Source organism: Verticiella sediminum (genome assembly GCF_007558815.1).
GTDB lineage: Bacteria > Pseudomonadota > Gammaproteobacteria > Burkholderiales > Burkholderiaceae_B > Verticiella > Verticiella sediminum.
In genome coordinates, this window is sequence record NZ_VLTJ01000029.1 from 337,990 (window position 1) to 450,714 (window position 112,725).

The 112,725-nt window shown below is 68.0% G+C and carries 105 protein-coding genes and 1 riboswitch (2 of these 106 cut by a window edge); of the genes, 63 read left to right on the plus strand and 42 right to left on the minus strand.

Features of this window, described 5'->3' with window-relative positions; all coding sequences use genetic code 11:
- The 4 genes from FOZ76_RS16065 to FOZ76_RS16080 form a co-directional block, all read right to left on the minus strand.
- Positions 1–403: the 5' portion of a Zn-ribbon domain-containing OB-fold protein gene (locus FOZ76_RS16065; protein WP_143949272.1), read on the minus strand. It extends 8 nt beyond the left edge of the window; 403 of the gene's 411 nt are visible here — the first part of the coding sequence; it begins with the start codon at positions 401–403; its stop codon lies beyond the left edge, outside the window.
- The gene (locus FOZ76_RS16070; RefSeq protein ID WP_143949273.1) at positions 400–1,221 is read right to left on the minus strand and encodes an enoyl-CoA hydratase/isomerase family protein; all 822 of its coding nucleotides are present in this window, start codon (positions 1,219–1,221) and stop codon (positions 400–402) included. Before FOZ76_RS16070 ends, FOZ76_RS16065 begins: the two co-directional genes overlap by 4 nt.
- A 70-nt stretch (positions 1,222–1,291) precedes the next feature.
- A complete protein-coding gene (locus FOZ76_RS16075) occupies positions 1,292–2,104 on the minus strand; it encodes an enoyl-CoA hydratase/isomerase family protein (RefSeq protein ID WP_246129556.1) in 813 nt (270 codons plus the stop codon).
- A gap of 205 nt (positions 2,105–2,309) precedes the next feature.
- Positions 2,310–3,497, minus strand: coding sequence for a CaiB/BaiF CoA transferase family protein (locus tag FOZ76_RS16080; protein WP_143949274.1), 1,188 nt, complete (start codon positions 3,495–3,497; stop codon positions 2,310–2,312).
- Positions 3,498–3,913: 416 nt separating this feature from the next.
- Between FOZ76_RS16080 and FOZ76_RS16085 the strand changes: the two genes are divergently transcribed.
- Entirely contained in the window at positions 3,914–5,584 is a 1,671-nt protein-coding gene (locus FOZ76_RS16085; protein WP_342781879.1) for a sigma-54 interaction domain-containing protein, read from the plus strand.
- 1 nt (position 5,585) lies between these two features.
- Here the strand turns inward: FOZ76_RS16085 and FOZ76_RS16090 are convergent, their stop codons facing one another.
- Positions 5,586–6,764, minus strand: a complete 1,179-nt coding sequence (locus FOZ76_RS16090) for a CaiB/BaiF CoA transferase family protein (protein WP_143949276.1) — start codon at positions 6,762–6,764, stop codon at positions 5,586–5,588.
- Between the two features lie 556 nt (positions 6,765–7,320).
- On the opposite strand from FOZ76_RS16090, the gene FOZ76_RS16095 reads away from it, so the two are divergent.
- A complete protein-coding gene (locus tag FOZ76_RS16095; RefSeq protein WP_143949277.1) occupies positions 7,321–8,310 on the plus strand; it encodes a Bug family tripartite tricarboxylate transporter substrate binding protein in 990 nt (329 codons plus the stop codon).
- A gap of 76 nt (positions 8,311–8,386) precedes the next feature.
- Here FOZ76_RS16095 and FOZ76_RS16100 read toward each other — a convergent pair whose 3' ends face one another.
- Genes FOZ76_RS16100 through FOZ76_RS16130 form a run of 7 tightly spaced genes read right to left on the minus strand, consistent with a single transcriptional unit; the run spans position 8,387 to position 15,566 of the window.
- Positions 8,387–9,475 (minus strand): CaiB/BaiF CoA transferase family protein, encoded by a 1,089-nt coding sequence (locus FOZ76_RS16100; protein WP_246129558.1) that lies wholly within the window; start codon positions 9,473–9,475, stop codon positions 8,387–8,389.
- Entirely contained in the window at positions 9,459–10,142 is a 684-nt protein-coding gene (locus FOZ76_RS16105) for a 3-hydroxyacyl-CoA dehydrogenase family protein (RefSeq protein ID WP_246129560.1), read from the minus strand. Before FOZ76_RS16105 ends, FOZ76_RS16100 begins: the two co-directional genes overlap by 17 nt.
- Complete coding sequence (locus FOZ76_RS16110) at positions 10,139–11,014, minus strand: 3-hydroxyacyl-CoA dehydrogenase family protein (RefSeq protein WP_143949280.1); 876 nt, start codon at positions 11,012–11,014, stop codon at positions 10,139–10,141. Before FOZ76_RS16110 ends, FOZ76_RS16105 begins: the two co-directional genes overlap by 4 nt.
- Positions 11,011–12,189: an acyl-CoA dehydrogenase family protein gene (locus FOZ76_RS16115; protein ID WP_143949281.1), complete on the minus strand. Its 1,179-nt coding sequence runs from the start codon at positions 12,187–12,189 to the stop codon at positions 11,011–11,013. Before FOZ76_RS16115 ends, FOZ76_RS16110 begins: the two co-directional genes overlap by 4 nt.
- A 49-nt stretch (positions 12,190–12,238) precedes the next feature.
- The gene (locus FOZ76_RS16120) at positions 12,239–12,985 is read right to left on the minus strand and encodes an SDR family NAD(P)-dependent oxidoreductase (RefSeq protein WP_143949282.1); all 747 of its coding nucleotides are present in this window, start codon (positions 12,983–12,985) and stop codon (positions 12,239–12,241) included.
- A gap of 3 nt (positions 12,986–12,988) precedes the next feature.
- Positions 12,989–13,759: an enoyl-CoA hydratase/isomerase family protein gene (locus tag FOZ76_RS16125; RefSeq protein WP_143949283.1), complete on the minus strand. Its 771-nt coding sequence runs from the start codon at positions 13,757–13,759 to the stop codon at positions 12,989–12,991.
- A gap of 7 nt (positions 13,760–13,766) precedes the next feature.
- Positions 13,767–15,566, minus strand: coding sequence for a class I adenylate-forming enzyme family protein (locus FOZ76_RS16130; RefSeq protein WP_342781880.1), 1,800 nt, complete (start codon positions 15,564–15,566; stop codon positions 13,767–13,769).
- Between the two features lie 320 nt (positions 15,567–15,886).
- Here FOZ76_RS16130 and FOZ76_RS16135 point away from each other — a divergent pair, with 320 nt between their 5' ends.
- Positions 15,887–17,653 carry a sigma-54 interaction domain-containing protein gene (locus FOZ76_RS16135; protein WP_246129562.1) on the plus strand — a complete coding sequence of 589 codons (1,767 nt, stop codon included), beginning with the start codon at positions 15,887–15,889 and terminating at the stop codon, positions 17,651–17,653.
- A gap of 60 nt (positions 17,654–17,713) precedes the next feature.
- Here the strand turns inward: FOZ76_RS16135 and FOZ76_RS16140 are convergent, their stop codons facing one another.
- Together FOZ76_RS16140 and FOZ76_RS16145 are read right to left on the minus strand one after the other, a co-directional pair.
- Positions 17,714–18,151, minus strand: coding sequence for a PaaI family thioesterase (locus tag FOZ76_RS16140; RefSeq protein ID WP_143949284.1), 438 nt, complete (start codon positions 18,149–18,151; stop codon positions 17,714–17,716).
- Positions 18,152–18,618: 467 nt separating this feature from the next.
- Positions 18,619–19,860: an MFS transporter gene (locus FOZ76_RS16145; protein ID WP_170235487.1), complete on the minus strand. Its 1,242-nt coding sequence runs from the start codon at positions 19,858–19,860 to the stop codon at positions 18,619–18,621.
- 206 nt (positions 19,861–20,066) lie between these two features.
- Here FOZ76_RS16145 and FOZ76_RS16150 point away from each other — a divergent pair, with 206 nt between their 5' ends.
- The gene (locus FOZ76_RS16150; protein ID WP_143949285.1) at positions 20,067–20,825 is read left to right on the plus strand and encodes an ArsR/SmtB family transcription factor; all 759 of its coding nucleotides are present in this window, start codon (positions 20,067–20,069) and stop codon (positions 20,823–20,825) included.
- Positions 20,826–20,879: 54 nt separating this feature from the next.
- Here FOZ76_RS16150 and FOZ76_RS16155 read toward each other — a convergent pair whose 3' ends face one another.
- A complete protein-coding gene (locus FOZ76_RS16155; protein WP_143949286.1) occupies positions 20,880–21,854 on the minus strand; it encodes a Bug family tripartite tricarboxylate transporter substrate binding protein in 975 nt (324 codons plus the stop codon).
- Positions 21,855–22,039: 185 nt separating this feature from the next.
- On the opposite strand from FOZ76_RS16155, the gene FOZ76_RS16160 reads away from it, so the two are divergent.
- Positions 22,040–22,255 (plus strand): SlyX family protein, encoded by a 216-nt coding sequence (locus FOZ76_RS16160; protein WP_143949287.1) that lies wholly within the window; start codon positions 22,040–22,042, stop codon positions 22,253–22,255.
- Positions 22,256–22,294: 39 nt separating this feature from the next.
- Here the strand turns inward: FOZ76_RS16160 and mltA are convergent, their stop codons facing one another.
- Positions 22,295–23,689: a murein transglycosylase A gene (mltA, locus tag FOZ76_RS16165; RefSeq protein ID WP_143949288.1), complete on the minus strand. Its 1,395-nt coding sequence runs from the start codon at positions 23,687–23,689 to the stop codon at positions 22,295–22,297.
- A gap of 7 nt (positions 23,690–23,696) precedes the next feature.
- Positions 23,697–24,071 carry a Co2+/Mg2+ efflux protein ApaG gene (apaG, locus tag FOZ76_RS16170; protein ID WP_143949289.1) on the minus strand — a complete coding sequence of 125 codons (375 nt, stop codon included), beginning with the start codon at positions 24,069–24,071 and terminating at the stop codon, positions 23,697–23,699.
- A gap of 47 nt (positions 24,072–24,118) precedes the next feature.
- Between apaG and rpe the strand changes: the two genes are divergently transcribed.
- Together rpe and FOZ76_RS16180 are read left to right on the plus strand one after the other, a co-directional pair.
- Entirely contained in the window at positions 24,119–24,826 is a 708-nt protein-coding gene (gene rpe / locus FOZ76_RS16175; protein WP_143949290.1) for a ribulose-phosphate 3-epimerase, read from the plus strand.
- Positions 24,819–25,520 (plus strand): phosphoglycolate phosphatase, encoded by a 702-nt coding sequence (locus FOZ76_RS16180; protein ID WP_143949291.1) that lies wholly within the window; start codon positions 24,819–24,821, stop codon positions 25,518–25,520. Before rpe ends, FOZ76_RS16180 begins: the two co-directional genes overlap by 8 nt.
- Positions 25,521–25,592: 72 nt before the next feature.
- Here the strand turns inward: FOZ76_RS16180 and FOZ76_RS16185 are convergent, their stop codons facing one another.
- Positions 25,593–26,456 carry a LysR substrate-binding domain-containing protein gene (locus tag FOZ76_RS16185; protein WP_143949497.1) on the minus strand — a complete coding sequence of 288 codons (864 nt, stop codon included), beginning with the start codon at positions 26,454–26,456 and terminating at the stop codon, positions 25,593–25,595.
- A gap of 153 nt (positions 26,457–26,609) precedes the next feature.
- Here FOZ76_RS16185 and FOZ76_RS16190 point away from each other — a divergent pair, with 153 nt between their 5' ends.
- The 5 genes from FOZ76_RS16190 to FOZ76_RS16210 all read left to right on the plus strand — a co-directional run bounded on the left by FOZ76_RS16190 (position 26,610) and on the right by FOZ76_RS16210 (position 32,552).
- Entirely contained in the window at positions 26,610–27,683 is a 1,074-nt protein-coding gene (locus tag FOZ76_RS16190; RefSeq protein WP_143949292.1) for a putative 2-aminoethylphosphonate ABC transporter ATP-binding protein, read from the plus strand.
- A complete protein-coding gene (locus FOZ76_RS16195; RefSeq protein ID WP_143949293.1) occupies positions 27,661–29,421 on the plus strand; it encodes a putative 2-aminoethylphosphonate ABC transporter permease subunit in 1,761 nt (586 codons plus the stop codon). The genes FOZ76_RS16190 and FOZ76_RS16195 overlap by 23 nt, the downstream gene beginning before the upstream one ends.
- Before the next feature lie 26 nt (positions 29,422–29,447).
- Positions 29,448–30,269, plus strand: coding sequence for a phosphonoacetaldehyde hydrolase (gene phnX / locus FOZ76_RS16200; RefSeq protein WP_143949294.1), 822 nt, complete (start codon positions 29,448–29,450; stop codon positions 30,267–30,269).
- A 63-nt stretch (positions 30,270–30,332) separates the two neighbouring features.
- Positions 30,333–31,352 carry a putative 2-aminoethylphosphonate ABC transporter substrate-binding protein gene (locus tag FOZ76_RS16205; protein WP_143949295.1) on the plus strand — a complete coding sequence of 340 codons (1,020 nt, stop codon included), beginning with the start codon at positions 30,333–30,335 and terminating at the stop codon, positions 31,350–31,352.
- Positions 31,353–31,421: 69 nt separating this feature from the next.
- The gene (locus tag FOZ76_RS16210) at positions 31,422–32,552 is read left to right on the plus strand and encodes a TIGR03364 family FAD-dependent oxidoreductase (RefSeq protein ID WP_143949296.1); all 1,131 of its coding nucleotides are present in this window, start codon (positions 31,422–31,424) and stop codon (positions 32,550–32,552) included.
- Positions 32,553–32,630: 78 nt separating this feature from the next.
- Here the strand turns inward: FOZ76_RS16210 and FOZ76_RS16215 are convergent, their stop codons facing one another.
- The gene (locus FOZ76_RS16215) at positions 32,631–33,767 is read right to left on the minus strand and encodes an Rpn family recombination-promoting nuclease/putative transposase (RefSeq protein WP_170235488.1); all 1,137 of its coding nucleotides are present in this window, start codon (positions 33,765–33,767) and stop codon (positions 32,631–32,633) included.
- A 285-nt stretch (positions 33,768–34,052) separates the two neighbouring features.
- Here FOZ76_RS16215 and FOZ76_RS16220 point away from each other — a divergent pair, with 285 nt between their 5' ends.
- Complete coding sequence (locus tag FOZ76_RS16220) at positions 34,053–34,790, plus strand: HpcH/HpaI aldolase family protein (protein WP_143949298.1); 738 nt, start codon at positions 34,053–34,055, stop codon at positions 34,788–34,790.
- Between the two features lie 11 nt (positions 34,791–34,801).
- The gene (locus tag FOZ76_RS16225; RefSeq protein ID WP_143949299.1) at positions 34,802–35,638 is read left to right on the plus strand and encodes a cupin domain-containing protein; all 837 of its coding nucleotides are present in this window, start codon (positions 34,802–34,804) and stop codon (positions 35,636–35,638) included.
- An 8-nt stretch (positions 35,639–35,646) separates the two neighbouring features.
- Here FOZ76_RS16225 and FOZ76_RS16230 read toward each other — a convergent pair whose 3' ends face one another.
- The 3 genes from FOZ76_RS16230 to FOZ76_RS16240 form a co-directional block, all read right to left on the minus strand.
- Entirely contained in the window at positions 35,647–36,582 is a 936-nt protein-coding gene (locus FOZ76_RS16230; RefSeq protein WP_143949300.1) for an IclR family transcriptional regulator domain-containing protein, read from the minus strand.
- A 63-nt stretch (positions 36,583–36,645) separates the two neighbouring features.
- Positions 36,646–38,247 (minus strand): hydantoinase B/oxoprolinase family protein, encoded by a 1,602-nt coding sequence (locus tag FOZ76_RS16235; protein ID WP_143949301.1) that lies wholly within the window; start codon positions 38,245–38,247, stop codon positions 36,646–36,648.
- 8 nt (positions 38,248–38,255) lie between these two features.
- Complete coding sequence (locus FOZ76_RS16240) at positions 38,256–40,337, minus strand: hydantoinase/oxoprolinase family protein (protein ID WP_143949302.1); 2,082 nt, start codon at positions 40,335–40,337, stop codon at positions 38,256–38,258.
- 251 nt (positions 40,338–40,588) lie between these two features.
- Between FOZ76_RS16240 and FOZ76_RS16245 the strand changes: the two genes are divergently transcribed.
- The 3 genes from FOZ76_RS16245 (at position 40,589) to FOZ76_RS16255 (ending at position 43,670) form a co-directional block, all read left to right on the plus strand.
- Entirely contained in the window at positions 40,589–41,758 is a 1,170-nt protein-coding gene (locus FOZ76_RS16245; protein WP_143949303.1) for a pyridoxal phosphate-dependent aminotransferase, read from the plus strand.
- A gap of 7 nt (positions 41,759–41,765) precedes the next feature.
- Complete coding sequence (locus FOZ76_RS16250) at positions 41,766–42,626, plus strand: IclR family transcriptional regulator domain-containing protein (RefSeq protein ID WP_143949304.1); 861 nt, start codon at positions 41,766–41,768, stop codon at positions 42,624–42,626.
- A 78-nt stretch (positions 42,627–42,704) separates the two neighbouring features.
- Entirely contained in the window at positions 42,705–43,670 is a 966-nt protein-coding gene (locus FOZ76_RS16255) for a Bug family tripartite tricarboxylate transporter substrate binding protein (RefSeq protein WP_143949305.1), read from the plus strand.
- Between the two features lie 62 nt (positions 43,671–43,732).
- On the opposite strand, the gene FOZ76_RS16260 is transcribed toward FOZ76_RS16255, so the two are convergent.
- The gene (locus FOZ76_RS16260; protein ID WP_170235505.1) at positions 43,733–44,368 is read right to left on the minus strand and encodes a DedA family protein; all 636 of its coding nucleotides are present in this window, start codon (positions 44,366–44,368) and stop codon (positions 43,733–43,735) included.
- Positions 44,369–44,796: 428 nt separating this feature from the next.
- Here FOZ76_RS16260 and trpE point away from each other — a divergent pair, with 428 nt between their 5' ends.
- The 4 genes from trpE to FOZ76_RS16280 all read left to right on the plus strand — a co-directional run bounded on the left by trpE (position 44,797) and on the right by FOZ76_RS16280 (position 50,572).
- Positions 44,797–46,317 carry an anthranilate synthase component I gene (gene trpE / locus FOZ76_RS16265; protein WP_143949306.1) on the plus strand — a complete coding sequence of 507 codons (1,521 nt, stop codon included), beginning with the start codon at positions 44,797–44,799 and terminating at the stop codon, positions 46,315–46,317.
- A gap of 100 nt (positions 46,318–46,417) precedes the next feature.
- Positions 46,418–47,410 carry a Bug family tripartite tricarboxylate transporter substrate binding protein gene (locus tag FOZ76_RS16270; protein WP_143949307.1) on the plus strand — a complete coding sequence of 331 codons (993 nt, stop codon included), beginning with the start codon at positions 46,418–46,420 and terminating at the stop codon, positions 47,408–47,410.
- A 10-nt stretch (positions 47,411–47,420) separates the two neighbouring features.
- Positions 47,421–48,914, plus strand: a complete 1,494-nt coding sequence (locus FOZ76_RS16275; protein WP_143949308.1) for an amidase — start codon at positions 47,421–47,423, stop codon at positions 48,912–48,914.
- Between the two features lie 113 nt (positions 48,915–49,027).
- Positions 49,028–49,142: riboswitch (glycine riboswitch) on the plus strand.
- A gap of 47 nt (positions 49,143–49,189) precedes the next feature.
- The gene (locus tag FOZ76_RS16280) at positions 49,190–50,572 is read left to right on the plus strand and encodes a D-amino acid dehydrogenase (protein ID WP_143949309.1); all 1,383 of its coding nucleotides are present in this window, start codon (positions 49,190–49,192) and stop codon (positions 50,570–50,572) included.
- A 35-nt stretch (positions 50,573–50,607) separates the two neighbouring features.
- Here FOZ76_RS16280 and FOZ76_RS16285 read toward each other — a convergent pair whose 3' ends face one another.
- From FOZ76_RS16285 to FOZ76_RS16295, 3 genes are all read right to left on the minus strand, one after another.
- Positions 50,608–51,039, minus strand: coding sequence for a GNAT family N-acetyltransferase (locus FOZ76_RS16285; protein WP_143949310.1), 432 nt, complete (start codon positions 51,037–51,039; stop codon positions 50,608–50,610).
- Between the two features lie 57 nt (positions 51,040–51,096).
- Entirely contained in the window at positions 51,097–52,212 is a 1,116-nt protein-coding gene (locus tag FOZ76_RS16290) for an alkene reductase (RefSeq protein ID WP_143949311.1), read from the minus strand.
- 175 nt (positions 52,213–52,387) lie between these two features.
- On the minus strand, positions 52,388–53,299 hold the full coding sequence (locus FOZ76_RS16295; RefSeq protein ID WP_143949312.1) for a LysR family transcriptional regulator: 912 nt from the start codon (positions 53,297–53,299) through the stop codon (positions 52,388–52,390).
- Positions 53,300–53,395: 96 nt separating this feature from the next.
- On the opposite strand from FOZ76_RS16295, the gene FOZ76_RS16300 reads away from it, so the two are divergent.
- From FOZ76_RS16300 to FOZ76_RS16310, 3 genes are all read left to right on the plus strand, one after another.
- Complete coding sequence (locus FOZ76_RS16300) at positions 53,396–54,484, plus strand: tartrate dehydrogenase (RefSeq protein WP_143949313.1); 1,089 nt, start codon at positions 53,396–53,398, stop codon at positions 54,482–54,484.
- Between the two features lie 68 nt (positions 54,485–54,552).
- On the plus strand, positions 54,553–55,536 hold the full coding sequence (locus FOZ76_RS16305; protein ID WP_143949314.1) for a Bug family tripartite tricarboxylate transporter substrate binding protein: 984 nt from the start codon (positions 54,553–54,555) through the stop codon (positions 55,534–55,536).
- A 14-nt stretch (positions 55,537–55,550) separates the two neighbouring features.
- A complete protein-coding gene (locus FOZ76_RS16310) occupies positions 55,551–56,606 on the plus strand; it encodes an alpha/beta fold hydrolase (protein ID WP_170235490.1) in 1,056 nt (351 codons plus the stop codon).
- A 57-nt stretch (positions 56,607–56,663) separates the two neighbouring features.
- On the opposite strand, the gene FOZ76_RS27545 is transcribed toward FOZ76_RS16310, so the two are convergent.
- Positions 56,664–57,344, minus strand: a complete 681-nt coding sequence (locus FOZ76_RS27545) for a Crp/Fnr family transcriptional regulator (protein ID WP_170235491.1) — start codon at positions 57,342–57,344, stop codon at positions 56,664–56,666.
- A gap of 348 nt (positions 57,345–57,692) precedes the next feature.
- Here FOZ76_RS27545 and FOZ76_RS16320 point away from each other — a divergent pair, with 348 nt between their 5' ends.
- The 8 genes from FOZ76_RS16320 to FOZ76_RS16355 all read left to right on the plus strand — a co-directional run bounded on the left by FOZ76_RS16320 (position 57,693) and on the right by FOZ76_RS16355 (position 65,402).
- Positions 57,693–59,057 carry an LLM class flavin-dependent oxidoreductase gene (locus FOZ76_RS16320; protein WP_143949317.1) on the plus strand — a complete coding sequence of 455 codons (1,365 nt, stop codon included), beginning with the start codon at positions 57,693–57,695 and terminating at the stop codon, positions 59,055–59,057.
- Positions 59,054–59,920 carry an amidohydrolase family protein gene (locus FOZ76_RS16325; RefSeq protein WP_143949318.1) on the plus strand — a complete coding sequence of 289 codons (867 nt, stop codon included), beginning with the start codon at positions 59,054–59,056 and terminating at the stop codon, positions 59,918–59,920. The genes FOZ76_RS16320 and FOZ76_RS16325 overlap by 4 nt, the downstream gene beginning before the upstream one ends.
- Before the next feature lie 10 nt (positions 59,921–59,930).
- The gene (locus FOZ76_RS16330) at positions 59,931–60,929 is read left to right on the plus strand and encodes a hydroxyacid dehydrogenase (protein WP_143949319.1); all 999 of its coding nucleotides are present in this window, start codon (positions 59,931–59,933) and stop codon (positions 60,927–60,929) included.
- A gap of 9 nt (positions 60,930–60,938) precedes the next feature.
- On the plus strand, positions 60,939–61,634 hold the full coding sequence (locus FOZ76_RS16335) for an RraA family protein (protein WP_143949320.1): 696 nt from the start codon (positions 60,939–60,941) through the stop codon (positions 61,632–61,634).
- A gap of 45 nt (positions 61,635–61,679) precedes the next feature.
- The gene (locus tag FOZ76_RS16340; protein WP_143949321.1) at positions 61,680–62,213 is read left to right on the plus strand and encodes a nuclear transport factor 2 family protein; all 534 of its coding nucleotides are present in this window, start codon (positions 61,680–61,682) and stop codon (positions 62,211–62,213) included.
- Between the two features lie 147 nt (positions 62,214–62,360).
- Positions 62,361–63,332 (plus strand): Bug family tripartite tricarboxylate transporter substrate binding protein, encoded by a 972-nt coding sequence (locus tag FOZ76_RS16345; RefSeq protein WP_143949322.1) that lies wholly within the window; start codon positions 62,361–62,363, stop codon positions 63,330–63,332.
- A 36-nt stretch (positions 63,333–63,368) separates the two neighbouring features.
- Entirely contained in the window at positions 63,369–64,349 is a 981-nt protein-coding gene (locus FOZ76_RS16350) for a flavin reductase (RefSeq protein ID WP_143949323.1), read from the plus strand.
- A 33-nt stretch (positions 64,350–64,382) separates the two neighbouring features.
- On the plus strand, positions 64,383–65,402 hold the full coding sequence (locus FOZ76_RS16355) for a zinc-dependent alcohol dehydrogenase family protein (RefSeq protein ID WP_143949324.1): 1,020 nt from the start codon (positions 64,383–64,385) through the stop codon (positions 65,400–65,402).
- 43 nt (positions 65,403–65,445) lie between these two features.
- On the opposite strand, the gene FOZ76_RS16360 is transcribed toward FOZ76_RS16355, so the two are convergent.
- The 4 genes from FOZ76_RS16360 to FOZ76_RS16375 all read right to left on the minus strand — a co-directional run bounded on the left by FOZ76_RS16360 (position 65,446) and on the right by FOZ76_RS16375 (position 70,885).
- On the minus strand, positions 65,446–67,047 hold the full coding sequence (locus FOZ76_RS16360; protein WP_143949325.1) for a dynamin family protein: 1,602 nt from the start codon (positions 67,045–67,047) through the stop codon (positions 65,446–65,448).
- Positions 67,048–67,078: 31 nt separating this feature from the next.
- Positions 67,079–68,341 carry a GTPase gene (locus FOZ76_RS16365; RefSeq protein ID WP_425473292.1) on the minus strand — a complete coding sequence of 421 codons (1,263 nt, stop codon included), beginning with the start codon at positions 68,339–68,341 and terminating at the stop codon, positions 67,079–67,081.
- Positions 68,342–68,418: 77 nt separating this feature from the next.
- The gene (gene catA / locus FOZ76_RS16370) at positions 68,419–69,348 is read right to left on the minus strand and encodes a catechol 1,2-dioxygenase (protein ID WP_143949327.1); all 930 of its coding nucleotides are present in this window, start codon (positions 69,346–69,348) and stop codon (positions 68,419–68,421) included.
- A 604-nt stretch (positions 69,349–69,952) separates the two neighbouring features.
- Positions 69,953–70,885 carry a TauD/TfdA dioxygenase family protein gene (locus FOZ76_RS16375; protein ID WP_246129565.1) on the minus strand — a complete coding sequence of 311 codons (933 nt, stop codon included), beginning with the start codon at positions 70,883–70,885 and terminating at the stop codon, positions 69,953–69,955.
- 67 nt (positions 70,886–70,952) lie between these two features.
- Between FOZ76_RS16375 and bsrA the strand changes: the two genes are divergently transcribed.
- The 8 genes from bsrA (at position 70,953) to FOZ76_RS16415 (ending at position 79,682) form a co-directional block, all read left to right on the plus strand.
- Positions 70,953–71,900: a LysR family transcriptional regulator BsrA gene (bsrA, locus tag FOZ76_RS16380; RefSeq protein WP_143949328.1), complete on the plus strand. Its 948-nt coding sequence runs from the start codon at positions 70,953–70,955 to the stop codon at positions 71,898–71,900.
- A 196-nt stretch (positions 71,901–72,096) separates the two neighbouring features.
- Complete coding sequence (locus FOZ76_RS16385; RefSeq protein WP_170235492.1) at positions 72,097–73,566, plus strand: carotenoid oxygenase family protein; 1,470 nt, start codon at positions 72,097–72,099, stop codon at positions 73,564–73,566.
- Positions 73,567–74,026: 460 nt separating this feature from the next.
- Positions 74,027–74,593: an anthranilate synthase component II gene (locus tag FOZ76_RS16390; protein ID WP_143949330.1), complete on the plus strand. Its 567-nt coding sequence runs from the start codon at positions 74,027–74,029 to the stop codon at positions 74,591–74,593.
- 31 nt (positions 74,594–74,624) lie between these two features.
- Positions 74,625–75,656, plus strand: a complete 1,032-nt coding sequence (gene trpD, locus FOZ76_RS16395; RefSeq protein ID WP_143949331.1) for an anthranilate phosphoribosyltransferase — start codon at positions 74,625–74,627, stop codon at positions 75,654–75,656.
- 186 nt (positions 75,657–75,842) lie between these two features.
- Positions 75,843–76,631, plus strand: a complete 789-nt coding sequence (gene trpC, locus FOZ76_RS16400) for an indole-3-glycerol phosphate synthase TrpC (RefSeq protein WP_143949332.1) — start codon at positions 75,843–75,845, stop codon at positions 76,629–76,631.
- On the plus strand, positions 76,628–77,368 hold the full coding sequence (locus FOZ76_RS16405; RefSeq protein WP_143949333.1) for a uracil-DNA glycosylase: 741 nt from the start codon (positions 76,628–76,630) through the stop codon (positions 77,366–77,368). Before trpC ends, FOZ76_RS16405 begins: the two co-directional genes overlap by 4 nt.
- 113 nt (positions 77,369–77,481) lie before the next feature.
- Positions 77,482–78,633: a class I SAM-dependent methyltransferase gene (locus FOZ76_RS16410; RefSeq protein WP_143949334.1), complete on the plus strand. Its 1,152-nt coding sequence runs from the start codon at positions 77,482–77,484 to the stop codon at positions 78,631–78,633.
- Positions 78,634–78,908: 275 nt separating this feature from the next.
- A complete protein-coding gene (locus FOZ76_RS16415; RefSeq protein WP_143949335.1) occupies positions 78,909–79,682 on the plus strand; it encodes a class II aldolase/adducin family protein in 774 nt (257 codons plus the stop codon).
- Between the two features lie 21 nt (positions 79,683–79,703).
- Here the strand turns inward: FOZ76_RS16415 and FOZ76_RS16420 are convergent, their stop codons facing one another.
- Complete coding sequence (locus tag FOZ76_RS16420) at positions 79,704–80,186, minus strand: MarR family winged helix-turn-helix transcriptional regulator (RefSeq protein ID WP_143949500.1); 483 nt, start codon at positions 80,184–80,186, stop codon at positions 79,704–79,706.
- Positions 80,187–80,622: 436 nt separating this feature from the next.
- Between FOZ76_RS16420 and FOZ76_RS16425 the strand changes: the two genes are divergently transcribed.
- The 14 genes from FOZ76_RS16425 (at position 80,623) to FOZ76_RS16490 (ending at position 95,616) form a co-directional block, all read left to right on the plus strand.
- Entirely contained in the window at positions 80,623–82,824 is a 2,202-nt protein-coding gene (locus tag FOZ76_RS16425) for a thiamine pyrophosphate-dependent enzyme (RefSeq protein ID WP_143949336.1), read from the plus strand.
- Positions 82,825–82,834: 10 nt separating this feature from the next.
- The gene (locus FOZ76_RS16430) at positions 82,835–84,334 is read left to right on the plus strand and encodes an indolepyruvate oxidoreductase subunit beta family protein (RefSeq protein ID WP_143949337.1); all 1,500 of its coding nucleotides are present in this window, start codon (positions 82,835–82,837) and stop codon (positions 84,332–84,334) included.
- Positions 84,335–84,400: 66 nt separating this feature from the next.
- Entirely contained in the window at positions 84,401–85,372 is a 972-nt protein-coding gene (gene dctP / locus FOZ76_RS16435; RefSeq protein ID WP_143949338.1) for a TRAP transporter substrate-binding protein DctP, read from the plus strand.
- A gap of 47 nt (positions 85,373–85,419) precedes the next feature.
- Positions 85,420–85,920 (plus strand): TRAP transporter small permease, encoded by a 501-nt coding sequence (locus FOZ76_RS16440; RefSeq protein WP_143949339.1) that lies wholly within the window; start codon positions 85,420–85,422, stop codon positions 85,918–85,920.
- Complete coding sequence (locus FOZ76_RS16445) at positions 85,920–87,239, plus strand: TRAP transporter large permease (RefSeq protein WP_143949340.1); 1,320 nt, start codon at positions 85,920–85,922, stop codon at positions 87,237–87,239. Before FOZ76_RS16440 ends, FOZ76_RS16445 begins: the two co-directional genes overlap by 1 nt.
- 110 nt (positions 87,240–87,349) lie before the next feature.
- Complete coding sequence (locus FOZ76_RS16450) at positions 87,350–89,686, plus strand: bifunctional salicylyl-CoA 5-hydroxylase/oxidoreductase (RefSeq protein ID WP_143949341.1); 2,337 nt, start codon at positions 87,350–87,352, stop codon at positions 89,684–89,686.
- Entirely contained in the window at positions 89,683–90,489 is an 807-nt protein-coding gene (locus FOZ76_RS16455; protein WP_143949342.1) for an SDR family NAD(P)-dependent oxidoreductase, read from the plus strand. Before FOZ76_RS16450 ends, FOZ76_RS16455 begins: the two co-directional genes overlap by 4 nt.
- Complete coding sequence (locus FOZ76_RS16460) at positions 90,486–91,046, plus strand: MarR family winged helix-turn-helix transcriptional regulator (protein ID WP_143949343.1); 561 nt, start codon at positions 90,486–90,488, stop codon at positions 91,044–91,046. The genes FOZ76_RS16455 and FOZ76_RS16460 overlap by 4 nt, the downstream gene beginning before the upstream one ends.
- Entirely contained in the window at positions 91,043–91,891 is an 849-nt protein-coding gene (locus tag FOZ76_RS16465) for an enoyl-CoA hydratase family protein (protein ID WP_143949344.1), read from the plus strand. Before FOZ76_RS16460 ends, FOZ76_RS16465 begins: the two co-directional genes overlap by 4 nt.
- Before the next feature lie 13 nt (positions 91,892–91,904).
- Positions 91,905–92,348 carry an acyl-CoA thioesterase gene (locus FOZ76_RS16470; protein WP_143949345.1) on the plus strand — a complete coding sequence of 148 codons (444 nt, stop codon included), beginning with the start codon at positions 91,905–91,907 and terminating at the stop codon, positions 92,346–92,348.
- 18 nt (positions 92,349–92,366) lie between these two features.
- Entirely contained in the window at positions 92,367–92,774 is a 408-nt protein-coding gene (locus tag FOZ76_RS16475; RefSeq protein ID WP_143949346.1) for a RidA family protein, read from the plus strand.
- Positions 92,775–92,948: 174 nt separating this feature from the next.
- Complete coding sequence (locus tag FOZ76_RS16480; protein ID WP_143949347.1) at positions 92,949–94,229, plus strand: Glu/Leu/Phe/Val family dehydrogenase; 1,281 nt, start codon at positions 92,949–92,951, stop codon at positions 94,227–94,229.
- A gap of 202 nt (positions 94,230–94,431) precedes the next feature.
- Positions 94,432–94,917 carry an Hsp20 family protein gene (locus tag FOZ76_RS16485; protein WP_143949348.1) on the plus strand — a complete coding sequence of 162 codons (486 nt, stop codon included), beginning with the start codon at positions 94,432–94,434 and terminating at the stop codon, positions 94,915–94,917.
- Between the two features lie 132 nt (positions 94,918–95,049).
- Positions 95,050–95,616, plus strand: coding sequence for a TetR/AcrR family transcriptional regulator (locus FOZ76_RS16490; RefSeq protein WP_170235493.1), 567 nt, complete (start codon positions 95,050–95,052; stop codon positions 95,614–95,616).
- Between the two features lie 60 nt (positions 95,617–95,676).
- Here the strand turns inward: FOZ76_RS16490 and FOZ76_RS16495 are convergent, their stop codons facing one another.
- Together FOZ76_RS16495 and FOZ76_RS16500 are read right to left on the minus strand one after the other, a co-directional pair.
- Entirely contained in the window at positions 95,677–96,162 is a 486-nt protein-coding gene (locus tag FOZ76_RS16495) for an SAM-dependent methyltransferase (RefSeq protein WP_143949350.1), read from the minus strand.
- A complete protein-coding gene (locus FOZ76_RS16500) occupies positions 96,155–96,862 on the minus strand; it encodes a sulfate/molybdate ABC transporter ATP-binding protein (RefSeq protein ID WP_143949351.1) in 708 nt (235 codons plus the stop codon). Before FOZ76_RS16500 ends, FOZ76_RS16495 begins: the two co-directional genes overlap by 8 nt.
- Before the next feature lie 86 nt (positions 96,863–96,948).
- Between FOZ76_RS16500 and modA the strand changes: the two genes are divergently transcribed.
- From modA to modD, 3 genes are read left to right on the plus strand one after another with little or no spacing between them, the layout of a single operon-like run.
- Positions 96,949–97,668 carry a molybdate ABC transporter substrate-binding protein gene (gene modA / locus FOZ76_RS16505; protein WP_143949352.1) on the plus strand — a complete coding sequence of 240 codons (720 nt, stop codon included), beginning with the start codon at positions 96,949–96,951 and terminating at the stop codon, positions 97,666–97,668.
- A 3-nt stretch (positions 97,669–97,671) separates the two neighbouring features.
- Positions 97,672–98,364: a molybdate ABC transporter permease subunit gene (gene modB, locus FOZ76_RS16510; RefSeq protein WP_143949353.1), complete on the plus strand. Its 693-nt coding sequence runs from the start codon at positions 97,672–97,674 to the stop codon at positions 98,362–98,364.
- Between the two features lie 19 nt (positions 98,365–98,383).
- Complete coding sequence (gene modD / locus FOZ76_RS16515) at positions 98,384–99,226, plus strand: ModD protein (RefSeq protein ID WP_211366278.1); 843 nt, start codon at positions 98,384–98,386, stop codon at positions 99,224–99,226.
- 156 nt (positions 99,227–99,382) lie between these two features.
- Here modD and FOZ76_RS16520 read toward each other — a convergent pair whose 3' ends face one another.
- From FOZ76_RS16520 to FOZ76_RS16530, 3 genes are all read right to left on the minus strand, one after another.
- Positions 99,383–100,633, minus strand: coding sequence for a CaiB/BaiF CoA transferase family protein (locus FOZ76_RS16520; RefSeq protein WP_143949355.1), 1,251 nt, complete (start codon positions 100,631–100,633; stop codon positions 99,383–99,385).
- Between the two features lie 142 nt (positions 100,634–100,775).
- Complete coding sequence (locus FOZ76_RS16525; protein ID WP_143949356.1) at positions 100,776–101,762, minus strand: Bug family tripartite tricarboxylate transporter substrate binding protein; 987 nt, start codon at positions 101,760–101,762, stop codon at positions 100,776–100,778.
- A gap of 26 nt (positions 101,763–101,788) precedes the next feature.
- Positions 101,789–103,216, minus strand: a complete 1,428-nt coding sequence (locus FOZ76_RS16530; RefSeq protein ID WP_143949357.1) for a CoA transferase — start codon at positions 103,214–103,216, stop codon at positions 101,789–101,791.
- A 100-nt stretch (positions 103,217–103,316) separates the two neighbouring features.
- Here FOZ76_RS16530 and FOZ76_RS16535 point away from each other — a divergent pair, with 100 nt between their 5' ends.
- A complete protein-coding gene (locus FOZ76_RS16535) occupies positions 103,317–104,291 on the plus strand; it encodes a LysR family transcriptional regulator (protein WP_143949358.1) in 975 nt (324 codons plus the stop codon).
- A gap of 147 nt (positions 104,292–104,438) precedes the next feature.
- Here the strand turns inward: FOZ76_RS16535 and FOZ76_RS16540 are convergent, their stop codons facing one another.
- Complete coding sequence (locus FOZ76_RS16540) at positions 104,439–105,323, minus strand: TauD/TfdA dioxygenase family protein (RefSeq protein ID WP_143949359.1); 885 nt, start codon at positions 105,321–105,323, stop codon at positions 104,439–104,441.
- 132 nt (positions 105,324–105,455) lie between these two features.
- Positions 105,456–105,716 (minus strand): YkgJ family cysteine cluster protein, encoded by a 261-nt coding sequence (locus tag FOZ76_RS16545; RefSeq protein WP_143949360.1) that lies wholly within the window; start codon positions 105,714–105,716, stop codon positions 105,456–105,458.
- 67 nt (positions 105,717–105,783) lie between these two features.
- Here FOZ76_RS16545 and FOZ76_RS16550 point away from each other — a divergent pair, with 67 nt between their 5' ends.
- Positions 105,784–106,734: a LysR family transcriptional regulator gene (locus FOZ76_RS16550; protein ID WP_143949361.1), complete on the plus strand. Its 951-nt coding sequence runs from the start codon at positions 105,784–105,786 to the stop codon at positions 106,732–106,734.
- Between the two features lie 81 nt (positions 106,735–106,815).
- Here the strand turns inward: FOZ76_RS16550 and hpaH are convergent, their stop codons facing one another.
- The 3 genes from hpaH to FOZ76_RS16565 are packed head-to-tail and all read right to left on the minus strand — an operon-like array spanning position 106,816 to position 109,500.
- On the minus strand, positions 106,816–107,634 hold the full coding sequence (gene hpaH / locus FOZ76_RS16555; RefSeq protein ID WP_143949362.1) for a 2-oxo-hept-4-ene-1,7-dioate hydratase: 819 nt from the start codon (positions 107,632–107,634) through the stop codon (positions 106,816–106,818).
- Positions 107,631–108,482 (minus strand): fumarylacetoacetate hydrolase family protein, encoded by an 852-nt coding sequence (locus FOZ76_RS16560; protein WP_143949363.1) that lies wholly within the window; start codon positions 108,480–108,482, stop codon positions 107,631–107,633. Before FOZ76_RS16560 ends, hpaH begins: the two co-directional genes overlap by 4 nt.
- A 22-nt stretch (positions 108,483–108,504) precedes the next feature.
- The gene (locus FOZ76_RS16565) at positions 108,505–109,500 is read right to left on the minus strand and encodes an ornithine cyclodeaminase family protein (RefSeq protein WP_246129567.1); all 996 of its coding nucleotides are present in this window, start codon (positions 109,498–109,500) and stop codon (positions 108,505–108,507) included.
- Positions 109,501–109,769: 269 nt separating this feature from the next.
- On the opposite strand from FOZ76_RS16565, the gene FOZ76_RS16570 reads away from it, so the two are divergent.
- The 4 genes in view from FOZ76_RS16570 to dinB are tightly spaced (at most 58 nt apart) and all read left to right on the plus strand, a layout consistent with a single transcriptional unit that may run on beyond the window.
- Positions 109,770–110,765 carry a Bug family tripartite tricarboxylate transporter substrate binding protein gene (locus tag FOZ76_RS16570; protein ID WP_143949365.1) on the plus strand — a complete coding sequence of 332 codons (996 nt, stop codon included), beginning with the start codon at positions 109,770–109,772 and terminating at the stop codon, positions 110,763–110,765.
- Positions 110,766–110,783: 18 nt separating this feature from the next.
- A complete protein-coding gene (locus tag FOZ76_RS16575) occupies positions 110,784–111,194 on the plus strand; it encodes a nuclear transport factor 2 family protein (protein WP_143949366.1) in 411 nt (136 codons plus the stop codon).
- 19 nt (positions 111,195–111,213) lie between these two features.
- The gene (locus FOZ76_RS16580; RefSeq protein WP_143949367.1) at positions 111,214–112,317 is read left to right on the plus strand and encodes a cupin domain-containing protein; all 1,104 of its coding nucleotides are present in this window, start codon (positions 111,214–111,216) and stop codon (positions 112,315–112,317) included.
- Positions 112,318–112,375: 58 nt separating this feature from the next.
- Positions 112,376–112,725 carry the 5' end (the start) of a DNA polymerase IV gene (gene dinB / locus FOZ76_RS16585; RefSeq protein ID WP_143949368.1) on the plus strand. 859 nt of this gene lie beyond the right edge of the window, so 350 of the gene's 1,209 nt are visible here — the first part of the coding sequence; the start codon lies at positions 112,376–112,378; the stop codon falls past the right edge of the window.

Below are 112,725 nucleotides of genomic sequence, written 5' to 3' on the forward strand. Positions count from 1 at the left end.
CGGTCCGTTCGAACTGAGGAACCACCGCGCCGTCGCCGCGCTCCTCGAACACCACGCTCACCCTGTCGCCAATGCCGACCGACAAGGCGTCGTCGCCCAGGATATTGGCCACCATGCGCGGCCCCTCGTCCAGTTCGATCAACGCGGTAACGTAGGGGGTCGTGGCCGCGAAGGCAGGCAGCGGTGCACGTCGGATGATCGAGAAGCTGTATACGGTTCCCGTGCCCTTGCTCTGGACCCACCCCAACCGATTCGACCAGCATTCGGGACACAGATGGCGCGGCATGAAATGCAAGGCACCGCAATCCTTGCACTGGCGGATCAGCAGCTTGTGCTCGCGCGCGGCATTCCAGTACGGCAGAGAATCCGCGTTGACGACGGGTTGTGGCAGCGTCTGGCTCATTTCCCGGCTCCCTGCGTCGAATGCGCCGCCGCAAGGGCAGCGCCTTGAAAGTCGGCGCTTCGCCGGGCAAGCGCAGCCTCGAGACCTTCGCGAAACTCCGGGTTGGACATGGCGAGCGCCTGGCCGAAGCCTTCGAACGCCAGCATGTCGTGTAGCGAGGTCTCGAAGGTTCGGGCCATGATGGTCTTGGCCAGGCCCATCACTTCGGCGGGGCCTTGAGCCAGGCGCTTGGCTTCGCTCAAGGAAGCTTCGTGAAGCTCGCCGTCCGGTACGACTTTGGCCACCAGGCCCAGGTCGGCGGCCTGAGCCGCGGAAAGGCTGCCGCCGCTGAACAGCAGCTTCTTGGTGTTGGACATGCCGATCAGGCGCGGCAGGTGATACATGACCGCAATGTCCGGAATCGCGCCTAGCTTGAAGAAGCCCGAAACGAACTGCGCACTCTGCCCCGCAACGATGACGTCGCCAGTCAGCGCCAGCCCCATACCGCCGCCCACCGCGTGCCCGTTGACGCCGACGACGACCGGCTTGTCCAGCGTGATCAGCGGAGTCAGCCATTGGCTAAGGTTGCGAAAGCGCCGATGGACGGGCCAGGGATCGCAGGCCATCTGCAGATGGTGCAGGTCGCCGCCGGAGCAGAAGGTGGGGCCTTCGCCGGTCACAAGCACCGTGCGGACGGTGGTGTCGCCCGCGGCCAGCTCGACAGCCTCGCCGAGCTGCCTGCGCATCTCCATCGTCAGGGAATTGCGGCTTTTCGGATTCGTCAGCCGGATGATGAGTACGGACTCATCCTGCTGCGTCGTTACCAACTTGTCTGCCATGAATGAATTCTCCAGCTAGTGAATGTGCACGCCGCAAGGCCTTGCGGCGGCCTGCGTACCGTCGGCCTGCTCAACCGCGTCCATCCCGCACGCTCGCGGCAGGCGGCTGCCCCCGGACAACGCTCGCCAGTGCAAAAGCGTCCGCTTCATGCGCCAGCGCCCCCGCCATCGCCTGGTGCCAGCCGTGGCGATTGATCGACTTGGTGAGCATGAGCGCTTCGCGCGGCAGCTTCAGCAACTCGGCTGCCAGTTCGCCGCTGCGGCTCTGCAGCGCGTCGGTCGGCACGACACGACGCGTCAGCCCGCGCGCGCGTGCCTCGCCGGCGTCCAACGACCCTCCAGTCAACATCAGGTCGAGGGCAGCGGGAACGCCCAGCTTCGAGCGCAGAAGATGCGCGCACCCGCCATCTGGAATGAGCCCCAGGCGTACGAACGGAAACCGTAGGGTGGCGTCCTCGGACATGACCAGGATGTCGGCAGCGAGCGCCAGCGACGCCCCCCCTCCCACTGCCGCCCCCTGCACGGAAGCGATGACCACCTTGTCCATCTTGACGATCGCCTCGTGATGGCGCTGGGCGGTCATGATGCGCTCGCGCCATGCGAACGGTGCGCTCGGCATGTCGTTGTTATCGGCCCCGACGCAGAATGCGCGCCCTGCCGCCTGCAGCAGGACGACGCGGATACCCGGATCGTCCTGGATGGTCTGCAGGTGTCTGCCGAACTCGGCGCGCATGGCCGACGACAAGGCATTGAGCTTGTCGGGACGGTTCAACGTCAGGACGGCCAGGCCGTCCTTCTTGGCGAGCGTAACGAGCCCGGTACTGCTGGCATGGCTGTCCGATGGCGTTGGCATCAACATTCCGATCAAGAGTAAGGTCGACACCGTTTATGCAATTTAGATGCCAATATTTTCCCGGCCCATTCTGCCTGGTGCACGCAGCCCGGAACGCGGAGAGTGTCGTCGCGAAGCGCAATGCTGTACACAACAGGTACATCCCATCCTGGAATGTAGGTATTTATTGAAGCGGCTGGCCGATCCATGACAGGAGCAGTCCGCCGCCTTCGGCCGGACTGCCGGCACGGCCCGCCTAGACGCTGGCGCTGCCCTCCATCAGCAGCGAGATCTCGTGCTCTGACAGCCCAGCCCCGGCGAGCACCTCCCGGCTGTGCTCGCCCAGGCGAGGCGCCAGCCGGGTCACTTGGCTCGGTGTCTTCTCGAATTTGACCGGCGGCCTGACCTGCGTGAGCACGCCCTCGCTGGGATGCTCCTTCTGGATGAACATGCCGACAGCCTTCAGGTGAGGGTCGGTGAACAGATCCTCCAGGCTGTTGACGGGCGCCACGGGTATGTTCAATGGCTTGAGCGCGCTCAGCCATTCCTCGCTGGTGCGCTCCATCATGATGTCGCCAAGGATCTTGTACAGTGTTTCGTAGTTCTGGCTGCGGCTGTTCGGCGTTCCATACCGAGGGTCGGCAGCCAGATCGCCGCGATCGGCCAGCGCAAAGAAATCCTTCCAGTTCCTGTCCGTGTACGGGAGCACGCAGAGGTAGCCGTTCTTCGTCTTATGCGGCTTGCGCAGTTGGCTCAGCACGCGTGGGTATCCCGCGCTGCCGCTCTGCAGATCGAAGACTCGCTCCCAGAGGTGCTCGATGAGCATGAAGGAGGCAAGGGTTTCGAACATGGGCACTTCCAGGCTCTGCCCTTCGCCGGTGCGCTGCCGGTGAAACAATGCGGCGAGGATGCTGTGGGCGATGGTCAGGCCGGCCACTTTGTCGCCGATGATCGTGGGCGTGAAGCGCGGCTCGCCGGCCAGCAGGGCGTTCACGGAGCACAAGCCCGACACGCCCTGGATCATGTCATCGTAAGCAGGCTCGTTGGCATAGGGGCCGCCTTCGCCGAAACCATAGGCGCCGCAATAGACGATCTCGGGGTTGATTTCCTTGATCTTCGAGTAGCCCAAGCCGAGTTTCTCGATGACGCTGGGGCGCATGGCGTGCACGAAAACATCCGCTTTCGCAACCACGCGCAGCAGCGCCTGCCGCGCCGCGTCCTTGCGCAGATCGAGCACCAGGCTTTTCTTGTTGCGATTGACCGACAGGTGGATCGGGCCCATGGCCTTGCTGCGGCCCACGCCCATGTGCCGCATGATGTCGCCCTCGGGGCTTTCCACTTTGATCACGTCGGCGCCCATGTCGCCGAAGATCTGAGTCGCGTAAGGTCCCATCACGACCGACGTGAGATCGACGACGGTGATTCCAGACAGCAGCCCCCGCATGGCACTCCTCCACTTCAATTATCGATTTTGGTCGTTGGCGATGTATGCGTAGCGGACAGCGACGTCCGTACGCGACGCAGCTCCGCGAGCGCATCGCGGAAAACAGCGGGCACATCGCCCATGAAGAAAACGGCCGCTACGCTATGACGGTGCAGCCGGCCGAGTTCGACGCATCTATGGGTGCAACTTCCATGCCATTTTTCGCCGACTGCCGTGAGGCACAATGCCCGGTCTGGGCAGCGCGCCCTGCACCCTTGGCAGGGCGCCCGGACCCGGAAGTTCTCGGGTATGGACACACGGTCCCACGTGCCCTCGTGGAGTACACTCTCGCGCGGCTATGCCGTCACGAGCTACATGGCTACAAGAGCGTAGTGACGTTGATGATGTGAGAACATATGCTAAGAGACACGGAAGGCGTGCTCGTCGTTGACGAGCATGGAGACATCAAGTTTGCGGCGGGCCTGGGTACCGACCTGGTCGTCGCGCAGGCACTCGCCGGGGTTTGGAGAAATCGCGCGAGTGCGCCCATCAAGCGGTTGTTCGCCCTGCCTGACGAGGCTTACGGCTACAGCGCCGCTGCGCTCGTCACCGAGCAGGGCGGATGCTTTCTGATCTTCTCCGGCGACGCAGATGAACTGACGGAGTTCATTGCTGCTGTCGACTGTGCCGCGGACATCTTCAGGCATTTCATTACGAATCCCTACGAGGCGATGAACATCGTCGATTCGCGCGGGCACGTGCTCTACATGAGCCCGATACACGAGCGCTCGATCGGCCTGAAGCGCGGCGGCGGGATCGGCCTGCCGGTGCGCGGCGTGATCGAGAACACACGCCTGCAAGAGGTGGTGATCAGCGGCAAGCCGGAAATCGGCGAGATCCACGAGGCCAACGGCGTTACCCGCATCGTCTCGCGCGTTCCCATCTTCGACCGGCAGAAGAATCTGGTGGCCGCCATCGGACAGGTGATGTTCAAAGGTCCACAGGCCATCCCCCAGGCCATCCAGGACATCTCAAACGAACTGGCCCGCGTGCGCCAGGAGCGCGACTTCTACAAGCGCGAACTCTCCGGCATCCGCAATCGGTCGCACGGGCTGGATCAGATCGTGGGCAGCAGCAAGGCCATCAAGATTCTCAAGCAGGACATCCTGCGTGTGGCGCCACTAGACGTCCCCGTCCTGCTCGTGGGTGAAAGCGGGACGGGTAAGGAGCTGGTTGCGCATGCCCTGCACTTGCTCGGCCCGCGAGGAGACAAGCCGCTGACGCTGATCAATGCGGCGGCCATGCCGGCGACGCTGGTGGAGGCCGAGCTGTTCGGCTATGAAGGCGGCGCCTTTACGGGCGCAGACAAACGGGGCCGGAAGGGCAAGTTCGAGCTGTCCGATTCCAGCAGCCTCTTCCTCGATGAAATCGGCGACATGCCGATGGAAATGCAGGTGAAGCTGCTGCGCGTACTACAGGACGGTTCGTTCCAACGCGTGGGTGGCGACCGTCTCATGCGCTCGGACTTTCGCCTCATCTCGGCGAGCAATCGCGATTTCCGGAAGATGATCGATGAGAACACCTTCCGGCTGGATCTCTTCTATCGAATCAGCGCGGTGACGCTGCACCTGCCGCCGCTACGCGACAGGCTGGAGGATATTCCGGAGCTGGCCGAGGCGTTTCTCAAGGCATTCGCCGAACGCCACAGGGTAGCCAAGAAGTCCGTCGATGACGCCGTGATACGGTATCTGCAGTCGTGCCGATGGCCTGGCAATGTGCGCCAGTTGCAGCACGCACTGGAACGGGCTGCGATCTTCAGCGACGACAGCAAGTTGTCCATCGAGAGCTTCGGCGGCCTGGAAACCATGAGCGGCTCGGATCCGGCGGTAGGCTATCCACCGCTGCAGGCCGCTTCCAACGCCGCCCTGTCCGACGTACGGGAAGCCAAGCAGCGGGTGGAACTCCAGTTGATAGCCGACGCCATGGAGCGCACCGGAGGAAACAAGAAGCGCGTGGCTGAAGAACTCGGCATATCGCGCTCCTATCTCTACAAGCAGCTTCGTCTGTTGGAGGGCGGCCGCGAGCAGACCGGCCTCCGGTCGCGCTAGATCACCACGAGACAGCCCCGGCCTTGCGCAACTGCGATTGCCCAGTCTCGTCGATGCCCAGTTCGGCAAGGATTTCCCGCGTGTGCTGGCCCCGCCGCGGCGCCTGCTTCGGCGCTCCGGCGTCTGCCGGAACGCCCGGTATTCTTGCGATCGGCACGCAGCGCTCGCCGATCGGCGCGCTCGTTTCGAAGAGGCCCTGCTGCCGGACCTGCGCGTCGTCCAGGAAACCTCCGTAGTCCGAGATTTTGCCGCACACGACACCGTGCCTGTTCAGCGTCTCCACCCAATATGACGTCGGCTCGAGAGCGAAGATCCGGCCAAGGGTGGAGTTGATTTCGTCGCTGTGGCCGTGCCGGCCAGTTGCGGTGCTGAACCGCGGGTCGCTGGCCCATTCCTTCCTGCCGATCGCTGCACACAGCCCCGCGAACATGCGGTCGTGCAGCGACGTCACATTGATGTATCCATCCCGGGTAGCGAAAGTGCCGGCCGGAACGCTCAGCGCCTGCACGGCGCGGCCTTCGTTGAAGGCTTTGTCGATGATCGCCCCGCTCTGAATGGCGGCGGCGGCTTCGAGCAGTGAGACCTCCACCCGCGAGCCGCGACCCTGCGTTGCGCGCTGATAGAGCGCCGCGCCTGTGGCCTGCGCTGCATAGACGCCGGTTGCGATGTCGACCAGCAGGATACCGACCTTGCGCGGCGTTCCCTGGGCATCCCGGTTGACGACCATCATGCCGCTCATCGCCTGCAGCGTCGAATCGGAGCCGGGGCGATCGACATAGGGGCCGTCCTGGCCGAATGCCGAGACCGAGACATAGACCTGGTCCGGGCGATGCGTCGACAGCTCGCCATGGGAGAGTCCGAGACGGTCGATTACTCCGGGGCGAAAGCTCTCGATCAGCACGTCGGCCTGCAAGGCTAGCTTGCGCAGGATATTCCGGCCTGACGCCACGTGGGCATCCAGGCAGATCGAACGCTTACCGAGGTTGTAGCCGATGGAAAGCGCGCTCATGCCGTCGACGTGGTGACCGATCGTGCGGCTCCAGTCTCCCACCGGACCCTCTACTTTAATGACGTCCGCACCTTGCTCCAGGAGCAGCATTGCGCAGTACGGCCCTGCAATCCCTTGACTCAGATCGAGAACCCGAAGGCCGCGATACGGTTTGCACGTGGATGTGTGCATGGATTTTCATCCCCTGTGGCTCAACGCGGATGCGTGATGTTGAATGCCTCGCCAAATGAAGCGGAGGTCCGTTTCCTCAAGGCAACTTCCATACCACCTACGCAGCCAACGACATGCCGCGTCTCAATCCCGCCTGCAGGATGAGCCCAAACACACCAGCGTCCCTGCAAAAGCGGAGCGCCTGGCGAATCCAGGTTGCCTGCGAGAGTCGTGGTGGACCGCCCTGCGCTTGGGCCCGTGTCCAGACGTCGACGTCGAGGTGTCCTCTACACAGGCAGATGTGTTCTTTCGGCATGCAGGAAGGCACATTCTTTCGAATGATGAAACCGCAAACCGGGGACTTACATACCTACCTTCGCAATCACGAGATTGGCATGGACCTTGCCTTTTGTCGCACTTGCATCCAATCACACAAGGATGCCGGCCACGAGCTCTCGTCCGGGCTGCCATTGTTTCGCATAGTCCCGGATGAACAACGAACTTGTGTATACATCTACTCCGCCGCGACATGTCCATAACTACAGCGCGCCTATCAACCGAGGGGAAGGGATCAAGGATGATGAAATCAACGAACAAGCCAATCGGAAGACTGGTACTGACGGCAAGTATCCTGGCCATCATGACGAAAGCGTGGGCGGCCGATCCGGATTACCCGAGGGAGCCGGTCAGGATGGTCGTACCGTTTGCGGCGGGCGGACCGACCGACACCTTGGCCCGTGTTCTGGCCGACGCGATGTCGGAGCGGCTCGGACAGAGGGTCTTTGTGGAGAACAAACCCGGTGTGGGCGGAAATGTCGGAACCGCGCAATTCACCCGCATGCCGCCAGACGGATATTCACTACTCCTGACGACCAACGGCCCACTCGTCGCGAACCAGATGATGTTCAAGAATCTGGGTTATGACCCGCAGAAGGACCTCCAGCCTGTTTCATTCGTCGCCTATCTGCCCAATATGGTGGCCGTTCATCCGAGCGTGCCTGCGGCTTCGATCAAGGAATTGATCGCCGAGCTCAAGGCGCATCCCAAGAAGTACAGCTTCGCGTCAGGCGGAGAAGGCACCAGCACTCACTTCGCGGGAGAACTGCTCAAGTCGATGGCTGACGTACAGATGACGCATATTCCCTACAGGGGGGATGGCGCCTCCCTGCCCAATGTAGTTGGGGGCCAGGTACCTATCGTGTTCGGCAGCATCTTTGCCACGAAGCGCTTTGTCGACAGCGGTATGCTGCGGGGATTGGCGGTGACGTCACTAGATCGGGTGCCCTCGATGCCCGACGTACCGACTGTGGCCGAGTCAGGTCTTGAGGGATATGATCTGACCGCGTGGTATGGAGTCGTCGTACCGACGGGCACACCCGAGCCGATCCTCGAAAAGCTCAGCAAGACGATAGCCGAGGTCGTGACAGCACCGGATTTCCGTCAGAAGATAGAGGCCATGAGTGGAATACCCAGGAGCACCACGCCCGACGAGTTCGCCCAGTTCATAGAGTCTGAGCGTCCCAAGTGGAAGAAGCTCATCGAGGACTCGGGCATACAGATCAACTGAGGGATGCGATGAGCGGGCGGTGCAGCCGGGCTTGGAAGCCCGCTGCACCGGACATGCGTTCGGGCATGCGCCGTCGTCAGCCATGCTCACCCAAGGCCGGGGCGCGTGCGCTGCCGTGCGCTCGCAGGCACGCGGCAATGGGCACGGGCAAGGCCGGCATGGATGCGCCCTGCCGGTTGCCTACCCGCTGCGCGAACACGCCTCGCTCGACGAAGTGCGGGTCCAGCACGGCCTGCTGCAGGTCCACCACTTCACACACGCAGGTGTCGGCACCGGCCAGCACCTGCATCCACTCGGCGGCACTGCGGGTGCGGATAGTGTCGGCAATTTGCTCGCGCAAGGCGTTGCTATCGGGCTGTTCGGCCACTTCAGGCATCCCGATGCGCGTCACGAACGCGTGCCAGAACTTGTCTTCCAGCGGCGCCGCAGCGAGGAAGCGGTCGTCGGCAGTGCGGTATATCTGATACCGGCAACTCCCCCCGGTGACCTGTTCGGCGCTCCTGCGGGGCCATTGTCCTTGCTGCCAGCCGTTGCCCAGGCCCCAGTACATCAGAGGGAACAGGTTGTCAGCCATGGCGATATCCAGATGGCAGCCCTCACCGGAGGTTTCGCACTGCCGCAGGGCCAGCAGGATGTTCATGACCGCGGGATAGGCGCCGCCCGCGATATCCGCGGTCAGCGTGGGGGGGATCGTAGGCTGGTTTTGTGCATCACCGCTCAATGCCAGCATACCGGTCTGCGCCTGATAGTTCAGGTCGTGTGCTGCGATGCCCGCCTTGGGACCTGTCTGCCCGTAGCCGGTAATGGAGCAATAGATCATCCTCGGATTGATGCGCGCCACCGCGTCATAGCCCAGCCCCAGCCGCCGCATGACGCCGGGCCTAAATTGTTCCACCAGCACGTCAGCCTCGGCGATGAGCTGCTCGATACGCACGCGCTGAGCGGGGTCCTTCAGATCGACGGCCAGTGAGGTCTTGCCACGGTTCAACAACGTGAAGTTGACGCTGTCCGTGCCCAACTTGGGCTCGTAGGCGCGCATTTCATCGCCGTCCGGCCGCTCGATCTTGATGACCCGGGCACCGGCCTCGGCCAACAGCAGCGTGCACAATGGGCCCGGCAGCAGCGTGCTGAAGTCCAGTACCGTGACGTCACTGAGCGCGGGCATCGTCCGTCTCCGCGTTCTGGCGCAACCAGGCAACACGGGCCTGCCGCGCCGGCGCATAGGCCTCCTGTCCGAGCATCTGATACAGCGCTTGCGTCACGCGGTAGTGATGGTGCAGGCCTGTACGTCGCAACAGCGAGATGGGGCCTTCAGGATAACCCAGGCCCAACCGCAGCGTAGTGTCCATGTCCTCGGCGCTGGCCAGGCCTTCGTCCAGCCGCCTCAGCGCGGCGTTGTAGAAGGGGCGCACCAGGCGATTCAGGATACGGCCGGGAAAGTCGTTGCAGACCGCCACCACCAGGCCTGCTGCCTCGAACGCCTGGCGGGCGGCCTGCAGCGTCTGCGGGCGTGTGAAGGGCTTGCGCACCAACTCCACCAGCGGCGTGGGCTCGCCCTCGCCCAGGCGAAAGCGGGCGAATCCCACGACGTTGCCTGCCTGGCCGTCGTCCTCTTCGCCGGTATGGACTCCCAGGCACTCCGTATCCAGCTCGATGGCAACGAAAGGCGCTGCCTGCGCGTCTGCCTGCTCGCGTTGATAGCGCAGGCCCGCGTTCGCACCGAGGTAGACGCGGCTCGCACCGTCCGCCTGGGCCACCTGCAGGAACGCATGCGTGTCGGGAAAGGAAAAGCTCGATCCGGTATCGATGATTCGGTAAGCCACTTGGTTCACGCTCCGAAAATCTTGTCGCTGTCGTAACGATGGAAGCCAGTGCCACTCTTGCGGCCCAGGCGGCGCGCGCCGATCATGCGTTTGACCAGAGCGGGGCAGGCGGCACGCGGCTCGTGGGTCACGCCGTACAGAGCTTCGCACAGCAGCTTCTGGGTATCCATGCCCACCATGTCCAGCAGCTCCAGCGGCCCCAGCGGGTAGCCGAGTGCCGTCTTCACCGCGACGTCGATGTCGGCGGGCTCGGCGACGCCCTGGTCCACCAGGTTGATGACATCGTTGTGCCAGGGCACCAGAAAGTAGTTCAGGATGAAGCCCGGGGTATCCTGTGTGCGCACCGGCGTCTGCTTGAGCGCCAGACAGAAGTCCCAGGCCTGCTGGAATGCCTGCACGGAGGTGTTCAAACCAGGCGACATTTCTACCAGCTTCATCATCTGTGCCGGCAGGCAGAAATGCATGCCCACCACCTGCGCGTCGCGTCCGCTGCCGCCGGCGATCTCGGTGATGGAGATGGTCGACGTGTTCGACGCGAAGATCGTGTGCGGCGGGCAGATGCCGTTCAAGCGGCTGAACAGCTCATGCTTCACCGCGACGTCCTCGAATACCGCCTCGATGACCAGGTCGCAGTCTGCCAGGACCTCAATGTCGTCGGTGCCGTGCCAGTTCGCCAAAATGGCTTCGTCCTGGCGGGCAGCCAGCTTGCCGCGTTCGACCGACTTGCGCAGGAACGCCGCCGCCTGCTTGCGGCTTTGCTCCAGCAACTCGGCTCGCGTGTCGTATACGCGGGTCTTGAATCCGGCCCGCGCCACCACGATGGCGATGCCCGTACCCATGGTGCCGCACCCGACGACGCCCACTGTTTTGATCGTAGTCATGCGCTGTTTTCCTTCGACAAGAAGCTGCGTCCTATCAATTGACGATGAATCTGGTTAGTGCCCTCCCAGATCTGCGTGATCTTTGCGTCGCGCATCAGGCGCTCCACCCGGTAGTCCTGGCAATAGCCGTATCCGCCCATGAGCTGTACAGCCTCGGTGGCCATGCGCATGGCCAGGTCCGTCGCCTTGAGTTTGAGAATGGAGGCCTCGATCCCGATGTCCGATGCCTCATCGTCCACCATCCGGCCGACCCGCCACAGCCAGGATTCGCAGGTGGCCAGCTCGGCCGCCAGGTCGGCCACCAGGAACTGCACGCCCTGAAACTCCAGCACGCGCTTGCGGAACTGGCGGCGCTCGTTGATGTACGCGATGGCGTCCTCGAACGCGGCCCGGGCAATGCCCAGCGCGTGAGCCGCCACGCTGGGCCGCGACTTGTTCAGCGACGTCAGCAGAATGTGCAGGCCGTCGCCCGGCTTGCACAGCAGATTCGCACGCGGGATGCGGCAGTTCTCGAAGGACAGCGTAGCCGTGCTGGAAGCGCGCGTGCCCATCTTGCTTTCCACACCGATCACGTTCAGGCCGGGCGTGCCCTTCTGGACAACAGCCGCACTGATGGCTTTCTTGGGATCGTCGATGCCCACCCACTTGCCGAACAGCAGATAGACGTCGGCCACATCGCCGTTGGTGATGAAAGTCTTCTGGCCGTTGATCACGATCTCGTCGCTGTCTTCCTCGAGGCGCGTACGCATACCCGTGGCGTCCGAGCCAGCGGATGGCTCGGTGATGACCAGCGAGGCCAGTCCGCCCTCGGCGACGCGCGGCAACAGGCGCTGTTTCTGCTCGTCGCTGCCGAATTGGATTAGGGGCTTGATCGCATGGAAATTGGTGGCCCAGACGATGCCCGTCGACGCGCACGCCGCCGAGATCTCCCGCACGCAGGCGAGATAGCAGGAATAGGACAGGGGTGCACCACCATACGATTCGGGTATGAACATGCTGTTCAGGCCGAGCGCATTGATGTCGGCGACGTTCTCCCAAGGAAACGCGCCGCTGCGGTCCAGGGCGGCAGCCCTGGGGGCAATGCGTGTGCGCGCCAGGCCGCGCACCGATTCGAGCAGCATGGTTTCCTCCTCGCTCCATGGCAGGGAGGCATCCAGGCTTTGCAGTACATTCATCGCGTACTCCGGTACGTGTCCACGAAAGGCGGAAAGTGCAGGCTGGGCATCAGACGGCCAGGGGCTGTCCACCGTCCAGATAAATGGTTTCTCCTGTCAAGAAACGCGACTTGAGCAGGGCCAGCGATACCACCAGGTCGGCCACTTCGTGGGCCTGGGCAGGCGCGTGGCGCGGAATGCGCTTCTGCAGATGCCTGGCCAGCGGGCCCGTGGTCAGGAACTCGCGGTTGAGATCCGTCACGACATAGCCGGGCGCGATGTTCACCGCCTGGATGCCATCGTTCGCCCACTCCACGGCCAGGCAGCGCGTGATAGCGCCCACAGCCGCCTTCGAGGCGCAATAGGCCGTGTTCTGCTTGACGCCTAGCTTGTCGTAGAACGAACCCATGTTGATGATCAGACCGCCGCCGTTCGCCCGCAGCAGCGGATAGGCGGCCTGGCTGGCCATCAGCACCGAGGTGGCGTTCACGTGCAGCAGATTGTTGAACGCTTCGGGCGGCAGGCTGGCCGAGTCGCCATCGGTATGCAGCCCGGCGTTGTTCACCAGGCCGGCCAGACGGCCATCGCAGAGCCTGGCCATCGCCTCGAAGGCTTGCGCGATCTGCGCCGGATCGCCGACATCGCAAGCGGCGGCGTGCCAGCGTACCCGCACCTCATCCGGCACGTCGTCCAGGCGCGGCAATTCGCCAGAACGCGACAGGCAGCCCACTTGAAAGCCGCTGCGCGCCAGACCGAGTGCGATCTCGGCACCGATGCCACGGCTGGCGCCCGTGACGATGATGAAAGGATCGCTCATGGCTCAGGCATCCTTGAAAAGAGGTGCTCGCTTCTCGATGAAGGCTTGCATGCCTTCGGCCGCGTCGGCCGTGCGGTAGGCCAGGGTGGACAGATCGCGCTCGATCCGCAGGCCATGCTCCAGCGTCGTCTGCATGCCGCGCTGCACTGCCTGACGCGCCAGATCCAGGGCAGGCAGACCGTATTGCAGATAGGGCACCAGGAAGTCCCGGCCGATGCCCGCCGGCGTGCCTTCCTGTACAACGCGGTTGACCAGGCCGATGCGCTCGGCCTCGTCGGCCTTGAGCGTGCGGCCCGAGAGGATGAGTTCCAGCGCGCGGCCCTCGCCGATCAGGCGAGGCAGGCGCTGCGTGCCCCCGTAGCCGGGAATCAGGCCCAGCTTGATCTCCGGCAGGCCCATGCGGGCAGCGGGGGTCGCGACGCGGAATGTACAAGCCAGCGCCAGCTCCAGCCCACCGCCGAAGGCGTAGCCCTGGATGACAGCCACCGAGGGGATTCGCAGCCGGCTGATGCGCTCGAAGACCTCCTGCCCCAGGCGGGACCCTTCGTGCTCTTCATGCAGCGTGCGCCCCGTCAATTCGGGGATATCGGCGCCGGCGCAGAACGCCTTGTCGCCCGCGCCGACCACCACCAGGCCGCGCGCTGCGGAGCGCGCCACTTGAGCGATGGCCTCGTCCAACGCATCCAACTGCGCGAAGCTTAGGGCATTGAGCGCCTTCTGGCGATCCAGGGTGATGACGGCAATATCGCCGTCCAGTGCGGTGTTGACGGTCATATCGGCCTCAATGAGCGGTGGCGGCGGTCCGGTCGCGCCCTTCCCAGCGGACGGAAACGGGTTCGATCTTCTTCTCCTTCACCCATTGGACCAGTTCGCGCTTGAGAATCTTGCCGCTGGGCGTCAGCGGCAAGCTATCCAGGCGGATGAAGTACTCGGGCATGTCGTACTTCGACAGCCCGGCGTCGTACAAGTGGCTCAGCAGGGCATTGGCCTGCAGCTCCGTGCCGGGCTGCGCGATGATGGCCAGGCAGACGCGCTCACCCAGGCGTGCGTCGGCCACCGGAAAGGCCGCCGCCTTGAGTACGTCGGGATGCCTGTGCGCCAGATCCTCGATGCGCGCCGGATGGATGTTGTGGCCGCCGCGGATGATCAAGTCCTTCTTGCGCCCGACGATACGTATGCGCCCGTCTTCGTCCAACATACCGAGATCGCCGCTCATGAACCAGCCCGACGCATTGAACGACGTCTCGGTGGCGTCCTGGTTGCCGTAGTAGCCGAGCATGAGCAAGCCGCCCCGGCCACCGATCTCGCCGATCTCGCCGACTCCAGCCTCGCTGTCCGGGTCGTCCTGCTTCCAGATGCGGATCTCGTAGCCGCTGCACGCCCGGCCGCAGGTGGATACGACGGCCTCCGTGGGATCGGAAGGCAGCGTGTACTGGTGCGACCCGTTCTCGGTCATCCCATAGACGTTCTGCGGCGTGACGCCTATGCGCAGGAACTTCTCGGCCAGTTCCTGCGGAATGGTCGAACCGGCCATGTAGAAGGACTTGACGGCGCCGAGCTCGGGCAAGCCCCGCCGGCTCATTTCGACCAGCAGATCCATGGCATGTGTCGGCACGCCCATGACATAGGTGGCGCCGGTTTCGAGCAGCCAATCCAGGGGGCGCCACCCTGCGCCCGGCTCGTGCAGGACTAGTTCCATCCCGGCCACCAGCATCTGCTCTATGGCGACGGTGCCGATATGATGGCTCAAGGGGCTCAGGGACAGCACGATGGATTCCTTATCGTGATGCCAATCCTTCACGAGGGCCCGGCCGTTCGCCAGCAGCGTATTGTCGCTGTGCATCACCCCTTTGGGCGCCCCGGTGGTTCCAGACGTGAACGCCAGATACGTGATCTTGTCGGGATTCAGCGTCGGGGTGCTCAGGACCGAAGGCAGATCCGCCGCGCCGGGAAACGGTGTAGTTCCTGCAGGCACCGGCGCGCCGGTGCCCGCGGGCGGCACGGTATACATCCGCTTGAGCGATGGAATGTCCGCTGCGCTCGCGAAAATGTCATAGCGATCCGAATCGGCGCCATAGCCGGGCGTCACGAATAGCGCCTTGCAGCGCATCCGCTGCGCCAGTTCCACGACTTCTGCAACGGTGTAGTTCTGGTGCAGCGACGGGCAGAACACATAGCCGTTGCGCGAACATGCGAGAAACAGGACCACCACCTCGGCGCGGCTCGGTAGCCACGCGGCCACCCGGTCGCCTTGACGCAGGCCGGCCCGATGCAGGCTTTCGGCCACGCTGTCCGTATGAGCCAGAAGCTCGCGCCAGGTCAACCTGCGAAAAGGGTCGCGCAGCGCCTGCGCGTCGGGCCGGTCCCGGGCATGCTGGCGCGCGAGGGTGTACATAGTATCCGGTTGCCATATGCCGGAAACATAATGCTGACGCGCCTCTTGCGGATCATGCAGTGTCAGTAGCCTAGTCATGAACTCTCTCCGCCTCTCCATAGGCCATTGGTGGCCAGAGGCCGGACCGGGTTGTTTCCACGGGCACCTCGAGGGCAACGTTCGAACGATTCCGCGGCATCGATTCATGCATCACACGCGGCGCATACTCCAACCCGCCACGCCGCACCTCGGATGCGGTTTCGATGGCCGCCATGGCGAACGCTCCATGACCGGATGCCGCCGTGCGGCGATCCATCGCTTTTCTATTAAATGAACCAACAATTGACGTTACCGTATCGAGTGCGCACAATCGGGCCAATGACCCGCGCCCAGCCGGGTGGGAACTGCAGGAAGGACGGTTTCCTTGCCTCATCAGGGCATTCCTATGCGAAATTGCTCCGGCGGGGATAGTGCAAGACCCATGCCAATCCATGGGATGAGACGAGGCAAGGCGCTGGACGCCGCCCATGCTCAAGCGGGGAGCCTCTGAAGTGTCTTTCGCAACGACACTTCAGCGGGCACGCGTTCATATCGGAGACAGTTGCATGAAAAATGACACTCGGGGAGCTCTGGTTCTGGATGCCGAAGGCGGGGTGCGCTTCGCTTCGGGCATCGCCTCCGATACGCGGCTGCAGCGTGATCTGTCCAGACGTTGGATGGCAAGAGCCGTCAGGCCGCTCGCCTCGTTGTTCATTCTGGAACACCTGGATCAGCCGCTCAGCGTGTTCAGCGCCAGCGAGGAGGGTTGTGCGTGCTTTCTGGTCTTTGGACACGACGCCATGGACCCTTTGTTCAAGTTCATGGCGAGCGTCGATTTCGCCGGCGACATCCTGCGCCATTTCATCACCAGCCCGTATGAGGCGATCAACGTGGTGGATGCGCAGGGGATACTGCGCTACATGAGTCCCGTGCACAGGCAGTTCTTCAAGCTGTTGCCTGACCAGGGGCTCGGCAGGCCCGTCAAGGAAGTGATCGAGAACACTCGCCTGGATGCGGTGCTGCGCAGCGGTAAGGCGGAGATCGGCCAGGTCCAGGAAATGCGCGGCACCACGCGCGTGGTCAGTCGCACGCCCATACTCGATCGCCAGAATCGCATCGTCGGCGCCATCGGGCAGGTCATGTTCAAGAGCCCGGACGCCATGCAGGAGATGAGCGCGGAGATCTCGCGCCTGCGCAAAGAGGTCAATTTCTACCGGCGCGAGCTGTCCAGTCTGGAGCGGCAGAGCCGTGGGCTGGATGCGATCATCGGCAACAGCGGGCCAGTGTCGCGTCTGAAGGAACAGATCATCAGGATCGCCCCCCTGGATGTCCCCGTGCTGCTGCTGGGCGAAAGCGGGGTTGGCAAGGACGTGGTGGCCCATGCCATTCACATGCTCAGTCCACGCAGCAACCAGCCCATGGTGGTTGTGAATTCCGCCGCACTGCCGGTATCACTCGTCGAAAGCGAGTTGTTCGGCTATGAAAGCGGCGCCTTCACCGGCGCGGACCGCAAGGGCAGGCCGGGAAAATTCGAGCAGGCCGACCAGGGCTCCCTGTTCCTCGACGAAATCGGGGACATGCCGCTGGACATCCAGGTCAAGCTGTTGCGCACCCTGCAGGACGGCACGTTCCAACGCGTGGGCAGCGAGCGGCAGCGGCGCTCCAACTTTCGCCTCATCTCGGCCAGCAACCGGGATTTCAACAGCATGCTCGGCAACGGTTCTTTCCGCCTGGATTTTTTCTACCGAATCAGCGCCGTGACCTTGCATCTGCCGCCGCTTCGCGATCGCCCGGAGGATATTCCGGCCCTGGTCGAAGCATTCCTGAAGAATTTTGCCGCTCGCCACGGCGTGCCAGTCAAGGACATCCAGCCCGCAGCGCTGCGCCAACTTCAGTCATTGAGCTGGCCAGGGAACATTCGCGAGCTGCAGCACGTCATCGAGCGGGCTGCCATCTTTTGTACAGGCGAAGAAATCAGTGGCGCGGATATCGAGACCGCGGGAGAAACCCGAGGCTCCTACCATCTGGATTCGGTCCGCATTTCGGAACTGGCCGCGCCGGTGCCGCCGAGCAGCCATTCGTCGATGAAGGAAGTGACAGACCAGGTGGAGATCGACCTGATTCTGGGCGTGTTGCAGCGCAACCATGGGAACAAGAAAAAAACCGCCGAGACGCTGGGCATATCCCGATCCTATCTCTATAAGCGCCTGGCCGAGATATCCGGAAAATCGCCGGCACCCGCCCAGCGCACATGAAGAACCGAAGGCTGCTCCGGTTCAGCCGTTCCAGGCGGATGCGTGGCCTCTATGGTGAGCCTAGGCAGCGGCATCCGTCTCGGCGACGGCGTTCTTCACCGCGCTGGGGGGAAACGCGTATACCGCCTGCGCGGTGGCCACGAGCTTGCCGCCGGGAAGCGCGCTGGCCTCAATGTTGGCAAAGTACATCCGCTTGCCTGCGCGGGTGATTTTGGCGCGCGCAATCAATCGTTCGCACTCCGACGGTCGCACGGCTGAGACGAAATTGCATGAAATGGACACGGTCGCGCCGGAGGACGCTCTGCCCGGAAGGCTGCTGGCCCACATCCCCGCCGTATCCAGCATGGTCATCAGGACACCGCCATGGACGGTGCCGCCGGTATTGCACAACTCGGGACGCAGCAGAAGTTCCAGCACCGCAGTGTTCGGCTCGGACGGTAGACGCGTATAACCGACGACTTCGGCGAAGTGGGGAGAAGACGGATCTTTGGGACTCATTCATGTTTCCTGATGGGCTGCATGTCGGATAGTAGCTACGAACGGGAGCTTTACCCCCACGTCGATGCGCCGCCGACTCGAAGGCGGGACGATGCTCAAGCTACGTCGAGCCAGGCGCATACCGACTGCCTGCAGCATCGGCACTACTCATGCAAGGAGCGCGCCAAAGTCGTCACCCCGTATCCCATTGAGCCGCCACCCCGGGATGACGGACTCGCGTGCCGTCTGCGGGCGCCCCCTCCCTTTTCGCAAACTGTCTTCGGCGCAGACAGTCCCTGCCTTTTCCTCGACACGGATCACAGCCGGCATGTGACGATGCGCCTTCCCCGGCTCCGGCGGCGATAACGGACCCGATGGCCAGATCTCGACCCTGATGTACACCAAACTGCGCAATGCCGTGCCCCGAAAGGGAACGCCCTACGCCAGAGGATATCGCTTCTTCAACGATACGGGAGTGCCCCCGGCCGCTAGGGCAGCACAGCGCGCCGCACCCCAAGCAACGCCAACGCGGCCACCACCTGCAGCACCGCGGCCCCGGCAAACAACACGAGCGGCGAGCCATGCGGGGCCATGCCGAGCGCCGTCCCGAAGGCGAGCGGGGCGAAAGCGTATGCCGCCTGCGACAAGGCCACGATGCGGGCGACGACGACGCCCACCTGCGCCGCCGGAAAATCGGTCTGCGCGATCAGCGGCGGCAGGGAGGTGGCGTTGCCGATGCCTGCGCCGAACAGGAGCACGCCGGCCACCAGCAGTACGGTGCTGCCCTGCAGCCACCCCAGGATCAGGCCCAGGCCGCCCAGGGCCTGCCATGCATAGCTTGCCGCCGCGACTGCGCGCCGCTGGCCAAAGCGCGTCACGGCCGCCGCGGCGACGTAGCGCCCGCCGATCGCGCAGGCGGTGCCCGCCCCCATCAGCAGGCTGGAGAATTGCTCGCCGAAGCGCGGCGCGAGCAAGGCGAACAAGTGGGCGAGCAGGCCGATCTGCGCGAACAACCCGACCGCCATGGCGAAGGCCAGCGTGACGAACGCCCGGCTGCGCCAGAGGCCGGGCGTGGCGTCCGATCCGCGCCGGCCCGCCAGTACCGGAACGGCGACGGGCGCCGTCGGCGCCGCCGAGGCGGACGGTGCGGGCGATGCCGGCGTGCGCCCCAAAACACGGCGCGCCAGGTGCCCGACCACGGCCAGCATGCACGCGCCGACGAGCAGCACTGCGCACACGAAACCCCAGCGCTGGATCAGGGCCGCCCACAACGGGACGAACAACACGCCGCCCAGCGTCGCGCCGTTGTAGGCGCGCGCCAGCGCGAGCGGCCTTCCCTGCACGTACCACCGCGATACGATGGTGTTGACCGCCACGGCGCCCATCGTCACCCAGCCGGCGCCGCTGACGGCGGCGGCCGCGAATAGCTGCCACGGCTGCCCGGCGACGGCCCAGCCCAGCACGCCCAGGGCGGTGAACGCCGCGCCGCACATGGTGACGCGCGGCACACCGAGCCGGGCATAGGCGCGTGGCAGGCTGGCGATCACCACCGTGCCGGCGAGAAAATGCAGTGTGATCGCGGCTGACACCAGCGACAGGCTCCATCCGGTGCGTGCCATGACCGCGGCCAGGTAGACCGGCGGGCCGTAGAACCCCACGCCCCAGCCGAAGAGGGCCAGGATGAAGGCCGCGCGCACCGCGCGGTTGCCCTCGGGTAGGGAAGTCGACATGAAAGCCTCGGCGAACGGAGAAACGAATGGCGAAGGCGCCATTCTCAAGCCGCCGGGCGCGCCGATGCTTCGCCGCGGAACGAAGCATCCGGGCCGGGATCCGGGCTACGATGGCTCGCCCCAGGCCGTGCTGCACCCATCCCCGCCGAGCGGGCAAGGAAGCTTGCGGCGGCCCGGCGTTTCCTCGAACCACCCCGGGAGGAACCATGGTCAGTGTGTCGTCATTCACCGAGATCGCCGCGCTCGCGGGCGACGTTGCGCGCGCCGGCATGCTCATGGCGCTGATGGATGGCCGTGCGCTGACGGCGGGCGAGCTGGCGCGCGTGGCCAGCGTGAGCGCGTCGACCACCAGCGCCCATCTGGCCCGTCTCGCCGAGGGAGGGCTCGTCACGGTCGAGAAGCAGGGACGCCACCGCTACCACCGGCTCGCGTCCCGGGAGGTCGCCGGCATGCTGGAGAGCATCATGGCGTTCGCTGCGCAGAGCAACGCAGCGGGCGCGGCGTCCGGACGCCGCAGGCCCGTGACCGGCCCTCGCGATCGCGCCCAGCGCTTCGCCCGGACCTGCTACGACCATCTCGCGGGCGAACTGGCCGTGGCCATCACCGACAGCATGATCGCGTCCGGACATCTGGAACTGTCTGGCGACGGCGGCCTGCTCACCGAGTCGGGCAAAGCGCTGATGGGCCGTCTGGGCATCGATCTCGACGCCAGTGCGCGGCCGGCGTCGCGCCGCGTCTTCTGTCGCGCCTGCCTGGACTGGAGCGAGCGGCGTGCGCACCTGGGCGGTACGCTGGGCGCGCTGCTGTGCCGGCATTATCTCGAGCGCGGATGGACCCGCCGGACGCCCGACTCGCGAACCGTCGATGTGACGCCCCCGGGCAGGCGGGCGCTGCAGGAAGCGTATGACCTGCCGCCTTCGATCTGGCCCCGCGTGCCGGCAAAGGCGTGCCTGCCTGAACGCTGAAGCCTGAGCCGCGCACCGTCGGTGATCGATCTCACGACGGTGCCGGTCTTGCGCCTATTCGAGCGTCAGCCCCGCATTCTCGACGATGCTCTTCCAGTTCTTGTAGTCGGTGGCGAGCAGTTCGCCGAAGGCTTCGGGCGTCATCGGCAGCACTTCCACGCCCTGCTGGAGGATGGCATCGCGCGTGTCGGGCAGCGCCAGTACCTTGTTCACCTCGGTATTCACCTTGGCGACGATGTCGGCAGGTGCGCCCGCGGGCATGAAGACGCCGTACCAGGTGCTGACGTCAAAGTCCGGGTAGCCCAGTTCGGCGACAGTGGGCACGTCCGGCAGCGAGGAGCTGCGCTTGGCCGACGTTACGGCGAGCGGGCGCAGGTTGCCGGACTGGATCTGGCCCATCGCCGAGGCGACGGACGACACCATCAGGTCGACGTTGCCGGCGAGCACGTCCATCATGGCGGCGTTCGAACCCTTGTACGGGATGTGGCGGATGTCGGCACCGGAGGCCTCCTTGAAGATCTCGCCCGCCAGGTGGATGGTGGTGCCGCTGCCGGGCGAGCCGTAGGTGACCGAATCCGGCTTGGCCTTGGCCGCCTCGACCACGTCGGCCAGCGTCTGGAAGCGGGAATTGGCGGCGGTGACGATGATGATGGGCGTGTAGCCCACGTGCGCCACCGGCACCAGGTCCTTGATCGGGTCGTACGAGATGTTCTTGTACAGATAAGGCGCGACGACGAGGTTGTCCTTCTGGCCCATCACCATGTTGTAGCCGTCGGGCTTGGCGCGCACGGCGGTGGCGATGCCGATGGTGCCGCCCGCGCCGCCCCGGTTCTCGGCGACCACGTTCCACTGGCTGTGCTCACCCAGCTTGGTGCCCACCAGGCGTGCGAGGATGTCCGTGCCGCCGCCGGGCGGAAAGGGCACGATCATCTGGATCGGTTTGTCGGGATACTGCTGCGCATGCGCGCCCGCGCCGGCGACGAGGCCGGCCAGCGCCAGCGCACACGCGGCGATACATCTGCGGTTCATGGGCGTCTCCTGTTTGGGGGCCGTAAGCATAACGGACAACGCTTCGGGCATCCCCTTCGTATCTTGGGGAAAATGCTGTTTTACTCCGTCCGCATGCGGCTCGACCATGGGGACCTGCCCTACCCGCGAGCGCCGACCGGGCCCGCCCTCGGGTAACGAAGGCGGGTTTCGGTTCTAATAGCGGCATGGAAGACCCCGACACCCTGCAGCGCCGCGTCACCGAGCTGGAAGTCAAGCTCGCGTTCGCCGAAGACCTGCTCGAGCGCCTGAACCGGACGGTGTTCGAGCAGCAGAAACAGATCGCCGCCCTGGCGGCGCAACTGGTGCAACTGCGCGATCAGCAACCCGCGGAAGGCTCCGCCTGGCGCAGGCTGCGCGACGAGATCCCACCGCACTACTGAGCAGCGCCCAGCGCCTCGGGGCGCCGGCCCGCGCCCGTCTCAGCGGTCGGCCGCCGGCGCCCCCGCCCCCTTGGGCCACAGCACCCACATGCGGCCCGGCTGCTTCATGCGCCCGGCGATGTCCCCGGCCTCATCGCCGAAGCCCCAGAAGAAGTCGGCGCGCGCCGCCCCCTTGATGGCGCTGCCGGTGTCCTGGGCGAACACCAGGCGATTGAGCTGCCGGTCGGACCCCGGGTAGGTGGTCGAGAGGAACACCGGCGCGCCCAGCGGCACGAACTGCGGGTCGACGGCGATCGAGTGCTGCGCGGTCAGCGGCACGCCGAAGGCGCCGCGCGGCCCTTCGCCGGCCCGGCTCACGGGCTCTTCCTTGAAGAAGATGACCGAAGGGTTGGCGTTGAGCATTTCCTGGACGCGGCCCGGATTGCGCCGCGCCCACTCGCGGATGTTCTGCATCGAAGCCTGGGCCAGCGTGAGCTCGCCCTGGTCGACCAGCCAGCGTCCGATCGACGCGTAGGTATGGCCGTTCTGGTCGGCGTAGGCCATGCGCACGGTCTTGGTCCGGCCCAAGCCGTCCTGCAGCTCGACCCGGCCCGAGCCCTGCACCTGCAGGAAGAAGGCGTCCACGGGGTCGTCGACCCACACCAGCACCTTGGGCGGATTCTCCGAACGCGCGATGTCGGCGCGCGTGTCGTAGGGCACCACGCGCCGCCCCTCGACCAGCCGGCCGCGCACGCGCTTGCCGGCGAGTTCGGGGTAGGCCGAGCCCAGGTCGACGATCAGCATGTCGTCCGGTACGGCATACAGCGGCCATTGGTAGGGCCCGCTGCGCTGGCGTGCGCCGCGCACCAGCGGCTCGTAGTAGCCCGTGACGGTATTGGTGGCGGGGCGGCCGTTGGCGGTGACGGCCCAGGGCTGCAGCCATTTCTGCAGGAAGGCCTGCACCGTGGCCGAGCGGCTCGGGTCCACCCCGTTGGCCGGGTCGAACGCCGCCACGCACACGTCGCGCCAGGCGCGCGCGGCGACCACGGGCGAGGTGGAGCCCGCGGGCCGCATGCCGCGCTGCAGGACAGCCTGGCAGTTGCGCAGCATGGCGTCCCAATACGCCGACAGCTCGAGCGCATCGGAAGCAGGCAGACTGCTCCAGTTGGCCGCGGTGAAATGGGGCAGGGCCTGCCCGGCGCGCAGCGCAGCGGCTGGCGGCAGCCCCGGCGGCAGGGCGGGCGCCGCCCGCGCGGCCTCGGCGCCGGTATCGCCTACAGCGGTACCGGCCTGGCCCTGTTCGAGGATGGCACGTGCCTGCGTGTCCTCCTTCTCTCGGTTGGCGGTGCAGGCGGAAACCAGGATGGCGGCGGCGAGCAGGGTCGCGGGCACGCGCCATCCGCGCAGGCGGGCACGCAAGGACGTGCCGGACTGCCTTGGAAGAACTCGCGTCATGTATCGATCAATGCAGGGTGCGTGGCATGGCCAGCATGAACTCGGGAATGTCGACCTCGAACGGCACGCCGTTCTCGCCCACACAGTGATAGGTGCCCCGCATGGTGCCCACGGGCGTGGACAGGGGGCATCCGCTGGTATATTCGAAACTTTCGCCGGGCGGCAGCAGGGGCTGCTGGCCCACGACGCCCAGGCCGCGCACTTCCTCCGTGCGCTGGGCGCCGTCGGTGATGATCCAATGGCGGCTGATGAGCTGCGCGGGGTATGCCCCGGTATTGGTGATTCTCACCGTATACGCGAACACATACTGCTGTCGCGCCGGGTCGGATTGCTCGGCGACGTAGCGCGGCACAACTGTCACGGACAACTCGTAGGGTTTCATGCCTTTCGCGTCACACCTGACGAAATTCAACACACCAAGGAAAAACCATGTCTAAGACCGGGCCGGGCGCAACCCGTATCGCACCCAGCATTCTATCCGCGGATTTCGCCCGCCTGGGCGAGGAAATCCGCAACGTGGTGGCGGCCGGAGCCGACTGGATCCACTTCGACGTCATGGACAACCATTACGTTCCCAACCTGACGATCGGGCCGATGGTGTGCGAGGCGATCCGGCCCCACACCCAGGCGCCGATCGACGTGCACCTGATGGTCGAGCCGGTGGACGCCCTGGTGCCGATGTTCGCCAAGGCAGGCGCCAACAGCATCACCTTCCACCCCGAGGCCAGCCGGCACGTGGACCGCACGCTCGGGCTGATCCACGAGCACGGCTGCCGGGCGGGGCTGGTCTTCAACCCCGCCACGCCGCTCGACTGGATGGACCACGTCATGGACAAACTCGACATGGTGCTGCTGATGTCGGTGAACCCGGGCTTCGGCGGGCAGAGCTTCCTGCCCTCGGCGCTGCCCAAGCTGCGCGAAGCGCGCGCGCGCATCGACGCCTGGGAACAGGCTACCGGAAAGCGCATTCTGCTTGAAGTCGACGGCGGTGTGAAGATCGACAACATCGCCCAGGTCCGCGCCGCCGGCGCCGACACCTTCGTTGCCGGCTCGGCCATTTTCGGCAAGCCCGACTACGCGCAGGTCATCCGCGACCTGCGCAGCGAGATCAGCCGTGGCGAATCCATCGATGCTTGAAGCCGCGCTATTCGACCTGGACGGCACGCTGCTCGACACCGCGCCCGACCTGACCCTCGCCGCCAACGCGCTGCGCGTGGAGCTGGGCATGGCGCCGATGCGCGAGGACGTCATCACCACCTTTCTCGGCAAAGGCATGGAGAACCTCGTGCGGCGCGTGCTCGCGGGCTCCCTGCAGATCGAGGAAGACGCCGCGCGCGACATCAGCCGCGAGCTCGACCTCTTTCGCCACCACTACCACCGTGTGAACGGCGACCGGACCCGCATCTTCGACGGCACGCTGGACGGGCTCAAGGCCATGCGCGACGCAGGCATCGCGCTCGCCGTGGTCACCAACAAGCCCACCGAATTCACGCTGCCGCTGCTCGAGCAGACCGGCCTGCGCGGCTTCTTCCCGGTGGTCGTCTGCGGCGACACCTGCGAGCACAAGAAGCCCCATCCGCAGCCCGTTCTGCACGCCTGCGACCTGCTCGGCAAGGTGCCGGCGCAAGCCGTGGTGATCGGCGACTCGGTCAACGACGCGCTGGCCGCCCGCGCCGCCGGCACCGCCGTGCTGGTCGTGCCCTATGGCTACAACGAAGGGCGCGAGGTCAGCACGCTGGACGTGGACGGCATCGTGGATTCGCTCCCCGAAGCCGCCGAATGGATACGCCAGCGCAACGATCCGGCGGCCGCGGTGCCCGGCCTGGCCTGAGCCGGCGCCGGCCGGGCGTCCGCCCGGCGCTGCGGCCGTGGCGAGGCCCACGCCGCGCGCGTGGGCCCGTGGTCACGCCAACGCCGGCGCAAGCGCCAGGAATCGCGCGATCGCCTGCACCGGGCGCCGCTCGCACAGGCAGTACAGGTATTCGCACATCTGCGCCTGGATGCCGCGCAGGGGCAGCGCGAGCAGGTCCGGGTGCGAGGCCACCTCGCGCACGGGCATCAGGCTCACGCCCAGCCCGCACAGCACGGCCTGGCGGATCGCCTCCCGGCTGCCGATCTCCAGCACGCGGCGCGGCTGCACCTGGGCTTCGACCAGCAGCGCCTCGCTCGCCTGGCGCGTCATCGAGCCCGGCTCGCGCAACAGCAGCGTGTGCCGCGCGAGCTCGGTCAACGCCACCAGCTTCCCGCGCGCCAGGGGATGGTCGCGATGCGCGACCACATGCAGCGGATCGACCGCGATGGTCTGCCGGTGCAGGCGCTCGTCGTCGACCCGGTAGGCCGAGGTCGCGACTTCGATGCGGTAGTCGTGTAGGGCCGCCAGCATGGCCTGCGAGTTGCCGATGGCCAGCGACACGTCCACGCCGGGATAGCGCTCGTGATAGCGCTGCAGCGTCTGCATGATGTAGAAGGGCCCGGTCGCGCCCACCCGCAGGCTGCCCCCGCGCAGGTCGCTGGCGTCGCGCAGGCGGAACTCGATCTCGCTCTCCTGCTGCACCAGGCGCTCGACCAGCGGCAGCAGACGCTCGCCCTCGGCCGACAGTTGCAGCCCGCGCCCCTGGCGGTGGAACAGCTCGATGCCGTAGCGCGCCTCGAGCTGGCGCAGTTGGCCGGTGACGGTCGGCTGGCTCACGCCCAGTTGCTCGGCCGCCTTGGTGACCGTCCCGCAGCGCGCCACGGCATAGAAGGATTTCAGTTCGGAGACGAGCACGTGTCCTGCGGCGTCCATGAATGACAAAAGGAGGGCTGCAGTACACCAAAGTTTCTTGATGGATTCATTACAGGGCTTGGCCTGGCTGTCACGTGACCTCAACGTGCCGCGACCATACTGCCGTCACTCTCATGACGACGGTGTAACAGTCCCATGCCCCGACAAGGCGACACTTTTCTTTCGGTCCAGCGGCTGGTCAAGCGCTTCGGCGCCCATACCGCGCTCGCCGATGTCTCGCTCGACATTCCGGCGGGCGAGCTGGTCTGCCTGCTCGGCCCCTCGGGCTGCGGCAAGACCACGCTGCTGCGCGCCATCGCCGGCCTGGAGCTGCAGGACAGCGGCGCCATCCTGCTCGGCGGGCGCGATATTTCGCAGGCTCCGCCGCAGGCGCGCGACTACGGCATTCTGTTCCAGTCGTATGCGCTGTTTCCCAACCTGACGGTGGCGCGCAACATCGCCTACGGCCTGAGCACCCGCCGCGCCGATCGCCGGCGCGTGGCCGAGCGGGTCGAGGAAATGCTCGATTTGGTCGGCCTGGCCGGCGCCGCCGCCAAATACCCGGGCCAGCTCTCGGGCGGCCAGCAACAGCGCGTGGCGCTCGCGCGGGCGCTCGCACCCGCACCCTCGCTGCTGCTGCTGGACGAACCCATGTCGGCGCTCGACGCCCGGGTGCGCGAGCGCCTGCGCGGCGAATTGCGCGCGCTGCAGCGCCGGCTGGGCATCACCACGCTGATGGTGACGCACGACCAGGAAGAGGCCATGACCATGGCCGATCGCATCGCGGTCATGAACGGCGGCGTCATCGAGCAATACGGCACCCCGCGCGAGCTGTACCGCGACCCGCGCACGGCCTTCATCGCGGATTTCGTGGGCGAGGCCAACTGGCTGCCGTACGAGCGCCTGGACGACGGCCACGTGCGCGTGGGCCGGCAGACACTGGCGCTCGCGCAGGCGCCCGGGCGCGCGAACGGCCGCCTCTTCGTGCGCCCCGAGGCGGTGCGCGTGGGTCAGAGCGCGCCCGCGGGCAGCGACAACGCGCTGCTCGCCGACGTGATCGACGGCATGTTCCTCGGCCGTGCCTTTCGCCTGACCCTGCAGGTGGACGGCCTGCCCGGTCTGCCGTTGCACGCCATCGTGCCGTCCGAAACCGGCGACGCCCTGCTGGGCGCTCGCGCCAGCCGTTGCTGGGTGGAGCTTCCCCGCCATGCCCTACGTGCCTACGCTTGACGCCGCCGTGCCCGCCACGGGCGCGGTGCCATCCTCCGCCGTGCAGCGGGGCCTGGCCCGCCGGGCGGTGCCAGGCTGGGCCGGCCGGCTGGCTGCCGCGCTCGGCCGCGCCGGCTTCGTGCTGGCGCTGGTCGTCTTCCTCGCCCTGCCCCTGGCCGCCATCCTCGCTCGGGCGCTGGTCGGCGGCGAGCATGCCGGCCTGGGCGCGCTGTTCGCCATCGTGTCCAGCGGCGACTTCGCCGGCATGCTCTGGCGCAGCGCCGCGGTCGGTATCGCCACCATGGCCATCGTCATCCCCGCGGCCTATGCCTTCGCCTACGGCCTGGCGCGTACCCGCGTCCCGGCCAAGGGCTGCTGGCGCCTGCTCGCCCTGCTGCCGCTGCTTGCGCCCTCGCTGCTGCCCGGTATCGCGCTCATCTACCTGCTCGGCAACCAGGGCCTGCTGCGGCCGTGGTTCGGCGACATCACCATCTACGGCTTCTGGGGCATCGTCGCGGGCGAAGCTTTCTACACCTTTCCGCATGCTCTGATGATCCTGCTCACCGGCCTCATGCTGGCCGATGCGCGTCTGTACGACGCGGCCAGGGCCATGGGCGCGGGCACGCTGCGCACCTTCCTCACCGTCACGCTGCCGGGCACGCGCTACGCGCTGTTCTCGGCCTGCTGCCTGGTCTTCACCTTGACGGTGACGGACTTCGGCGTACCCAAGGTGGTCGGCGGCGACTACAACGTGCTCGCGATGGAAGCCTACAAGGCCGTGGTCGGCCAGCAGGACTTCACCAAGGGTGCGGCGATCGGGCTCTTCCTGCTCGCGCCGGCGGTGTTCACCTTCGTGCTCGACGCCCACCTGCGCAAGCGCCAGGGCAGCACCCTGAGCGGCAAGGCCCAGCCCTATGCGCCGGGGCCGAACCGCGGGCGCGACACGGCCTTCCTGTTCCTGCTCGCCGTGGTGGGCGGCTTGTTGCTCACCCTGGTCGGTGTGGCGGTCTGGGCTTCCTTCGTCCAGTTCTGGCCGTACAACCTGTCGCTGTCGATGCGCTCCTACGATTTCGACAACATGGACGGCGGCGGCTGGCTGGCCTGGCGCAACAGTGTGCGGCTCGCCGCGCTGACGGCTGCGATCGGCACGCTCGCCGTGTTCCTCGGCGCCTGGATGACCGAGCGCGTGCCGGCGCGCGGCCTGGGGCAGATGGTGCGCGGGCTGCTGCGCATGCTCGCGCTCACGCCGATGGCCGTGCCCGGCATGGTGCTCGGGCTGGGCTACATCTTCTTCTTCAACAACCCCTTCAACCCGCTCAACGGGCTGTACGGCACGATGACGCTGCTGGTGCTGTGCACGGTGGTGCACTTCTACACCAGTGCCCACCTCACGGCCGTTACCGCGCTGAAGACCCTGGACCCGGAGTTCGAGGCGGCGTCCGCATCGCTCAAGGTACCGGGCATCGTGACCTTCACGCGCGTCACCCTGCCGATGTGCCTGCCGGCCGCGCTGGACACCGCGCGCTATCTCTTCGTCTCGGCCATGACGACCGTCTCGGCCGTGGTCTTCCTGTACAGCCCGCAGACCGTACTGGCCGCCGTGGCGGTGCTCAACATGGACGACGCGGGCTTCATCGGTCCTGCAGCCGCCATGTGCACGGTCATCATGGCCACCTCCGCCCTCGCCTCGCTGCTGCTGCACCTGGCCAGCCGCGCGCTCGTCGCGCGCACCCAGGCCTGGCGCTACGCGAGGGCCTGACCGACTTGCCTTCATTCCATACCGACATGACGACACACGCCTACACCCCCCGCCTGGAAGCCATCGTCTTCGACTGGGCCGGCACCCTGGTCGACTTCGGCTCCTTCGCCCCCACCCGCGTCTTCGTGGACGCCTTCGCCGAGTTCGGTCTCGCGGTCAGCCTGGAACAGGCCCGCGGCCCGATGGGCATGGGCAAGTGGGACCACATCCGCACCCTGTGCGACGACCCCGCCGTGGCCGCGCAGTACCGTGCCGCCTTCGGCCGCACGCCCACGGACGAGGACGTGACCGCCATCTACGAGCGCTTCCTGCCGATGCAGCGCGAGAAGGTCGCCGAGTACTCGGCGGCCATCCCGGGCGCGGCCCGCACGCTCGAGACGGCACGCGACCGCGGTCTGGCCATCGGCTCGTGCTCCGGCTATCCGCGCGCCGTGATGTCGCTGGTCGAGCATCGCGCCGCCGGCGAAGGCATCGCGCCGGACTGCGTGATCGCCAGCGACGAAGTGCCCCGCGCGCGTCCTGCGCCCGGCATGGCGCTCGCCGCCGCGGTGCGCCTGGGCATCCAGGATGTCGCCGGCTGCGTCAAGGTGGACGACACCGTGCCCGGCGTCGCAGAGGGACGCCGCGCCGGCATGTGGAGCATCGGCCTGATGCTGTCGGGCAACGCCGCGGGGCTGGATCTCGCCGCCTATGAAGCGCTCGACCCCGCCGAACGCGAAACCCACCGGCAGCGCGCCCGCACCGAACTCGAGCGGGGCCGCCCGCACTTTCTGATCGACACCGTGGCCGACCTGCCCGCCGTACTCGACGAAATCGCCCTGCGCCTGACGCGCGGCGAACGCCCTTGACCACGGGCGCAAGCGCAAGCACCCCCATCCCGTACCCCCACCCCTCCTGAATCCGAGACCCCGATGCTCCGCCCCCTTCCCTTCGTACTGAGCGCCCTTGCCGCCGCCTTTGCCGGCAGCGCGTCGGCCGACACCATCCTGACCGTCTACACCGCGCTGGAGGCCGACCAGATCAAGGCCTACCAGGCCGCCTTCGAGAAGCAGCACCCCGACATCAAGATCCAGTGGGTGCGCGACTCCACCGGCATCATCACCGCCAAGCTCCTGGCCGAGAAGAACAACCCCAAGGCCGACGCCATCTGGGGCCTGGCCGGCACCTCGCTCGGCCTGATGGCCAAGGAAGACATGCTGCAGCCCTATGCCCCCAAGGGCCTGGCGCAGATCGCCGACAACATGCGCGACAGCGCCGCCGAACCGACCTGGGTCGGCATGGACGCCTTCGCAAGCGCCATCTGCGTCAACACCATCGAAGCCGAGAAGCAGAAGCTGCCGATGCCGACCTCCTGGCAGGACCTGACCCGCCCCGAGTACGCCGGCAAGATCGTGATGCCCAATCCCGCCTCCTCGGGCACCGGCTTTCTGGACGTCAGCGCCTGGCTGCAACTGTTCGGCGAAGAAAAGGGCTGGGCCTACATGGACGCCCTGCACAGGAACATCGGCTCGTACACGCACTCCGGCTCCAAGCCCTGCAACATGGCGGCCGCGGGCGAATTCCCGATCGGCATCTCGTTCGACTACCGGGCGGCCAAGCTGACGGCCGACGGCGCGCCGATCGTCGCCGTCTTCCCTAGCGAAGGGCTGGGCTGGGAAGTCGAGGCCGCCGCCATCGTCAAAGGCACCAAGAATTTGGACGCCGCCCAAAAGCTCGCCGACTTCTCCGCCAGCCGCGAGGCCAACGAACTCTACAAGGCCAATTTCGCCGTACTGGCCATCCCCGAAGTCGCCACCGCCAACCCGCACCTGCCGGCCGACCTGTCGCAACGCCTGATCAAGAACGACTTCGTCTGGGCCGCCAGCAATCGCGAGCGCATCATCGCCGAGTGGACCCAGCGCTACGACGGCAAGTCCGAACCGAAGAAGTAATTGCATGCGCTCCCCGAATCCTGGAACCGCATCAGCGTCGGTACCGTACCGGCGCGACCACAGAGCACCATGAAGAATTTCGACGTCATCGTCGTGGGCGCGGGCATCCTCGGCATCGCCCACGCCTACGCCGCCGCGCGCCGCGGCCAGTCCGTCGCGGTCATCGAACGCTCGCGCCAGGCGCACGGCGCCACCATCCGCAACTTCGGGCAGGTCCTGGTCACCGGCCAGGCGCCCGGCCAGATGGCCAGATACGCCCGCCAGACCCGCCAGCTATGGGTCGAACTGGCCCAGCGCGCCGACTTCCACGTGCGCACCAACGGCAGCCTCGTGCTCGCGCGCAGCGTGGCCGAACAGGACGTGCTGGAGGAGTTCGCCGCCGGCCGGCTGGACTCCGGAGGCTATCGCGCCGACCTGCTGAGCGCGCGCGAGACCGCGCGCCTCTTCGACGGCCGGCTGGAGCATCACTGCGCCGCCCTGCGCGGCCTGGACGACCTGCAGATCTACTCGCGCGAGGCCCTGCCCGCGATCACCCGCTATCTGGCCGAATCCCTAGGCGTTGCCTTCATCACCGCCACCCTGGCCCGCCAGACCCGCGAAGGCGAAGTCCGGACCACCGCCGGCGACTTCGGCGCCCGCCACGTGTTCGTCTGCCCCGGGCACGACTATCTCACCCTGATGCCGGAAGTCTTCGCACCGCTGGAACTGGAACTCTCGCGCCTGCAGATGCTGCGCGTCGCCTTCGAGAGCCATGCCTTCGCGCTGGATCGTCCGCTGCTCACCGGCCTGTCGTGCGTGCACTACGGCGCCTTCGCCGACCTGCCCAGCGCCGTTGCCCTGCGCCAGCACTTCCAAGCGCGCCACCCCTTCCTGATGGACAACGGCATCCACCTGCTGGTGAGCCCCACACCCTACGGCGAACTCATCATCGGCGACTCCCACCGGTACGGCGTGGACGCGCCGCCCTTCAACAGCGAGGCCATCGACGATGCCCTGCTCGATCTCGCCAGCCAGACCCTGGGCGCGCGCCTGCGCGTGATCGAGCGCTGGCAGGGCGTGTACGGCGCACACGGCCCCGCACCGTTCTCCGTCATCCCGGTCGACCCGCGCACCACCGTGGCCGTCATGCACTCGGGCGTGGGCATGACGGTGGGCCTGGCGATCGGGGAAAATGCGGTGGCCGCAGCACTGGGCGGGTGAACGCCGCGGCATTTGTTCCGGCGTAGCGGACACCGCCATGGGCGCCGAGCCCCGAGGGACCACGCGCCGGACGAGGCATCAGCGCGGTTCGCGCTCCTGCCCGAACACGGCTTCCAGCGACTCCGCATCGAGCACGGCCCGCGCCCAGCGCAGCAGGTCCTGATCGGTGGCCTGGCCCAGGCGCGCCTGCACCCAGGCAGGAAGCTCGGGGCCGAAACGGGTGTGCAACTGCTGCGCGAGCAGTTCGGCCTGGCCGGCGAGTCGGCCCTCTTCCCGGCCCTCTTCCCGGCCTTCGTATCGCCCTTCCCGCCGGGCTTGGGCAAACCAGTCCTTGACGCGTTCGGCCAGCATGATGTGCACCTCCGAGAGGGTTTGAGCCTGCTGCAGGCTGGCATCGATTCTACCGCCGCGCGCGGGTAGGAAGACTTCGCGGATCCAGTCCACCAGCACGCGTCGCAGCGTGGCGTGCTGCTCGGCGGGCAGCAGCTCGTCGAGCCGGGCAACGAGGCCCGGCAGCGCCTGGGCATCGTCCTGCAGTTCCATGCGAAAGAACACCGCGCAGGCGTTGGCCAGGCGCTGCAGGTGCGCGGGATCCAGCGTGTTGAGATCGATCAGCAGGAAGTCGATCGACGGGTTGAAGCGAAGCAGCGCCTGCGGCAAGTGCGACTGGCACTGGCGCAGCGAAGTCTTGCCCCGCCAGCGGCGGCGGCCGTTGTAGAGCACCACCGGCAGGATGGCCGGATAAGGCCCGGCGCCCGGGATCTCCCTGGCATCGATCAGCGAATGCAGAAGCAGGGTGACGTACTCCAGGATGCGCAGCGCCATGCGTTCGTCCGGGCGGGACTGCAATTCGAGCAGCACGTAGACATACGCCCAGGCGGTATCGTTTTCCGGCGCGCTGCGCTGGCGTGTGGCTCGGGCCCGGCTCGACACCTGCCCGCTCTGCCGCGTCTCCTGCGGCGTCGTGTGCCGCCGCCGCAGGCGCCAGAGCAGGTCGGCGCTGCGATGCCGCCTGTCGTGGCCCACCCAGTGCGTGTCCTTGCGCTCGAGCGAATCCAGTTCCCAGCCTTCGAGCAGCGGCGAGGGAAAGAAGCCGCGGATGAGTTCAGCCATCATGTGCTGGTGGCCGAAGATCTGGCGGTAGGTACCGTCGTGCGGATGGTGGGGGCGGTCGTCGGCTTCGTATCGAATTCGCGGTTGGGGCTTGGGCGGCATGGCGGCGCATCGGATGGGCACGATGCCAGCATGCCGGGCCGGGCCGAGACGCGCCATTGTGGAACGTGCCTACGTGCTCGCGGCGGCTTGCCGCGCTGCGCGGCCTGGCCGAGGCTGAGGCTTGCCTGGGCGCAAGGATGCGGCAACTTCGAGCCGTTGAGAGGCGCAGCTTTCCGCTCAGCGGAAAGCTGCGCATTCGCGCTTGCGAGAGCTGACGCTGCGCACCAAGATCCGGATTCAGCGCCCGGCCACCGCACCGGGCGCGCCCATCCCTTCGGATCGCCCATGTCGCCTACCCCCCCCACCGATGCGGTCGAGATCGGCACTTTCGCCAAGATCGCTTCGCCCCACGTCATCGAGCTGCTCGGGCTGAGCGGGCTCGACTTCGCCGTGATCGACGCCGAGCATGCTCCCATCGGCATCGACCAGATCGATCTCCTGATGCTGGCCGGCCGCGCGGTCGGGTTGCCGCTGTGCGTGCGCGTCCCGGACCAGCTTCCCGCCACGCTGCTGCGCGTACTCGATACGGGCGCCGCGGGCGTGCTGGTCCCGCACGTCGACAGCGCGGAGCAAGCCGCCGCGGTGGTCGGCGCCTGTCGCTATCGCCGAGGCACGCGCGGCTACTCAGGATCGACCCGGTTCGCCGGCTACGGCACGCAGGGGATGCGCGCGACCCTGGACGCGGCCGACGACGTGCTCGTCATGTGCCAGATCGAAAGCGTGCAGGCGGTCCAGGCCTGCGCCGACATCGCCGCCACGCCGGGCGTGGACGGCGTGTTCGTGGGCCGCGCCGACCTGGCGCTGTCGATGGGACTGGAAAGCGCCCAGGCGCCGGAAGTCCTCGCCGCCACGCAGACCGTCATCCGCGCCGGCCTTGCCCACGGCAAGCGCGTCGGCGTGCTCGTGAACAGCCTGGACGAGCGCGAAGCCTATGCCCGCCAGGGCGTGACTTGGTTCATCCAGGGTTCCGACCAGGGGCTGCTGCTGCAAGGCGCGCGCAGCCTCGTTCCCGCCCACCGTTGACCCGTTTCATCATGACACTCCCTCTTGACGCCTCCGTCCACGATTTCTCGCCCGGGCCGCCCCAGCAGGAAACCTCGCATGCCCGCTGCTGGATCACCCGGGCCGCCAACTTCGTCGTGATGTACATGCAGGCGCGCCCCGGCGCCATGCTGGTGCGCGATGCACAACCCGACGAGTACATGGTGTTCTGCGTCGATGCGCTCGCGCGCGTGCGCGCCGGCACCGAGGCGGCCACGCTGCAATCCGGGACGCTCGCGATCGTCCCGCCCGGCGCCAGCCGGATCGACATCGAAGCCGAGGGAACGCTGGTACTGCTTTTCTCGAATCGCGCCACCGACCTGCTCGCGCTGGCGGCGAACGCCGCGCACTACGAGGCCGGCGCGCCCGGCGTGGCGCCGCTGGCCGACCTGCCCGAGCCGGCCGGCGGCTTCGCGCTGCGCACTTATCGGGTGGCCGAGCACCGGCCGACAGACGGCAATATGTGCGTCTTCCGCAGCCGCAACCTGATGCTCAACATCATGCTGCCGCGCCAGGCGCCGCGCAACACGCGCGCGCTCAGCCCGCACCAGCACGAAGACTTCGAGCAGGGCTCGATGGCGCTGCGCGGCGACTGGGTGCACCATCTGCGCTACCCCTGGACCAAGGACATGTCGCAATGGCGCGAGGATGTGCACATGTCCATCGGCAGCCCGTCGTTGCTGGTGATTCCACCCAAGGTCATCCACACCAGCCGCAACGTGAGCGAGGGCGAATCCTGGCTGCTCGACATCTTCGCCCCGCCGCGCGCCGACTTCTGCGCCCGGCCCGGCATGGTGCGCAACGCGCAGGACTATCCCTACGTGGGCTGACGCCGCTCTCAGCCCAACGACAAGGCGTGGTTGGCCTTGTTCGCCGCCTCGCGGATGACCGGCAGGAACTCCGCAAGCATCTGTTCGGCGGACACACGCGACGACGGCGCGCCGACATTCATCGCCGCGACGACGTTGCCCTGGCGATCGCGCAAGGGCACGGCGATCGAGCGCAGGCCGATCTCGAACTCCTCGTTCACCATGATCCAGCCCTGCCCGCGCGCCACATCAAGCGCCTCGAAGAACGCGTCGTCATCGACGATGGTGTGCGGGGTATGCCGCTGCAACGGATTTTCCTTGAGATACTGGGCAACGACGCTGCGCGGCTGGTAGGCGAGCAGCAGCCTGCCCATGGCCGACACGGCCGCGGGCAGCCGGGTACCCACGCTCACCGAGAGGTGCTGAACGATGCGGCGAGCGGCCACGCGCGCCACATAGACGACGTGCGGCAGGTCGAGCACGCCCACCGAAGAGCTCTCGTTCAGCTCGGTCACGACCTCCTGCATATAGGGCTGGACGCGGTCCCAGAACTGGTTCGAGGACAGGTAGGCATAACCCAGCTCCAGCACGGCCGGGGTCAGGCGGTAGGTGTGGCCGTCCGTCGAGGCGTACTTCAGCTTGACCAGCGTTCCGAGCAGGCGACGGGTGGCGGCACGCGACTGCTGGGTGATCTCGGCGACCTCGGACATGGTCAACGGGCGCTGCTCGTTCGTGAACGCGCGTATCACCTCCAGACCGCGCTCAAAGGCCTGTACGCCGACGGCGTCGCCGGTCTCGGAAGCGCGCGCCAGCACGCGCTCGCGCTGGGCCTGCGAGCGCGGTCGGCGCACCGTCTTGCGGGCAGGGGTTTTCTGTTCGGTCGTCATACAGTGTAGAGAATGAAGCGCGCCGGAAACCGGCACCGGCGCTGCCAAGGTGCGCAGCGCCCGGCAGGCCTTCGCCATGCCGGGCGCTCGATGATGATACGTGAGTGGCGCAAGCGCTGCGACGCCTGCGGGCAGACTTGCTCAGCAGTATTCCATGTATCGATCGCGGGCCGAAAGCGCATCGTCGCGTTGGGCCGGCTCGCCAAAGCCGCCGCCGCCCGGGGTGGCGAGGGTTATCTCGTCGCCCGGAACGATGCGGTGCTGCTGCTTCTGCTCGGCTGGCGAGAGCTCACGGCCGTTGATGCTCAATTGGCCCGTGGCACCGGCGCCACCCCCGCAGACGCCCGGGGCGGGCGTCCTGGTGCGCTCGGCGTGAAAACCGATCACGACCGGACGCTCGCCCGCATGCCGCAGCATGACCTCCTGGCCCAGGCCGCCGCGGTAGCGGCCGGCGCCGCCCGAGCCTGCGCGCAAGCGCTTGTAGACATAGCGCAGCGGCGATTGCTGCTCCGTCATCTCGATCGGCACGTTCGACACGTTGCTGGGCCAGCTCAGCGTGGCATAGCCGTCCCGATTGTGCACGGCACCGGCGCCGCCATTGAAGAAGATCTTGTTCACGAACGTACCGCCGGCGTCGTTCTGGCCGGTCACCTGCATGCTCCAGAGCGGCGAACCGGCGCCGGACATGATGAGCTTGGGGGCGACCTCGGCAAACGCCCCGAAGATGAGAAAGGGCAGGAAGTGCCCCACCAGCGTGCGGCTCTGCCCGGACGCCGGATAGGTGTGGTTGAGGATCGAGCCCTCGGGCGCGGTCACCTCGATGGGCAGCAGCGCGCCTTCGTTGTTCGGCAGGTCCGGCGAGAGCAGGCACTTGAGCGCATAGGCTGTCTGGGAGGCCGTATAGCACAGCGCCACGTTGATGCCGCGATCGACCTGGTCCGAGGAGCCGGCATAGTCGACCTTGACCGTGTCGCCCACGATATCGATCGCCACTTTCAGCGTCAGCGGGTCGCGCAGGCCGTCGGCGCGCACCTCGTAGGCGTAGTGCCCGTCCGGAAAGCGCGCGATAGCTTCGCGCATCGCCTTCTCCGTGCGACCGATGATCTCGTCGGCCAGCACGTCCAGCGTCTCGAAGTCGTTCTCCCGGGCAATCTCGATGGCGCTGTTCTCGAGCAGTTGCAGGCCGGCGATCTGCGCGAAGACATCGCCGACGACCTGGTCGGGCACGCGGGTGTTGGCGCGCAGCATGGCCACCAGGGTGTCGTTGACCGTGCCGGCGTCGATCAGCTTCATCATCGGGACCTGCAACCCCTCTTCGAAGATGTCGCGCACGTCGGCCGAGCCGGTCTTGCCGCCCATGTCGGGCGCGTGCGCCGTGGTCGCGACGAGGCCGATCACCCGACCCTCGAGGAAGATCGGCTTGCACAGCGACAGGTCGGGCAAGTGGCCCGTGCCCATCCAGGGGTCGTTCGTGACCAGCACATCGCCCTCGCGCAGGGTATCGAGCGGGAAATGGGCGAGGAAATGCTTGACCGTGCGCGGCAGCGTGCCGATGAACGAGGGAATGCTCTCGGAGGCCTGGGCGATAGAGCGCCCGCGCGTGTCGGTGATGATGCATGCGAAATCGAAGGATTCGCGCACGATGGTCGAGAAGGACGAGCGCAGCAGGGCGGCGCCGGCCTCATCGGCCGCCGAGACCAGGCGTTGCCACAGGATTTCCAGGGTGACGGGATCGAGTTTCATGGGAGTTCTCAGCGGTTCAGTTCGATGGAGATGACGCCGTTGGGCAGCAGTTCGAGATGGCCGTCGCTGCCCACGATGAGCGTGGAGGCAGGTTCTTCCACGATCGCCGGGCCGGCCAGGCGCTTGCCGACTTCGAGGTCCGCGCGCTGCAGGACCGGCATGCCCACGTAGGCATCACGGTCCGGGCAGTACGCCCGGCGCTCCTGCCTGATGCGTGTGCCGGCCCGGGCGCCGCCCTCCGCCCGCGAGCCGAAGGCGGACTCGGCCCGGCCGCTCACGGCCACGCGTACGTTGACGATCTCCACGTCGTCGACGGGCGGGGTGACGGAAAACACCTTGCGATAGGCTTGCGCGAACGTCTCGAGCACCTGGGTGCGAAAATCGTCTGCGTAGTCTCCGACGGGCAGCTCGGTCACCAGCTCGAACCCCTGTCCGATGAATCGCATGTCGGCATAGCGCCGGCTGGTCGCGCCGGTCGTGTCGACGCCGCTCTCGGCCATGGTGGCGCGGGCCGACGCCTCGATCTCTTCATAAGCCGCCTGCAGTTGCGCCATGTCGAGCTGGCTCAGGCGACGCGCGATGGTCTTGACCCGCGTGACCTTGGGCGGTGCGATGAGCAGGCCCAGGGCAGACGCAACGCCGGCCGACGGCGGGCACAGCATGCGGCGCAGGCGCAGCTTGCGCGCCACACTGTAGCCATGCAGCGGCCCGCCGCCCCCGGTCACGAGCAGCGAGTAGCGGCGCGCATCGCCGCCGCGCTCGGCGATGTGCACGCGCGCGGCGGCCGCCATGTTCTCGTTGACGATGTTGGTCACGCCGGCGGCGCAGGCTTCGCGGTCGATCTCCAGCGCCTCGGCCAAGGGCGTCAGCGCGCCTTCGGCCGCGCCGGTGCTGATCTTCATGGTGCCGCCGGCGAAGGTCTCCGGATTGAGATAGCCGAGCAGCAGGTTGGCGTCGGTCACGGTCGGCTGGGTGCCGCCCTTCTCGTAGCAGGCGGGCCCCGGCTCCGAGCCCGCGCTACGCGGGCCCACCTTCAACAGCTCCAGTTCGTCGACGTGGGCGATGCTGCCGCCGCCCGCGCCGATCTCGATCAGTTCGATCGTCGAGATGTTGATCGGCAGCCCGCTGCCGCTGCGAAAGCGCTTCTGGCGGGCCGCCTCGAAGGTATACGCCACCAGCGGCTCGCCGTCGTCCACCACGCTGAGCTTGGCGGTGGTGCCGCCCATGTCGAATGCCAGCACGCGCGCCTCGTCGATCTCCCGACCGAAATGCGCCGCCACCAGGGCACCCGCGGCGGGGCCGGACTCGAGCAGTTGCACCGGGATGCGCTTGGCCTCCTTGGTATGGACCAACCCCCCGTTGGACTGCATCAGGAACAGCGGCGCGACGATGCCGTGCTCGCGCAGGCTGGCCTCCAGCGACGAGATGTAGCGATCGGCGAGCGGCTTCACGTAGGCATTCGCCACCGTGGTCGAGAATCGCTCGTACTCGCGGATCTCGGCCGCCACCTCCGCGGAGGAGGACACCGACATGCCTGGCAGCTCGCGCTCGATCAGGGCCACCGCCGCCGCCTCGTGCGCGGGGTTCTTGTAGGCGTGCAGAAAGGCCACCGCGATGGACGCCACGCCCTGCGCGGCCAGCTCGCGGGCGCAGGCGAGCACACCGGGTTCGTCCAGAGCCTGCACCACGCTGCCGTCCGGCCCCATGCGTTCGGCGACCTCGACGCGCAGATCGCGCGGCACCAGCGGCTGGATCAGTTCGAGGAAGTTGTCGTAGAGGTCGTAGCGCCGCTCCCGGCCGATCTCCAGCACATCGCGAAAACCCTGCGTCGTGATGAGCCCCGTGCGCGCGCCTCGGCGCTCGATCAAGGCGTTCGTGAAGAGGGTCGTGGCGTGCACGACGCGCACGATGCTGCCGGCCGCCACGCCACAGCGCACCAGCAGAGTCTTCACGCCGCGCAGCACGCCCACCTCGGGCTGCTCCGGCGTCGTCAGCTCCTTGTGGCTATGGTGCGCGCCACTGGCCATGTCGAGAAGGACGATATCGGTGAACGTGCCCCCGATATCCACACCCAAAGAAAACTTGCTCATGAAAACCTCGTTTTTCGCACGTATGTTCGATAAATTGGCAATCGCGAGCATATTCTATGGTCTGTTTATCGAACGCACAAGACGAAATCCGCTTTGACCGGACGAACAAATGACTAAAAATCCACGATATTTGGACGAAATTAGGCATCCATTTGGATATGAACATGCAAGAGTCAAGCGTAGCATTCAAATAACGAACGTATGTTCATTTTTATGTGATATCTTTGCAAAAACCCCTCGACAAGACTGACATGAACCTGCAATCCCGCCTGCTCGCCGCCGTCTCCTCGTCGCAAAGCATCGCCACCGCCCAGCGTGCGCGCGACCTCATTGCCCAGGGGCATGACATCGTCTCCGTGACCATCGGTGAGCCCGACTTCCCGACGCCCCCGGCCGTCATCGAGGCGGCGTTCGCTGCCGCGAGACAGGGCGCCACGCGCTACACGCCGGTGCCCGGCACCGCGGCGCTGCGCTGCGCGATCGCCGGGAAGTTCGTCAGCGAGAACGGCATGGCCTACGATCCGGACGGCGAGGTGTTCGTCGCGACCGGCGCCAAGCAGGTGATCTACGATGCGCTCACCGCAACGCTGAACCCCGATGACGAGGTCGTGGTCTTCGCGCCGTACTGGGTTTCGTATCCCACCATCGCGCGGCTGTGCGGCGCCACGCCGGTCATCGTCGCCACGCGAGCCGAGAACGGCTTCGTTCCCACCGCCGAAGAATTGGCATCGGCCCTTACGCCGCGCACCCGCTGGGTCATGCTGAACTACCCCAACAATCCGACCGGCGCCGTCGCCACGCGCGCGCAATACGAAGCGCTCGCGCAGGTGCTCGAAGCCCGCCCGGACGTCTTCGTGCTCTCGGACGAGATCTACGAACACATCCGCTACGACGATCGGCCGTTCACCTCGTTCGGCAGCGTCAGCGAGGCCATGCGCACCCGCACGCTGGTCGTCAACGGCGTATCCAAGGCTTACGGCATGACCGGCTGGCGCATCGGCTACGCCGGCGGGCCGCGCCCGCTCATTGCGGCCATGGCCAAGCTGCAGTCCCACGTCACCGGCGGCGCCAGCGCCATCGGGCAGGCGGCGGCCCTGGCCGCACTGGGCAGCGATCCCGGGCTGCTGCGCGAGCGCGCCGCCGAATATCGCGCCCGGCGCGACCTCGTGCTGAATCGCCTGGCCAACTGCCCAGCCCTCGAGGCGCTCGAGCCCAAGGGCGCGTTCTACGTGTTCGTGCGCATGCTGGACGCGGCTCGCACCGGGGGCAAGGCGGTCGATGAGTTCCTGCTCGATCACGGCGTCGCCGTCATCGCCGGCGACGGATTCGGCGCGCCGGGCTGGTTTCGTATCTCGATCGCCACGAGCATCGAGGAACTGGAGCGCGCGTGTGCGCGCATCGTCGCCGCCTTCGGCGCCTGAGCGCATCATGGCCGAAGCCCCGCTGACCCTTGCGTTGCGCGTCATCGACGTCCTGCAGTCCATGAATCGGCGTGTGAGCTCGACCGTGCACGAGCTGCACCTGGATACGGGCATCCCCAAGCCCAGCATCGTCAGGCTGCTGCGCACCCTGCAAGCCCGCGACATCGTGCAACACGCACCGCAGTACGGCACCTACATGCTGGGGGCGCAGGCGGTCACGCTCGCGAGCGGCTATCACGGTGCGCCGAGGCTGGTGCAGGCGGCCAGCGGGCCGCTGGACAAGCTCACGGCCGCGGTGCGCTGGCCGGCAGCGATCGCCGATTTCGAGCAAGACGCCATGGTCGTGCGCTACAGCACCATCCCGCAGTCGCCGCTGGCCCTGTTGCAGTCGTCCGTGGGCATGCGCCTCGATGTCGCCACCCGTGCTCTCGGGCGCGCCTACCTCGCCCACTGCCTGCCCGATGAGCGCGAGTGCGTCCTCAATCTCGCCGGACTGACTGCGCAAGCCATCGCATCCAGGCAGGCACTGCATCGCTGTCTCGACGACGTCCGCGCACGCGGCTACGCGCTGCGCGATCCCGTCGTGCGACCAGTCTCCTCCACCATCGCCGTGCCCGTCTTCGAGCACGGCCAGGTGGCCGCGGCCATCGGGCTGACCTGGATCAGTTCGAGCCTGACACCCGCCCAAGCCGCCGAGCGCTACCTGCGGCCCCTGCAACATACCGCCGCCGCCATCGGCCGCAACCTGCACAAGCTGTCCAGCGCGGGCACTGCCACCGCCCAGCCCAGGCACGAGCGGCGGCCATCAACTTTTCGCTCGCCGAAAAGTTCGGACAAAGCTTTTGCGGGTTCGACGGCACGACGTTAGATTTTTTCGGACAGACCGCTTTGGCAACGACGCGGGACGGGAGACATCCATCCTCCAACCATCTCGGGAACAGGAACCATGATGTACAAGCTTTTCGCTTCTGCCTGTATAGGCCTTGCTGCTCTGGGCTCCACCCCCATCGCGTCGGCCGACACCTGGCCCTCGCGTCCGATCGTGCTGCTCGTGCCCTGGGCACCCGGCGGCAGCTCCGACACCATTGCCCGCATCCTGGGCGAGGACCTCTCGCGGCGGTTGAACACCACTGTGGTGGTCGAAAACAAGCCCGGCGCCGGAGGCACCATCGGCTCGGCCCAACTGGCAAGGGCGAAACCGGATGGCTACACCTTCATGCTGGGGGTCTCCGGCGACCAAGTGAACGCGGAATTCCTGTATCCCAACCTCAGCTATAGCCCCAGCAAGGACATCGTCCCTGTCAGCACAGTAGCGCGCGAAGCCATTCTCATTGCAGGCAACGCCAAGCTGCCGGCGGCCGGCCCGCAAGACATGCTGGCGCTTGCCGGCAAGCAGGAACTGTCGTTCGGCACCTCCGGCATCGGGTCGACCGGGCACCTGGCGGGAGAGTTGCTCAAGCGGCGCGCCCACGCGCAGTTGAATGCCATCCCCTACAAGGGGAATGCACCTGCCATTACCGACGCTATCGCCGGCCACGTGGACATGGTGATCGCAAGCCCCGTCGCCGTGGTCGAGCACGTCAGGACCGGCAGCCTCAAGGCGCTCGCCGTCACGTCTGCCGAACGTATAGAGCAGTTGCCGGACGTGCCCACGCTGAAGGAAAGCGGCTACGACATCGAGGTGAACACCTGGTACATGGTGGTGGCTCCGGCCAAGACACCGCAAGACATCGTCGAGCGCATGAGCGCGGCGGTCCGGGAGTCCGTGGCCTCGCCCGCCGTGCACGCGCGCATCACTCAGATCGGCGCCATCCCGCAGGCCAGCACACCGCAGGAAATGGGCGCGCTGCTCAAGGATGAGCGCACCGTCTGGGGCAAGCTCATCCAGGAGGCGGGCATCTCCGCACAATGAGATGTGCGGGGCGGGGGCGTCGCCAGGCTCATTGAACGCATCCGACCACTCGCCTCTTGCGTTCACCGCCCCCGCCTGCGCCGCGCCGAGCTCAGCATCCGCCCGCCCAGCCACACACCCGCCACCGACAGCACGATGATCACCGTGATCATCGCCGCCATCTGCTCGCCGGCCGCGAGGCCGGCCGCCGCCGAGCCCTTGGCGACCAGGTAGCCGGGCGCGAGCAGCGCCAGCACCCAGATCACCGCCGAGGAGGCATTGGCGATCTGGAACGAGCGCTCGCGCATGCGCATCATGCCGGCGACCAGCGGGATCGTGGACCGCACGGGCCCGAGGAAGCGGCCGAGAAAGATCGACATGAAGCCATAGCGCATGAAGAAGAGCCGCGCCCGCGCGACGCTGCGCCGATGGTTGCACAGCGGGCGGCGCTGCAGCAGCGCCGGGCCGCACCAGCGGCCCAGCCAATACGAGATCGCATCGCCCAGAATGGCGCCGGCCACCAGCCAGAGAATGGTCGAAACGACCGGCAGTGCGCCATTGCCGACCAGCGTGCCCGCCAGCAGCAGCATGGCGGTCGCCGGGATCAGAAAGCCGATGAACACCAGCGACTCGCCGAAGGCGAGCAAGGCGAGCAGCGGGCCGGCCCAGGTCTGGTTGGCCTCGATGAAAGTGGCCGCCTGGGCCATGAGTTGGTCGATCAAGAAGAAGACTCCAGAATGCCGGCAAGGGAAATCCGGGCACCAGGAACCCGGGAGCCTCGCGCGCGGCGTGCGTAGGGTGCCCGGATCGCCGCCCGCGCGCAAGCGCCCGACTGTAGCAAAAGCGCGACCGCGATCTGCCGCGCACAGCCCGCAATGGTATAGTGCCGGGACACATCGTCTCTTTCAGCACCCTTTCAATGTCTGCTGTCACTCCTCAGCGCGGTCTTGCCGTCGCCGGTGCATCGAGCATCTGGCGGTGGTGGCGCTGGTCGGCCGGGTGGCAGTGATTCTCCCGGCCGCGCGCAACGCTGCGCCGCGGCCATCGCAGTAGTCCTACTGAATCCTCCACCCGTACCTGCTTCCAGGTGCGGCGCGTCGCGTGCCTGGACAGTACCCGGGTGAACCCGACGCCACGGAGCCTCAGCATGACCGAACTCGAATTCAAGGCACTCGCCGCTCAGGGATACAACCGCATACCCCTGGTCGCAGAAACCTACGCCGACCTGGACACGCCCCTCGCCATCTATCTGAAACTCGCTCACGCCGGCGGACATGCAGGGCGCTACACCAGCCTGATGGAATCGGTGGTCAACGGCGAGCGCTTCGGGCGCTACTCGTTCATCGGCCTGCCCGCGCGCACCGTGATCCGCTCGCGCGGCAAGCACACCGAGGTGCTGCGCGACGATGAAATCGTCGAGACGCACGAGGGCGATCCGCTCGCCTTCATCTCGGCCTTCCACCGCCGTTTCAAGGTTGCGCTGCGACCGGGCATGCCGCGCTTCGTGGGCGGGCTCGCCGGCTATTTCGGCTACGACACCGTGCGCCACATCGAGCCGCGCCTGGGCCCCTGCACCAAGCCCGAACCGGCCGGCATGGGCGAAGGCGTGCCCGACATCTTTCTCATGCAGACCGACGAACTGGCCATCGTCGACAACCTCGCCGGCCGGCTGTACCTCGTCGTCTATGCCGATCCGGCCGACCGCGAAGCCTACAGCCGTGCGCGCGCGCGGTTGGCGGAGCTGCGCGAGCGCCTGCGCAAGCCGGTCGAACTGCCCTACAGCCAGGCCAGCCTGCAGACCGACGCCCGGCGCGACTTCAAGAAGGCCGACTACCTCGACGCCGTGCTGCGCGCCAAGGAGTACATCGCTGCGGGCGATCTCATGCAGGTGCAGGTCGGCCAGGCCATCGCCAAGCCTTTTCGCGACTCGCCGCTCTCCCTGTACCGCGCCCTGCGCTCGCTCAACCCCTCGCCCTATATGTACTTCTGGAACTTCGGCGACTTCCACGTCGTCGGCTCGTCGCCCGAGATCCTCGTGCGCCAGGAGTCGGTCCAGCATCAGGGCGAGGAACGCAAGCGCATCACCATCCGTCCCCTCGCCGGCACGCGCCCGCGCGGCGCCACGCCCGAGGAGGACGCCGCCCTGGCCGCCGAGCTGCAGGCCGACCCCAAGGAGATCGCCGAGCACGTCATGCTGATCGACCTGGCCCGCAACGACGTCGGCCGCATCGCCGAGATCGGCACGGTGGAAGTCACCGACACCATGGTGATCGAGCGCTACTCCCACGTCATGCACCTGGTGTCCAACGTCGCCGGCCTGCTCCAGCGCGGCATGGACGCCATGGACGTGCTGCGCGCCACCTTCCCCGCCGGCACGCTCACGGGCGCGCCCAAGGTGCGCGCGATGGAGATCATCGACGAACTCGAACCCGTGCGCCGCGGCATCTACGGCGGCGCCGCCGGCTACCTCAGCTACGGCGGCGAGATGGACCTGGCCATCGCCATCCGCACCGGCGTCGTCAAGAACGGCACGCTGTTCGCGCAGGCCGCGGCCGGCATCGTCGCCGACTCGGACCCCGAGAAGGAATGGCAGGAGACCGAGCACAAGGCCCGCGCCGTGCTGCGTGCCGCGGAACAGGTGCAGAACGGGCTGGACTCGCTCGCGTGAATGCCGCCGGGCGGCAACGCGCCTACAATCGGCTGCCCGCCAGAGGACGCGCTGCCTGGCACCGCGGCATGGCATCCATACAAAACAAGGGGACCCTGGTTTGAAACCCACGATCATTGCTCGCCGCCGCCTGTTGGCGGCCCTGGCGCTCGGTAGCCTGCTTGCGCCGCTGCCGGCCGTTCACGCCGCCCCGGCCAACCAGCCGATCCGGCTGGTGGTGCCCTTTCCTCCAGGCGGCGGCACCGATGCCGTCGCACGCCTGCTCGGCAACCATCTGGGCGACACGCTGGGCGTTCCGGTCGTCATCGAGAACCGGGCCGGCGCGAGCGGCGTGATCGGCATCGAGGCTGCCGCCAGGCTGCCCGCCGACGGCAACAACATCGTGATCGGCCAGGCCGACAACCTGGCGGTGGCGCCGCTGCTCATCAAGAGCGTGACCTACGACGCCCAGGCCGACTTCCAGGCGGTCGCCCACGTCGCCGACATTCCGCTGCTGCTCGTCACCGCGACCGAGCAGCCCTATCAAACGCTGGCCGACGTGGTGCAAGCCGGCCGCGCCGACCCGCTGCTGCTCACCTTCGGCTCCGCTGGCGTGGGCACCACGCCGCACCTCGCGGGCGAACTGTTCGCCCAGGCGGCCGACATCAAGATGCACCACATCAGCTACAAGGGCTCGGCGCCGGCGCTCACCGACGTCGTCGCCGGCCGCGTCACGCTGATGGTCTCCTCGATCTCGCTGGCCGTGCCCATGATCCAGAGCGGCAAGCTGCGCGCGCTCGCCGTCACCGGCGCCGAGCGCAGCGCCGCCTTGCCCGACGTGCCGACCGTGGCCGAGGCCGCGAACCTGCCGGGCTTCGACGTCGGCACCTGGTACGGCATCTTCGCGCCGAAGGGCACGCCGCAGCCGGCCATCGAGCGGTTGAACACGGGGCTCAACGACGTCCTTCGCCAGCCCGAGGTCCGCGCGTTCCTGGAGACGCAGGAAGGCGGCGTGGTGCGCGGCGGCGAACCGCAGGCGCTGGCCGAGCGCCTGGCCGCCGACATCCCGCGCTGGCGCCAGGTCATCGCCGACGCCGGAATCACGCTCGATTGACATTACCGCCATGCCCGACGACACCGATCTGACCGCCTCGCTCGCGGGGTACGCCGCCTGGCTCGGCCGCAGGGCCATCGAACGCGCGCCACGCTGGGTCGAACGCCTGCGCATGAACGCGGACGAGATCGCCGTGCTGCGCGAAACGCCAACACCGCAGGCGGCGGCCTACGTGGCCCGGCCGGTGGCGGTCCTGCCGGCGCCGGCCGATGGCGACGCGCCGCCACCACCCCCGCTCACGCCCGAGGACGCACTGCAGCGGGCTCGCCGCCACGCGGACCTGCACGCGTTCGCGTTCCTGCCCGAGCGGCTGGCGCCGCCCGGGCCCGGCTATCTGCACAACGTCCCCTTCGCCGTGAAGGACCTGATCGGCGTGGCGGGCATGCCGCGCACCGGCGGCAGCGCCTCGAGCGATCCCGCGCCCTTTCCTGACGACGCCGCGGCGGTCGCCGCGATGAAGCGGCAAGGGGCCGTGGTGATCGGCCTGGCCAACCTGCACGAGCTCGCGTTCGGTGCCAGCAGTGCCAATCCGGTGTTCGGCCGCGTCGTCAACCCGCTGACTCCGGAACGTATCCCGGGCGGCTCCAGCGGGGGCTCCGCCGCGGCCGTGGCGGCAGGGATCGTGGACATCGCGCTGGCCACCGACACCGGCGGCTCAGTGCGCATTCCGGCCGCCTGCTGCGGGGTGGTCGGTTTCAAGCCCAGCTATGACGCGGTCCCGCGCACGGGCACGATCGACGTGTCGGTCAGCCTGGACCACATCGGCCCGATCGGGCGCACCGTCATGGACTGCGCCCGCGCCTTCGCAGCCCTCATCGGCGAGCCGGTCTTCACGGGCCTGTCCGACGCGCCGCTGCGCGGAGTGCGCGTCGGCGTGCTGAAGGGCTTCTTCAGCGCGCCGCTGGAACCGTCGGTACGCGCAGCAGTCGCGGCGGCGGCCGACACCTTCGCCGCCGACGGCGCCCGGGTCGCCGAGATGGACGTACCCGGCATCGAACTCGCCCCCGCTATCCAGTTCGCGACCATCTCCAGTGAGGCCGCGGCAGCGCTCGAGGCACGGCTGCTCGACGCGGCCGACCGCCTCGGCGAGGACGTCCGCGTGCGGCTCGAAATGGCCGACTTCCTGCCCGGGCACTGGTACGTCAAGGCGCAGCGCCTGCGGCGGCAGCTCGTCGATCGCATGCTGGCGTGCCTGGACGACGCCGACGTACTGCTCTGCCCCGTCATGCGGGTACCGGCCCCGCGGGTCGGCGCCGCCGACATGCAGATCGAAGGCGTCCGCTACCCATTGCACACCGCCGTGTCCAACCTCACCCTACCGTTCAGCTTGAGCGGCATGCCCGCCATCGCGCTGCCCTGGGGACGGACAGCCGATGGCGCAGCGCTCAGCGTGCAGATCGTCGGCGCACCCGGTCACGACTGGCAGGTCTTGCAGGTCGCGCACCGCCTGGAGCGGCTGTTCGGCCAGGGGCAGCGGCAGGCAGCACAGCCGCCGGCCTCGTGAGCCCTGTTCGCAGAGGGGCGCGCCGTGCTAAGCTGCACGCTACCAGGAGAAGGAGCCACGCTCCTACCGAAGGCGTACCCCTCAAAACGCTCAGGTCCAAGTACTGGTAATCACGAACACAAACTGGAGAGCGCCGGGCCCGAACAGGGTATGCGGCCGCCGAAGGGGCAAGCGCAGGGCCGGGTGGCCCGCGACGAATCTCTCAGGCAAAAGGACAGTGGGGGCAGCCGACACATGCAAGGTCGGCTGCCCCTTTTTCATGTCCTGGAGCCAGTATGGAACACTCCCCAAGCACACCCGGTTCGCCGTCCGTCGGCGAGGCGCCCGGATCCCCGGGGCGGCCCGGCGGATCGGGCAAGAAAATCGTCGTCCTGGGCGCCGGCATCACCGGCGTCACCACCGCGTGGTATCTCGCCAAGGCGGGCCATGAAGTCACCGTGCTCGAGCGCAACGCCGGCGCGGCCCGCGAGACCAGCTACGGCAACGGCGGGCAGATTTCGGTGAGCCACGCCGAGCCCTGGGCCAACCCCGCGGCCCCGCTGAAGCTTTTGCGCTGGCTGGGCAAGGAAGACGCGCCGCTGCTGTTTCGCCTGCGCGCCGACCTGCAGCAATGGCGCTGGGGCCTGAAGTTCCTGATGGAATGCCCGGCGTCGCGCTCGCGGCACAACATGATCCAGATCCTCAACCTCGGCACGTACAGCCGCGCCAGCCTGCAGGAAGTGCGCGCCGAGACAGGCATCGACTACGACCACCTGACGCGCGGCATCCTGCACTTCTACACCAGCCAGAAGGAGTTCGATGCCGCCATCGAGCCTGCCCGCGTGATGCGCGAGATGGGCTGCGAGCGCCAGGTGATCGACCGCGACGAGGTGGTGCGCCTGGAGCCGGCGCTGGCGCACATCGCGCCCCAACTGGCGGGCGCGACCTACACCAGCGCCGACGAATCGGGCGACGTGCACAAGTTCACCACCGGCCTGGCCGAGCGCTGCGCCCAGCGCGGCGTGACCTTCCGCTACGGCGTGCGCATCCAGGCCCTGCGCGCCGACGGCGGCCGCATGCAAAGCGTGGAGATCGCCAACGAAACCGGCGGCTACGAGGAGATCAAGGCCGACGCCTACGTGCTGGCGCTGGGCAGCTTCAGCCCGATGCTCGCGCGCCAGGTCGGCATCCAGCTCGACATCTACCCGGCCAAGGGCTATTCGGCCACGCTGCCCGTGCTCGACCCCAGCCGGGCGCCCATGGTCAGCCTGACCGACGACGAGTACAAGCTGGTGTTCTCGCGCTTCGGCGACCGCCTGCGCATCGCCGGCACGGCCGAGCTCAACGGGTATTCGCTGGAACTCAACCGGGTGCGCTGCGAGGCGATCACCCGGCGCACCCTGGAGCTTTTCCCCGGCATGAGCCGCCCCGAACTCGCCCAGTACTGGGCCGGCCTGCGCCCCGCCACGCCGGGCAATGTGCCCTACATCGGCGCGTCCAAGGTACAGGGTCTCTACCTGAACACCGGCCACGGCACGCTGGGCTGGACCCATGGCTGCGGTTCGGGCCGCGCCGTCGCCGAGATCATCGACGGCCGCATGCCCGAGGTGGATTTCGATTTCGTGGGCGTACCCAGGCCTGCCGGCGGCGCCGGCAAGGTCGCGATGGCAGCGCGCTGAACCTGCGCTGGCGCAGCGGCGGCGCAAGCCGCTGCTCAGACCTCCAGGTGGTGCTGGTATGCGCTTTGCCCCACGACGCGGAACCCCAATCGCCGATACAGGCGGCAAGCCCGGTTCTTGAACAGCACGCTCAGGCGCAAGGGCTTGCCCTGCGCCTGAGCCCGCTCGATCTCGCGCCGGATGATGGCGCTGCCTATGCCGCGGTTGCGCATGCCGGCGTATAGCTGGATGTCGGCGATTTCATGGTGGGTGGGCAGAAAGCGCAGCCACAGCCCGCCGGCCATCTCGCCATCGGCCAGGATCCTCACATAGCCTTGCTGCTGCCATTTGCGCAGGAAGGCCGCGTACTGCTCGGCATCGTCCCAGCCGCCGAACTGTTCGAGGATCAACGCCTTGTAGGCGTCCTGGTAGAGCGCCCAGAACGCATCCCGATCTTCCGGTCGCGTGCGCGCGAAAGTGACTTTCATGGCGGACAGCGAGACGTCCGTGGGACGCCGGCCGCGCTGGCGAGCGCGGCCGGCGCGTCAACCCGCCAGCGCGGGATAGTCGATGTAGCCCTTCTCGCCGCCGCCGTAGAACGTCGACTTGTCGAAGGGATTCAGGTCGGCGCCCTGCTTGAGCCGCGCGACCAGGTCGGGATTCGAGATGAAGGGCTTGCCGAAGGCGACCAGGTCCGCATGGCCGCTCTCGACGGCCGCGGCCGCGGTCTTGCCGTCGTAGCCGTTGTTGACCATCCAGGCGCCCTCTCCGCCGGCGGCGGCATAGGCGGCACGCAAGGCGGCGTAGTCGAAGGGCTCCTCGCCCTGGCGATAGTCACGGGCGCCGCCGGTGGCGCCTTCGATGACGTGCACGTAGGCCAGCCCGAACTCGGCCAGGCGGCGCGCCACATGCTCGAACAGCGGCTGCGGATCGGGGTCGCTGGCGTCGTTCGCCGGGGTGACCGGCGAGATGCGGATGCCGGTGCGCTCGCCGCCGATCTCGTCGGTGATCGCGCGCACCACTTCCACCAGCAGGCGCGTCCGGTTCTCGATGCTGCCGCCATAGGCATCCGTGCGATGGTTGCTGCCGGAACGCAGGAACTGGTCGATCAGATAGCCGTTCGCCGCATGGATCTCCACGCCGTCGAAGCCCGCCTCGAGCGCGGCGCGGGCTGCACGCCGGTAGTCGCCCACGACGCCGGCGATCTCGTCCAGGGCGAGGGCACGCGGCTCGGACACCTCGGCGAACTCACCGCTGCCATCCTCCTTGACGAGGAAGGTCTTGGCGTTGGCGCGGATCGGCGAGGGCGCGACGGGCGCGCCGCCGTTGGGCTGCAGCGCCGTGTGCGAGATCCGCCCGACGTGCCAGAGCTGGGTGACGATCTTGCCGCCGGCCTCGTGCACCGCCTTGGTCACTTTGGCCCAGCCGGCCACCTGCTCCGGCGAATAGAGACCGGGCACATCGGCATAACCCTGGCCCTGGTGGCTGATCGCAGTAGCCTCGGTGATGAGCAGGCCGGCGCTGGCGCGCTGCGCGTAGTAAGTGGCAGTGATGTCTCGCGGCACCGCGCTGGGCGAGCGGTTGCGCGTGAGCGGGGCCATCACGATGCGATTGGCGAGGGATATCGCACCGACGGTGATCGGATCGAAAAGCGTGGGCATGGGAGGTACCTTGTTGCAGGGGATTCAACGAGAAACCGCACGGTTCGGCCGAGCGAACCGCTCGTCCTGAACTCGACAGCATACTACCCGCGCCGCGTGACAGCCTACGCCCTGCGCCACAGAGCCTGCGATGCTGCATACATCGCACCGTGGCCCCGTGGGCAGGCGGGTACGCTCACACGGCCGCGGCGCCGAAGCGGCGAAACTCGTCCTGCAGGAACTCCACGCACACGCGCACCTTGGCCGAAGTCGCCAGCCGCGAAGGGTAGACCGCCCAAATGTTCGCTTCCTGCCGCCATGCCGGCAGCAGCGCGACCAGCCGCCCGTCGCGCAGCAGCGGCGCAACATCCCAGCGCGAACGCAGGATGATGCCGCGCCCGGCGGCGCCCCATTGCACGGCGATCTCGCCGTTGTTGGTGGACAGCGGCCCGGTCACCTTCACCGTGCGCTCCTCCGTCGCGGCGCGCAGACGCCACACGCCGAAGGGGTGGTCGCGCTCCTTGATGACCAGGCAATCGTGGTTGGCGAGATCGTCCAGGCTGCGCGGCGTGCCGCGCCGGGCCAGGTAGGCGGGTGCTGCGCACAGCAGGCGATGGTTGTCGGCGAGCCGGCGCGCGATCAAGTGCGGCGCGATCTCGTCGCCCACGCGGACATCGAGGTCGAAGCCTTCGCTTGCCACATCGACCAGCCGGTCGAACACTTCGAGGCGCACCTGCAGGCCGGGGTGGCGCTCGGCCAGGCGTGCCACCATGGGCCCGACGATGTTGCGGCCGAACCCGAAGCTGCTGCTCACCCGGAGCAGGCCGCGCGGCGAACTGCGCGTCAGCGCCACCTCCTGCATCAATTGGTCGACGTCGTCGAGCACCCGCTGCGCCCAGTGGAACACGCGTTCGCCGTCCTCGGTCACGCTCACGCGGCGCGTGGTCCTGTGCAGCAGCTTCACGCCCAGTACGGTCTCCAACACGCGGATGCGCTTGCTGACGTAGCCCGTCGAGGCCCGCAGTTCTTCGGCCGCCGCGGCGAAGCTTGCCTGGCGCGCAACGGTGAGGAACACCCGCAGGTCTTCATTGGCAGGAATATTATGCACGATATGGACACAATCCATTCACGATGGCGTCATTGTACGTATCGTATGCACGATGCAGAATTCCTCCCATCGTCAACATCGCCGGATCCCAACACCATGTCCACGCAGCGCAGGTTTCGCATCGCCGCCATCCCCGGAGACGGCATCGGCAAGGAAGTCATGCCCGAGGGCCTGCGCGTGCTGCAGGCCGCTGCGCAGCGCTTCGGCATCGGCCTGGACGTCGTGCACATGGATTGGGCCCACTGCGACTACTACCTGCAGCACGGCAAGATGATGCCGGACGACTGGAAGGCCCGGCTCGCGGACGTGGACGCCATTCTCTTCGGCGCCGTGGGCTGGCCCGCCGCCGTCCCCGACCACGTCTCGCTCTGGGGTTCGCTGCTCAAGTTCCGCCGCGAGTTCGACCAGTACGTCAACCTGCGCCCGGTGCGTCTTTTCGAAGGCGTGCCCTGCCCGCTGGCCGGCCGCCGGCCCGGCGACATCGACTATCTCGTCGTGCGCGAGAACACCGAGGGCGAGTACACCGCGCTCGGCGGCATCATGTTCGAGGGCACCGAGCGCGAGATCGTGATCCAGGAATCCGTCTACTCGCGCGTGGGCGCCGACCGCGTGCTGCGCTACGCCTACGAACTCGCCAACCAGCGCGAGCGCAAGCGGCTCACCGTCGCCACCAAGTCCAACGGCATCGCCATCAGCATGCCGTGGTGGGACAAGCGCGCCGACGCCATCGGCGAGGGTTATCCGGAGGTGGCGGTGGACAAGCAGCACATCGACATTCTGTCCGCGCGCTTCGTCCTGCAGCCGGACCGCTTCGACGTCGTGGTGGCCTCCAATCTGTTCGGCGACATCCTGTCCGACCTGGGCCCGGCCACCACCGGCACCATCGGCCTTGCCCCGTCCGCCAACCTCAACCCCGACCGCCGCTTCCCGTCCCTCTTCGAGCCCGTGCACGGGTCGGCGCCCGACATCTACGGCCAGAACATCGCCAACCCGGTCGCCATGATCTGGTCCGCCGCCTTGATGCTGGACTTCCTGACCGAAGGCCAGGGCGCGGGCCGACAAGCGCACGACGCCATCCTCGCCGCGATCGAAGCGGTGATCGCCGAAGGCCCGCGCACGCGCGATCTGGGCGGCACCGCGTCGACCAGCGAAATGGGCAAGGCAATCGCAGACCGGATCGTCTGACCCCCGCCGGAGGAGCCCGGCAACCGGCCGCCGCAAAGGACGGCCGGACAAACCCGAAGGAGACCATCATGCTCGCCAGAAAGCATCTGGGCGCGCTCGGCCTTGTGCTGGCCGCGTTCTGCGCCACCGGCCCGGCCGCTGCCGACCCGGCCTACCCCAGCAAGCCCCTCAAGCTCGTCGTCGGCATCGGCGTAGGCAGCACCACCGACGCCCTGGCCCGGATCGCGGGACGGCGCTTGTCCGATGCCGTCGGCCAGCCGGTGGTCGTCGAGAACCGGCCGGGTGCGGGCGGGACCATCGGCGCAGGCGCAGTGGCGGCGGCCGCACCCGACGGCTACACGATTCTCTTCGCCAGCTCGTCGCTGCCGACCTTCCCGCACTTCTACCCGGACATGAACTTCGACCCGCAGGCGGCCCTGGCCGGTGCCGGCGCACTCGCCCAGGGCGGAATGGTGCTGCTCACCCGCAACAACGCACCGTGGAACTCGGTGCAGGATCTGGTGGCCTATGCCAAGTCCAAACCGGCGGATAGCGTCACCTATGCCTCGGCGGGCATCGGCAGCATCGCCTACCTGTATTCCGAACTGTTCGCCCAGACGACCGGCATGCAGTTGCTGCACATCCCCTACAAGAGCTCGGCGGCTGCCCTGACCGATCTCATGGCGGGCCAGGTGGATTTCGTGTTCGACGGCCCGACGACCGCGATTACGCAGGTGAAGTCGGGCAACACCAAGGCTCTCGCCTACTCGGCGCAAGTGCGCAGCCCCTTCATGCCCGAGGTACCGTCGATGAAGGAGGCCGGCGTGGCAGGCTTCGCCGAGCGGACCTGGTTCGGATTGATGGTACCGAGGAATACGCCGAGCGAGGTGGTCGAGCGGCTTTCTCAGGCCATTCTCTCGTTCGTGGACGACCCCGGCTACGAGGCCGAACTCGCCTCCGCCATGCACGAGCCGCTGCGCCAGGATGCGGCGGCGTTCCAGCACATGGTCGACGGGGAGTACGCGCAATGGGGCGACACCATCCGCGCCATGCGGGCCTCCGCCAGCCGCTGACCGGAGACGCTCGGATGCCCGGCCCCGCCATCGAAGAGGCACACTACGAGATCCCCGGCTTTCGCTTCGAGTCCGGGGAGCAACTGCCCTCGCTGCGCATCGCGTACACCCGCTACGGCACCCTGAACGCCGCGCGCGACAACCTGCTGCTGGTCATGCCCGGCACGGGCAATGTCCGGCACAGCGCGGCCGGGCACGTCGGCCCCGGGCTGGCCTACGATCCGTCGCGATACTGCGTCGTGCTCACCGACGGTATCGGCGGTGGCGACTCGTCCCGGCCGTCCGAAGGCCTGCGCGAACGCTTTCCCCGCTACACCGTGCGCGACATGGCGCGGGCGCATCACCTGCTGGCCCGCGACGGCCTCGGACTGGGCGCGACGCCCGTGGCCGTCGTCGCCGGCGCGTCGATGGGCGCGTTCCAGGCCCTGGAGTACGCCGTCCACTACCCGGAGCACGCGGCGCAGGCGGTGCTGCTCGTGCCGGCGTGCCGTGCAGGCACGCTGTTTCGCAACGTCGTGCGCCAGTTGATCGACACGGTGCGCCTGGACCCGGCCTGGCAGGACGGCGCCTACCGCCAACCGCCCCTGGCGGGGCTGCGGGCCGCCGGCCGACACTACTTCCCCTGGACCGTGAGCGACGATTATCTCGACTCGCTCACGGAGGCGCAGGCCGCAGCGGCCTGCGCCGGCACGGGCGAATGGTTCGCCCAGTGGGATGCATGGGACCTGCTGCGCCGCTACGAAGCCTCGGCGGCGCACGATGTCGGCCAACCCTTCGGCGGCGAGACCGCCCGCGCGCTGGCAGGCGTGCGCGCCCGCACCCTGGTGCTCGCCTGCGAACAGGACCGGCTGCTGGGAATGAGCCAGGCGCAATGCCTGGCGCGCGGCATCCCCCGCGCCGAACTCGCCGTGTTTGCCTCACCCAAGGGCCATCTTGCGTGGCGGCCGGACCCGGGCTCGCCGCAGACCGCGGCGATCGCCCGAATCGTGCGGCAATTCCTGGGGCTGTCCGTCGACACCGTCCCGCAAACGATGTACGCCGGGCCGGCTGCGCCGATCGGCGAGGGATGACCACGGGCCAAGGCGCAGGCCTCGCCCTACCAGGGCCTGGCTGGTTCCCGACACACCTTAGGGCTTGATGATGCGGCGCGAAAGGCCCGCGCGATCGATGACCTCGATCGCGCGGTAGCTCAGGACCAGCAGCCCCTCCGCCTCGAACTGCCTCAGGATCGTGTTCACGCGCTGGCGCGAGGCATCGACCATCACCGCGAGTTCGGACTGCGAGATCCTTGCCAACAGGCGGCCGTCCTCGTCCGCCTGCACTGCCTTGATGATGCGCCATGCCAGCCGGCTCGGCAGCGGTTCGAAGGCCACGCTGTTGACGCGCCCGATGAGCCGGCGTACGTCACGGCTGAGCAGCAGCAACAGTGCGCGGTCGAAAGCCGCATCCGATCTGCGAAAGGCGTTGAACTCCTCTTCGGACAGGACGTCGAGCACGAGGTTCGTCTGTGCCTGGGCCATCTGAGCGCGGGGTTCGCCATCGATCAGCGTGCTGAAACCGAACCAGTCTCCGGCCTGGTAGATGTTGTGAACGAACTCCTGCCCGTCCTCGCTGAGGTAGTACATCCGCACCGCACCCGACACCACCCGATAGACCTCCCGGCCCGACACACCCTGCGCATACACCACGCCCCCAGCCGGATAGCGCCTGCGCCGCGTCGCGTCCTCCACCGCCGTGCGCAGCACCGGAGGCAGCATGGCCGAGAAATCCACCCGACTGTCGAACGCCTTGACGGCGAGTTCATCCATAGACAGATCTCCGTATCGTTTTTTCGTCTGCGGACCGCGCCAATTGTCAAACGCTGGACAATGTTGGATGCGTAGTCTTCCTATGCTACATCCTCGACGCACCGCCGCTGGCGATGCGCATTGAGGAGATCGCCATGTACCAAAATTCCCCGGCTCCCGCCACCGGGCTGCGGCAATCCGCTCCCACCCCGCCTCGCCTTCGGTACCCGGGCGAGCGCCGACGCTAACGCTCGCACCTCTGCCTGGCGCCGGCACGGCGCACAGGTCCAGCCATCCCTTCAGTTGCTTCTTCTGTTCTCCCGTCAGGGATGGACAGCAGGCCAACGCAACCCGCGAAAACGTACAACGATGAAACGCATTCATCTCAATGGCTTCAAGATCGCCGGCGTGGGCCACACGGCGATCGGCCTCTGGCGCCATCCCGACAACCAGGCATGGCGATACAAGACGCTGGAGTACTGGATCGAAACGGCCAAGACGCTGGAAGCCGGCAAGTTCGACAGTCTGTTCATGGCCGACTTCTCCGGTATCGCAGATGTATACGGCGGCAACGCAGACGCAGCGTTCCGTGAGGCCATCCATCTGCCGCTGAACGATCCGATGCTCGCGATCTCGGCAATGGCGGCGGCCACTTCGCACCTGGGTTTCGGCCTGACGGTTGCGACGACCTACGAGCAGCCCTACAGCTTCGCGCGCAGGATGACTACGCTGGACCACCTCACGAACGGCCGCATCGGCTGGAACATCGTGACCTCCGCCGTCGGCAGCGCGGCGCGCAATCTCGGCTACGACCACCAGGTGCCCCACGACGAGCGCTACGCCATGGCCGACGAGTTCATGGACGTCGTCTACAAGCTTTGGGAAGGCAGTTGGCAAGATGACGCAGTGGTGATGGACCGGGAACGCAACGTATTCATCGAACCGCGCAAGGTGCATGCGCTACAGCACGAGGGCAAGTACTACCGGGTGCTCGACGCGTTCATGTGCGAGCCGTCACCGCAGCGTACGCCGGCACTGTTCCAGGCCGGAGCCTCCGACAAGGGCAAAGCCTTCGCCGCGCGCCATGCGGAGGCGGTATTCCTCGTGAACCCGAACGTCCCGGGCCTGCGCCGGACAGTGGACGAGATACGCCAGCTCACGGCCCAGGCAGGCCGGGACCCTCGCGCCGTGAAGATCATGGCGGGCATCTCGGTAATCGTCGCACCTACCGATAAGGAAGCACAAGAGAAGGCGGCGGACCAGATGCGATTCATCAGCCTGACGGGCACGCTCGCACGTCAGGCCTCGCTGATGCAGCTCGACTTCTCGAAGATGGACCTGGACCGCCCGCTGGAATACATCGAGACCGACGGCATCCGCTCCGCGATGGAGCGTTTCACACGCAACGATCCGGAACGCACGTGGACGCCCCGGCAGGTGGCGGAGACGATGTCGCGATCAGCCGGCGGCATCACGATCATCGGCTCGCCCGCCACCGTCGCGGACCAGATGGAAGAACTGCTCGAGCGTGCGGATCTGGACGGCTTCAACATCAACGACCACATGCCGCTGCGGACCCTGCCGGATTTCGTGGAACTGGTCGTGCCGGAACTGCAGCAGCGCGGCAGAGTCTGGCGTGCCTACGAAGGCAGCACCCTGCGCGAAAGCATTACCGGGCAGCCGGGCCCACGGCTCGACGCCCGCCACTACGGCGCGGGCTTTCGCAAGCCATGAACCTGCCGACCTGCCCCCCTGCTGCGCCCACGCAGCCGCCGTCCTGGCCGTGCGCCGGCGATGGCTGGGACGCCCATGCACACGTGTTCGGGCCGGTGTCCGCCTTTCCCTACGGTTCGGCCCGGCGCTACACGCCTCCCGAACAGACAGTGGAGGACTATCTGGCCAACCTCGACAGGCTCGGACTGCGTCATGGCGTTCTGGTCCAGCCCAGCGTCTACGGCGACGACAACGCCGCGCTGGTGGACGCGCTGCAACGCGCCGACGGCCGGCTGCTGGGGGTCGTCCAGATGAACGCCCTCGCAGTGGACGACCGGCAGATGGCGCAATGGCACGACGCCGGCGTACGCGGCGTGCGTTTGTGGTGGGACGGCCCCGGACGAGCCGGCGAGCTGGCCGGCATGGCCGCGCGGCTGCGCGGCACGGGTTGGCACCTGGATGTCTATGCATCGGACGCCGCAGCGCTCGCCAGCTTCCTGCCGCATGTCGAACGGCTGACACTGCCGGTCATGGTGGAAGCCATGGGCTCGCCGCGCGCGGAAGACACGCACTCCCCGGAAAGCTTCCAGACGCTTCTGGCGATGCTGCGCGAGGGCAGCCTGTGGGCGAAGCTCTCGCATCCCTACAAGATCGATCCCGGCGGCCTGCCCTACCCACGCGCAAGGCCCTGGGCGCAAGCCCTCGCCAGGGCGGCCCCCAGCCAACTGGTCTGGGGCTCGGACTGGCCACATCCCATGATCGCCGGCCCGATGCCTCACGACGGCGCGCTGCTCGACCTGCTGCCCGAGTGGGCCGGTGGCGTCGAAGTGGCCCGCCGGATATTGCAGGATAACCCTGCCCGGTTCTACCTGGGTGAAATATGAGAGAAAAAGCATGGCTCGACCCATTGTTGTTGTTTCCTCCCCCATGCACGAGGTGGGGATCGAATTGCTGCGGCAGACCTGCGAAGTGCGCGAGGTCCACTACGGCGTCGCGACCGACCCGCAGATGCTGGACGCGCTGCGCGATGCCGACGCGGTCATCACGCGCTCGCTGGTCGTGACCCCGGAAATACTGGCACAGTGCCCGCGCCTGCGCATCGTGGCCAAGCACGGCGCGGGCGTGGATACCATCGACGTGGCCGCAGCAACGGAACTGGGCATCGTGGTGGCCAACAGCGGCGACGCCAACGCGCTGGGCGTTGCCGAGCATGCCGTCGTCCTGATGCTGGCCACGCTGCGGCACGTGCCCGACATTCACGAGATCGTGAAGACCGGCGGGGGTTTCGCCGAACGCGAAAGGAGGGTATTCGGCGATCTGTGGGAATCCACGGTGGGCCTCGTCGGCTTCGGCAATATCGGGCGCGCCACGGGCCGGATGTGTCAGGGCGGCTTTCGATCGACGCTCATCGCCTTCGACCCCACCGTGGACGCCGCCACCATGGCGGCAGCGGGCGCGCAGAAGATGCCCGATCTCGATACGCTGCTCCAGCGCGCCGACATCGTGTCGCTGCACCTGCCGCTCACGGACGGCACGCGGCACCTGATCGGTGCGCGCGAGCTCGATCTCATGCAACGCGACGCCATCATCGTCAACACCTCGCGCGGCGGAATCATTGACGAAGCGGCGCTGTGCGATGCCCTGCGCACCGGACGCATCGCCGGCGCGGGCATCGACGTCTTCGAGCAGGAACCGCCACCGCGCGACAACCCGCTGTTCGCGCTGAAGAACGTAGTGCTCTCGCCCCACATCGGCGGCGCCACCCTGGCCGCGCGGCGGCGCTCGTCCCTGCGTTCGGCGCAGGCGGCCCTGGCCGTACTGGACAACCGCTGGCCCGACTATCCCATCAATCGCGACGCGGTGCGCGGACATACGCGCGCTCGGCTCGCCTGAGGACATTCCATGCACGACGACACCCTGTCTCCCGACCTGCTCGAGCGCTACCGGCGCATCCCCGTAGCCGTCCTCAGCGACGTGATGGCCAAGGCGGGCTGCCCCGACCAGTTGCTGAGCCATGAACTGCGCAGCTTCGACGGCTCCGGTTCCTTTGCGGGGCCTGCCTTCTGCGTGCGCGGCCAGAGCACGGGCGGCAACGAACACCCGCCGGACATCCGCTTCGAGATGTACCGACGCATCCACCGCGGCGCGGTCATGGTCGTGGCCACAGGCGGCTATCGCACCACAGCCATCCTCGGCGAGAACATGACCGTAGCGCTCAAGCAGCGCGGCTGCCAGGCCATCGTGCTCGACGGCCCCTACCGCGACCGCAGCAGCATCGCTGCGCTCGGCGTCCCGGTACGCGCCCGCTTCGTCACGCCGACGGCCAGCGGCGGGCGCTACGCCATCGTCGCCTGCGACGAAGCCGTGCAGATGCCGGGCCAGTCGCAACCAGCCGTCACGGTGCATCCGGGCGATCTGGTCGTGGGCGACGAAGAGGGCGTCATCGTGATCCCGCGCCGAGGTGTACACAGCATCGCCGAGGACGCCGAACGCGTCATCGCGGCGGAGGAACGCACAAGAGAACGCATGCAGGCCGGCGAGGACGCCGAGCAGGCATACAAGGCCAACGACCGCTTCGGCCACGTCCGCAAGATCTGAAAACGATCACTCTCCCACCGCAGGGACATCCAGCAAAGGACCCCCATGAAGACACTGGAACAGAAGCTGCAGGAACTGGTGGACAAGCAGGAGATCTACGAACTGCTCTGCCGCTATTGCCGCGGCTGCGACCGCCTGGATAAGGAGCTGATCCTGTCCTGCTTCCATCCTGGAGCCATCGATATCCACTTGGGCCGCAAATGCGGTTTGCACCGCGGCACCATCGAGGAGTACCTGGAGAAGGAGTTCGAGGGCTGGAAGCGGTTCGCCGGCTCGCAGCACCACATCATGAACCACCTGTGCGATGTCGCCGGAGACGTCGCAGTGGCGGAGACCTACCAGTTCTCCTTCTACTGGGCCCATCCGGGCGACGATCCATCCGTCAATTTCCTGAACTCCAACCGCTACATCGACCGCTTCGAACGGCGAGCCGACGGCGTCTGGCGCATCGCCCGGCGGGAGTTCTATCGCAACTTCACGCGCCGCGAAACGCGGCCGTTCGTGTTCCCCAGCGCCCAGAACGAGTGGCCGCAAGGCTCCCAGGACCGCAACGATCCCTGCTACCGCACACCGCTCTGAGCGTCTCGTCCTGAGCCCACTTGCGGGATGCAAGCGCGCGGTGCTGCTGCGGGCCCAGCGGGGGTTCCCGGCACGGCCGCGTGAACATCCGCCTACCTGCATGCTGCTGTTTGAACCCATCAAAGCAAGAGACCAGGAGACATCTCCATGATCAGCCGACGTGCTTTCACCCTGCTCACCGCCGCCACTGCGCTGGTGCCAGCGCTGGCCCGGGCCCAGGCCTATCCCACTCACCCGATCAACTTCGTGGTTCCCTTCCCGGCGGGCAACGTCACGGACGTACTGGCACGCCGCATTGCGCACGGCTTGTCAACCCGGCTCGGGCAGACCATCACCGTGGACAACCGCGCCGGTGCCGCAGGCATCATCGGTACACGGTTCGTCGCAGCAGCCAAGCCCGACGGCTACACGATGCTCTACGGTTCGTCCGGCCCGATCGCGTCGCATCCTTCCATGTACAAGGATCTGCCCTATGCACCGCTGGAGTCCTTCGCCCCGGTCAACGGATTGACCTCCAGCCCCCTGGTCCTCGTGACCGCTGCATCCCAGCCCTACACGAGCGTCCACGAACTCGTCGAACACCTGAAGAACCACCCAGGCGAGGTCACCTTCGGTTCCCCGGGCAACGGCACGGGCGCGCACCTGGCAGCCGAGCTGTTCCAGGTGAACACCGGCACCCGTATGACACACGTGCCCTACAAGGATTCGGCGGGCCTTTATTCCGACCTGTTCGCCGGCCGCATCGATGTGCTGTTCGATTTCATTGCTGTGATGCGTCCCAATCTGGACGCCGGCAAGGTACGCGCACTGGCCGTCACACGGGAACAACGCGCCTCCAGCCTGCCATCGGTTCCGACGCTGAAGGAAAGCGGTTACGACGTGGTTTTCAACACGTGGTCGTCGCTGCTGATGCCGGCGGGAACTCCCGCCGACATCGTGCAGAAGATGTCCGACGCCGTGCGCGATACCATGGCTTCTGCGGAGATCGTCAAATACCTGGAAGAGAACGACAGCATATCCAACGCCGAGCTCGGGCCGCAGGAGTTGCGGGCATTCATCGTTTCCGAAATTGAAATGTACCAGCATCTCGTGAAGAAGGCGGGCATCAGCGCGAATTGATGCGGGCTTTTACACACCTCTCGCGTAAGGAACAAAATGCACACACCACCTGTCATGGAGCCGCTTGAAAGCGGAGATCCGCTGCTAGACCAGCGCGCCTTGCGCCGCTGCCTCGGCCAGTTTCCCACCGGCGTCACCGTGATGACCACCCGGCACGGCGAGCGGCCTGTGGGAGTGACAGCCAACTCGTTCGCTTCGGTTTCGATGAGCCCGCCCCTGGTGCTCTGGTCGATCGGGCTGGACTCGCGCAGCTACGCCGCCTTCGCGTCCGCACCGCAGTTCAACATCAACATCCTCTCGACGGACCAGATCGATCTGTCACAGCGGTTTGCAGGACGGGACGAAGACAAATTCGCTGGAGTACCCTGGCATCCTGGCAAACTGGGCGAGCCCGTGCTGCCCGCGGTACTCGCCTGCCTGGAATGCACGGTGGAGGCCAGACACCGGGGTGGCGATCACATGATCCTCATCGGCCGCGTGCGCCACTATGCGCGCAACGCGGGCCATCCGCTGCTGTATGCGCAAGGACGCTATGCCATGGCGGAGGATCACCCGCAACTGGTCACCTCGGCCGCACAGGGGGCGGCCCCGTCGGGGCCGTCGGCGGCAGGGCAGCAGACCGTACGCCTGACCACGGCGCTTTCGCTGGTGGGCATACAGCTTTCGAGCGCTTTCGACGAGCTGCGTACCCGCGAAGGCCTGGACCTGCCGCAGGGCCGGGTGCTGTCCACCCTGCGCGGTAGCGAACCTCTGAGTTCCGACGAGATCGCCGAGCAGGCCTATGTCGCACGGCAGGCCACCGATGATGCGCTTGCCAGCCTGCAGGAGCGACACTACGTCGTTCGCAGGGATGGCGGCTACATGCTCACGGATGACGGGCGCGCCTTGCTCAAGACCATGACGGAGCGCTTCGGCAGCCTCGAAGGCTCCTTGTTGGAGGGTCTTGCCCAACCCAAGCTCGCCGCGGCGCGCGAGTTGCTGCAGGCACTGCTGAGCCGGCTGCGTCCCGCGCAGTGAACGACACGCTGGCCCATACCAAGGAAGAAATCCATGCGCGCCTATCGATTCGACACGCTGGGAAGCCTGGCGGGGCTGGCCGTGCACCACGAAGACACACCGCAGCCCCAGCGCGGCGAGGTGCTCGTCCGGGTGCGCGCGGTAGCACTGAACTATCGCGACCTCGCCATCGGCATCGGCGAATACATCCATCCCACCGAGCCTGGCCTGATACCGTGCAGCGATGCTGCCGGAGAGGTCATGGCCGTTGGCGAGGGCGTCGACGCCTTTGCTCCGGGGGACGCCGTCATCGGGTGCTTCCACCCTCGCTGGTTCGGGGGACGGCCCCCCTTCGCCATGAGAGGCGGCAGCGAATCCTACGGCAGTACGACCGACGGCTGGCTCTGCGAATACAAGGTGGTGTCGCAGGAAGCCGTAACGGCCATGCCGCCACACCTGTCCTTCGAGGAAGCTGCCACCTTGCCCTGTGCAGGGACGACCGCCTGGAGCGCATTGGCCGGTACAGCGCCCATCCGCGCGGGCGACACCGTCCTCACACTGGGCACGGGCGGAGTGTCCGTGTTCGCCGTGCAGATCGCACTGACCCTCGGCGCCACGGTGGTCGCCACCACGTCGAACAGCATCAAGGCCGAACAATTGCGTGCGCTCGGCGCGCACCACGTCATCGACTACACGCGCGACAGGAAATGGGGCCTCACCGCCAAGGCCTTCGCCAACGGCTACGGTGTGGACAGGGTCGTGGAGGTGGGCGGTCCGGCAACCCTGGAACAGTCGCTGCACGCCGTGCGGTGGGGCGGGGAAGTCGTCCTCATCGGCTTCCTGAGCCGGGAGCGTCCCAGCATCGATTACTTCCATCTCAAAGGAAGCGGCGCGGCCATTCGCTCCATCAGCGTGGGCGACCGCGTGGCTCTCGAGGAACTCGTGCGCACAGTGACAGCGCGCGGCTTGCGGCCCGTCATCGACCGCTGCTTCGACTTCGAACAGGCCCCCGACGCGTTTCGCCATCTCCAGGGGCAACAACACATCGGAAAGATCGTGGTACGCGTTGCCTGACCGATACCGCTCGGTTCCGGTGCAGAGTTGTTCATCACTCCGCTCAGCCGTCCTGCGTGCGCAGTCGGGCCTTCGCCTCGTCCAGCGCTTGCCCCGCGTCCCGCAGCACCCGGCCCAGCGCCGCCACGCCGTCAGCCAGCCGCAGCAGCGACGCCTCGGCCTGCGCGGCGGCATGGTCGGCCAGGCGGTTCGCCCACCGCTGCACTTCGTCCTGCAGGGCGGCATGCAGGCGTTCGTGGCTCACGCCGACCAGCAATGGCTCCCCCTGCGGCAAGGACGGGCCGACGTCCGGGTCATCGCCGTCCAGTGTGATCCGTTCGTAACCCACACCCTCGGCCAGGGACAGGCAGACCCGCGGCAGGCCGGCGTCCAAGCGATATTCGGCCCCCAGGACCGTCTCGACGGCGTGGGCCGCGACCGCGGTCAGCCGGCGCGCGGCGGCGGTGCACACGGCGCGCGCGTCGGCGCTGTCGGCATGGTCCTGCAGCAGGCCCGGCAGCGCCGGCACGACGCCACGCCAGATCGCGGCGGCGATGCGCGAGGCGGCGGGTTCGAGCCGCGCGCGTGCGGCCTGCAGCGTTGCATCCAGGTGCTGCAGGCGCGGGGCGATCTCGGCCTGCAGCGCACCGAACACGTGCTCTTCGAGGTGGTGCAGCCGCATCTCGGCAGCCTTGCGCCGCCGATAGTCCACGGCCGGCCCGACGATGGCGTTCAGGGCCTCGTAGAGCCCGGCGAAGCCGGCGTCGGCCAGGGCGGCCGGGCTCTGGCCGTGCTCGCGCGCCATGTGGGCAGACACTGACACGGGTGGGCGCAGCAGACCCTGGTCCACGCCCATCGCGCGCAGCTTGGCCTGCGCGCGCACCTGCACGTCGGCCTGCTGCAACGCGCGGTTGTCGGTCGTCTTGTTGCGCAGGATCTTGACGATGTCGCCGTCGAGCTCGTCCTCCTCGAACACGTCGCTGCGCGTGATGACCGGCAGCAGCGGTTTGCCGCGCTGCAGTTCACGGGCGAGTTCATCGAGTTCCTGCACCTGCCCGGGCGAGGTGGAACTGGTGAGCCACAGCACGCCGTCGGCGCTGTCGGTGAAGCGTCGCGTCAAGGCGGCGTTCTCGCCGGTGACCGAGTGCAGGCCGGGCGTGTCGAGCAGCACCAGCCGCTCGGCCAGATACACGCCCTGCAATCGGGCGGTGGCCTCGGTTGCGCCTTCGACGAAGCGCTCCGGCGTCTGGACGATGCGGCCGTCCTCGATGTGGAAGTAGCGCGCCTGGCTGCCGTGGCTGGCGAAGCGCTCGGCGAGCAGGTTGCAGAACGCGCTCTTGCCGGCGTTGAACTTGCCGAAGACGAGCAGGACGATACGCGCGTCGAAACGCTCGGCCAATGCCTGGGCCCGGCCGAGGTCGGCTTCCCGTTCCGCCCAGCCGCCCACGACGGCGTTCATGCGCGCGTCCAGCGCCCGTGCCTCGCGGGCGATCTCGCCGTCCTCGCGCAGGCCGGGCCAGACGGGCGCATGGCCCGCCAGATCCCGCCGCAAGCCGCCCAGCCAGTCGTCCAGCCGGCGCAGCACATGCCCGACATCGTTCGATGCCAGCGCCAGCGCATCGGCCATCGCGACGAAGCGCGCTTCCTGTTCCAGCCGTGCGCTCATGGCCCGCGTCCCGCGTACCGGTTCGAGCGCATCATGCCGGCGCTCCCAGCGTGCGCAAGGCCGCGAGCGCCCGTCGCGCGCCCGCGACCTCGGTCTGGGCTTCGGCGATGCGCCGGGCCAGGGCCGCGCGGTCGTCCGACTGTTCGTAGTACTGCGTGAACTCGCGCAGCAGACGCTCGCGTCCCGCGGGCTCGCAGAAGATCCTGCGCAGGTGCTCGCGATGCTTCACCGACACGCCCATCACCGCCACCATCACCGTGTTCAGGCTGCGCGCCGGCGTGTGTCGATCCGCCGGCAGGCCGATGACGCCATGGCCCGCGAGAAACGCATCGATCTCGATGCAGGCCCGCGAATAGGCGATCTGGTTGCGCGAACGCTCCACTTTGCCGGCGGTGATCCGGTAGGCATCGCCGGCGCCGTCGGGAACCAGGGCCTGGCCCTCGCTGGGCGTCTCGAGGTAGGCCCGCATGTCGCCGCCCACCTTGTCGAGCACGGCGTTCAGGCCGGCGTCGAAGGCTAGCCGCTGCGTGGCCTGCTCTCGGCGCAGCGCGCCCAGGCGCTCCTCGCCCTCGGCCCGCCGCTGCGCAAGCTCAGCGCCGATCTCGCCGCGCAGCAGTGCCGCCTCGTGCGTGCGCGCCTGGGGCACGCGCGCGAGCACCGTCTGCAGCGACGCCCTGAGCGCGGGCAATCCGCTGTGCTCGACCAGCAGGGCCTTGCCGCCCTTCACGCCCTGGCGGTGCCGGGTGGAGGATACGGCGTGCAGCGGCATGTGCGGTGCCTGGGCGCCGATGGCGCTGGCCACCTGTTCGGCACTGGCCGCGTCGGCAAGCTGATCGACCTGGGACAGCACCAGCAGAGTCTGGCGGTGGGTTCTCTCGCCGTCGGCTCCGAGCGTGTCGAGCAGGCTGCGCTCGGCGGCGTCGAGTTCGCCCTCCTTCGCCGCGTGCACGAACAGCCGGACGTCCGATTCCAGCCAGGCGGCCTGCAGCGCGTGGCGGTCGTCCTCGCTGTCGACGTCGGCATCCAGGCCGGGCGCGTCGAGCCAGCGCACACCATCCACGACCTGCTCGGCCAGTACCGTCGTTTCGCGCCGGTCGGACACCGCGAAGGCATCGCTGCCGAGCAGTTCGTTGAGCAGGCGGCTCTTGCCGTGGTTGTACTTGCCGACGACGGTGACGGTCGGCGGCTGCGCGGCCCGGGTCAGGAGACGCAAGCGCGCCAAGTCGTCGACGCGCCCAGGCAGCACGGCCAGGATGTCGTGCTCGGCCGGGCTTCGGGCATCGTAGGCAGACAATGTCATCTCCTCATGCGGTTGTCCCGGACTCAGCCAGGTTCACGCGGGTCTGTGCCCGCTATGGTGGCGGCAAGCGCTTACGCCGCGGCGCGAACGCGATGCACGAGCTGGTTGTCCTTGCCGTGGACCAGCGGCGTCAGCGACAGATTGAACTCGATGTCCTTGTACGTGTCCTCCTTCAGGCCCAGCGCAGTGCCGCCGGTCTTCTCGGTCACGGGCGGAATCAGCTCCTCGCGCGTCGCGTAGGCGAAATCGTCCCAGATCAGCGGATCGCCCTCGATGTTGAACTGCGTCGTGAGCTTGCGGAACGTGTCGGTGGTCACGAAGAAGTGCACGTGCGCCGGGCGGTTGCCGTGGCGGCCGAGCTGGTTGAGCAGTTGCTGCGTGGCGCCCTGCGGCGGACAGCCGTAGCCCACCGGCATCAGGGTGCGGAACTCGTACTTGCCGTCGGGGCCCGTGCGCACAGCGCCGCGAAGGTTGAACTCGGTCTGGGCGCCGGTCGGATCGAAATGCGAATAGAAGCCCTTGGAGTTGGCGTGCCAGCACTCGACCAGCGCTCCCGCCACCGGCTTGCCGTCCGGACCGGTCACGGTGCCGTGGATAACCAGCGGGCCGGCGTCCGGGTCCGGATCGATGTCCATGCGCGCCACACCGTCCTTGACCGGCGCGCCGGCGACGTACAGCGGGCCCTCGATGGTGCGCGGCGTGCCGCCCTCGAGCCCGGCCTGACGGTCCTCGGCATCCATGCGGATGTCCAGGAGCTTCTCCAGGCCCAGCCCCGGCGCGAGCAGGGCGGCCTCGCCGTCCTGGCCCAGCTTGTTGAGGTAGTTCACACCCGTCCAGAATTCATCCGGGGTGATGTCCAGATCGTCGATGGCCTTGAACAGGTCCGACAGGAGGCGATGCAGGATCTGCTTGAACCGGGGATTGCCTTGCGCACCGTCGATGTTGGTGGCGGCCTTCAGCAGGTCCTGCGTTTCCTTGTCCTCGAAAACTTTGACGCTCATTTTGTTTCCTCCGTGGGGGTGCTGATCGCAAACGTATGTAGTCCGGCGGCGCGGGGCGCCGCCGGCGATGCCCTGGGGACGCGACGGGCCCGCTGCCCAGTCGGCTGACCATACCGACGGGCGTGTGCCGACGCCACCGTGCCGAATGCGTCTTTCCGCCGCCGTCTTTTCCCGTCCGGCGCGGTAGGCTGGTTTTTCTCGTGGCGCGAAGCCGCATCCCTGCTGCGGTATGTTCACTCGCCCGCCCGGCAGCGTCCAACACTTTTGGGGATGGATTCCATACCGCAGAAGTATGGCCGCATTCCCTGGCGCGGGCCGTTGCGCCACAGGGCCCGGCGCAGGGGAGGCGCGTGTATTCGCACTCGTGAAGCCGCTGCGAGCCCTGCCGACGGTCCGGGGAACCGGGGCCGGGCTTCTTTCTAGTTATGCGGATACTTCACGTGTGACAGCGAGAAGGCTTCGGCGCAGGGATTGCCGCGCGCCGATACGCCGTGGCAGGTATTGCTCAGCCCGTCCGGCCGGCCGAGCCCACGCCTGGTTCGGTGGACTCAAGGGACCGGCCCCCCGTCTCGTTCCGCCTTCCGGATGAGCGGAACGGCAGCGATCACAGCAAGGTGCGGTCCGCCACGGTGATGCGATGCAGAAGGCGGGCGTGTCCGTCGTAGCCGCCAGTGGCAGCGTGGTTGACGCAACGGTTGTCCCACAGCAGGAGCGTGCCCTGCGACCAGCGGTGGCGGTACACGACCTCCGGGCGAGCCTGGTGTTCGAACAGCGCGCGCAGGATGGGCTTGGCTTCGTCATCGCTCATGCCTTCGATGCCGATGGTGTAGCCGGGGCTGACGAACAAGGCGATGCGCCCGGTCTCGGGATGCTTGCGCGCGATGGGGTGCGATTGTTTCGCCAGCGCCTCGTCCGAATAGCGGATCTTCATCGAGCGGCCCTTGTCCTTTTCTCCGTAGGCGCCGTCGCGTGAATAGGCTCGACCTGCCGAATGTATGCCGCGCTTTTCGGCCAGCAGAGACTTCAGGTCGGCGGAAAGGCTGTCCCAAGCGGCATATTGGTCGGCAAACAGCGTGTCGCCCCCCACCGGCGGAACGACATTGCCATACAGCAAAGTCGCCGCCGGCGGCGTCGCCATGAAGCTCCAGTCCGAATGCCAGTTCTCGGCGAATATGGGCGTCTTTTCGTCGGCGTCTCGACGGACTTGGGCGACATGGGGATGACCGGGAATCGACTCGAAGAAGGGGTCGGAGCCGAACGGGCCGATCGTGAGGGCGAAGCGCTCGATGTCCTCGACGGCCAGATCCTGGTCGACGAATGCGAGGACTTGATGCTCGAGCCAATGTTTGCGTATTTCGGCGACCTGCGCATCCGTCAGCGTGCGCCTCAGGTCCACGCCCTTCACCACTGCGCCACAGGACGCGTCCTGTGGCTGAACATGAAGTTCCATCACGTCTCCTTCAATCTTGAGTCGGTCATATGAAAGCGGCCGGGAAGGTGCGCTCGGCAACTGCCTGGCATCGAGCGTCGATAGCACGCTTGGCTTTGCAGTCTATCGATGCCATTATTTTCATGCCAATGGATATTTCCGATGAGCGTTATTCATGAAGCTGAATTTGCAGAAGATCGACCTCAACCTCCTGCTGGTGTTCGACACGCTGATGCAGGAGCGCAACCTGTCGCGCGCCGCCGAGCGCCTGCACAAGAGTCAGCCGGCCGTGAGCAACGCGCTCAGCCGCCTGCGCGAGCAGCTAGGGCAGCCGCTGTTCCGCCGCACCGCCAAGGGGCTCGAACCGACCGCGGAGGCCATCGCACTGCACAGGCCGGTGCGACAAGCCTTGTTCCTGCTGCAGTCCGGCATTGGCGCCCAGGAGGGTTTCCACCCGGACACCGAACGGATCTTCCGCTTGTCGATGAATGACGATGGGCAGCTTCGGCTGCTGCCGGCTCTGATGGCTCGGCTGAAGTCGCTGGCGCCGCAGGTGATACTGCAGGTATTGCCCGAAGAAGGGACCTTGCTTCCACGACGCCTGGCCAGCGGGGAGCTGGATCTGGCGATCGACTATCTGTACTTCGACGATCCCGATCTTCTCTATCAACCGATCACCGAGGAAACTCTCGCCGTCATCGGCCGCGCAGGGCATCCTGCGTTCAACGGCGGCCTTGACAAGCAGTCGTACCTGGCCGCGCGGCACGTCTCGATTCTGCCCCGGGCCGGCCGCGGCAGCCCGCTCGAAATTGTTCTGGGCTCGGCCAAAGTGCGACGCAATGTGCAACTGCAAGTGCCGCACTACCTGACGATTCCAGCCATCGTCGCCCGCACCGAACTGCTGGGCACGGTGCCTCTGAATCTGGCCAGACACTTCGCTCGCAGATACGACGTTCAGATCGCGGATTTTCCATTCGAAGTCTCTGCGATACAGATCAGCCTCATATGGCATCGCAAACAGGAGCACGTCCCTGGCTTGCAATGGCTGAAGGAGCAGATTCTGCAAACCGCGCTTCGGCCCAGGGGCCGGGCCGATCTGAAGCCGGAGCGCGGCACCGCCTGACCATCAGGCGCGTCTGGCCTGACGACGGCACGAAACGCAGCCTTTGCCCTTGGCAAGTGCGACCGGGCACACCTATCCTGATGCCGAAGGCGCTCTTCATCCGCCGAAGAACGATCGCCGAATGAGGGCTGATTCCCTGCCCGGCGGCCAGCCGCCGGGCCGCGGCCCGTCCATCTTCTTATGCAGAGCTCGCATCATGCAGCCACCCCGGAACACCAGCCGACGCGAGTTCTGCCGCCGCAGCGGCCTGCTCGCCGCGGCACTACCTCTGTGTTCACCCACCCACCTTGCCGCGGCCGCAAGCATCGCCGGAGCGCACGACATGCCTGCCTGGACCAGCCCGAACCCCGCGCTCACCCGCGCCTTCGCCCCGGTCTTCGACGAACGCGACGATCAGGACCTCGCAGTCGATGGCGAGATTCCCGCGGGGCTGCGCGGCGCCTACATGCGCAATGGGCCGAACCCGCGGTTCGAGCCCGATGCGCACTACAGCTATCCGTTCGACGGCACCGGCATGGTCCATGCCATCCACCTCGCCGACGGCAAGGCGCGCTATCGCAACCGCTGGGTCATGACCACCGAGCTGGCCAAGGAGATCGCCGCCGGCCGACGGATTTACAACTCGACGTTCGCGCCCGCGCCGCACGCCAATCTGGCCAACACCAATGTCGTGCGCCATGCCGGGCGCTACCTGGCCCTCTACGAGGGAGGACAGCCCTACGAAGTGGATGCCGAACTGGCCACACTGGGCCGCTACGACTACGACGGCAAGCTGCAGGGCCCGATGTCCGCGCACCCGAAGATCGATCCGCATACAGGAGAACTGCTGTCCATCCAGTACGACCTGGAGAGCGGCGCCCTGCTCTATCTGCGCGTGGGACGCGACGGTGTGCCCGACCGCCGGGTCCCTCTGCAGGCCCCATGGCCGGCCATGATCCACGACATCGCCCTGACGGAGAATCACGTGATCGCCTTCGTCTGTCCGCTGGTGTTCGACCTGGGGCCGGCGGGCCCGCCGGCGACCTGGCAACCCGAACGGGGCACGCGCATCGCCCTCGTTCCCCGCGACGCGCGCACGGCCGCCGACGTGCGCTGGCTCGACGGCCCGCCATTCTTCAACTGGCATACCGTGAACGCCTGGGAGCGCGACGGCCGGATCGAAGTCGCGATGCCCTGGTACGACGCCTTCAGCCTGGGCCCGCAGCCGCGCCGCCTCGAGCTGCACCGCATCGTCATCGACCTGTCTTCGGGCGTGGTGCGGGACGAGACCATAGACACCCGGGCCTGCGAGTTCGGCCGCGTCAACGACGCCTATCTGGGCCGTCCGACGCGCTACGGCTACGTAGGCCTGCGCGAGCCGCGGCCTGGCTGGACGCCCCAGGCGGGCACGTTCGAGGCCATCGCCCGCTACGATCTGGCCTCCGGCGCCAAGGACGTGCACCGGTTTGCCGCGGGCTCCACCGTGGGCGAACCCGTCTTCGTGCCCGCGCCGGGTGCCACGGACGAGGACGATGGCTACGTGTTCACCTTCGTGCACGAAGAGGGCCAGGCACAGGGCGCCTTCCATATACTGGATGCACGCAATCTCGCCGATGCCCCGCTGGCCGTCGTCCATCTGCCGCGCCGGGTGCCGGTCGGGCTGCATGGGTCGTGGATGTCGGGCTAATTCGAAGGCGGTATTGCCAGCCTGTACCCCGCGCGCCTCACACTCATCCGCCCCGATCAGCGTGGGCGCTGGCTCGGCCTGATCATCGAACGGGCCATCCTCGCCTCGACAGGCGCAGCGGCCGGCGGTAGAATGCCCGGATCCGCGAACCCCGGGGATTTTCCTCACTCCGCGTCAAATACATGACCTGCGCACCGACCTTCACAACCCAGTGGTGGCGCTTCCAATAAGGAAGCGGCACGTCGTTGCGTACATACCTCGCACCTTGCCGCCGTTCTGGTAGGCACAGGTTCCCGACTCAAGCGCTCATCCGGCACGGCGGCTCCAACCCCAGGAGATGGCCGATGTTCCCGTGTTCCCCCCACCCGATCGCTCGCCGCGTCCGCCGCCAGCCAGCAGGCACGGTCGCGCACGCCTGATCCCGGTCATCCTTTCGCTCACTCCTGCAGCCAGAGATCCCATGAAACTCCTGATGATCGACAACTACGACTCCTTCACCTACAACATCGTGCAGTACTTCGGCGAGCTGGGCGAAGAGGTCGAGGTGGTGCGCAACGACCAGATCACGCTCGACGAGATCGAGGCGCTGGCGCCCGACCGGCTGTGCATTTCGCCGGGGCCGTGCGCGCCCGCGCAGGCGGGCATCTCGCTCGCCGCGATCCGGCACTTCGCGGGCAAGCTGCCCATACTCGGCGTGTGCCTGGGCCATCAGGCGATCGGCGAGGCCTTCGGCGGCAAGGTGGTGCGCGCGCAGGAAATCATGCACGGCAAGACCTCGCCCGTCACGCACACGGGCAGCGACGTGTTCGCGGGACTGCCCTCGCCCTACACGGTGATCCGCTATCATTCGCTCGCCGTGGAGCGCGCGAGCCTGCCCGACTGCCTGGAAGTGACCGCAGAGACGGCCGACGGCGAGATCATGGGGTTGCGGCACCGGACGCTGCCCGTCTACGGGGTCCAGTTCCACCCCGAATCCATTCTCAGCGAGCACGGCCACGCGCTGCTCAAGAACTTCCTGGCGCTGTAAGCGGCAGCCTCCTCGAGACAAGGACAAGACCATGACCGCGATATCGATCCATGAAGCGCTGACCCGCTGCATCGAGCACCGGGAGATCTTCCACGACGAGATGCTGCACCTGATGCGGCAGATCATGCGCGGCGAGCTGGCCGAGCCGCTCGCCGCGGCGCTGCTCATGGGCCTGCGCGTGAAGAAGGAGACGGTCGGCGAGATCACGGCCGCCGCCCAGGTGATGCGCGAGTTCGCCACGCCGGTGCGCGCGGCCGACCCGGACAGCCTGCTCGACCTGTGCGGCACGGGCGGCGACGGCAGCCACACCTTCAATATCAGCACGACCGCCATGTTCGTGGCCGCGGCCGCCGGCGCGCGCGTGGCCAAGCATGGCGGGCGCAGCGCTTCGTCCTCTTCCGGCAGCGCCGACGTGCTCGAAGCGCTGGGCGTCAACCTGGAGCTATCGCCTGAGCAGATCAGCGAGTGCATCGACGCCACCGGCATCGGCTTCATGTTCGCGCCGGCGCACCACACCGCCATGAAGCACGTCGCGGGCATCCGCAAGCAGCTCGGGGTGCGCACGATGTTCAACATCCTGGGGCCGCTCACCAACCCCGCGGGCGCGCGCAACCAGTTGATGGGCGTGTTCCACCCGGACCTGGTCGGCATCCAGGTGAGAGTGCTGCAGCGGCTGGGCTCCCGGCGCGTGCTGATCGTGCATGGGCTGGACGGTATGGACGAGGGTTCGCTCGGCGCGGCCACGCTGATCGGCGAGCTGCGCGACGGCGAAATCCGCGAATACCAGATTCATCCGGAAGACTACGGATTGTCCATGGTCTCCAATCGCAGTATCAAGGTATCGAGCCGGGAGGAGTCGCGCACGCTGGTGCTCGAGGCGCTCGACAATGTGCCCGGCACCGCGCGCGACATCGTGGCGTACAACGCCGGCCTCGCCCTGTACGCGGTGGGCCGCACGCCGAGCATCGACGAAGGCATCCGCCAGGCTTTCGGCATCATCGAGAGCGGCGCGGCACGCGACAAGCTCGAAAGTTTCGCCGCCTACACGCGCCGGTTCTCTTGAGGCCCGTCAAGGACATGGGCGCCCGTCTGCCGCATGATGCCGCCGCAACGGCGATACGGGGCCGGGGCAGGCCACGCGCGTCCTGGCACGCGCTCGAGGAAACGCCGGGCCGCCCCAGGTTTCCTTGACCCTCACGGGGCTGGTCCGGGCGAAGGCCGCCCTGGGGCACTCTCATTGGACAACGCTATGAACGACGTTCTGCAACGCATACTTTCCGTCAAGGCCGACGAAGTCGCCACCGCGCGCCAACTGCGCAGCGAGGCCGAACTGCGTCGTGAAGCCGAATTGCGCCAGGATGTGCGCGGTTTTGCGATTTCGCTCGAGGAAGCGATAGCCGCCGGGCGCGCCGGCGTGATCGCCGAGATCAAGAAGGCTTCGCCCTCCAAGGGCGTGATCCGGCCAGACTTCCAGCCCGCCGCCATCGCCGGCACCTACGCCGCCCACGGCGCGGCCTGCCTGTCGGTGCTCACCGACGTGAAATTCTTCCAGGGCTCGCACGACTTCCTGCGCCAGGCGCGAGCGGCCTGCTCGCTGCCGGTGCTGCGCAAGGATTTCATCGTCGACTCCTACCAGGTGGCCGAGGCGCGCGCGCTCGGCGCGGACTGCATCCTGCTCATCGTGGCTGCGCTCGATGCGGCCCGGCTGCGCGACCTGGAAGCCCAGGCGCACGACCTGGGCATGGACGTGCTGGTCGAAGTCCACGACGCGCAGGAACTCGAGACCGCCCTCACCCTGCGCACGCCGCTGCTCGGCATCAACAACCGCAACCTGCGCACCTTCGAAGTCTCGCTGGACACCACCCTGGCCCTGCTCGGCTCGATCCCGGCAGGCAAGCGCGTCATCACCGAAAGCGGCATCGTCACCCCCGAGGACGTCAAGCGCATGCGCGACGCCGGCGTGAACGCCTTCCTGGTCGGCGAGACCTTCATGCGCGCCGAGGACCCGGGCGTGGAACTGCAGAGGCTCTTTGCATGACAGGGGTCGCCACACCCATCAACCGCCTGCGCGAGCCGCTGGAGACCCACGTGGGCTGGCTTCCGCCCGCCTGGCTGCCGTTCCTGCAGGACGTGCTCGCATCCCCCGGGTTCGCAGAACTCTCGCGCTTCATCGACGAGCGGCTGGCGGCGGGCGCGATCATCTATCCCGCCCATCCCTTCCGCGCCCTGGAACTGACCGCGCCGCAGGACGTGCGCGTGGTGATCCTGGGGCAGGACCCCTACCATGGGCCCGGCCAGGCCCAGGGCCTGTGCTTCTCGGTGCCCGACCGCGAGCGCCGCCCGCCCAGCCTGCGCAACATCTTCGCCGAAGTCGCGAACACCTGCGGCGGCGATCCGGCCACTTTCAGCAACGACCTCACGCGCTGGGGCCACCAGGGCGTGCTGCTGCTGAACACCCTGCTCACGGTCGAGGACGGCAAGCCGGCGTCGCACGCCAAGCGGGGCTGGGAGCCCTTCACCGACAGCGTGATCGCCGCCGTGGCCAACGAGCCGACGCCCAAGGTCTTCATGCTCTGGGGCTCGCACGCGCAGAGCAAGACGGCGCTGATCCCGGCCGGCTCGCCGCATCTGGTGCTCAAGGCCAACCACCCTTCGCCGCTGTCGGCCACCCGCCCGCCCGTGCCGTTCATCGGCTGCGGGCACTTCGCGCGCGCCAACGAGTGGCTGGCCGAGCAGGGGCTGCCCACGATCGACTGGGTCGATCCGGCGGCCTGAGTCGACCGCCTGAGCCGGCCGCGGCTACGCGAGGCCGCCCGCGCCCGGCCGGGGCCAGGGCCGGCCGGCCGGCCGGCGTTTAGAATGGCCGATTCTGCACCACCGGATCGAGCATGTCCTCCCCCAGCGCAACGACCGACGCCGGCGACCACGAAGCGCAGGTCGCCCGGCACCTCCGCGAGCGGATCGCCGCCGCGGGCGGCTGGATCGGTTTCGAGACGTTCATGTCGCTCGCGCTGTACGCGCCCGGCCTGGGCTACTACGCGGCCGGGGCGCGCAAGCTCGGCTCCGCGCAGGAACCGGGCGGCGACTTCGTCACCGCCCCCGAGCTGAGCCCGCTCTTCGGGCTGACGCTGGCCGATGCGCTCGCACCCGTGCTGCGCGCCATCGGCAGTGTCCAGGTGCTGGAATTCGGCGCCGGCACCGGCGCGCTGGCCGCCGTGCTCGTGCCCGGGCTGCGCGCACACGGTATCGACGTGCGCTACCGGATCCTCGAAGTCTCGGCCGACCTGCGCCAGCGCCAGCAGGAGCGTTTGGCCCCCCTGGGCGACACGGTGCAATGGCTGGACGCGCTGCCCGGAGGCCACGTCGGGTGCGTGGTCGCCAACGAGGTGCTGGACGCCATGCCGGTGCGCCTGTTCCGCTGGTCCGACGCAGGCCGGGTGCTCGAACGCGGCGTCGTCGCCGGCGAGCACGGCTTCGCCTTCGAAGACCGTCCGGCCCCGGCGCGGCTGGCCGAGATCGTCGCCGCCCGCATGCCGGCCCTGCCCGGCTACGTATCCGAGGTCAACCTGCAGGCCGAGGCGTTTCTGCGCGAGATGGGGCGCTGGCTCGAACGCGGGACGGCGTTCTTCGTCGACTACGGTTTTCCGCAGCGCGAGTACTACCACCCGCAGCGCGCCGAGGGCACCGTCATGTGCCACCGCCAGCATCGCGCCAGCGCCGATCCCCTGGTGCACGTGGGCATGCAGGACATCACGGCGCACATCGATTTCACGGCGATGGCCGACGCCGCCCTGGAAGGCGGGCTCGACGTGCTGGGCTACACCTCGCAGGCGCGCTTCCTGATGAACGCGGGGCTGCCGCGCCACCTGCAGGCGCTGCAGGCGGCCTCTCCCGAGGTGTATCTGCGCAGCCTGAACAGCATCCAGAAACTCGTGTCCGAAGCCGACATGGGCGAGCTTTTCAAAGTGCTGGCGGTGGGCCGGGGGGTGGAGGAGCCGCTCCCGGGCTTTCAGCACGGCGACCGTCTCGGCAGCCTCTGAGCGCCGCTCGGCGCCGGCCAGCCGCCACGAGACACTGCCTGCGGCAGGCGCCCGCCCGGTCTGGGCCACCGCACGCCCACGCGACATCCCGGGTTGCCTGCGTCGGCGCCTTGCCGCATCATGCAGACAGCCTCGACGCATCCGTCACCCGGTGCGCCGCCGCGTTGCCGCACCCGCTGCGCAGCGCCGGGCCGAACCAACGCCAGCCGCCGAGCACCCGTCGCGCACTACCGCAGCCACCAGACACCCCCAATAAAAAACACCGGAGACAACCCATGACCGCCATCCCCACCCTCAAGCACGTCGTCAGCGAAGCCGAATGGCAAGTACGCGTGGATCTCGCCGCCTGTTATCGCCTGGTCGCGATGTACGGCATGACCGATCTCATCGCCACCCACATCAGCGCCAAGCTGCCCGCCGAGGCCACGGGCGGGGAGGAACAGTTCCTCATCAATCCCTACGGCATGCTGTTCGACGAGATCACCGCCTCGTCGCTGCTGCGCGTCGACCTGCACGGCAACGTGCTCTCGGAGAGCCCCTACGGCTTCAACCAGGCGGGCTTCGTCATCCACAGCACGATCCACGAGGCGCGCCCGGAAGTGCACTGCGTGGTGCACACGCACACCCGCGCCGGCGTCGCCGTGAGCGCGCAGCGCCACGGCCTGCTGCCGATTTCCCAGCAGGCGACGCTGGTCCTGCAGTCGCTCGCCTATCACGACTACGAGGGCCTGGCGGTCCATGACGACGAGCGCCAGCGGCTCAAGGACGACCTGGGCAACGCCAACTACTTCATGCTGCGCAACCATGGCCTGCTGACGGCCGCGCGCACCATCCCGGACGCCTTCTGGGCCATGTACCTGTTCGAGACGACCTGCCAGATTCAGATCGCCGCGCAATCGGGCGGCGGCCCGTTGATCCAGGTCGAGCAGCGCGTGCTCGATGGCGTTCCCGATGCGGCCCGCAAGATGGGTTCGACCCCTGCCGGCCAACGGGCCTGGCCGGCCCTGCTGCGCAAGCTGGACCGGCTCAATCCGGGCTACGACGCCTGAGGCGCCGCCGCGATCGCGGCGCTAACAAGCCTCTTGCTCATCGGCGGCTGCGGGCGCCGCGCCCGCCTCGCGGCGCAGCGCGATCATGCCGCGCAGCGTCGACTTGAGCGCCTCCGCGCGCGCCAGCCCGAAAGGCTCCAGCACGCGCTGCTCATGCTCCTTGGCCAGGCGGATGAGATCGGCGACCGTGCGCTCGCCCTTCTCCGTGATGCGCACCAGCGTGACGCGCCGGTCGGTGTCGTGCGACACCCGCTCCACATAGCCCTTGGCCGCGATGCGATCGAGCATGCGGGTGAGGGTGGGCTGCTTGGTGACGCTCAACTGCGCCAGGCCGCCGATGCTCATCTCGCCGCTGCCCGCCAGCGACGCCAGCACCCGCCACTCGGGCACGCTCACCCCGTGCGCGCGCACGACCTGATGGAACTCGGCCGAGATCAACTGGCTCGCCTGCGCCAGCAGCGCCGCCAGATAGTCCGCAACGAACGGCGTGTCCTGCGCCGGCATCACGCGCCGCTCCCGTCGCCCCGCGCCCGCTGAAACGTCCTGCCCATTGTTCCGCTCCTGTCCTGCGCCGCCGCCGCGGCGGACGGTGACATTCATCAAAGTTCCGCACAAATGCCGTGCACGGGTCGCGCATGGCGTGCGCCGCGGCGCACCGCCTTGGCGCGTGGCGCGCGCCGCCGCCGTGAGCCTGCAAAGGCACGCGTGCGGGCCTCGCCCGGACGCTGCGAGGGGCAACAGCGCGCCGGCCGTGCTCGCCGCATTTTGGCATGTGTATTGCATGCTCACGGGTTATCCATGATTTTTCATATTTTCATTCGTAAATATTATTGATCGGCCCTTTCTGCGACCGGCACGAAGGGCGTCCGAGCACCGGGGAACCTGCACACCATGTCCTGTTCGACGACGTTGGACCGCATACCGTGCAAGGAGGGCCATCGTGGCTGAGCGCTCCTTCGCTGCCGAAGTCCAGAAACTGCGCCTGGGCGCCGGCGAGATCTTCGCCGGCGAGGGCATCCTCGCCATCACCAAGGCACTGCTCGAGTCCGGCGTCGCCTATGTGGCGGGCTACCAGGGCGCGCCGATCTCGCACCTCATGGACGTACTCGCCGACGCGCAGGACATCCTGGGCGAATACGGCGTGCGCTTCGAGAACAGCGCCAGCGAGGCGACCGCCGCCGCCACGCTGGCCGCGTCGGTCAACTACCCGCTGCGCGGCGCGGTCACCTTCAAGGCCACGGTGGGCACCAACGTGGCCTCGGACGCGCTCGCCAACCTCGCCTCCGGCGGCGTGACGGGCGGCGCGCTCGTCATCGTCGGCGAGGACTACGGCGAAGGCTCGTCGATCATGCAGGAGCGCAGCCACGCCTTTGCCATGAAGTCGCAGATCTGGCTGCTCGACCCGCGCCCCAACCTGCCCAGCATCGTGGACGCCGTCAAGCAAGGCTTCGCGCTGTCGGAGGCCAGCCACACGCCGGTGATGCTGCAGGTCCGGATCCGCGCCTGCCACCTGCACGGGCATTTCGTGGCGTCCGACAACGTGGCGCCGTCGTTCACGCTCAAGGATGCACTGGAGCGGCCGCATCGCGATGTCGATCGCATCGTGCTGCCCCCCGCGAGCTTTCAGCACGAGCAGGAGAAGATCCAGGAGCGCTGGCCGGCGGCCGTGCGCTACATCCGGGAGCACGCGCTCAACGAGTTCTACGCCGAGGACTGCGCCGACGTCGGCATCGTCGTCCAGGGCGGCATGTACAACACGCTGCTGCGTGCGCTGGAGCGGCTCGGCCTGGCCGACGTCTACGGCGACTCGCGCCTTCCCCTCTACGTGATGAACGTGGCCTACCCGCTCGTGGACGAGGAACTGCTGCGCTTCGCGCGCGGCAAGCGCGCCATCCTGATGGTCGAGGAAGGCCAGCCCAACTTCATCGAGCAGAACGTCGCCGCCATCCTGCGCCAGGCGGGGCTGGCCACCGCGCTGCACGGCAAGGACGTGCTGCCCATGGCCGGCGAATACACCGCCGTCGTCGTGCACCGCGGGCTGCAGGACTTCCTGCGCCGTTACGCCGTCCTGCCGGCCGCGGACGCCGAGACGGCGACGCCCGAAGCCCCGGCGATCACCGAAGCGCGCCGCGTCATTCCCTTGACGGTCGAGGCACCGACGCCCACACCGACACCGACGCGGGCGTTGGGCGAGGTCGTGCACGCCCGTCCTCCCGGTTTCTGCACGGGCTGCCCCGAGCGCCCGATCTTCGCCGCGATGAAACTGGTCGAACGCGAACTCGGCCCGCACCACGTCAGCGCGGACATCGGCTGCCATCTGTTCTCGATCCTGCCGCCGTTCAACATCGGCAACACCACCATGGGCTACGGACTGGGCGCAGCCGGCGCCGCGGCCCTGAACGCGCCCGCCGGCAAGCGCGCGATCTCGGTGATGGGCGACGGCGGCTTCTGGCACAACGGCCTGACCAGCGGCATCGCCAACGCAGTGTTCAACCGCAGCGACAACCTGACCGTCGTCGTCGACAACAGCTACACCTCGGCCACGGGCGGACAGGACATCCTGTCCTCGGCGGCGCAGAACCCGACCCGCAGCACCGGTCACGACATCGAACGCGCGGTGCGTGGCGTGGGCGTGACCTGGGTGCGCACTATCAAGCGCACCTACGACGTGGCCGGCATGCGCGACGCCCTGCGCGAGGCGCTCACCACCCAAGACCAGGGCCCCAAGGTGCTGGTCGCGCAGAGCGAATGCATGCTCAACCGCCAGCGCCGCGAAAAGCCCAAGGCCCGTCAGGCCGCCGCCGCCGGCCAGCGCGTGGTGCGCGAGCGCTTCGGCGTCGATGCCGACACCTGCACCGGCGACCATTCCTGTATCCGCATCTCCGGCTGCCCTTCGCTGTCCGTGAAGCCCAACCCGGACCCCCTGCGCATCGACCCCGTGGCCACCGTGCTCGATAGCTGCGTGGGCTGCGGCATGTGCGGCGAGGTGTCGCACGCCGCGGTGCTATGTCCGTCGTTCTACCGGGCGCGCATCGTCTCCAACCCGACCCCCTGGGATCGCCTGCGCGCGCGCGTACGCCGTGCGGTGATCGGCTGGCTGCAGGCCCGCACGTCCCGCCGCCTGGCGCGCTACAGCTTCTGAGGAGACGCCCATGCAGGCCCAGCCCATCAAGATCGCCATCCTCGCCATGGGCGGAGAAGGCGGCGGCGTGCTCGCCGACTGGATCGTCGACCTCGGCGAACACGAAGGCTGCATCGCGCAGACCACGTCGGTCCCCGGCGTGGCCCAGCGCACCGGAGCGACGCTCTACTACGTCGAACTGTTCCCGCGCAGCGCCCTCGCCGAGGCGCACCAGCGGCCGGTGCTCGCCCTCATGCCCATGCCCGGCGACGTGGACATCGTGCTCGCCTCCGAGCTGATGGAAGCCGGGCGCGCCGTGCAGCGCGGCCTGGTCACGCCCGAGCGCACCACGCTGATCGCGTCGACCCACCGGGTCTATTCGATCGCCGAGAAATCCGCCATGGGCGACGGCCGCGTCGACAGCGCGGAACTGCTCGCCCACGCGCAGCGCGCCGCACGCGGCTTCGTTCACTTCGACATGGCCGAGCTCGCCCAGCGCAACGGCAGCGTCATCAGCGCGGTGCTGTTCGGCGCACTGGCCGGCGCCGGCGTGCTGCCCTTTGCGCGCAGCGCCTTCGAGGCCACCATCGCGCGCGGCGGCGTCGGCGTCAAACCCAGCCTCAAAGCCTTCGGCGCCGCCTTCGAACGCACCCGCGCGCCCGAGCCGGGGCTGGCCGCGCCTGCGGTCGCGAGCCCGCCTGCGCCGCGCCCGCGCGATCCCGCCGTGGCCGCACTGCTCGGGCGCATCGAGCGCGAGTTCGACGCCGCGCTGCACGGGCTGCTGCGCGAGGGCGTGCGCCGCCTCATCGACTACCAGGACCCGGACTATGCCGGCCTGTACCTGGACCGCATGGCGCGCGTGGCACGCCTGCCCGACGACGGCAACCGGGATCTCGCCCTGGCCACCGCCCGCCACCTCGCGCTCTGGATGGCCTACGAGGACACCATCCGCGTGGCCGACCTGAAAACGCGCGCCAGCCGCTACGCCCGGGTGCGCGACGAGGTCGGCGCGACCGACGCCCAGGTGCTCGGCATCCAGGAGTTCATGCACCCGCGCCTGCAGGAAGTCTGCGACACCCTGCCCGCGCGCCTGGGCCGCTGGCTGCAGCGGCCGCACTGGGCCCATCGGCTGCTCGCCCGCCTGACCCGCAAGGGGCGGGTGATCGACACCACTGCGCTCGGCGGCTTTCTGCAGTTGCGCCTGGTCGCCGGCCTGCGCCGCTGGCGGCTGGGCACGCTGCGCCACCAGCACGAGAATGCCCGCATCGAGGACTGGCTCGCCCGCATCGAAGCCACCGCGCGAACCCACCCGGCGCTGGCCACCGAGATCGCCCGCTGCCAGCGCCTGGTCAAGGGCTACGGCGATACCCACGCCCGCGGGCTCGCCAACTACACCACGCTGATGGCCGCCCTGGAACGCGCAGGCGCGAGCCTGGCGCCCGCTACGCTGCGCGAACTGCGCGAAGCCGCGCTGGCCGACGAGCAGGGCAAAGCCCTGCTCGCCAGTCTGCGGCGCCACGCGCTCGCCTGAGCCCCCGCACACCCCACCGGCAAAGCCGCTCTTGCCCGCCCCGTCCCCCACCAAGGAGCCTAGCTCATGAAACGCGCTGCACTCTCCCTCCTGCTGGCCGCCTCGTCGCTCGCGCTGGGCGCCGGCACGGCCGCCGCCGCCGAGGTCACCCTCAAGGCCATCAATTCCTTCCAGGAAGGCACCTACTTCGCCCAGAACTTCGAGGCCTTCGTGAAGAAGGTCAACGAGGAAGGCAAGGGTCTGGTGCAGATTCAGTACGTCGGCGGGCCCAAGGCCGTTCCGACCATGGAGCAGGGCGCGGCCCTGCGCGCCGGCGTGGTGGACATGGCCAACACCACGGCCGCGTACACCGCCGGCATCGTGCCCGAGGTGCTCTCGCTCAACTACGCCACCGTGCCCTTCCAGGATCTGCGCACGAACGGCGGCCTGGACTACCTGAACGGCATCATGGCCGAGAAGAACCTGATGTACTTCGCCCGCACGGGCGATCGGGTGCAGTACCACATCTACCTCACCAAGCCCATCGACAAGCCCGACCTGAAAGGCCTGAAGATCCGCATCGCGCCGATCTTCCGCGACTTCTTCCAGGCGCTGGGCGCCACCGTCGTGCAGACCGCTCCCGGCGAGGTCTACACCGCACTGGAGCGCGGCGTGGTCGACGGCTACGGCTGGCCGCTGCTCGGCATCTTCGACATGGGCTGGCAGGAGATCACCAAGTACCGCGTGGATCCGGGCTTCTACATGCTCGAGCTGGGCGTGCAGTTCAACAAGAAATCCTGGGACAGGCTCTCGCCCGAGCAGCAGGCCTTCCTCGAGAAGCAGCGCGACTGGCTGGAGCAGATCTCGCTGCAGCGCTCGCTGGACGACGTGGACGGCGATCTCAAGCGCCAGGCCGAGGCCGGCATCGAGCCGATCACTTTCTCGGCGGGCGACACGCAGCAGTACCTGAACCAGTCGCTCGACGCCGCCTGGGCCGCGATCGTCAAGAACAGCCCCAAGCACGGCGAGAAGCTGCGCGAATTGATGATCGCCCGGTAACCGCCGCCCCACCCGCGGCACCTCGCGCCCCCCAAGCGGAGCCTCCCATGAAGATCTACGGCCTGATCATGAACGCCTTCGGCGCCGTCGCCGCGCTCCTGGTGGGCGTGATGACCGCGCTCGTGAGCTACGACGTCATCGTGCGCAACCTCGGCCTGGGCAGCCTGGACTGGGTACTCGAAGTCTCGGAGTACATGCTGCCCGTCATCATCTGCGCCTCGGCACCGTGGCTGATGTACCGCAACCAGCATATCCGCCTGGACGTGCTCAACATGGTGCTGCCAACGCGCGTGCTGCGCCGCATCGACCGTTACGCGGCCAGCGTGGGCGCGGTGGTGAGCCTGATCTTCGCCTGGTACGCCCTGCTGCTCCTGCTCGATTCGCGGGCCGCGGGCAGCCTGGTCATGAAAAGCCTGGTGTTTCCCGAGTGGTGGCTGTTCGTGCCGGTGCCGATCGGCTTCGGCGCGCTCGCCGTCGAGTGCGCGAGGCGGGCCTTCATGCCCGAGACCGTCGCCGACGAGGCCGCGCCGGCCGAAGGAGTCATGTGATGACCTGGTGGCTGAGCCTCATCGTGTTCTTCGGCGGGCTGACGATCCTGCTGATGGCGGGCCTGCCCGCGGGCTTTTCCTTCATCGCCATCAACCTGGTCGGCGCCTGGGTCTACCTGGGCGGCGAGATCGGGCTGATGCAGGCCGTACGCAACGGCCTGTCCTCGGTGACCAACTTCTCGCTCACCCCCATCCCGTTCTTCCTGCTGATGGGCGAGCTGCTGTTCCACACCGGGGTGGCCTTCAAGGCCATCAACGCCTTCGACCAGGTGATCCGCAAGGTGCCTGCGCGGCTGTCGGTGATCGCGGTGGTGGCGGGCACGGTGTTCTCCGCGATCTCCGGGTCCACGGTGGCCACCACCGCCCTGCTGGGCAGCCTGCTGCTGCCCGAGATGCTGCGCCGCAAGTACCATCCGCGCATGGCCACCGGCCCGATCATGGCCATCGGCGCGGTCGACATGCTCATCCCGCCGGCGGCGCTCACGGTGCTGCTCGGCAGCCTGGCGCACATCTCGATCGCCGGCCTGCTGATCGCCGGCGTCCTGCCCGGACTGCTGCTTTCGCTCACCTTCATCGTCTACCTGATCGTGCGCGCCCGGATGAACCCATCGCTCGCGCCGCCCTCGGACGACGAGCATTTCGTCGACGGCTGGGCGCGCTGGCGTCCGCTGGTGGTCGACGTGGTGCCGCTGCTGCTGATCTTCGTGCTGGTGGTCACGGCCATGACCGCAGGCTGGGCCACGCCCACCGAGGCGGCGGCGCTCGGCGCGTTCGCGAGCTTCGTGGTCTGCATCGGCTATCGCGCGCTCACCTGGAAGGCGCTCGTGAAGTCGCTCACCGGCACGGCCGCGCTCTCGGGCACGATCCTCTTCATCATCGTGGGCGCGTCCACCTTTGCGCAGATCCTGGCATTCTCGGGCGCTACGGACGGCCTGGTCACGCTCATCCGCGACTCCGATCTGTCGTCCTGGTCGGTACTGCTGCTGATGCTCCTGGTCCTGCTCATCCTCGGCTGCTTCGTCGACCAGGTCAGCATGATGCTGATGACTCTGCCGTTCTACATGCCGCTGATGCAGTTCTTCGGCTGGGATCCGCTCTGGTTCGGCGTGCTCTACCTCATCTGCATGCAGCTCGGCCTGCTCACCCCGCCCTTCGGCATGCTGGTCTTCACCATGCGCAGCGTCGCGCCCAAGAGCGTGACGACCCTGGACCTGTTCGCGGCAGTGACGCCTTACGTGATATTTGGCCTGCTCATGCTGGTCGCCGTGCTGCTGGTGCCGGGCATCGCCACCTGGCTGCCGAACTTCATGCTGCGGTGAAAGGAGAGCCCCCACGCTCACTACCCTGCCGCAAAAGAGTGCCCAGCCCTACCAAACTGCTTTAGAATTAAAATATTCACAACTCAACTTAATAGCGTCCTGGAGGGCTCATGAGAATCGTCTGCCTGGGCGGCGGTCCCGCCGGCCTGTACTTCGCCTTGCTCATGAAGCTGCAGGATCCGTCCCACCACATCACTGTGGTCGAGCGCAACAAGCCCTACGACACCTTCGGCTGGGGCGTGGTGTTCTCCGACCAGACGCTGGCCAATCTGAAGCACGCGGACCCTGCCACGGCCGCGCGCATCCTCGATGCCTTCAACCACTGGGACGATATCGAAGTGCGCATCGGCGATGCCAGGGTGCGTTCCAGCGGCCACGGCTTCTGCGGCATCGGCCGCAAGCGCCTGCTCAACATCCTGCAGGAGCGGTGCGAGGCGCTGGGCGTCGAACTGGTCTTCGAGACCGAGGCTCAGAGCGACGAAGACTATCCCGACGCCGATCTCATCATCGCCAGCGACGGGCTGAACAGCCGCATCCGCACCAAGTACGCCGATACCTACAAACCCGACATCGACCTGCGCGACTGCCGCTTCGTCTGGCTGGGCACCGAGCAGCTCTTCGAGGCCTTCACCTTCGCCTTCGAAAAGACCGAGTGGGGCTGGTTCCAGGCCCACGCCTACCGTTTCGACGAGCACACCTCGACCTTCATCGTGGAGACGCCCGAGCACGTCTGGCGCGCCGCCGGCCTCGCCGACATGGACAAGGTCGAAGCGATCGCCTTCTGCGAGCGCCTGTTCGCGCGCCACCTGGACGGCCACCGCCTGGTCTCCAACGCCCATCATCTGCGCGGTTCGGCGCAATGGATCCGCTTTCCGCGCGTGATCTGCGAGCGCTGGGTGCACCACAACGGGCGCGCGCCGGTGGTGCTCATGGGCGACGCGGCGCACACCGCGCACTTCTCGATCGGCTCGGGCACCAAGCTCGCGCTGGAGGATGCGATCGACCTCGCGCGCAACATCGCCGCCCGTCCCGGCGAACTCGCCCGCGCGCTGAGCGACTACGAAGCCACCCGCAGCGTCGAAGTGCTGCGCATCCAGAACGCGGCGCGCAACTCCACCGAATGGTTCGAGCACGTCGATCGCTATACCGGGCTGCCGCCCGAGCAGTTCGCCTACTCGCTGCTCACGCGCAGCCAGCGCATCAGTCACGAGAACCTGCGGCTGCGCGACGCCGGCTACCTGCAGGGCTATGAACGCTGGCTGGCCGAACGCGCCGGCATGCCCGAGGCGCAGGCGCGCGAGGCGATCCCGCCCATGTTCACACCCTACACGGTGCGCAGCGTCACGCTCAAGAACCGCGTCATGGTCTCGCCCATGGCCCAGTATTCCTGCGTGGACGGCCTGCCGGCCGACTACCACCTGATGCACCTGGGCGCGCGCGCCATGGGCGGCGCCGCCCTGGTGATGGCGGAAATGACCTGCGTCTCGCCCGACGCGCGCATCACCCCGGGCTGCCCCGGGCTCTGGAACGATGCCCAGCGCGACGCCTGGAAGCGCATCGTCGACTTCGTGCACGCCCAGGGCAACGGCGCGAAGTTCGCCATGCAGCTCGGCCACGCCGGCGCCAAAGGCTCCACCCGGCTCGCCTGGGAGGGCATCGACCTGCCGCTGGAGCACGGCAACTGGCCGCTGATCTGCGCCTCCGAGCAGCAGTATCTGCCCGGCGTGAGCCAGCTCGCGCGCGCCATGACGCGCGAGGACATGGATCGCGTCAAGCAGGACTTCGTCGATGCGGCGCGGCGCGCCGCCGAAGCCGGCTTCGACTGGCTGGAGCTGCACTGCGCCCACGGCTACCTGCTCTCGGCCTTCATCTCGCCGCTCACCAACCACCGCGCCGACGCCTACGGCGGCACGCTCGAGAACCGGCTGCGCTACCCGCTGGAAGTGTTCGCCGCCGTGCGCGCGGCCTGGCCCGAACACCTGCCCATGTCGGTACGCATCTCGGCGCATGACTGGGTCGAGGGCGGCATCACGCCGGACGACGCCGTCGAGATCGCCCGCGCCTTCAAGGCCGCCGGCGCCGACATGATCGACTGCTCCTCCGGCCAGGTCAGCAAGGCCGAGCGGCCCGTCTACGGCCGGATGTTCCAGACGCCCTTCGCCGATCGCATCCGCAACGAAGCCGGCGTGCCGACCATCGCCGTCGGGGCGATCTCGGAAGCCGACCACGTCAACAGCATTATCGCGGCGGGGCGCGCCGACCTGTGCGCCATCGCCCGCCCGCACCTGGCCAACCCCGCCTGGACACTGACCGAGGCCGCGCGCCTGGGCTACACCCACATCGCCTGGCCGCAGCAATACCGCGCCGCCAAACTGCAGCTCGAGCGCAACCTGGAACGCGAGCGCAGCCAGAACGCGGCCCTCGCGGCCATGGCGGGGCAGGCATGAGCCATCACCCCGCCCGCCCCGCCGAAGACGCGGCGCGCGAGACCACCGCGCCGCACGCGCTGATCACCGGCGCAGCCCGCGGCATCGGCGCGGCCATCGCGCGGCGCCTGGCGGCCGACGGCTGCCGCGTCACCCTGCTCGGGCGCAGCGGCGAGGCCCTGGCCGCGCTGCAGGCTGCGCTGCCCGGCGCTGGCCACGGCCGGGTCGTCGCCGACGTCGCCGACGAAGCGGCCGTGCAGGCGGCCTTCGACGCCGCGCGCGCCGCCGCCGGGCCGATCCGCATCCTCGTCAACAACGCCGGCCAGGCGCGCAGCGCGGCGTTCGCGAAGACCCGCCTGCAAGACTGGCAGGACATGCTTGCGGTCAACCTGACCGGCGTGTTCCTGTGCAGCCGCGCGGCGATCGCCGACATGCTCGCCGCCCGCCAGGGACGCATCGTCAACATCGCCAGCACCGCCGGCCAGAAGGGCTACGCCTATGTTGCCGCGTACACTGCCGCCAAGCACGGCGTGGTCGGCCTGACCCGCTCGATGGCGCTCGAGTACGCGCGCAGCGGCGTCACGGTCAATGCCGTGTGCCCGGGCTACACCGACACCGACATCCTGCGCGAGGGGGTGGCCAACGCCGCAGCCAGGACCGGCCGCGACCCGGCCGCCATCCTCGACGAGTTCCTCGCCGTCAATCCGCAGCGGCGCGCGGTACGGCCCGACGAGGTGGCCGACGCCGTGAGCTGGCTGTGCGGGGCGGGGGCACAATCGGTGACCGGGCAATGCATTTCCGTTTCCGGAGGAGAAGTGACATGAAGACCGACGTCTCGCACGAACGTCTGCGCGAGGCGCAGGAACTCGGGCACGAAGCCCGGGCCCATCCCGACGATCACGCCGCCCTCAAGCTGTGGCTGCGCATGCTCGCCTGCACGACCCAGATCGAGACCGAGATCCGCCAGCGCCTGCGCGCCGAGTTCGACATCTCGCTCGCCCGCTTCGACTACATGGCGCAGCTCTACCGCCACCCGGAAGGGCTGATGATGCGCGAGCTGTCGCGCCAGTTGATGGTCACGGGCGGCAACGTCACCGGCCTCACCGACGAACTGCAGAACGAGGGCCTGGTGGTGCGCAAACCCAGCCCCACCGACCGGCGCGCCTGGATCGTGCAGCTCACCCCGCACGGGCGCACCGGCTTCGAAGCCATGGCCCGCATGCACGAGGGCTGGATCGTGGATATCTTCGGCGGGCTGAGCGATACCACCTTCCAGCAGCTCTACGCCGGCCTCGGCCGCCTGCGCGTGCAGATGCTCGCCGACCAGCCCGAAGCCTCCCCGCCACGCCGGGGCCCGGCCTCAACGAAGGAGACGCCATGAACGACACCGCCCCCATGCAGGAACAGCGCCGGCCCTATGCCGGCTACACCGCCCGCCATTTCCAGTGGGAGGTCTCGGACGACGGCAGGATCGGCACCATCACGCTGAACCGGCCCGAGCGCAAGAACCCGCTCACTTTCGAATCCTATGCCGAGCTGCGCGACCTGTTCCGCGGCCTCGCCTACGCGTCCGACGTCAAGGTGCTCGTCATCGCCGGCGCGGGCGGCAACTTCTGCTCCGGGGGCGACGTGCACGAGATCATCGCCCCGCTCACGCAGATGGCCATGCCGCAACTGCTGGCCTTCACGCGCATGACGGGCGATCTGGTCAAGGCCATGCGCGCCTGCCCGCAGCCCGTGGTGGCGGCCGTGGACGGCGTTTGCGCCGGCGCCGGCGCGATCCTCGCCATGGCCGCCGACCTGCGCCTGGGCACGACCGAGGCCAAGACCGCCTTCCTCTTCACACGGGTGGGCCTGGCCGGCGCCGACATGGGCGCCTGCGCCATCCTGCCGCGCATCATCGGCCAGGGCCGGGCTTCGGAACTGCTCTATACCGGCCGCGCGATGTCGGCCGACGAAGGCCTGGCCTGGGGGTTCTTCAACGCCCTGCATCCGGCCTCGCAAGTGCTCAAGGCGGCCCATGCGCTGGCCGCGCAGCTCGCCGCCGGCCCCACCTTCGCCCACGGCATGACCAAGAAATGCCTGCACCAGGAATGGAGCATGGGCGTGGACGAAGCCATCGAGGCCGAGGCCCAGGCCCAGGCGATCTGCATGCAGACTCAGGATTTCCGCCGCGCCTACGAGGCTTTCGCCGCCAGGCAGAAACCCGTGTTCGCGGGCGATTGAATACGAGCCGTCCATGCAAGCCACACCCTTCGAGACCGTGACGACGATCCGCTTTCGCCATTGCGACCCGGCCGGCATCGTCTTCTATCCGCGCTACTTCGAACTCATCAACGACCTGGTCGAGACCTGGTTCGAGACCGGCGTGGGCGTGAGCTTTCACGAGCTGCACGTCGCGCGCCGCATGGGCATTCCCACCGTCTCCGTGCAGTGCGACTTTCGCGCCGTGAGCCGCTGGGACGACCGGCTGCGCCAGCGGCTGCATCTCACGCGCCTGGGCAACGCCTCGCTGCAGGCACAGGTCGAGTTCGCGGGCGACGCGGGTGACGTGCGCCTGTGCGCGCACATCGTGCTGGTCACCATCGACCTCGACACCATGCGCTCCGCGCCCTTGCCACAGGACATGCGCGCGGCCATGCAGCGCTACCTCATCCCGAGCGCGGACGCCGCCTGCGCCTGAAACCGGACACAGAACAGCATGCAGATCCTCCAACCTCCCGACTGGCTCGCCCCGCGCGGCTACGCCAACGGCATCGCCACCCGCATGCGCCCCGGCGACACCCTCGTCTTCGTGGGCGGCCAGATCGGCTGGAACGCCCAGCAGCAGTTCGAGACCGACGACTTCGCAGAACAAGTGCGCCAGGCGCTCGCCAACGTCGTCCAGGTGCTTGCCGAAGCCGGCGGCAAGCCCGGGCACATCACGCGCATGACCTGGTACGTGAAGGACAAGGCCGAATACGTTGCCGCCTATCCCGCCATCGGCCGCCATTACCGCGAGCTCATCGGCCGCCACTTCCCGGCGATGGCCGCGGTCGAAGTCGCGGATCTCATCGAGGACCGGGCCAAGGTCGAGATCGAAGTCACCGCCGTGGTGCCCGCGGGCTGAGGAAGCGCCAGGCATCGGCCTGCTGGGCGACGGGCAGCCCGTTCCCCGATGTCCCGCCAAATACGTCCCCATTTAGCCCTATCCTTTCTTATTTGGGGACGCATAAAAGCGGAATCCCGATCTCTTCTCTAAAATGCCGGGGAAAATCACTCGCAACCCGCGGAGAACCGGAGCATGGCCACCCACGACCTGCCTTCCTACCTGGACCCCAACCACCTCGGCCCCTGGGGCACCTACCTGCAGCAAGTCGATCGCGTCACCCCCTATCTCGGCCCCCTGGCGCGCTGGGCGGAAACCCTCAAGCGCCCCAAGCGCACGCTGATCGTCGACGTGCCGATCGAACTGGACAACGGCGAGATCGCGCACTTCGAGGGCTACCGCGTGCAGCACAACACGTCGCGCGGCCCCGGCAAGGGCGGCGTGCGCTTTCACCAGGACGTCACGCTGGCCGAAGTGATGGCGCTGTCGGCCTGGATGTCGATCAAGAACGCCGCCATCAACCTGCCCTACGGCGGCGCCAAGGGCGGCGTGCGGGTCGACCCGCGCCAGCTCTCCAGGGGCGAACTCGAGCGCATCACCCGGCGCTACACCAGCGAGATCGGGATCATCATCGGCCCGACCAAGGATATCCCGGCACCGGACGTGAACACCAACGCCCAGATCATGGCGTGGATGATGGACACCTACTCCATGAACGAGGGCTCCACGGCCACCGGCGTGGTCACCGGCAAACCGATCTCGCTGGGCGGCAGCCTGGGCCGCACCGAGGCCACCGGCCGCGGCGTGTTCGTGGCCGCCGGCGAGGCCGCGCTGCGCCACGGCGTGAACCTGCGCGGCTCGCGGGTGAGCATCCAGGGCTTCGGCAACGTCGGCAGCACGGCCGCCCGCCTGTTTCACGAGGCCGGCGCGAAAGTGGTCGCCGTCCAGGACCACACTGGCTCGATCCATTGCGATGCGGGCATCGACATCCATGACCTGCTCAGCCATACGCAGTCCCACGACGGCGTCGCGGGCTATGGCGCAGCCGACGCGGTCGACAACGCCGACTTCTGGCGCCTGGATTGCGACATCCTGGTCCCGGCCGCCCTCGAATCGCAGATCACCGCCGCCAATGCGGGCGACATCAAGGCCCGCATCGTCGTCGAGGGCGCCAACGGCCCGACCACGCCGGGTGCGGACGACATCCTGACCGAGCGCGGCGTGCTGATCGTGCCCGACGTGCTCGCCAACGCCGGCGGCGTGACTGTCAGCTACTTCGAGTGGGTGCAGGACTTCTCGAGCTTCTTCTGGTCCGAGGACGAGATCAACCAGCGCCTGGAGCGCATCATGCGCGAGGCCTTCGCCGCCGTCTGGCAGGTGGCCGCGGACAACAAGGTCTCGCTGCGCACCGCGGCCTTCATCGTCGCGTGCACGCGCATCCTGCAGGCGCGCGAAGTGCGGGGCCTGTACCCCTGAGCGCCAGCGGCCCGCCGTCCGGGCTCGCACGGGCCGGCGCGCCTGGGCCCGGGCGGGCGGCCGCATCGCGGGGTCTTGAAACGCGGCGCACCGCTCACATATGCAACTCGCCGGCCGCCGGGTGGCGGCCGGTGTTCCGGCGCCCATGGCCGGAACCCGTGTTCAACTCTTGTACCCATGTTGCTCACAGGAGGATATGGCTATGAGAACCGCTCTCGACTTTTCTCCCTTGTTCCGCTCGAGCATCGGCTTCGACCGCCTGCTCAACGCGCTGGAAGCCGCCAGCCGCATCGAAGCGTCGGACGCCTGGCCGCCCTACGACATCGCCAAGACCGGCGAGAACGACTACCGCATCACCTTGGCGGTCGCCGGTTTCGCGCAGGAAGAGCTGGCGATCACGCAGGAGCAGAACGTCCTGAAGGTGGCCGGCCAGAAGGCTGGCGACGATCGCACGGAGTACCTGCACCACGGCATCGCCGGCCGTGCGTTCCAGCGCCGCTTCGAACTCGCCGACCACGTCCGCGTCGAGGGCGCCCGGCTGCAGAACGGCCTGTTGACGATCGACCTCAGGCGCGAACTGCCCGAGGCGATGAAGCCGCGCCGCATCGCCATCGCGGCCGACGGCGCCCGGCCGCGGCTGGAGGCCGCGCCGAGCACGGCTGAAAAAGCCGAGAAGATCGCCGCCTGAGGCGTCAGCCTCGCCGCGTGCGCTTCCGCAGTGGAGCGCACGCGGCGCCATGGGCTCCGAGCCGACTAGAATGCGAATATGGATTCGGTATCGGAAGTCCCCCTCCCCGCCCGCGCCGGCGTACGCCCTGCCATGCAAAAACGCAGCCAGGCCACGCTGGCGCGCATTCTGCGCGCTGCGCACCGGCTGATCGCGGCTTCCGAGCTCGACGCGGTCTCGGTGGCAGACATCGTTGCGGCGGCCAAGTGTTCCGTTGGGGCGTTCTACACGCGCTTCGAGAACAAGGAAGCGCTGTTTCTCGCGGTGGTCGACGACATGCTGGCGCGCGGACGCCGCCGCCTGGACACCGCCTATGCGCGCGCCGCCGACGAGGACGTGATCGACACCGCCGTGCACGAGGCACTGGAAGGCTGCCGCGTCAATGCCGGCATCCTGCGCTCGGCGATCAAGCTGGGCCTGAGCGAACCCCGCGTCTGGGCGCCCATCCGCGACTACGGCCAGGAGAATGCCGGGCGCCTGTATGCCCGGCTGCGCCAGTTCTCCTCTGTGGACGAAACCCGCCTGCGCTTCGCCTTCCAGGTACTGCACGGCAGCGTGCTCAACACCCTGCTGCACGACCCCGGCCCGCTGCGCCTGGGCACGCCGGCCTTCGCCGCCGAGCTGACGCGGGTGTTCCGGCTGGTGCTGCGGGCGGACTAGGGAACGCCTGGCGCCAGAGCCGCAACACCAGGGCCGCAACGCAGAGGGATGGTGCGCATCTCATCGAGAGCGGGCATGGTCCTGGGCTGGACGCTCCGGGAATACGGGCTTGAGATCGACCAGCGGCGTGCCGTCGACGCAGTCGAGCCCGCGCACGGTCAATGCCGGGCCCTCGATCCCCAGCAGCCGCACGACGGACGAGGCGATCGGATTCGGCCGCAGCGGCGAACGCAGGGCGAAGGTTCCCGTCACCCCCTGACCGGATCGCGGGTTCTGCCATACGGCGTCGCGCCGCGCGAGGTGCATCCAGTACAGAACCTGCAGCCATTCCTTGTGCTCGACGCCGGCCAGCGCGGCGACCCATGGCTCGAAGACTTCGATGCGGCATGCGGGTCCGGCGTCGGGATCGCCGCGCTTCGGACAATCCTCGCGCCGGGCCCAGGGCGTACGGATGCGGCCGATGAACCAGACGCCGGCATCGAAAGCCTCCGGCGTCGCCACCGACCGCTCGTGCGGGCGTAGCGGATCGGCTGGACGGTCAGCCATCGGCGCCGCCCCTGGCGCCCGCATCCTCGAGCACCTGGCCGGCCTCCAGGCGCACCACGCGATCCGCCAGCATCGCGACCTCCGCCATGTCGTGGCTCACCATCAGCGTGGTCGCGCCGAACGCGCGCACCAGGTCGCGCAGCACGCCCTGCATCGTCGCCCGGGTGCCGGGATCGAGGGCCGACAGCGGCTCGTCCAGCATGAGCAGCGCCGGCCGCCGGGCCAGGGCCCGGATGAGCGCAAGCCGCTGGCGCTGGCCGCCGGACAGGCGGGCCGGGCGGTGATCGGCCAGCGCGCGCAGGCCGGCGAGTTCGAGCAGCGCTTCCGCCTGCGCCCGGCGCTGCGCCCGCGGATGCCGGGCCAGCGCATATTCGACGTTGCGCCGCGCCGTCATGTTGGGGAACAGTGCGTAGTCCTGGAACACGAAACCGATGTTGCGCCGCCTGACCGGCAGGAACACGGACCTGGCGGTATCGCACCAGACCTCGCCGCCAAGCACCACCCTGCCCGCCTGGGGGCGGGCCAGTCCGGCCACGATCCGCAGCAGCGTGGTCTTGCCGGCGCCGGACGGCCCGCAGATGGCAACGAATTCGCCCTGGGCGGCGCTCAGCCGCACGTCGAGGCGAAACGGCCCCTGCGTACCGTTCAACGCCGTCTGCGCACTCACCTCCAGCACACCCGCGCCATCGCCGCCGTGCATCCACCCTTCCTGTAGAGTTGACTCAATCGCTATATACAGTGAAATATAGCGAATAGGCGGCCCGGCTCGCCATATCGAGGAACCCCATGCGCATCGCTGCAACCCTTGCCCTGTCCGCCGTGGTCGCGGCTTCCCACATTCCGCTGGCGCAGGCCGACGAGCTGACCATCGCCGCGGGCGCGGGCTATCGCCGGCCGGTGACCGAGGCCATCGCCGCCTACGAGGCGCAGTCGGGCGCGAAAGTGGGCCAGGTCTATGGCAACCTCGGACAGGTCTTCGCCCAGGCCCGGGAAAGCGGCAGGATCGGCATGGTCTGCGGCGATCGGGCCATGCTCGAGAAGGCCGAGGGGCTCGCCTTCACGCGCTTCGTGCCGCTGGGCCAGGGCCGGCTGGTGGTGGGCTATCGCCAGGGCCTGAGCCTGGGCGCCCCCGAAGAGATCGCGCGCGACGATATCAAGCGCGTGGCCATCCCGGACGAGAAGAACGCGGTCTACGGCGTCGCGGGCCGGCAGTATCTCGACAAGTCCGGCCTGAGCGCCAAGGTGGACGCCAAGCTGCTGGCGGTGGCCACCGTGCCCCAGGTGACCGCCTACCTGGTCAGCGGCGAAGTCGACGCCGGTCTGCTGAACGCCTCCGACGCCATGGGCGCGCAGGACAAGATCGGCGGCTACCTGCCGGTGGACCCGGCGCTCTACGAGCCGATCCGCATCGACTGCGGGGTCCTGGACGAGCGCGCCGCGCAGGGCCTGGCCGAATTCCTCGATACCGACGCCGTGCGGGACATCGCCAAGAAATACGGCATGTGAGGCATGGCAGGCGGCCTGGGCGCATGGCTGGCCGATCCAGCCCTACTCTTTCCGCTGCGCCTGAGCCTGCAGATCGCGACGGCCACGCTGCTCGTGCACGCGGTGCTGGGGCCGCTGCTCGGCTGGGCGCTGGCGCGGCCGGGATGGCCGGGGCGCACACTGCTCGACATCCTGGTCACGCTGCCGATGGTCTTTCCGCCCATCGCGCTGGGGTTCTTCCTGCTGGTGCTGCTCGGGCGGCGGGGCTGGCTGGGCGGCTGGCTCGACGAGACCTTCGATTTCAGCTTCGTCTTCTCGACCTGGGGCGTGCTGCTGGCTTCCGTCATCGTCGGCCTGCCCCTGATCGTCAAACCGGTCGAAGCCGCCATCGCCGCCCTGCCGGCGCACCTGGCCGAGGCCGCGCGCACGCTGGGCCACGGCGAGTGGTCGATCTTCTTTCACGTGATCCTGCCCAACCTCAAGGCCGCCATCGCCACCGGCCTGCTGCTGGCCACCGCGCGCTCGCTGGGCGAGGTCGGCGTCACCTTGATGCTGGGCGGCAACATCGTCGGACGCACCAACACGATCTCGCTGGAGATCTACAACGCAGTGACCCAGGGCGAGTACCCGCGCGCGGCCGTGCTCTCGGCGGGGCTGGGGGCATTTTCCATCCTCGTCATCCTGATTCTGCGGCTGCGCGGCCCCGAGCGCGGCTGAACCCTGAGAGAACCCCATCGTGTGGATACTGCCCGAAAGCGAGATAGACCGATTGATCTTCGAGGACGCCCCCGGCGGCGATCTGACCACGGCGGCCATGGCCATCGGCGAGCAGCACGGACGCCTGGCGTTGCGCGCCCGCGACGCCATGGTGCTGGCGGGCGTGGAAGTCGCCGCGCGCATGATGGAGCGGGTGGGCCTGCAGGCGCGCATCGAGACGCGCTCGGGCGCGCGGCTCGAACCCGGGGCGCCGGTGCTCTCGGCCACCGGCTCCGCCGCTGCGCTGCACCGGGTCTGGAAGTCGGCCAAGAACCTGATGGAAAGCCTGAGCGGCATCGCCACGGCTACCCGCGCCATGGTCGATGCGGTCGAGGCCGTCGCGCCGGACGTGCGCATCGCCCTGACGCGCAAGACCTTTCCCGGCAGCCGGGTGCTGTCGCAGCTTGCGGCCATGGCGGGCGGCGGCATCGTCCATCGCGCCGGCCTGTCCGAGACCATCCTGATCTTCGCCGAGCACCGCGCGTTCCTGCGGGACGAACCGCTGCACGCGCTGGCCGCGCGCATGCGGCGCGCGGCGCCCGAGCGCAAGATCGAGATCGAGGTCGGCTCCGTCGCCGAGGCGCTCGAGGCCATCGATGCCGGCTTCGACGCCATCCAGTTGGAGAAATTCGCGCCGGCCGGGATGGCCGCGGTCGTCGCGCACGCCCGGTCCCGGCAGCGCCCGCCGCTGATCGCGGCCGCGGGCGGCATCACCCCGGAAAACGCCGCGCAATGCGTGAGCACCGGCATCGGGCTGGTTGTGACCTCGTGGCCGTATGCCGCGCGGCCGCGCGATCTGGCGACCGAGTTCCAGCCGGTCTAGACTGGCCGCGGCCCCGGGGGCGACACCGGCCACAGGCCGCGCGAGGCCCCGTCTCAGGCGACCAGCGCCTGCGCGCCCGGCGTACCGGCCTTCGCCGCCGCGCTGACCCGGGCGCGCTGCCGATCCAGGTGCGAAGCTGATCGATGTCCGGTGCCTTCAGGGCGTGTTTTCGGCGTGGCCCGGGTTCGCCATCAGATCCTGGATTTGGGCATCGGACTTGCCCAGTACCTCACGCAGGATTTCCGCCGTGTGCTGCCCCAACATGGGCGGCGGCACGCGGTATTGCACCGGCGAACCCGAAAAACGCATCGGGCTGGCGGTGATGGGTACGCTGACGCGCAAGGGATGTCCCTGCATTTCTCGGCGCAGCCCGCGCGCCAGGGCCTGCGGGTGGTCGAAGGCCTGGCCGATATCGTTGATGGGGCCGCAGGGCACGCCCACGGCTTCGAGTTGCTCGATCCAATCGTCGCGCCGCCCCTTGCGCATGATCTCCACCAGCAAGGGGATCAGCGCCTCGCGGTTGGAGACACGCAGCCGGTTGGTGGCGAAGCGCGCGTCCGTGCCGAGTTCCGGCGCGCCGATCACCTTGCAGAAGGCACGGTACTGTCCGTCGTTGCCCACGGCGACGATCAGGTGCCCGTCGCCGGCGGCGAACACCTGGTAGGGCACGACGTTCTGGTGCGCGTTGCCGGCGCGTCGGGGCGGCTCGCCGCTCAGGAAGTAATTGGTGTTCTGTCCTGCCAGCATCGCCACATGGCTGTCGAACAGCGCGATGTCCAAGTGCTGCCCCAAGCCGCTGCGCATGCGTTCCTGCAGGGCGGCCAGGATGGCCACGGTGGCGTACATGCCCGTGAAGACGTCGGTGACGGCCACACCAGCTTTCTGCGGGCCGCCGCCGGGCAGGTCGTCCCGTTCACCGGTAATGCTCATCAGGCCGCCCATGCCCTGAATCATGAAGTCATAGCCGGGTCGCTCGGCGAAGGGGCCATCCTGCCCGAACCCCGTGATCGAGCAGTAGATCAGGCGGGGATTGATTTCGCGCAGGCTGTCGTAGTCCAGGCCGTACTTGCGCAGGCCGCCGACCTTGAAGTTCTCCACCAGCACGTCGCTGGCCATGGCCAGCTCGCGTATGACGCAGGCCCCGGCCGGCGTGGCGATGTCCAGGGCCAGCGAGCGCTTGTTGCGGTTGGCGCTCAGGTAATAGGCCGATTCGGCCGTGTCGCCGCCGTCGTGGTCCTTCAGGAACGGAGGGCCCCAGTCGCGCGTATCGTCGCCCGTGCCGGGCCGTTCGACCTTGATCACGTCGGCCCCCAGGTCGGCCAGGTTCTGGGTGCACCACGGGCCGGCCAGGATGCGGCTGAGGTCGAGCACGCGTGTGCCCTGGAGGGGGGGCGTTCGTTGGGTCATGACTGTATCCTTGCGGTGCCGCAGGTCGTTACCTGCGCATGCGCCTTCGCGCGGAGGCGGCCGCCGCGCTTTACGGAACGCCAGGCGGCGAGCGCGTGCGATCGCGTCGATGCGCCGCGGTACCGGAGCACCGCGGCCTTGTTCAATCCGGTTTGATGCCCAGTTCACCGATGGTGGCGGACCAGCGGTCGAACTCCTTGCCGACGAACGCCCGGCATTCGGCGCGGTCCAGGCCCATGGGCTCGGCGGCCTGGAACTTCAGGCTTTTCTGCACCTCGGGGTCCTTCAAGGCTTCCTGCAGCGCATTGTTGAGCTTGTCCAGGACGGCGGCCGGCGTGCCCTTGGGCGCCATCAGCACCTGCCACGTACCCGCTTCGTAGCCCTCCAGACCCGACACGCTTTCCGACAGCGTGGGCACATTGGGCAGCGACGGCGACCGGTGCGCCGATGTCACAGCCAAGGCCGTGACCTGGCCGCTCTGGATGAACGGCAACGCGCTGTTGAACGCGCCCGAATACATGAAGTCCACGTTGTCGGAGGCCACGTCGGTGAGCGCCGGGCCATTGCCGCGGTAGGGCACGTGCTGAAAGCTGGTCTTCAGCCGGTTGGCGATGTCCAGGGCCACCAGATGGTCCATGGAGCCCGTGCCGGACGAGCCCAGGAAATACGACCCGGGCTTGCCCTGCATTTGCTGGAAGAAGGACGCCGCGTCCGCCTTGCCGACCTTCCTGGCCGTCAGCAGCAGCAACGGGACGGCCACCGAGCAGCCGGCGGTCGTCATTTCCGTCTTCGGATTCAGATCGTCGCGGTGATAGAGCGCCGTGGCCGTCGCCATCGACGAGGCCGCGTAGAGCAAGGTGTAGCCGTCGGCCTTGGCGCGCACGAGTTCCTGGCTGGCGATGTTGCCGCCGGCGCCCGGCTTGTTCTCGATGATGACGGGCTTGCCCAGCAATTCGGACACGCGCCTGAACACCACCCGACCGATCGCGTCGGTGGGGCCGCCCGGGGCGAAGCCCACCAGGACGGTGATGGGCTTGGACGGGAAATCGTCGGCAGCGTGCGCCGGAACGGCCGCCACGCCCACGGTCAGCGCTGCCAGCGCGGCGGCGATGCAGTTCATCTTGCTCATTGGATGTCTCCTTGCTCGTTATGGAATCAGCGTGCCAGCCACTGCGGCGCGTGGGCGCCGTTCGGTGCGGGCGGCAGGGCCCAGCGCGCGCGGGTGCGCGAGAACTGCGCCACCGGCGGCAACTGCTGCAGGACGCCATAGGCCGAGTCGCGCGTCTCGATGACCGGCTCCAGACCCTCGGCGAAATGGCGCCGGGGCTGGGCCGGATCGAAGCCGGCGCGCAGGCCCAGGCTCTGCACCCACATCGACGTGCGGGTCAGCGAGACCTTGACGTGATAGCTGCCGCCTTCCCTGGTGCGACGCAGCAGGGCGAGCATGACGCCGGCGGCGCCGAGGTAGCCTGTCAGGTAATCGTTCAGCAGATAGGGCGGCACCACACGCGGGCGGCCGTCGACGGCCTCGCTGTGCGAAATGCCCGCGGCCGTCTGGCCCAACTGTTCGAACCCGCCCCACGCGCCCCAGGGGCCACCGTCGCCGAAGGCCGTCACGGTGACGTAGATCACGCCGGGGCGGATCGCCGCCACGTCGGCGGGGCCCAGCCCGTGGCGCTGCATGCTGCCGGGCCGCCACGACTGCACGACCACGTCGGCGCCGCTGGCCAGTTCGCGCGCCTTGGCGGCATCGCGGGGCGCGTTCAGGTCGATGAAGGCGGAACGCTTGCCGATGTTGGTATCGATGGTCTGGCGGAACGGATCCTGGATCATGGGCGAGGTCACGCGCAGCACGTCCGCGCCGTGTTCGGCCAGCGAGCGCGCCACCACGGGGCCGGCGATCACGTGGCCCAGGTCCAGCACGCGCAGTTGATCCAGCGGCCGTTCGCCGGCGCGGGCCGGTTCCGGCTCGCTGTCGGCGATCTTCTCGATCTCGATCACGGGCCGCTGCGCCAGCCACTGGCCCTGAGGATGGGCGCGCCATTCCTCGGGCGAACGCGAATAGACGCCGGGCAGCTTGCGATCGGCGAAGGCCTGTTCCAGGTCCTCCGCCTTCCAGCGGGCGATCGACTCGGCCAGCGCCGCGGACGTGTTGGGACACTGCAGCAAGTCGAGCACGCCGTCGCGCAAATGCGGGTAGGAACCGATCGGAAAGAACCAGCGACCGTCGGCCGTCCTGTAGTAGTCGGCCTTCAGTTCCGTGAGCAGGGACAAGGCCGGCAGTGCATAGCCGCTCTGGGTCTGGAAGTGGCCGGGGTTCAGCGAGCTGGCGGCCTGCATCCAGTCGATCGCGATCGTCTGGCGCTGGCCGGTGGCCTGGTGGTGCCACTGCTCGACCCCCAGGGCGTAGGCGCCGATGGAGGCCGCCGCCGCAACGGTGATTTTGTGCGGGCTGTCGAAGACCGGCGCGCAGCCGTAAAGATGCAGGCGCCGGGAAGCATCCTGCCCCAGTGCGGGCTCGCAGGCCAGAAGACCGGAGATGGCGTCGTAGGTCTCGTCCGCGCTGTGGGTTGTCTCGCTCATTTCTTCATCCTGGTAAGACGCGAGCGGCAAAGTCTAAGAGTCGTACATATTGCTGTCCAACATATAATTCAGGGGTCTACGAGACATTAAATAGCTCAATATGCTGAACGGTCGTTTGTTGCGTCAATTCATCGCTGTGGCCGAAGAGCTGCATTACGGGCGCGCCGCCCAGCGTGTCGGCATGGCGCAATCGCCGCTCAGCACGGCCATCCAGAAACTGGAGGCTTATCTCGATACGCCCTTGTTCGAACGCAACCAGCGCTCGGTGGCGCTGACGCCGGCCGGGCGGGCGTTCCTGGACGAGGCCTATCAATGGCTGCGCTACGAAGAGGTCGCCGTCGCCCGCACACATTCGGTACGCAACGGCGTGATCGGGCAATTGATGGTGGGTTTCATAGGCAGCACCGGCTATGGCTTCATGCCGGAGCTGGTACGGCAATTCCGCCAAGAGTATCCCCAGGTGCGCCTGCGCCTGATCGAGATGACCACCAAGGATCAGCTAGAACGGCTGCGCGGCCGCTATATCGACGCGGGTCTGTTGCGCACGCCGCTGCCGTACCAGGCGACGGACATCGAAACCCGGCTGTATCGGTACGACCGCCTGATGGCGGCGCTGCCCAAGGCTCATCCTCTGGCGGGACGGCAGATCATCGACCTGCGCGAGCTGGCGCGCGAATCCTTCGTCGCCTTTTCGCGCGAACGGATTCCTGCCGCGCATGCGCAATTGATTTCGGCCTGCGCCAGCGCCGGCTTCTATCCCGACATCGAACAGGAATGCACGCAGATCGCCAGCATCATCTGCCTGGTTGCCGCGGGCGTGGCAGTGGCCTTGATTCCGGGCAACCTGGCCTCGCTGCTCCATTCGGACGTGCGGTATGTGCCCTTGTCCAACGACCCCGCGGGGCTATCCCAATGCGTGTCGCTGGCCTGGCGCAAGGGCGACGACAACCCCGCGCTGGCCTCGTTCCTCAAGGTGGCGGGGGCGCTGCAGGTGGATATCGCCTCACCGGACATCGCTGCACAGCATGACGACTGTGCGGCGACAGGCAAGCACCCCGGCGTCGATAGCGGTTGAGCCCTTCAGCGGCTGCGAGACCGCTGGCTGCATCGGCTGGCCTCACGGCATCGGGGATCCACCGTAAAGACGCCGGAACGGCGTCTGGACCCCTGCCGCAGCCACGGCCCGGGCGCCCGCCCGGCGAAACGAAGCGCCGATGCCGGATCAGGCCGCCGCCTCTGCACCGGCTGCACCGGCGTACGCCTGCAATGCGCAGCCGTCGAGCGTAATGCGATGCATCAGCCGGCGCTGGCCATGGTAGTCGTTGGCCGCATAGTGCCAGGTCGAACGGTTGTCCCACATCGCGATGGAGCCGGGCCGCCAGGTGTAGCGGCAGGTGTGTTCCGGCCGGGAGGCATGTCGGTACAAATAGTCCAGCAGCGGCTTGCTTTCGGCATCCGTCCAGCCCTCGAAGCGCAGGGTGAAGATCGGATTGACGTACAGCACCGGCTCGCCGCTCACGGGATGGGCGATCACCACCGGGTGTACGGCCTCGACCTCGGCCGCATCCGCGTTGCGGAACATGGCCTTGCCGGTCTGCTCGGCCAGTTGCGCCGCGCGGCTCTTGCGGCCGAAGACGTGTTCGGCCGAATGCACCGCCTTCAAGCCCATCAAGGTGCGCTGCAGGCCCGGCGACAGCGTCTTGAACGCCAGGCTCAGGTTGGCGAACAGCGTATCGCCGCCATACGCGGGCAACTCGCGCGCGACGAGGATCGACCCCATGGCCGGGATCTGGTCGTAGCTGTGGTCCGTATGCCAATCCCCGCCGATGTTGGCGGTGTCGAACTCGCCTTTGTTCACCGTGGCGATCTCGGGATGGCCTTCCACCGGAATGAAGAATCGATTGACCACGATGTCGCCCAGGCTGCGCGCGAACGCGAGGTGCTGCGCGGGTGTGATGTCCTGGTCGCGGAAGAACACCACGCCGTATTGCGTGTAGGCCTGCCGGATGGTGGCCAGCGTGTCCTCGTCCAGCGCACGGTCCAGGCGCACCCCGCGCAGTTCCACCCCGCATCCGCCGGTGACCGGACGAATTTCTATCGCTGCCATGTCTCTGCCCTCTATTTTAAGAATGAGAATTCTAATTCTTATTTTGGCGTGAGGGCAAGAGGGCTTTCGGGTGCAAGCCACGCGGGGCCAGGCGTCGAGCCCGGCAGGCCGACTCCCGGAGCTGACGCGCCGCTACGCGGATGGAGCGGTCAACGCCTCCAGCTCGCCCAGCCAGCGCATCGCCTGCTCGCGCGAGCCGCCGCACATCTGCGCGCTGGGCTGCAGCCCGGCGCACACCGCCGGCCGCTCGGGACGATCGAAAATGCGGCAGCGTTCGTGCTCATCGAGCTGCACGCAGCGCACCCCCGCCGGCTTGCCGTGCGGCATGCCGGGGATCGCGCTGGAGATCGAAGGCGCCGTGCAACAGGCGCCGCATTGGGGACGACAGTACATGGCGAGACTGTAGCAGGCAGGGTATGCCCGGCCGGGACATGCCGCCGCCTTGCTCTTAGAATGCAGCATGTCGTCGACGCCGCCCACCCCGTTCCTCGGTACCCGCACCGCCGCCGAGTCCGCACTGGAGGACATGACCTCCCTGCGGATCTTCGTGAAGAGCGTCGAGCTGGGCAATTTCTCCGAGGTCGCGCGCCGGCTGGGGGTCACGCCGGCCGCGGTGTCCAAGCGGGTCGCGTCGCTGGAGGCGCGCCTCAACCAGCGGCTGCTCAACCGGAACACGCGCGGGCTGTTCGCCACCGAGGCGGGGCAACGGCTGTACGAACGCTGCGTGCGGGCCCTGGACGAACTCGACGCCGCCGCCGCCGAACTGGCCGACGCCGGCGACAAGCCTTCGGGCCATCTGCGCATCACCGCGCCGCTGTTGCTCGGCTCGGAGTTCATCGGGCCCTACGTGCCGGCCTTCCTGCAGGACAACCCCGGGCTCAGCCTGGACCTGAATTTCTCCATATCGCGCCTGGACCTGTTCCAGGAGCGCATCGACATCGCGGTACGCATCGCCGAACGGCTCGAAGAAGGCCTGATCGCGATCGAACTCGCGCCCTATCGCCGGCTCTTCTGCGCCGCGCCCGGCTACCTGGCCAAGCATGGCGCGCCGGGCACCCCATCGGACCTGGTCCGGCACAACTGCCTGGTGTCGCGCGGCACCTCGCCCAACCGCGCCTGGCCGTTCAGGCAGGACGGCGACGTGGGGCACGTCATGGTCAGCGGCACCCTCTGCAGCGACAACTCGCATACCGTGCGGGCCTGTGCCGAAGCCGGGCTCGGCATCATGATGGCCCCGCTCTGGCTGGTGCACGAGGCGCTGCAGGCGGGCCGCCTCGTGCCGGTCCTCCCAGACCATGCGCCGCCCGACCGTGCGGTGTATGCCGTGCTGCTGCAGCGTTCGGACAAGGCGCCCAAGCTCGCGGCAGCGGTCGGCTTTCTGCGGGCCTGCCTCGCGCGGCTGCCGAGGTGAACGGGCGGGCTGCCCTTGCCCGCCGGCCTGGGCCTGTCGGCGCTGTGGACCCTTGGCGAGCCCAGCAGCATTGACAGGCCGCTAGACGAAGCGGCAGTTCACCCAGCCCAGTTCGCCGTAGTCCACGGCGAACACATCGCCCGCGCGCGCCGGGACCGGCCGGGTGAACGAGCCGGCGAGGATGATCTGGCCCGGCTCCAGGAAGGCGCCATGCGCGGCCAGCTTGTTGGCCAGCCAGGCCACGCCTGCCGCGGGATGGTTCAGCACACCCGCCGCCAGCCCGGTCTCCTCGATCACGCCGTTGCGCCCGAGCAGGGCGCCGACGCGGCGCAGGTCGAGCGCGTCGGGACGCACGGGGCGCCCGCCGAGCACGATGCCGGCGTTGCCGGCATTGTCGGAGATGGTGTCGCGCACCGTGCGCGGGGCGCCGGAATCGGGATCGATCTGCTGCGAACGCGCATCGATGATTTCCAGCGCCGGCACCACGTAGCGCGTCACGCGCAGCACATCCCACAGCTCCACCCCCGGCCCGCGCAGCGGTTCGTCGAGGATGAAGGCGAGTTCCACCTCCAGCCGGGGCGCGATGAAGCGCTCGACCGGTATGTCGCCGCCCTCGGCAAAGCGCATCGAATCGAGGAGTACCCCGTAGTCGGGCTCGTCGATCTGCGAGGCCTGCTGCATCGCCCGCGAGGTGAGGCCGATCTTGTGCCCGATGACGCGGTGCCCCGCCTCGACCTGCCGCGTCACCCAGCAGCGCTGGACCGCGTAGGCATCGGCCACGGTCATGTCGGGATGCTCCAGCGCGAGCTGCCGTATCTGCCGGCGCGAGGCCTGGGCACGGTCCAGCGCTTGCGCGAGATGCTCCACCGTTTGCGCGTCCAGTCTGCGTTCGGTCGTCATGCCGGCACCTCGTGCTCGAACGCCACGACCGGGTTGCGCAGCAGCCCGACGCCGGCGATCTCCACGTCGAGGACGTCGCCCGGCGCCATCCACAGCGGCGGGTTGCGGCTCATCCCGACGCCCTGCGGCGTTCCCGTGGCAATGATGTCGCCCGGATGCAGGGTCGTGAAGGTACTGACATACGCGATGATGGCGGGCACGTCGAAGAGCATGTCGCCCACGCTCGCGTCCTGCACCACCTGGCCGTTCAGACGGGTCACGAGGCGCAGATCCGCCGGCGAATCGATCTCGTCGCGGGTCACGATCCACGGGCCGATGCTGCCGCTGCGCTCGAAGTTCTTGCCCGCCGTCACCTGCGCGCTGTGGCGCTGGAAATCGCGTACGGAATTCTCCGCCAGGCAGCAGTATCCGGCCACGCAGGACATGGCCTCGGCGGCGGACACGCCGCGCACCGGGCGGCCGATGACCACGCCGAGCTCTCCCTCGTAGTCGAACGCCTCGGAGCAGGACGGACGCACCACGGCCTGGCCGTGCCCCACGAACGAGTCGGCGAAACGCGGGAAGAGCGACGGATAGCGCGGCAGCTCGCGGCCCGCCTCACCGGCATGGCTCGCGTAGTTCAGGCCCACGCACAGAATCTTGTCCGGACGCGGCACCGGCGGCAGCCATTCCACAGCCTCCAGCGGGATGCGGGCACGCGCGCCGTCCGCAGCCGCGGCAATGGCGTCCACACCCGCGGCCAGCGCCGTCCGCATGCACGGCCAGGCATCCGCCAGCGGCACGATCGATGCCTCCAGCACCTGCCCCCACCCCTCGATGCCCTGCCAACGATAGCTTGCAAGTCTCATGGTCGAAATCTCCCGGCGGCGCTCAGGAAAACCGCATCCGGGCGCCCTGCGTCAGGGGCAGGGGCAGCCCGGCGCCCGTTTCCCGGCATGCCTGGTAGGCACGAATCGCCATCGCAAGGTCCGATACGCCCATGCCGACCGCCTTGAACAGCGAGATGCTGCCGGGCGCGCGCGTCGGCGTGACGGCGCCGCGCACGATGTCCCCGATGGTGGCGACCCTGCCCCAGCCCTGCGGCCCCTCGTCCGTCCCGAAGCGATCGATGAATTCCCTGGACGACTTGCGCACGTTGGCGACGTCGTCGACCGCCACGATGCCCGCGCGATCGAGCACGTCGGCATGCAGTTCCGCGTTGGCGGGCAGGATGGCGCCGACGGCATTGACGTGCGCCCCGTCGGCGATCATCCCGGCCTGAAGGAACGGCGTGCGCGCGCGCGTCACCACGGTCACGATGTCGGCCGCCGCCGTCGCGGCCTCGATCGAATCGCAGGCTTGCACATCGAGGCCCAGCCGCTCGACCAGATCCCGGGTGCAGGCCTCGCGGCGCTCGGCGCTCGGGCTCCACACGCGCACGCGCCGCAGCGGCCGCACCGCGTGGATCGCGGCCACCTGGGCCAGCGCCTGCCGGCCCGATCCCAGCAGGGCCAGGTCGCCGGCATCCTCCGCCGCCAGCCATCGCGTGCCCAGCCCGGTCATGGCCGAGGTGCGCAATTGCCCGAGCACGTTGGCCTCGAGCATGGCGAGCAGCCGGCCCGCGCGCGTATCGAACAGGGCATACAAGGCCTTCGCGCCATCGGGCGTGTTGACCCAGGTCTTGTATCCGCCGAATCCCGCGGCGGGCAGCACCGCGCCCAACGCGTGCAGGGAACTGCGCGCGTCGAATGTCCCCAGCGCTTTCTCTATGTTGGCCCCTTGCCCGGCGGCCACTTGCGCGGTCCTTTCCTGCAGCGCCTCGATCGCCTCGGCCAACGACACCGAGCCCGCCACGTCGGCCTCGCTCAGCCATAGTGCAGTCGTCATCACTCCTTTCCTCCAGGTCGGTCATTCGGATCCGGCGCAGTCTGCGCCAGCGCGCACCGGCGGGGCAATGCCGCGCGCGGAACAACTACTGTTCCAGCCACGAACAGCCTGCAATACCAGGCGCCGCGGGCTGCTCGCGCCCGGAACAACAGTTGTTCCCATGCGTGCATTGAAGCCGCCCATGTGCCCTCCTATAGTTCGGTCCTCGACATGCGGGTCGTACGCAACGGCTTCCCGCAGGAGCCCCATAAAGACAAAGGAGACACGCCATGCAAGGCAAACGAATCGGCGGGCAGGCGCGCCGGCGCGCCCTACGGCTGCTCGGCGCAATCGGCGCCGGGCTCGCGCTCGCGGCGGCCGGCCCCGCATTCGCGGCTTGGCCCGACAAACCCGTCAGGCTCATCGCGCCGCTGGCCGCAGGCTCGGCGCCGGACGTGATCGCCCGCATCCTCGCCCATGAGCTCGGCGAGCTGTGGCAGCAGACGGTGGTCGTGGAGAATCGTCCGGGCGCCGGCGGCATCATCGGCCTGGAGGCGACCCGCCAGGCGCCCGCCGACGGCCATACCCTGGCGCTGGTGCACGCCAGCGCGGCCGTCGTGACACCCGTGACCTTCAAGAGCGCGCGATACGACATCGAACGCGACTTCGACACCATCGCCACCGTCGGCTATACGCCCATCGCGATGGTGGCCAACCCCGGCGCGCCGGCCACCAGCCTCGCCGAAGTGATCGAAGCCAGCCGCGCGAAACCTGGCGAAGTCGACCTGGGCAATCCGGGCCGCACCACCAGCGCGCACCTGGCCGGCGAACTGCTCAACCAGCAGGTGGGCGCCAGGCTGTTCCCGGTGCCCTTCTCCGGCAATGGCGTGCAGGCGGTAGTCGGCGGCGACGTGCCTTACTACGTGGACGGCGTCGCGCCACTGCTGCGCATGGTCGAGGCCGACCGGGTACGGCCGATCGCGGTATTCGCCGATCGCCGCCTCGACGGGCTCGAGGCCTTTCCGCTCGCGACCGACGTGGACCCCGGCCTGGTCGTGACCGGCTGGTTCGTCGTGGCCTCGCCTGCCGGCCTGCCCGAACCCTTGATCGAAAAGATCAATGCCGACGTCAATCGCGTCCTCGCCAAGCCCGAGGTGGCCCGGCGTTTCCGGGAGTTCGGCACCTACCCGCAGCCGGGCACGGTCGCGCAGGCGCGCGACTTCGTTCGACAGGAGAAAGAGCGCTACGCGCAGATCATCCAGCGCGCGGGCATCCAGCCCGAATAGCGCACACCGGAGCACGACATGCAGAATCCCGTGCAGGCCCTGGTCCTGGACTTCTTTCACGCGCTCGACCGGCGCGATCACGCGGGGGCCGCGGCATTGTTCGCACCCGCCGGCACCTGGCTGCGGCAAGGCCGTCTACTGACCGGCCCGGACGAGGCGCTCGCCGCGCTCGACGCGCGCCCCGCCAATCGCAGCACCTGCCACCTGGTGAGCAACATGCGCATACGGCAGACCAGTGAGACGCAATGGCTGGCGACGTACTACCTCACCGCGTTCGAAGCGCTGGCGGGCGACGACGGCGCGGCAGGCGAGCCCAGGCTCGCGGCGATCCTCGAGTGCACGGATGTGCTGGACTGCCAGGACGGCAGTTGGCGCATCGCCGACAAACGCAGTCGCCGAGCCCTGTCGGCGACACCGCCCACCCGTTGACCGATCCCGGAGCCCGACCATGACCCAGGACCCGACTGCCGCACGCCTCATGGACGTCAGCGGCACCATTCCACCCAACTCCACTCCCTGGACCCCCGTACGCGTCCCGGCCGCCGCCATCGAGGCCGAAATCGCGCGGCTCTCCCATGGGCCGGCACCGGCGGGCGGCCGCCGCTGCACCCTCATCGTCCACCCCGAGTCCGGCGAGGTGCCCGGCTTCGCGCCCGGCGTTCAGGTCGCGATCCAGGTCCTGCTGCCGGGCGAAGAGACCGCGCCCCTGCGCCTGAACGCCGGCCAGGTCGAGCTGTGCATCCGGGGGACGGGCACCGTGCACGTGGCAGAGCGCGCGATGACGCTGGGCCGGTGGGACGTCGCCATGATCCCCTCCATGCAGCGCCACTGGCACCGCAACGACGGCGATGAGCCCTGGGTCCGCTTGTCGTACTCCAACGCGCCGCTGTTGCAGCGGCTGGGCGTACTTTACGTGGAGCACGGCGACGGCCTGTCCGACGCCGGGCCGCGCCCCCAGGCCGAGGCGGCGGCGGCCTACACGCGCGGCACGGCCCCGGACGTGGCGGTCGCGGACGGCGGCCGCATCCGCGGCTACGAGTTCCTCACGGACATCCAGGTCGTCGACAACCGCCCCCTCGTCTGGCCCTGGGAAGCGGTGGCAACCCAACTGTCCGGCGAGCCGGGGGACGGCAAGCGCACCATCATGCTGCTCTACAACCCGGCCACCGAACGGCGCAACGGCACCACCCACAGCTTTTTCGCGACCATGACCCGCGTCCCGCCCGGGTCACCGCCGCGCAAGCCCGGCAGGGGCCACCGGCACAGCTCGGTGGCGATCAACTACCACTTCCAGGGCAGCGGACACAGCATCGTGGACGGCCATACGATCGCGTGGCAGGCCGGCGACCTGCTGCTCTCGGCGCCCGGATGGTCCGAGCATGCCCACTTCATCTCGCCGGAGGGCGCCAGCATCCTGACCATACAGGATCACCCGCTGCACATCGGGATGGAGTCCCTGATCTGGCAGGAACGCATGGACGGGCCGATCCTGACCCTGGGCTCCGAGCCTGGCCAGACCGGCTACGTCGGGCCCCGGCAGGCCGGCGACTGAGCGCGCCGGGCGGGCGGCGCCCCGGATTGGGGGATAATGCGATGCCAATCCTCGCACCATGTCCCGCCGTCTCGTCGCCCACCTCGACATGGACGCCTTCTACGCGTCCGTGGAACTGCTGCACCGCCCCTTCCTGCGCGGGCTGCCGGTGGTCGTGGGCGGCCGCCGCCGCCAGCCGCTCGAAGCCGACCCCGAAGACCTTTCCACCTGGCCGCGCCTGCGCGACTACGTCGGGCGCGGCGTGGCCACCACGGCCTCCTACGAAGCCAGAGCCCTCGGCGTGCATTCCGCGATGGGCCTCATGAAGGCTGCCGCGCTGGCACCGGACGCCATCCTGCTGCCCGCCGACTTCGAGGAGTACCGGCGCATGTCGCACCGCTTCAAGGAGGCCGTGGCCGAGATCGCGCC

Coding starts and splice junctions, on each gene's coding strand:
- FOZ76_RS16070 (WP_143949273.1), bottom strand. CDS start 1,221: ATGGCAGACAAGTTGGTAACGACGCAGCAGGATGAGTCCGTACTCATC.
- FOZ76_RS16080 (WP_143949274.1), bottom strand. CDS start 3,497: ATGCGGGGGCTGCTGTCTGGAATCACCGTCGTCGATCTCACGTCGGTC.
- FOZ76_RS16090 (WP_143949276.1), bottom strand. CDS start 6,764: ATGCACACATCCACGTGCAAACCGTATCGCGGCCTTCGGGTTCTCGAT.
- FOZ76_RS16095 (WP_143949277.1), top strand. CDS start 7,321: ATGATGAAATCAACGAACAAGCCAATCGGAAGACTGGTACTGACGGCA.
- FOZ76_RS16100 (WP_246129558.1), bottom strand. CDS start 9,475: ATGCCCGCGCTCAGTGACGTCACGGTACTGGACTTCAGCACGCTGCTG.
- FOZ76_RS16110 (WP_143949280.1), bottom strand. CDS start 11,014: ATGACTACGATCAAAACAGTGGGCGTCGTCGGGTGCGGCACCATGGGT.
- FOZ76_RS16115 (WP_143949281.1), bottom strand. CDS start 12,189: ATGAATGTACTGCAAAGCCTGGATGCCTCCCTGCCATGGAGCGAGGAG.
- FOZ76_RS16120 (WP_143949282.1), bottom strand. CDS start 12,985: ATGAGCGATCCTTTCATCATCGTCACGGGCGCCAGCCGTGGCATCGGT.
- FOZ76_RS16125 (WP_143949283.1), bottom strand. CDS start 13,759: ATGACCGTCAACACCGCACTGGACGGCGATATTGCCGTCATCACCCTG.
- FOZ76_RS16130 (WP_342781880.1), bottom strand. CDS start 15,566: ATGAATCGATGCCGCGGAATCGTTCGAACGTTGCCCTCGAGGTGCCCG.
- FOZ76_RS16135 (WP_246129562.1), top strand. CDS start 15,887: ATGCTCAAGCGGGGAGCCTCTGAAGTGTCTTTCGCAACGACACTTCAG.
- FOZ76_RS16140 (WP_143949284.1), bottom strand. CDS start 18,151: ATGAGTCCCAAAGATCCGTCTTCTCCCCACTTCGCCGAAGTCGTCGGT.
- FOZ76_RS16145 (WP_170235487.1), bottom strand. CDS start 19,860: ATGTCGACTTCCCTACCCGAGGGCAACCGCGCGGTGCGCGCGGCCTTC.
- FOZ76_RS16150 (WP_143949285.1), top strand. CDS start 20,067: ATGGTCAGTGTGTCGTCATTCACCGAGATCGCCGCGCTCGCGGGCGAC.
- FOZ76_RS16155 (WP_143949286.1), bottom strand. CDS start 21,854: ATGAACCGCAGATGTATCGCCGCGTGTGCGCTGGCGCTGGCCGGCCTC.
- FOZ76_RS16160 (WP_143949287.1), top strand. CDS start 22,040: ATGGAAGACCCCGACACCCTGCAGCGCCGCGTCACCGAGCTGGAAGTC.
- mltA (WP_143949288.1), bottom strand. CDS start 23,689: ATGACGCGAGTTCTTCCAAGGCAGTCCGGCACGTCCTTGCGTGCCCGC.
- apaG (WP_143949289.1), bottom strand. CDS start 24,071: ATGAAACCCTACGAGTTGTCCGTGACAGTTGTGCCGCGCTACGTCGCC.
- rpe (WP_143949290.1), top strand. CDS start 24,119: ATGTCTAAGACCGGGCCGGGCGCAACCCGTATCGCACCCAGCATTCTA.
- FOZ76_RS16180 (WP_143949291.1), top strand. CDS start 24,819: ATGCTTGAAGCCGCGCTATTCGACCTGGACGGCACGCTGCTCGACACC.
- FOZ76_RS16190 (WP_143949292.1), top strand. CDS start 26,610: ATGCCCCGACAAGGCGACACTTTTCTTTCGGTCCAGCGGCTGGTCAAG.
- FOZ76_RS16195 (WP_143949293.1), top strand. CDS start 27,661: ATGCCCTACGTGCCTACGCTTGACGCCGCCGTGCCCGCCACGGGCGCG.
- phnX (WP_143949294.1), top strand. CDS start 29,448: ATGACGACACACGCCTACACCCCCCGCCTGGAAGCCATCGTCTTCGAC.
- FOZ76_RS16205 (WP_143949295.1), top strand. CDS start 30,333: ATGCTCCGCCCCCTTCCCTTCGTACTGAGCGCCCTTGCCGCCGCCTTT.
- FOZ76_RS16210 (WP_143949296.1), top strand. CDS start 31,422: ATGAAGAATTTCGACGTCATCGTCGTGGGCGCGGGCATCCTCGGCATC.
- FOZ76_RS16215 (WP_170235488.1), bottom strand. CDS start 33,767: ATGCCGCCCAAGCCCCAACCGCGAATTCGATACGAAGCCGACGACCGC.
- FOZ76_RS16220 (WP_143949298.1), top strand. CDS start 34,053: ATGTCGCCTACCCCCCCCACCGATGCGGTCGAGATCGGCACTTTCGCC.
- FOZ76_RS16225 (WP_143949299.1), top strand. CDS start 34,802: ATGACACTCCCTCTTGACGCCTCCGTCCACGATTTCTCGCCCGGGCCG.
- FOZ76_RS16230 (WP_143949300.1), bottom strand. CDS start 36,582: ATGGCGAAGGCCTGCCGGGCGCTGCGCACCTTGGCAGCGCCGGTGCCG.
- FOZ76_RS16235 (WP_143949301.1), bottom strand. CDS start 38,247: ATGAAACTCGATCCCGTCACCCTGGAAATCCTGTGGCAACGCCTGGTC.
- FOZ76_RS16240 (WP_143949302.1), bottom strand. CDS start 40,337: ATGAGCAAGTTTTCTTTGGGTGTGGATATCGGGGGCACGTTCACCGAT.
- FOZ76_RS16245 (WP_143949303.1), top strand. CDS start 40,589: ATGAACCTGCAATCCCGCCTGCTCGCCGCCGTCTCCTCGTCGCAAAGC.
- FOZ76_RS16250 (WP_143949304.1), top strand. CDS start 41,766: ATGGCCGAAGCCCCGCTGACCCTTGCGTTGCGCGTCATCGACGTCCTG.
- FOZ76_RS16255 (WP_143949305.1), top strand. CDS start 42,705: ATGATGTACAAGCTTTTCGCTTCTGCCTGTATAGGCCTTGCTGCTCTG.
- trpE (WP_143949306.1), top strand. CDS start 44,797: ATGACCGAACTCGAATTCAAGGCACTCGCCGCTCAGGGATACAACCGC.
- FOZ76_RS16275 (WP_143949308.1), top strand. CDS start 47,421: ATGCCCGACGACACCGATCTGACCGCCTCGCTCGCGGGGTACGCCGCC.
- FOZ76_RS16280 (WP_143949309.1), top strand. CDS start 49,190: ATGGAACACTCCCCAAGCACACCCGGTTCGCCGTCCGTCGGCGAGGCG.
- FOZ76_RS16285 (WP_143949310.1), bottom strand. CDS start 51,039: ATGAAAGTCACTTTCGCGCGCACGCGACCGGAAGATCGGGATGCGTTC.
- FOZ76_RS16290 (WP_143949311.1), bottom strand. CDS start 52,212: ATGCCCACGCTTTTCGATCCGATCACCGTCGGTGCGATATCCCTCGCC.
- FOZ76_RS16300 (WP_143949313.1), top strand. CDS start 53,396: ATGTCCACGCAGCGCAGGTTTCGCATCGCCGCCATCCCCGGAGACGGC.
- FOZ76_RS16305 (WP_143949314.1), top strand. CDS start 54,553: ATGCTCGCCAGAAAGCATCTGGGCGCGCTCGGCCTTGTGCTGGCCGCG.
- FOZ76_RS16310 (WP_170235490.1), top strand. CDS start 55,551: ATGCCCGGCCCCGCCATCGAAGAGGCACACTACGAGATCCCCGGCTTT.
- FOZ76_RS27545 (WP_170235491.1), bottom strand. CDS start 57,344: ATGGATGAACTCGCCGTCAAGGCGTTCGACAGTCGGGTGGATTTCTCG.
- FOZ76_RS16320 (WP_143949317.1), top strand. CDS start 57,693: ATGAAACGCATTCATCTCAATGGCTTCAAGATCGCCGGCGTGGGCCAC.
- FOZ76_RS16325 (WP_143949318.1), top strand. CDS start 59,054: ATGAACCTGCCGACCTGCCCCCCTGCTGCGCCCACGCAGCCGCCGTCC.
- FOZ76_RS16330 (WP_143949319.1), top strand. CDS start 59,931: ATGGCTCGACCCATTGTTGTTGTTTCCTCCCCCATGCACGAGGTGGGG.
- FOZ76_RS16335 (WP_143949320.1), top strand. CDS start 60,939: ATGCACGACGACACCCTGTCTCCCGACCTGCTCGAGCGCTACCGGCGC.
- FOZ76_RS16340 (WP_143949321.1), top strand. CDS start 61,680: ATGAAGACACTGGAACAGAAGCTGCAGGAACTGGTGGACAAGCAGGAG.
- FOZ76_RS16345 (WP_143949322.1), top strand. CDS start 62,361: ATGATCAGCCGACGTGCTTTCACCCTGCTCACCGCCGCCACTGCGCTG.
- FOZ76_RS16350 (WP_143949323.1), top strand. CDS start 63,369: ATGCACACACCACCTGTCATGGAGCCGCTTGAAAGCGGAGATCCGCTG.
- FOZ76_RS16355 (WP_143949324.1), top strand. CDS start 64,383: ATGCGCGCCTATCGATTCGACACGCTGGGAAGCCTGGCGGGGCTGGCC.
- FOZ76_RS16360 (WP_143949325.1), bottom strand. CDS start 67,047: ATGAGCGCACGGCTGGAACAGGAAGCGCGCTTCGTCGCGATGGCCGAT.
- catA (WP_143949327.1), bottom strand. CDS start 69,348: ATGAGCGTCAAAGTTTTCGAGGACAAGGAAACGCAGGACCTGCTGAAG.
- bsrA (WP_143949328.1), top strand. CDS start 70,953: ATGAAGCTGAATTTGCAGAAGATCGACCTCAACCTCCTGCTGGTGTTC.
- FOZ76_RS16385 (WP_170235492.1), top strand. CDS start 72,097: ATGCAGCCACCCCGGAACACCAGCCGACGCGAGTTCTGCCGCCGCAGC.
- FOZ76_RS16390 (WP_143949330.1), top strand. CDS start 74,027: ATGAAACTCCTGATGATCGACAACTACGACTCCTTCACCTACAACATC.
- trpD (WP_143949331.1), top strand. CDS start 74,625: ATGACCGCGATATCGATCCATGAAGCGCTGACCCGCTGCATCGAGCAC.
- trpC (WP_143949332.1), top strand. CDS start 75,843: ATGAACGACGTTCTGCAACGCATACTTTCCGTCAAGGCCGACGAAGTC.
- FOZ76_RS16405 (WP_143949333.1), top strand. CDS start 76,628: ATGACAGGGGTCGCCACACCCATCAACCGCCTGCGCGAGCCGCTGGAG.
- FOZ76_RS16410 (WP_143949334.1), top strand. CDS start 77,482: ATGTCCTCCCCCAGCGCAACGACCGACGCCGGCGACCACGAAGCGCAG.
- FOZ76_RS16415 (WP_143949335.1), top strand. CDS start 78,909: ATGACCGCCATCCCCACCCTCAAGCACGTCGTCAGCGAAGCCGAATGG.
- FOZ76_RS16420 (WP_143949500.1), bottom strand. CDS start 80,186: ATGCCGGCGCAGGACACGCCGTTCGTTGCGGACTATCTGGCGGCGCTG.
- FOZ76_RS16430 (WP_143949337.1), top strand. CDS start 82,835: ATGCAGGCCCAGCCCATCAAGATCGCCATCCTCGCCATGGGCGGAGAA.
- dctP (WP_143949338.1), top strand. CDS start 84,401: ATGAAACGCGCTGCACTCTCCCTCCTGCTGGCCGCCTCGTCGCTCGCG.
- FOZ76_RS16440 (WP_143949339.1), top strand. CDS start 85,420: ATGAAGATCTACGGCCTGATCATGAACGCCTTCGGCGCCGTCGCCGCG.
- FOZ76_RS16445 (WP_143949340.1), top strand. CDS start 85,920: ATGACCTGGTGGCTGAGCCTCATCGTGTTCTTCGGCGGGCTGACGATC.
- FOZ76_RS16450 (WP_143949341.1), top strand. CDS start 87,350: ATGAGAATCGTCTGCCTGGGCGGCGGTCCCGCCGGCCTGTACTTCGCC.
- FOZ76_RS16455 (WP_143949342.1), top strand. CDS start 89,683: ATGAGCCATCACCCCGCCCGCCCCGCCGAAGACGCGGCGCGCGAGACC.
- FOZ76_RS16460 (WP_143949343.1), top strand. CDS start 90,486: ATGAAGACCGACGTCTCGCACGAACGTCTGCGCGAGGCGCAGGAACTC.
- FOZ76_RS16465 (WP_143949344.1), top strand. CDS start 91,043: ATGAACGACACCGCCCCCATGCAGGAACAGCGCCGGCCCTATGCCGGC.
- FOZ76_RS16470 (WP_143949345.1), top strand. CDS start 91,905: ATGCAAGCCACACCCTTCGAGACCGTGACGACGATCCGCTTTCGCCAT.
- FOZ76_RS16475 (WP_143949346.1), top strand. CDS start 92,367: ATGCAGATCCTCCAACCTCCCGACTGGCTCGCCCCGCGCGGCTACGCC.
- FOZ76_RS16480 (WP_143949347.1), top strand. CDS start 92,949: ATGGCCACCCACGACCTGCCTTCCTACCTGGACCCCAACCACCTCGGC.
- FOZ76_RS16485 (WP_143949348.1), top strand. CDS start 94,432: ATGAGAACCGCTCTCGACTTTTCTCCCTTGTTCCGCTCGAGCATCGGC.
- FOZ76_RS16490 (WP_170235493.1), top strand. CDS start 95,050: ATGCAAAAACGCAGCCAGGCCACGCTGGCGCGCATTCTGCGCGCTGCG.
- FOZ76_RS16495 (WP_143949350.1), bottom strand. CDS start 96,162: ATGGCTGACCGTCCAGCCGATCCGCTACGCCCGCACGAGCGGTCGGTG.
- FOZ76_RS16500 (WP_143949351.1), bottom strand. CDS start 96,862: ATGCACGGCGGCGATGGCGCGGGTGTGCTGGAGGTGAGTGCGCAGACG.
- modA (WP_143949352.1), top strand. CDS start 96,949: ATGCGCATCGCTGCAACCCTTGCCCTGTCCGCCGTGGTCGCGGCTTCC.
- modB (WP_143949353.1), top strand. CDS start 97,672: ATGGCAGGCGGCCTGGGCGCATGGCTGGCCGATCCAGCCCTACTCTTT.
- FOZ76_RS16520 (WP_143949355.1), bottom strand. CDS start 100,633: ATGACCCAACGAACGCCCCCCCTCCAGGGCACACGCGTGCTCGACCTC.
- FOZ76_RS16525 (WP_143949356.1), bottom strand. CDS start 101,762: ATGAGCAAGATGAACTGCATCGCCGCCGCGCTGGCAGCGCTGACCGTG.
- FOZ76_RS16530 (WP_143949357.1), bottom strand. CDS start 103,216: ATGAGCGAGACAACCCACAGCGCGGACGAGACCTACGACGCCATCTCC.
- FOZ76_RS16535 (WP_143949358.1), top strand. CDS start 103,317: ATGCTGAACGGTCGTTTGTTGCGTCAATTCATCGCTGTGGCCGAAGAG.
- FOZ76_RS16540 (WP_143949359.1), bottom strand. CDS start 105,323: ATGGCAGCGATAGAAATTCGTCCGGTCACCGGCGGATGCGGGGTGGAA.
- FOZ76_RS16545 (WP_143949360.1), bottom strand. CDS start 105,716: ATGTACTGTCGTCCCCAATGCGGCGCCTGTTGCACGGCGCCTTCGATC.
- FOZ76_RS16550 (WP_143949361.1), top strand. CDS start 105,784: ATGTCGTCGACGCCGCCCACCCCGTTCCTCGGTACCCGCACCGCCGCC.
- hpaH (WP_143949362.1), bottom strand. CDS start 107,634: ATGACGACCGAACGCAGACTGGACGCGCAAACGGTGGAGCATCTCGCG.
- FOZ76_RS16560 (WP_143949363.1), bottom strand. CDS start 108,482: ATGAGACTTGCAAGCTATCGTTGGCAGGGCATCGAGGGGTGGGGGCAG.
- FOZ76_RS16565 (WP_246129567.1), bottom strand. CDS start 109,500: ATGACGACTGCACTATGGCTGAGCGAGGCCGACGTGGCGGGCTCGGTG.
- FOZ76_RS16570 (WP_143949365.1), top strand. CDS start 109,770: ATGCAAGGCAAACGAATCGGCGGGCAGGCGCGCCGGCGCGCCCTACGG.
- FOZ76_RS16575 (WP_143949366.1), top strand. CDS start 110,784: ATGCAGAATCCCGTGCAGGCCCTGGTCCTGGACTTCTTTCACGCGCTC.
- FOZ76_RS16580 (WP_143949367.1), top strand. CDS start 111,214: ATGACCCAGGACCCGACTGCCGCACGCCTCATGGACGTCAGCGGCACC.